The 110,283-nt window shown below is 68.1% G+C and carries 111 protein-coding genes; 56 read left to right on the top strand and 55 right to left on the bottom strand.

The annotated features are described in order from the left end of the window. The 6 genes from ON38_RS23355 to ON38_RS23325 form a co-directional block, all read right to left on the bottom strand. Positions 1–1,417: wax ester/triacylglycerol synthase family O-acyltransferase (locus ON38_RS23355; RefSeq protein ID WP_039827087.1), on the bottom strand; the 1,417-nt coding region annotated here is incomplete at its 3' end. A gap of 615 nt (positions 1,418–2,032) precedes the next feature. Then, complete coding sequence (locus tag ON38_RS23345; protein WP_039827062.1) at positions 2,033–4,045, bottom strand: glycosyltransferase family 39 protein; 2,013 nt, start codon at positions 4,043–4,045, stop codon at positions 2,033–2,035. Further along, complete coding sequence (locus ON38_RS23340) at positions 4,042–5,283, bottom strand: bifunctional glycosyltransferase family 2/GtrA family protein (RefSeq protein ID WP_039827061.1); 1,242 nt, start codon at positions 5,281–5,283, stop codon at positions 4,042–4,044. Before ON38_RS23340 ends, ON38_RS23345 begins: the two co-directional genes overlap by 4 nt. Positions 5,284–5,541: 258 nt before the next feature. Then, positions 5,542–6,381 carry a bifunctional hydroxymethylpyrimidine kinase/phosphomethylpyrimidine kinase gene (thiD, locus tag ON38_RS23335; protein ID WP_039827060.1) on the bottom strand — a complete coding sequence of 280 codons (840 nt, stop codon included), beginning with the start codon at positions 6,379–6,381 and terminating at the stop codon, positions 5,542–5,544. Positions 6,382–6,439: 58 nt separating this feature from the next. After that, positions 6,440–7,018: a Uma2 family endonuclease gene (locus ON38_RS23330; RefSeq protein WP_039827059.1), complete on the bottom strand. Its 579-nt coding sequence runs from the start codon at positions 7,016–7,018 to the stop codon at positions 6,440–6,442. A gap of 84 nt (positions 7,019–7,102) precedes the next feature. Continuing rightward, the gene (locus ON38_RS23325) at positions 7,103–7,660 is read right to left on the bottom strand and encodes a TetR/AcrR family transcriptional regulator (RefSeq protein WP_039827058.1); all 558 of its coding nucleotides are present in this window, start codon (positions 7,658–7,660) and stop codon (positions 7,103–7,105) included. Positions 7,661–7,741: 81 nt separating this feature from the next. Here ON38_RS23325 and ON38_RS23320 point away from each other — a divergent pair, with 81 nt between their 5' ends. After that, the gene (locus tag ON38_RS23320; RefSeq protein WP_281004625.1) at positions 7,742–8,944 is read left to right on the top strand and encodes a KasA/KasB family beta-ketoacyl-ACP synthase; all 1,203 of its coding nucleotides are present in this window, start codon (positions 7,742–7,744) and stop codon (positions 8,942–8,944) included. A 241-nt stretch (positions 8,945–9,185) separates the two neighbouring features. Here the strand turns inward: ON38_RS23320 and ON38_RS23315 are convergent, their stop codons facing one another. Further along, the gene (locus ON38_RS23315; protein WP_039827057.1) at positions 9,186–9,539 is read right to left on the bottom strand and encodes a nuclear transport factor 2 family protein; all 354 of its coding nucleotides are present in this window, start codon (positions 9,537–9,539) and stop codon (positions 9,186–9,188) included. 124 nt (positions 9,540–9,663) lie between these two features. Between ON38_RS23315 and ON38_RS23310 the strand changes: the two genes are divergently transcribed. Both ON38_RS23310 and ON38_RS23305 read left to right on the top strand, forming a co-directional pair. Further along, positions 9,664–10,437, top strand: a complete 774-nt coding sequence (locus ON38_RS23310; protein ID WP_039827056.1) for a helix-turn-helix domain-containing protein — start codon at positions 9,664–9,666, stop codon at positions 10,435–10,437. Positions 10,438–10,558: 121 nt separating this feature from the next. Next, positions 10,559–11,182: an NAD(P)-dependent oxidoreductase gene (locus tag ON38_RS23305; RefSeq protein ID WP_039827055.1), complete on the top strand. Its 624-nt coding sequence runs from the start codon at positions 10,559–10,561 to the stop codon at positions 11,180–11,182. 81 nt (positions 11,183–11,263) lie between these two features. Here ON38_RS23305 and ON38_RS23300 read toward each other — a convergent pair whose 3' ends face one another. Further along, complete coding sequence (locus ON38_RS23300; RefSeq protein ID WP_051165090.1) at positions 11,264–12,430, bottom strand: GTP-binding protein; 1,167 nt, start codon at positions 12,428–12,430, stop codon at positions 11,264–11,266. A 238-nt stretch (positions 12,431–12,668) separates the two neighbouring features. On the opposite strand from ON38_RS23300, the gene ON38_RS36205 reads away from it, so the two are divergent. After that, the gene (locus ON38_RS36205; RefSeq protein ID WP_157181852.1) at positions 12,669–13,616 is read left to right on the top strand and encodes a protein kinase family protein; all 948 of its coding nucleotides are present in this window, start codon (positions 12,669–12,671) and stop codon (positions 13,614–13,616) included. Positions 13,617–13,669: 53 nt separating this feature from the next. On the opposite strand, the gene thiC is transcribed toward ON38_RS36205, so the two are convergent. After that, positions 13,670–15,298, bottom strand: a complete 1,629-nt coding sequence (gene thiC, locus ON38_RS23290) for a phosphomethylpyrimidine synthase ThiC (protein WP_039827053.1) — start codon at positions 15,296–15,298, stop codon at positions 13,670–13,672. 180 nt (positions 15,299–15,478) lie between these two features. Here thiC and ON38_RS23285 point away from each other — a divergent pair, with 180 nt between their 5' ends. Continuing rightward, positions 15,479–16,057, top strand: a complete 579-nt coding sequence (locus tag ON38_RS23285) for a Uma2 family endonuclease (RefSeq protein ID WP_245564163.1) — start codon at positions 15,479–15,481, stop codon at positions 16,055–16,057. Positions 16,058–16,062: 5 nt separating this feature from the next. Here the strand turns inward: ON38_RS23285 and ON38_RS23280 are convergent, their stop codons facing one another. The 3 genes from ON38_RS23280 to ON38_RS23270 all read right to left on the bottom strand — a co-directional run bounded on the left by ON38_RS23280 (position 16,063) and on the right by ON38_RS23270 (position 18,521). Further along, positions 16,063–16,878, bottom strand: a complete 816-nt coding sequence (locus ON38_RS23280; RefSeq protein WP_039827083.1) for an exodeoxyribonuclease III — start codon at positions 16,876–16,878, stop codon at positions 16,063–16,065. Between the two features lie 64 nt (positions 16,879–16,942). Next, entirely contained in the window at positions 16,943–17,941 is a 999-nt protein-coding gene (locus ON38_RS23275) for an N-acetylglutamate synthase, CG3035 family (protein ID WP_039827052.1), read from the bottom strand. Further along, positions 17,931–18,521 carry a peptide deformylase gene (locus ON38_RS23270; protein WP_039827051.1) on the bottom strand — a complete coding sequence of 197 codons (591 nt, stop codon included), beginning with the start codon at positions 18,519–18,521 and terminating at the stop codon, positions 17,931–17,933. The genes ON38_RS23275 and ON38_RS23270 overlap by 11 nt, the downstream gene beginning before the upstream one ends. Positions 18,522–18,768: 247 nt before the next feature. Here ON38_RS23270 and napA point away from each other — a divergent pair, with 247 nt between their 5' ends. The 5 genes from napA to ON38_RS23245 all read left to right on the top strand — a co-directional run bounded on the left by napA (position 18,769) and on the right by ON38_RS23245 (position 23,400). Continuing rightward, entirely contained in the window at positions 18,769–19,116 is a 348-nt protein-coding gene (napA, locus tag ON38_RS23265; protein WP_039827050.1) for a nucleoid-associated protein NapA, read from the top strand. Positions 19,117–19,326: 210 nt separating this feature from the next. Next, positions 19,327–19,884: a LytR C-terminal domain-containing protein gene (locus ON38_RS23260; RefSeq protein WP_039827049.1), complete on the top strand. Its 558-nt coding sequence runs from the start codon at positions 19,327–19,329 to the stop codon at positions 19,882–19,884. A gap of 125 nt (positions 19,885–20,009) precedes the next feature. After that, a complete protein-coding gene (gene sodC, locus ON38_RS23255) occupies positions 20,010–20,702 on the top strand; it encodes a superoxide dismutase[Cu-Zn] (protein ID WP_039827048.1) in 693 nt (230 codons plus the stop codon). A gap of 21 nt (positions 20,703–20,723) precedes the next feature. Beyond that, entirely contained in the window at positions 20,724–21,869 is a 1,146-nt protein-coding gene (locus ON38_RS23250) for a glutamate--cysteine ligase (RefSeq protein WP_039827047.1), read from the top strand. Positions 21,870–21,957: 88 nt separating this feature from the next. Further along, on the top strand, positions 21,958–23,400 hold the full coding sequence (locus ON38_RS23245) for a phosphatase PAP2 family protein (protein ID WP_083873031.1): 1,443 nt from the start codon (positions 21,958–21,960) through the stop codon (positions 23,398–23,400). Here ON38_RS23245 and mnhG read toward each other — a convergent pair. The 9 genes from mnhG to ON38_RS36200 all read right to left on the bottom strand — a co-directional run bounded on the left by mnhG (position 23,360) and on the right by ON38_RS36200 (position 32,646). After that, positions 23,360–23,707 carry a monovalent cation/H(+) antiporter subunit G gene (gene mnhG, locus ON38_RS23240; protein ID WP_039827046.1) on the bottom strand — a complete coding sequence of 116 codons (348 nt, stop codon included), beginning with the start codon at positions 23,705–23,707 and terminating at the stop codon, positions 23,360–23,362. The two genes, ON38_RS23245 and mnhG, sit on opposite strands and share 41 nt — an antisense overlap. After that, the gene (locus ON38_RS23235) at positions 23,704–23,964 is read right to left on the bottom strand and encodes a monovalent cation/H+ antiporter complex subunit F (protein ID WP_039827045.1); all 261 of its coding nucleotides are present in this window, start codon (positions 23,962–23,964) and stop codon (positions 23,704–23,706) included. The genes mnhG and ON38_RS23235 overlap by 4 nt, the downstream gene beginning before the upstream one ends. After that, positions 23,961–24,515, bottom strand: a complete 555-nt coding sequence (locus ON38_RS23230) for a Na+/H+ antiporter subunit E (RefSeq protein WP_051165084.1) — start codon at positions 24,513–24,515, stop codon at positions 23,961–23,963. The genes ON38_RS23235 and ON38_RS23230 overlap by 4 nt, the downstream gene beginning before the upstream one ends. After that, positions 24,512–26,107 carry a Na+/H+ antiporter subunit D gene (locus ON38_RS23225; protein ID WP_039827044.1) on the bottom strand — a complete coding sequence of 532 codons (1,596 nt, stop codon included), beginning with the start codon at positions 26,105–26,107 and terminating at the stop codon, positions 24,512–24,514. The genes ON38_RS23230 and ON38_RS23225 overlap by 4 nt, the downstream gene beginning before the upstream one ends. Further along, a complete protein-coding gene (locus ON38_RS23220) occupies positions 26,104–26,484 on the bottom strand; it encodes a Na(+)/H(+) antiporter subunit C (RefSeq protein WP_039827043.1) in 381 nt (126 codons plus the stop codon). Before ON38_RS23220 ends, ON38_RS23225 begins: the two co-directional genes overlap by 4 nt. Then, positions 26,481–29,270: a Na+/H+ antiporter subunit A gene (locus ON38_RS23215; protein ID WP_039827042.1), complete on the bottom strand. Its 2,790-nt coding sequence runs from the start codon at positions 29,268–29,270 to the stop codon at positions 26,481–26,483. Before ON38_RS23215 ends, ON38_RS23220 begins: the two co-directional genes overlap by 4 nt. A gap of 161 nt (positions 29,271–29,431) precedes the next feature. Next, positions 29,432–31,684, bottom strand: coding sequence for an AAA family ATPase (locus ON38_RS23210; RefSeq protein WP_039827041.1), 2,253 nt, complete (start codon positions 31,682–31,684; stop codon positions 29,432–29,434). 229 nt (positions 31,685–31,913) lie between these two features. Then, a complete protein-coding gene (locus ON38_RS23205; RefSeq protein ID WP_083873030.1) occupies positions 31,914–32,378 on the bottom strand; it encodes a hypothetical protein in 465 nt (154 codons plus the stop codon). Positions 32,379–32,484: 106 nt separating this feature from the next. After that, the gene (locus ON38_RS36200) at positions 32,485–32,646 is read right to left on the bottom strand and encodes a hypothetical protein (protein ID WP_157181851.1); all 162 of its coding nucleotides are present in this window, start codon (positions 32,644–32,646) and stop codon (positions 32,485–32,487) included. Between the two features lie 196 nt (positions 32,647–32,842). Between ON38_RS36200 and ON38_RS23200 the strand changes: the two genes are divergently transcribed. Beyond that, positions 32,843–33,298: an SRPBCC family protein gene (locus ON38_RS23200; RefSeq protein ID WP_373281242.1), complete on the top strand. Its 456-nt coding sequence runs from the start codon at positions 32,843–32,845 to the stop codon at positions 33,296–33,298. Here the strand turns inward: ON38_RS23200 and ON38_RS23195 are convergent. After that, complete coding sequence (locus tag ON38_RS23195; RefSeq protein WP_039827039.1) at positions 33,273–34,319, bottom strand: beta-ketoacyl-ACP synthase III; 1,047 nt, start codon at positions 34,317–34,319, stop codon at positions 33,273–33,275. The genes ON38_RS23200 and ON38_RS23195 overlap by 26 nt on opposite strands. A 259-nt stretch (positions 34,320–34,578) precedes the next feature. Between ON38_RS23195 and ON38_RS23190 the strand changes: the two genes are divergently transcribed. The 8 genes from ON38_RS23190 (at position 34,579) to ON38_RS23155 (ending at position 40,603) form a co-directional block, all read left to right on the top strand. After that, positions 34,579–34,839 carry a GlsB/YeaQ/YmgE family stress response membrane protein gene (locus tag ON38_RS23190; protein ID WP_039827038.1) on the top strand — a complete coding sequence of 87 codons (261 nt, stop codon included), beginning with the start codon at positions 34,579–34,581 and terminating at the stop codon, positions 34,837–34,839. Positions 34,840–34,981: 142 nt separating this feature from the next. Further along, positions 34,982–35,707, top strand: a complete 726-nt coding sequence (locus ON38_RS23185; RefSeq protein WP_039827037.1) for a phosphatidylserine decarboxylase — start codon at positions 34,982–34,984, stop codon at positions 35,705–35,707. Next, positions 35,707–36,630: a CDP-alcohol phosphatidyltransferase family protein gene (locus tag ON38_RS23180; RefSeq protein WP_039827036.1), complete on the top strand. Its 924-nt coding sequence runs from the start codon at positions 35,707–35,709 to the stop codon at positions 36,628–36,630. The genes ON38_RS23185 and ON38_RS23180 overlap by 1 nt, the downstream gene beginning before the upstream one ends. Before the next feature lie 59 nt (positions 36,631–36,689). After that, complete coding sequence (locus ON38_RS23175; RefSeq protein WP_039827035.1) at positions 36,690–37,448, top strand: Clp protease N-terminal domain-containing protein; 759 nt, start codon at positions 36,690–36,692, stop codon at positions 37,446–37,448. 173 nt (positions 37,449–37,621) lie between these two features. Next, positions 37,622–37,915: a DUF222 domain-containing protein gene (locus ON38_RS23170; RefSeq protein ID WP_030524663.1), complete on the top strand. Its 294-nt coding sequence runs from the start codon at positions 37,622–37,624 to the stop codon at positions 37,913–37,915. A 278-nt stretch (positions 37,916–38,193) separates the two neighbouring features. Beyond that, the gene (gene groL, locus ON38_RS23165; protein WP_039827034.1) at positions 38,194–39,819 is read left to right on the top strand and encodes a chaperonin GroEL; all 1,626 of its coding nucleotides are present in this window, start codon (positions 38,194–38,196) and stop codon (positions 39,817–39,819) included. A 152-nt stretch (positions 39,820–39,971) separates the two neighbouring features. Further along, entirely contained in the window at positions 39,972–40,190 is a 219-nt protein-coding gene (locus tag ON38_RS23160; RefSeq protein WP_039827033.1) for a type II toxin-antitoxin system VapB family antitoxin, read from the top strand. Beyond that, positions 40,187–40,603: a PIN domain nuclease gene (locus tag ON38_RS23155; protein ID WP_039827032.1), complete on the top strand. Its 417-nt coding sequence runs from the start codon at positions 40,187–40,189 to the stop codon at positions 40,601–40,603. The genes ON38_RS23160 and ON38_RS23155 overlap by 4 nt, the downstream gene beginning before the upstream one ends. Before the next feature lie 134 nt (positions 40,604–40,737). Here the strand turns inward: ON38_RS23155 and ON38_RS23150 are convergent, their stop codons facing one another. Beyond that, a complete protein-coding gene (locus tag ON38_RS23150; protein WP_039827031.1) occupies positions 40,738–41,739 on the bottom strand; it encodes an SMP-30/gluconolactonase/LRE family protein in 1,002 nt (333 codons plus the stop codon). Between the two features lie 120 nt (positions 41,740–41,859). On the opposite strand from ON38_RS23150, the gene ON38_RS23145 reads away from it, so the two are divergent. Further along, complete coding sequence (locus ON38_RS23145; RefSeq protein ID WP_245564162.1) at positions 41,860–42,339, top strand: MarR family winged helix-turn-helix transcriptional regulator; 480 nt, start codon at positions 41,860–41,862, stop codon at positions 42,337–42,339. A 159-nt stretch (positions 42,340–42,498) separates the two neighbouring features. Here ON38_RS23145 and ON38_RS23140 read toward each other — a convergent pair whose 3' ends face one another. The 3 genes from ON38_RS23140 to ON38_RS23130 are packed head-to-tail and all read right to left on the bottom strand — an operon-like array spanning position 42,499 to position 45,439. After that, the gene (locus tag ON38_RS23140; RefSeq protein WP_039827029.1) at positions 42,499–43,290 is read right to left on the bottom strand and encodes an ABC transporter ATP-binding protein; all 792 of its coding nucleotides are present in this window, start codon (positions 43,288–43,290) and stop codon (positions 42,499–42,501) included. Beyond that, a complete protein-coding gene (locus ON38_RS23135; protein ID WP_083873029.1) occupies positions 43,287–44,369 on the bottom strand; it encodes a FecCD family ABC transporter permease in 1,083 nt (360 codons plus the stop codon). The genes ON38_RS23140 and ON38_RS23135 overlap by 4 nt, the downstream gene beginning before the upstream one ends. Beyond that, positions 44,366–45,439 carry a FecCD family ABC transporter permease gene (locus ON38_RS23130; RefSeq protein ID WP_218000823.1) on the bottom strand — a complete coding sequence of 358 codons (1,074 nt, stop codon included), beginning with the start codon at positions 45,437–45,439 and terminating at the stop codon, positions 44,366–44,368. The genes ON38_RS23135 and ON38_RS23130 overlap by 4 nt, the downstream gene beginning before the upstream one ends. A 122-nt stretch (positions 45,440–45,561) precedes the next feature. Between ON38_RS23130 and ON38_RS23125 the strand changes: the two genes are divergently transcribed. After that, the gene (locus ON38_RS23125) at positions 45,562–46,578 is read left to right on the top strand and encodes an ABC transporter substrate-binding protein (protein WP_039827028.1); all 1,017 of its coding nucleotides are present in this window, start codon (positions 45,562–45,564) and stop codon (positions 46,576–46,578) included. 173 nt (positions 46,579–46,751) lie between these two features. On the opposite strand, the gene ON38_RS23120 is transcribed toward ON38_RS23125, so the two are convergent. Continuing rightward, complete coding sequence (locus ON38_RS23120; protein WP_039827027.1) at positions 46,752–47,585, bottom strand: siderophore-interacting protein; 834 nt, start codon at positions 47,583–47,585, stop codon at positions 46,752–46,754. A gap of 719 nt (positions 47,586–48,304) precedes the next feature. On the opposite strand from ON38_RS23120, the gene ON38_RS23115 reads away from it, so the two are divergent. Continuing rightward, entirely contained in the window at positions 48,305–49,192 is an 888-nt protein-coding gene (locus ON38_RS23115; RefSeq protein ID WP_051165083.1) for an alpha/beta fold hydrolase, read from the top strand. A gap of 127 nt (positions 49,193–49,319) precedes the next feature. Further along, positions 49,320–51,392 (top strand): prolyl oligopeptidase family serine peptidase, encoded by a 2,073-nt coding sequence (locus ON38_RS23110; RefSeq protein WP_039827026.1) that lies wholly within the window; start codon positions 49,320–49,322, stop codon positions 51,390–51,392. Between the two features lie 11 nt (positions 51,393–51,403). Here the strand turns inward: ON38_RS23110 and ON38_RS23105 are convergent, their stop codons facing one another. Together ON38_RS23105 and ON38_RS23100 are read right to left on the bottom strand one after the other, a co-directional pair. Continuing rightward, on the bottom strand, positions 51,404–52,264 hold the full coding sequence (locus tag ON38_RS23105; RefSeq protein WP_039827025.1) for an alpha/beta hydrolase family protein: 861 nt from the start codon (positions 52,262–52,264) through the stop codon (positions 51,404–51,406). Between the two features lie 43 nt (positions 52,265–52,307). Next, complete coding sequence (locus ON38_RS23100; protein ID WP_039827024.1) at positions 52,308–52,940, bottom strand: TetR/AcrR family transcriptional regulator; 633 nt, start codon at positions 52,938–52,940, stop codon at positions 52,308–52,310. A 246-nt stretch (positions 52,941–53,186) separates the two neighbouring features. On the opposite strand from ON38_RS23100, the gene ON38_RS23095 reads away from it, so the two are divergent. The 4 genes from ON38_RS23095 (at position 53,187) to ON38_RS23080 (ending at position 57,450) form a co-directional block, all read left to right on the top strand. After that, a complete protein-coding gene (locus ON38_RS23095; RefSeq protein WP_039827023.1) occupies positions 53,187–53,873 on the top strand; it encodes a ZIP family metal transporter in 687 nt (228 codons plus the stop codon). Between the two features lie 62 nt (positions 53,874–53,935). After that, complete coding sequence (locus ON38_RS23090; RefSeq protein WP_157181850.1) at positions 53,936–55,222, top strand: MFS transporter; 1,287 nt, start codon at positions 53,936–53,938, stop codon at positions 55,220–55,222. Between the two features lie 114 nt (positions 55,223–55,336). Then, the gene (lpdA, locus tag ON38_RS23085; protein WP_039827021.1) at positions 55,337–56,740 is read left to right on the top strand and encodes a dihydrolipoyl dehydrogenase; all 1,404 of its coding nucleotides are present in this window, start codon (positions 55,337–55,339) and stop codon (positions 56,738–56,740) included. 287 nt (positions 56,741–57,027) lie between these two features. Next, complete coding sequence (locus tag ON38_RS23080; RefSeq protein WP_157181849.1) at positions 57,028–57,450, top strand: hypothetical protein; 423 nt, start codon at positions 57,028–57,030, stop codon at positions 57,448–57,450. A gap of 25 nt (positions 57,451–57,475) precedes the next feature. Here ON38_RS23080 and ON38_RS23075 read toward each other — a convergent pair whose 3' ends face one another. The 5 genes from ON38_RS23075 to ON38_RS23055 form a co-directional block, all read right to left on the bottom strand. Further along, a complete protein-coding gene (locus ON38_RS23075; protein WP_039827019.1) occupies positions 57,476–58,021 on the bottom strand; it encodes a carboxymuconolactone decarboxylase family protein in 546 nt (181 codons plus the stop codon). 127 nt (positions 58,022–58,148) lie between these two features. Further along, positions 58,149–58,865 (bottom strand): polysaccharide deacetylase family protein, encoded by a 717-nt coding sequence (locus ON38_RS23070; protein ID WP_039827018.1) that lies wholly within the window; start codon positions 58,863–58,865, stop codon positions 58,149–58,151. Between the two features lie 146 nt (positions 58,866–59,011). Next, on the bottom strand, positions 59,012–59,302 hold the full coding sequence (locus tag ON38_RS23065; RefSeq protein WP_157181848.1) for a hypothetical protein: 291 nt from the start codon (positions 59,300–59,302) through the stop codon (positions 59,012–59,014). Positions 59,303–59,461: 159 nt separating this feature from the next. Beyond that, positions 59,462–59,860, bottom strand: a complete 399-nt coding sequence (locus ON38_RS23060; RefSeq protein ID WP_039827016.1) for an ArsR/SmtB family transcription factor — start codon at positions 59,858–59,860, stop codon at positions 59,462–59,464. Further along, positions 59,860–60,516: an SRPBCC family protein gene (locus tag ON38_RS23055; protein WP_039827015.1), complete on the bottom strand. Its 657-nt coding sequence runs from the start codon at positions 60,514–60,516 to the stop codon at positions 59,860–59,862. Before ON38_RS23055 ends, ON38_RS23060 begins: the two co-directional genes overlap by 1 nt. Before the next feature lie 389 nt (positions 60,517–60,905). Here ON38_RS23055 and ON38_RS36195 point away from each other — a divergent pair, with 389 nt between their 5' ends. Beyond that, complete coding sequence (locus tag ON38_RS36195; RefSeq protein ID WP_157181847.1) at positions 60,906–61,049, top strand: hypothetical protein; 144 nt, start codon at positions 60,906–60,908, stop codon at positions 61,047–61,049. Next, on the top strand, positions 61,049–62,320 hold the full coding sequence (locus ON38_RS23050; RefSeq protein WP_083873028.1) for a helix-turn-helix domain-containing protein: 1,272 nt from the start codon (positions 61,049–61,051) through the stop codon (positions 62,318–62,320). Before ON38_RS36195 ends, ON38_RS23050 begins: the two co-directional genes overlap by 1 nt. Before the next feature lie 7 nt (positions 62,321–62,327). Here ON38_RS23050 and ON38_RS23045 read toward each other — a convergent pair whose 3' ends face one another. Then, positions 62,328–63,182, bottom strand: coding sequence for a patatin-like phospholipase family protein (locus tag ON38_RS23045; RefSeq protein ID WP_051165082.1), 855 nt, complete (start codon positions 63,180–63,182; stop codon positions 62,328–62,330). A gap of 172 nt (positions 63,183–63,354) precedes the next feature. Between ON38_RS23045 and ON38_RS23040 the strand changes: the two genes are divergently transcribed. The 3 genes from ON38_RS23040 to ON38_RS23030 all read left to right on the top strand — a co-directional run bounded on the left by ON38_RS23040 (position 63,355) and on the right by ON38_RS23030 (position 66,770). Beyond that, a complete protein-coding gene (locus tag ON38_RS23040) occupies positions 63,355–63,732 on the top strand; it encodes a VOC family protein (protein ID WP_039827014.1) in 378 nt (125 codons plus the stop codon). A gap of 173 nt (positions 63,733–63,905) precedes the next feature. After that, positions 63,906–64,778: a nuclease-related domain-containing protein gene (locus ON38_RS23035; RefSeq protein WP_039827013.1), complete on the top strand. Its 873-nt coding sequence runs from the start codon at positions 63,906–63,908 to the stop codon at positions 64,776–64,778. Between the two features lie 168 nt (positions 64,779–64,946). Beyond that, positions 64,947–66,770 (top strand): acyl-CoA dehydrogenase, encoded by a 1,824-nt coding sequence (locus ON38_RS23030; protein WP_039827012.1) that lies wholly within the window; start codon positions 64,947–64,949, stop codon positions 66,768–66,770. Positions 66,771–66,828: 58 nt separating this feature from the next. On the opposite strand, the gene ON38_RS34295 is transcribed toward ON38_RS23030, so the two are convergent. Beyond that, entirely contained in the window at positions 66,829–67,332 is a 504-nt protein-coding gene (locus ON38_RS34295) for a MarR family winged helix-turn-helix transcriptional regulator (protein WP_051165081.1), read from the bottom strand. Between the two features lie 51 nt (positions 67,333–67,383). Between ON38_RS34295 and ON38_RS23020 the strand changes: the two genes are divergently transcribed. From ON38_RS23020 to ramB, 6 genes are all read left to right on the top strand, one after another. Next, positions 67,384–68,610, top strand: a complete 1,227-nt coding sequence (locus tag ON38_RS23020) for a multidrug effflux MFS transporter (protein WP_245564161.1) — start codon at positions 67,384–67,386, stop codon at positions 68,608–68,610. Between the two features lie 93 nt (positions 68,611–68,703). Then, positions 68,704–69,909 carry an inorganic phosphate transporter gene (locus tag ON38_RS23015; protein WP_051165088.1) on the top strand — a complete coding sequence of 402 codons (1,206 nt, stop codon included), beginning with the start codon at positions 68,704–68,706 and terminating at the stop codon, positions 69,907–69,909. Continuing rightward, positions 69,909–70,190: a hypothetical protein gene (locus ON38_RS23010; RefSeq protein ID WP_039827011.1), complete on the top strand. Its 282-nt coding sequence runs from the start codon at positions 69,909–69,911 to the stop codon at positions 70,188–70,190. Before ON38_RS23015 ends, ON38_RS23010 begins: the two co-directional genes overlap by 1 nt. Further along, a complete protein-coding gene (locus tag ON38_RS23005; RefSeq protein ID WP_039827010.1) occupies positions 70,190–70,543 on the top strand; it encodes a DUF3349 domain-containing protein in 354 nt (117 codons plus the stop codon). Before ON38_RS23010 ends, ON38_RS23005 begins: the two co-directional genes overlap by 1 nt. Further along, a complete protein-coding gene (locus tag ON38_RS23000; protein WP_373281243.1) occupies positions 70,540–70,824 on the top strand; it encodes a DUF3349 domain-containing protein in 285 nt (94 codons plus the stop codon). The genes ON38_RS23005 and ON38_RS23000 overlap by 4 nt, the downstream gene beginning before the upstream one ends. Before the next feature lie 78 nt (positions 70,825–70,902). Next, positions 70,903–72,309 (top strand): acetate metabolism transcriptional regulator RamB, encoded by a 1,407-nt coding sequence (ramB, locus tag ON38_RS22995; protein WP_039827008.1) that lies wholly within the window; start codon positions 70,903–70,905, stop codon positions 72,307–72,309. Positions 72,310–72,323: 14 nt separating this feature from the next. Here ramB and ON38_RS22990 read toward each other — a convergent pair whose 3' ends face one another. Together ON38_RS22990 and ON38_RS22985 are read right to left on the bottom strand one after the other, a co-directional pair. Then, positions 72,324–73,271 (bottom strand): hexose kinase, encoded by a 948-nt coding sequence (locus ON38_RS22990; protein WP_039827072.1) that lies wholly within the window; start codon positions 73,269–73,271, stop codon positions 72,324–72,326. Between the two features lie 106 nt (positions 73,272–73,377). After that, on the bottom strand, positions 73,378–74,367 hold the full coding sequence (locus tag ON38_RS22985; protein ID WP_039827071.1) for an XdhC family protein: 990 nt from the start codon (positions 74,365–74,367) through the stop codon (positions 73,378–73,380). A 1,033-nt stretch (positions 74,368–75,400) separates the two neighbouring features. On the opposite strand from ON38_RS22985, the gene aceA reads away from it, so the two are divergent. The 5 genes from aceA (at position 75,401) to ON38_RS22960 (ending at position 84,252) form a co-directional block, all read left to right on the top strand. After that, positions 75,401–76,690: an isocitrate lyase gene (aceA, locus tag ON38_RS22980; RefSeq protein WP_039827007.1), complete on the top strand. Its 1,290-nt coding sequence runs from the start codon at positions 75,401–75,403 to the stop codon at positions 76,688–76,690. A 592-nt stretch (positions 76,691–77,282) separates the two neighbouring features. Further along, a complete protein-coding gene (locus ON38_RS22975) occupies positions 77,283–78,152 on the top strand; it encodes a 3-hydroxybutyryl-CoA dehydrogenase (protein ID WP_039827006.1) in 870 nt (289 codons plus the stop codon). Positions 78,153–78,717: 565 nt separating this feature from the next. Next, on the top strand, positions 78,718–81,045 hold the full coding sequence (metE, locus tag ON38_RS22970) for a 5-methyltetrahydropteroyltriglutamate--homocysteine S-methyltransferase (protein WP_039827005.1): 2,328 nt from the start codon (positions 78,718–78,720) through the stop codon (positions 81,043–81,045). 479 nt (positions 81,046–81,524) lie between these two features. Continuing rightward, the gene (locus ON38_RS22965; protein WP_039827004.1) at positions 81,525–82,580 is read left to right on the top strand and encodes an NAD(P)-dependent alcohol dehydrogenase; all 1,056 of its coding nucleotides are present in this window, start codon (positions 81,525–81,527) and stop codon (positions 82,578–82,580) included. 547 nt (positions 82,581–83,127) lie between these two features. Continuing rightward, the gene (locus ON38_RS22960) at positions 83,128–84,252 is read left to right on the top strand and encodes a S1C family serine protease (RefSeq protein ID WP_039827003.1); all 1,125 of its coding nucleotides are present in this window, start codon (positions 83,128–83,130) and stop codon (positions 84,250–84,252) included. 16 nt (positions 84,253–84,268) lie between these two features. On the opposite strand, the gene ON38_RS22955 is transcribed toward ON38_RS22960, so the two are convergent. From ON38_RS22955 to ON38_RS22910, 10 genes are all read right to left on the bottom strand, one after another. Beyond that, positions 84,269–84,832, bottom strand: coding sequence for a vitamin K epoxide reductase family protein (locus ON38_RS22955; RefSeq protein WP_039827070.1), 564 nt, complete (start codon positions 84,830–84,832; stop codon positions 84,269–84,271). Beyond that, positions 84,832–85,578 (bottom strand): DsbA family protein, encoded by a 747-nt coding sequence (locus tag ON38_RS22950; RefSeq protein WP_039827002.1) that lies wholly within the window; start codon positions 85,576–85,578, stop codon positions 84,832–84,834. The genes ON38_RS22955 and ON38_RS22950 overlap by 1 nt, the downstream gene beginning before the upstream one ends. 139 nt (positions 85,579–85,717) lie before the next feature. Further along, positions 85,718–86,551 carry a polyphosphate kinase 2 family protein gene (locus ON38_RS22945; protein WP_039827001.1) on the bottom strand — a complete coding sequence of 278 codons (834 nt, stop codon included), beginning with the start codon at positions 86,549–86,551 and terminating at the stop codon, positions 85,718–85,720. Between the two features lie 12 nt (positions 86,552–86,563). After that, on the bottom strand, positions 86,564–87,304 hold the full coding sequence (locus tag ON38_RS22940; RefSeq protein ID WP_039827000.1) for an ESX secretion-associated protein EspG: 741 nt from the start codon (positions 87,302–87,304) through the stop codon (positions 86,564–86,566). Continuing rightward, positions 87,301–87,876 carry a hypothetical protein gene (locus ON38_RS22935; RefSeq protein WP_039826999.1) on the bottom strand — a complete coding sequence of 192 codons (576 nt, stop codon included), beginning with the start codon at positions 87,874–87,876 and terminating at the stop codon, positions 87,301–87,303. The genes ON38_RS22940 and ON38_RS22935 overlap by 4 nt, the downstream gene beginning before the upstream one ends. Beyond that, positions 87,869–88,291 (bottom strand): hypothetical protein, encoded by a 423-nt coding sequence (locus ON38_RS22930; protein WP_039826998.1) that lies wholly within the window; start codon positions 88,289–88,291, stop codon positions 87,869–87,871. Before ON38_RS22930 ends, ON38_RS22935 begins: the two co-directional genes overlap by 8 nt. Before the next feature lie 181 nt (positions 88,292–88,472). Continuing rightward, the gene (locus ON38_RS22925; RefSeq protein ID WP_051165080.1) at positions 88,473–89,153 is read right to left on the bottom strand and encodes a class I SAM-dependent methyltransferase; all 681 of its coding nucleotides are present in this window, start codon (positions 89,151–89,153) and stop codon (positions 88,473–88,475) included. Then, positions 89,150–90,391, bottom strand: coding sequence for a saccharopine dehydrogenase family protein (locus ON38_RS22920; protein ID WP_039826997.1), 1,242 nt, complete (start codon positions 90,389–90,391; stop codon positions 89,150–89,152). The genes ON38_RS22925 and ON38_RS22920 overlap by 4 nt, the downstream gene beginning before the upstream one ends. A gap of 36 nt (positions 90,392–90,427) precedes the next feature. After that, entirely contained in the window at positions 90,428–91,831 is a 1,404-nt protein-coding gene (locus ON38_RS22915; RefSeq protein ID WP_039826996.1) for an ABC1 kinase family protein, read from the bottom strand. Positions 91,832–91,957: 126 nt separating this feature from the next. Further along, positions 91,958–92,644: a TetR/AcrR family transcriptional regulator gene (locus tag ON38_RS22910; protein WP_039826995.1), complete on the bottom strand. Its 687-nt coding sequence runs from the start codon at positions 92,642–92,644 to the stop codon at positions 91,958–91,960. Positions 92,645–93,509: 865 nt separating this feature from the next. On the opposite strand from ON38_RS22910, the gene ON38_RS22905 reads away from it, so the two are divergent. The 5 genes from ON38_RS22905 (at position 93,510) to ON38_RS22885 (ending at position 98,069) form a co-directional block, all read left to right on the top strand. Further along, positions 93,510–94,727, top strand: coding sequence for a DUF445 domain-containing protein (locus ON38_RS22905; RefSeq protein ID WP_245564165.1), 1,218 nt, complete (start codon positions 93,510–93,512; stop codon positions 94,725–94,727). 109 nt (positions 94,728–94,836) lie between these two features. Further along, positions 94,837–95,328: a helix-turn-helix domain-containing protein gene (locus ON38_RS22900; protein WP_039826993.1), complete on the top strand. Its 492-nt coding sequence runs from the start codon at positions 94,837–94,839 to the stop codon at positions 95,326–95,328. Further along, positions 95,325–96,041, top strand: coding sequence for a hypothetical protein (locus ON38_RS22895; RefSeq protein ID WP_039826992.1), 717 nt, complete (start codon positions 95,325–95,327; stop codon positions 96,039–96,041). The genes ON38_RS22900 and ON38_RS22895 overlap by 4 nt, the downstream gene beginning before the upstream one ends. A 69-nt stretch (positions 96,042–96,110) precedes the next feature. Beyond that, positions 96,111–96,407, top strand: coding sequence for a DUF2516 family protein (locus tag ON38_RS22890; RefSeq protein ID WP_039826991.1), 297 nt, complete (start codon positions 96,111–96,113; stop codon positions 96,405–96,407). A gap of 618 nt (positions 96,408–97,025) precedes the next feature. Next, positions 97,026–98,069 carry an alpha/beta fold hydrolase gene (locus ON38_RS22885; RefSeq protein ID WP_039826990.1) on the top strand — a complete coding sequence of 348 codons (1,044 nt, stop codon included), beginning with the start codon at positions 97,026–97,028 and terminating at the stop codon, positions 98,067–98,069. A gap of 6 nt (positions 98,070–98,075) precedes the next feature. On the opposite strand, the gene purU is transcribed toward ON38_RS22885, so the two are convergent. Beyond that, positions 98,076–98,966: a formyltetrahydrofolate deformylase gene (purU, locus tag ON38_RS22880; protein ID WP_039826989.1), complete on the bottom strand. Its 891-nt coding sequence runs from the start codon at positions 98,964–98,966 to the stop codon at positions 98,076–98,078. Positions 98,967–99,068: 102 nt separating this feature from the next. Further along, on the bottom strand, positions 99,069–99,617 hold the full coding sequence (locus ON38_RS22875; protein WP_039827068.1) for a GNAT family N-acetyltransferase: 549 nt from the start codon (positions 99,615–99,617) through the stop codon (positions 99,069–99,071). 92 nt (positions 99,618–99,709) lie between these two features. Here ON38_RS22875 and deoC point away from each other — a divergent pair, with 92 nt between their 5' ends. Next, positions 99,710–100,378 carry a deoxyribose-phosphate aldolase gene (gene deoC / locus ON38_RS22870; RefSeq protein WP_039826988.1) on the top strand — a complete coding sequence of 223 codons (669 nt, stop codon included), beginning with the start codon at positions 99,710–99,712 and terminating at the stop codon, positions 100,376–100,378. 13 nt (positions 100,379–100,391) lie between these two features. Here deoC and ON38_RS22865 read toward each other — a convergent pair whose 3' ends face one another. The 4 genes from ON38_RS22865 to ON38_RS22850 form a co-directional block, all read right to left on the bottom strand. After that, positions 100,392–101,114, bottom strand: a complete 723-nt coding sequence (locus ON38_RS22865; RefSeq protein ID WP_051165079.1) for an LmeA family phospholipid-binding protein — start codon at positions 101,112–101,114, stop codon at positions 100,392–100,394. A gap of 108 nt (positions 101,115–101,222) precedes the next feature. Next, positions 101,223–102,041 carry an SAM-dependent methyltransferase gene (locus ON38_RS22860; RefSeq protein WP_083873025.1) on the bottom strand — a complete coding sequence of 273 codons (819 nt, stop codon included), beginning with the start codon at positions 102,039–102,041 and terminating at the stop codon, positions 101,223–101,225. Then, positions 102,011–102,526 carry a DUF2505 domain-containing protein gene (locus tag ON38_RS22855; protein WP_039826987.1) on the bottom strand — a complete coding sequence of 172 codons (516 nt, stop codon included), beginning with the start codon at positions 102,524–102,526 and terminating at the stop codon, positions 102,011–102,013. Before ON38_RS22855 ends, ON38_RS22860 begins: the two co-directional genes overlap by 31 nt. Positions 102,527–102,615: 89 nt before the next feature. Continuing rightward, positions 102,616–103,104: a DUF2505 domain-containing protein gene (locus tag ON38_RS22850; RefSeq protein WP_039826986.1), complete on the bottom strand. Its 489-nt coding sequence runs from the start codon at positions 103,102–103,104 to the stop codon at positions 102,616–102,618. Between the two features lie 66 nt (positions 103,105–103,170). On the opposite strand from ON38_RS22850, the gene ON38_RS22845 reads away from it, so the two are divergent. Further along, positions 103,171–104,235 carry a UDP-N-acetylmuramate dehydrogenase gene (locus tag ON38_RS22845; RefSeq protein ID WP_174372455.1) on the top strand — a complete coding sequence of 355 codons (1,065 nt, stop codon included), beginning with the start codon at positions 103,171–103,173 and terminating at the stop codon, positions 104,233–104,235. A 191-nt stretch (positions 104,236–104,426) separates the two neighbouring features. Beyond that, a complete protein-coding gene (locus ON38_RS22840; RefSeq protein WP_039826985.1) occupies positions 104,427–105,314 on the top strand; it encodes an RpnC/YadD family protein in 888 nt (295 codons plus the stop codon). Between the two features lie 117 nt (positions 105,315–105,431). Here ON38_RS22840 and ON38_RS22835 read toward each other — a convergent pair whose 3' ends face one another. Then, the gene (locus ON38_RS22835) at positions 105,432–106,166 is read right to left on the bottom strand and encodes an SDR family NAD(P)-dependent oxidoreductase (RefSeq protein ID WP_039826984.1); all 735 of its coding nucleotides are present in this window, start codon (positions 106,164–106,166) and stop codon (positions 105,432–105,434) included. A gap of 23 nt (positions 106,167–106,189) precedes the next feature. Between ON38_RS22835 and ON38_RS22830 the strand changes: the two genes are divergently transcribed. The 5 genes from ON38_RS22830 to ON38_RS22810 form a co-directional block, all read left to right on the top strand. Next, positions 106,190–107,023 (top strand): alpha/beta fold hydrolase, encoded by an 834-nt coding sequence (locus ON38_RS22830; protein WP_039826983.1) that lies wholly within the window; start codon positions 106,190–106,192, stop codon positions 107,021–107,023. 155 nt (positions 107,024–107,178) lie between these two features. After that, positions 107,179–108,519, top strand: coding sequence for a D-inositol-3-phosphate glycosyltransferase (mshA, locus tag ON38_RS22825; RefSeq protein WP_039826982.1), 1,341 nt, complete (start codon positions 107,179–107,181; stop codon positions 108,517–108,519). Next, positions 108,516–109,019, top strand: a complete 504-nt coding sequence (locus tag ON38_RS22820) for a type III secretion system chaperone family protein (RefSeq protein WP_039827064.1) — start codon at positions 108,516–108,518, stop codon at positions 109,017–109,019. The genes mshA and ON38_RS22820 overlap by 4 nt, the downstream gene beginning before the upstream one ends. A gap of 204 nt (positions 109,020–109,223) precedes the next feature. Further along, positions 109,224–109,646, top strand: a complete 423-nt coding sequence (locus tag ON38_RS22815) for a TIGR03618 family F420-dependent PPOX class oxidoreductase (RefSeq protein WP_039826981.1) — start codon at positions 109,224–109,226, stop codon at positions 109,644–109,646. Positions 109,647–109,735: 89 nt separating this feature from the next. After that, positions 109,736–110,283, top strand: a 548-nt coding sequence (locus tag ON38_RS22810; RefSeq protein WP_039826980.1) for an ROK family protein, incomplete at its 3' end; no start/stop codon positions are given.

Raw genomic sequence — 110,283 nt, 5'->3', positions numbered from 1 at the left:
GCTCGCGGAGCGATTCCCGCAGCAGCTCCCGGTAGCGGTCGGGGTCCGGCATCATCGCCTTGTCGACGCTGAAGGTGAGTACGATCTCGTCGCCCTGTGCCGAGATCAGGTGCCGCAGACCGTCACCGTCCATCAGCGGCAGCACACCGAATACCCGCAGTACCGGGTGGCCGCGAAAGGTCAGCTCGGCGCCCAGCGGCGGAACATTGCTGATCGTGGTGTTGTGCAGCGGAACCGCGGACAGATCGGTGAACGATCGATATGCGCGCGCCCGGCCCGCCGCCCGCAACAGCCAGGCCGGGGCGGTTTCGACCCGCGCGGCGTGCCGGAGTACGTCCGGATCGCTGTGCCGGCGCCGTTCCCGGCGCACCGATTCCCGGATCGCCGCCAACCGGGCACGGGGATCACGGTCGCCGGTGTGCAGATCGACCGTCATCTGGCACAACTGGTTCGCCGAATCCCATTGTGCGATACGGCGCATCGACATCGGGACCATCGCCGCCAGCCCTTCCGGTGGCGTCTCGCCTTTCTCGTCGAGGTAGGCGGCGAGTGCACCCGACACCACGGTCAGCATGACATCGTTGACCGTGACGCGTTCGGCGCACCGATCGCGCAATGCCGTCACCTCGGACAACGACAGGAACACCTGGTCGATCAGTACGGTGGGGCCGATCGCGCGGTTGAAGCGGGTCGCGGGGCGAAAGGGCGCCGGCTCGTGCAGCAGTCCGGCCTCGATCCTGGCCCGCGCCGCGGCATTCGCCGCCCGGGTACGCGACAGTCCCATTACGAAACGGCCCATACGGTAGGGAAACAGCGCGGCGGCACGTAATCCCGCCGCCGATCTCGACCACCGGTTCACCGTCGGTGCGGCCGGCGCCTCCCGACCGCCGAAGAGTTCCAGTTCGAGTTCTCGGGTCGCCACACCGTCGCAGGCGCTGTGGTGGAATTTCAGTGCGACGACCGTGGCGTCCCCCCGGATCCCCGGTACGGCGCGGACTCGATCGAACACCTGGATCCGCCACGGCGGCCGCGTGAGATCCATAGGTGCCGTGGTGATTTCCGCGATCCGGGCTCGCACGGTGTCCCAGTCGGCCCCCGGCGGCTCGGCCACGACGTGCTCGGCGATATCGAGCGCCGGATCGGGCACCCAGTACGGCAGGTCCAGATCCAGTGGCACCCGCCGCAATCGCCGCTGGAACAGGGGTGCGAAACCCAGCCGCGCCTGCGCCCAATCCCGCAGCGCGGCGGTATCCACCGGTTCGGTCCCGGTGGAGTCGAAAATATAGACCGCGACGATATTGGACGGGTGCCGCTCGGTTTCGTCGTATACGAACACCGCGTCACGGGCCGCCAACTGCTCTTTCGCCACAATGCCTTTGGCATTTTTCGTGGCGAGAACTCCACTGTTCCCGTACATCACCATGTTTCCTGCCGAGCGGTACCGATATCAAGAATTGCCTGGTCGTGCCAGGCGGCTCGGTCGATCCTAGCGTTCCGACGCGCGGCGTCCAGGGAATCCGGCTGTCCGGAACGCCGAAATTTCAGACCTCGGTGAATTGAGCGGCAATGCGCGGCCGCGCGCGCACAATAATTTTTCGCTGTCTCGGACGGCCTGTCGGATAGTGCATTCCGGTCGGTTTTCCGAGCGCTTTCCTTGTTTCCGCTGCCGGGGCGGTGTCCCGTTCGCCGGGCGGCGCGAGGCCGGTCGATGCCGCCGATTGGGCCACCGCTTCGATTCCCGACGGAGAACCTCGCATAATAGCGGAGAAGAATTAATCCGATAGGATCGCCAAATATTTGCTCGCGTGCGAGTTGGATCGTGGAACCTCTGTGCCGCAGCTCGTCTTCCGGTCCGAGGTGCGTACCGTGACCTGTCCGGGCGGGTGGGTGAGGTCCGACTCGGACAACCGGGCCGGGTACCGGCGCCACGGCGCTTCCACCGAGCGATCCTCCGGGCCCGGGCGGCACGGCGAGCCGGAATGCCGATGGCCCGGGCCGACCGCGGTCCGGGCCACCGGCGATCAGGGCCGGCTCACTTCGGCGCGGTGAGGTCGTAGAGCGTGACCCCGTCCACCTCCTTCGCGGTGAAGTGGTCCGCGACCCATTGGGAAATCGCGGAGCTCATGCCCTGTCGGCCGCCCGGCCCGAATCCGCCACCGATGAAGTAGTGGATCTGTCCGGCGGATACGTACTGCTGGAACTGCTCCAGCGTGGGGGAGGGATCGCTGCCGTTGAACCCGCCCACCGGCATGACCGGCAGCTTGGTGGCCAGCTGGTATCCGGCGGCGCCGTTGGAGGAGACGGTGGCCGCGGCCCAGGTGTAGGCGTCGCCGTTCTCCTGCAGCAGTGCCACCAGCGCGTCACCGGGACTGCTCGCGTTCAGGAATCCGCCGCCGGGTCCGCCGCGACCCTTGCCGTCACCGCCCATCGCGGTCCCGCCGTCCGCTGTCCCGGGCACCCCGGGCACACCGCCGGGCATGCCGGGTATCCCCGGCCCGGCGTTCACCCAGACCATGCGTCCGGGCATATCGCCACCCATATCGGGCGGCCGCATACCGCCGAACATTCCGGTATTCGGGCCGGCCGTCGGGATCGCGCCCGCGTGGCCGGTGTGCAAGGTGTCGACCGTGTAGGCCACCGGACCGGCCAGACCCACCGCACCGGCGAGCACCGCGGTCGCCGCGGCCGCTCGGCCGGGTAGTGGTACGAGCAGCGCGATCGTTGCGACGATACCGCCGATCAGGACCGCCCACCGTAACCACGACACGAAATCGGCACTGCGCGTCAGCAACATCCAGGCAGTCGCGGTGGTGAGCCCGACCGCCAGGGCAGCCGCCGCGCGGACCCACCACCGGGACCGATTGCGCCAGAACAGCACCGACCCGATACCCACCAGCGCGGCTACCGCCGGGGCCAGCGCCACCGTGTAGTACTGGTGGAAGATGCCGGCCATGAAGCTGAACACCAGCCCGGTGACCAGCAGCCAGCCACCCCACAGCAGCACCTGCGCGCGGGACCCGTCGGTGCGGGCCGCGCGCCCACGCAGCAGCACTCCGGTGACCAGCGCGACCAGCGCCGCGGGGATCAGCCAGGCGATCTGCCCACCCTGCATCTGGTCGAACATGCGGGTTATCCCGGTCCGGCCCCACATGCCGTTACCGCCGGGCGGCAGTTCACCGCCCGGGCCGACACTGCCGGTCTCGTTACCGTTCAATCGTCCCAACCCGTTGTAGCCGAGGGTCAGTTCGATGATCGAATTGTGCTGCGATCCACCGATATAGGGCCGCGAATCCGCAGGCCACAGTTCCACGATCAGGATCCACCAGCCTGCGGCCACCACCATCGCGGCGCCGGCGGCGAACAGTTGCGCGATGCGTTCCCCGAGTCTCGGCGGGCCGGCGAACAGATAGACCAGCGCCAGGACGGGCAGCACCAGCATGACCTGCAATTGTTTGGCCAGGAAGCCGAACCCGATGAAGGTGCCGGTGAGCACCGGCCAGCGCCAGCGCCCGTCGTCGAGCGCGCGCATCATCGCCCACACCGCGGCGACCATCAGCAACACCAGCAGCGCGTCCGGATTGTTGAACCGGAACATCAGCGCGAACACCGGGGTCACCGCCAGTGCCAGCCCGGCGATCAAACCGGCCGACGGGCCGAACGAGCGCCGCACGATCTTCCAGACCAGCGCCACGGTCGCCACGCCCAGCAGGACCTGGGGGACCAGAATGCTCCAGCTGCTCAGACCGAACAGGCGTACCGATAGTTCCATGAGCCACAGCGACGCGGGCGCTTTGTCCACGGTGATGGAGTTCGCGGCATCGGAGGAGCCGAAGAAGAACGCCTTCCACGACACCGAGCCGGCCTGGATGGCCGCCGAGTAGAAGGAATTGGCCCAGCCGTTGGCGCTCAGGTTGTAGAGGTAGGAAAGGCCGGTGGCGAGCAGCAGCACCGCCAGCGCCGGATACTCCCAGCGGTTGGCGCGCGCCGGTCCGGGAGCGGCCGGGAGGGTCCCGGTGCGGTGGGGAGTCGTCGCGGTCGCCGTCATCGAGCGACCTCCGCCGGTCGGCCGCTCTCGCGGAACACCCAGCGCAGCCCGACGAACCGCATGAGGGTGGCGATCAGATTCGCGACGATCAGCACGAAGAGTTCCAGCTGCACCGGGGCGTCGGGCGCCCAATGGTGCAGGGCGAACAGTGAGCCGCTGGTCATCAGCAATCCGAACCCGAAGATCAGCAGGCCCTGGAACTGGTGCGACACCATCCCGCTTTGTCCGCGCACTCCGAAGGTGAACGTCCGGTTGGCGGCGGTATTGCCGATCGCGGTGATCAACAGGGCCGCGAAATTGGCGACCTGCGCACCGGCCATCGGTTGCAGCAGCAGGTAGAGCAGCATGTAGGCGAGGGTGGAACCGACCCCGACCAGCGCGAACCGCACCAGCTGGCCCACCATGCCGAGCGGCACCCCGGGGACCAGCGGCTCGCGGCCGACCGCCGCGCGGAGTTCGGCCAGCGGCAGCGATCCGGTGGCCAGCGCGCGGCCCATCCGCCAGATGCCGCGCAGATCCTTGTACGCGGTATCCACGATGTCGACGCGACTGTCGGGGTCGTCGATCCAGTCCACCGGAACCTCGTGGATCCGCAGCCCGGCACGTTCGGCGATGACCAGCAGTTCGGTGTCGAAGAACCACTCCCCGTCCTCGACCAGCGGCAGCAGCTTGCGCGCCACCTCGGTGCGCATGGCCTTGAAACCACATTGGGCGTCGGAGAAATGCGCTCGCAGCGAGGCTTTCAGCAGCAGGTTGTAGCAGCGGGAGATGAATTCGCGCTTCGGTCCGCGCACCACCCGGGAGCCGGAGCCCAGCCGGGTGCCGATCGCCAGATCCGAATGGCCGGAGACCAGCGGTGCGACCAGCGGCAGCAGTGCGTTCAAATCGGTGGAGAGGTCGACATCCATATACGCCACGACCTGCGCGTCCGAGTCCTGCCACACCGTCCGCAGCGCCCGCCCGCGGCCCTTGGCGTCCAAGTGGACCACCCGGATACCGTCCAGCTCATCGGCGAGTAATTCGGCCACCGCCAGCGTGGTATCGGTGCTGGCATTGTCGGCGACGGTGATCCGCGCCGGGAACGGGAACCCATTGTCGAGATAGTCGCGGAGCCGGCGCACACACACGCCGAGGTCGGTTTCTTCGTTGTACACGGGAACGACCACATCCAGCACCGGCGGCGCCGCGGTGGCTTCCCTGAGGTCCGCCGCTGCGGCGAGGGTCACGGTCTCGGTCATGTGGACCAGAGTCGGTGGGCGGGCTGGGGCCCGGCTCCAGCGAACCTGGGAGGTAGCTGTGTATATTTGCGGCGCCTTCGGCGCCGCGGGCCGGCAGAAGTGAGGTATACGTGGATGTGGGGCGGGAAGGCGGCGCGCCGGGCCGACCCGTCCGGTGTCACTGGTCGAACGTCGTTGTTCCGGTCTCCACTCCGTTGTGGATGTTCGTGACACCTCGAGTATGGACCCGCCCACCGACAGGTTCGGGGCCTCGCCCGGTCAGCTCAGCCGCCACAGCGGGGACACCGGGCCGTGGCCTTTGCCCAGGTCGTAGGCCGCTGCCAAGCTGCGCCGGGTCCACTCCTTGGCGAATTCGAAGGCGTCGGGGACCGAGTAGCCGTGGGCGAGTGCGCAGGCCAGGGCCGCGGCCAGGGTGTCGCCGCCGCCGTGGTCGTTGCCGGTCTCGATACGCGGGGCGGAGAACTCCAGGAATCGCTCGCCGTCGAAGAGCAGATCGGTGCTCTGTGCCGAGGTGCGCAGATGGCCGCCCTTCACCACGACCCAGCGCGGTCCGAGCGCGTGCAGCGCCTCGGCCGCGGTGCGCGCGGACGCCGCATCGGTGACCTCCACCCCCGTCAGCAACCGCACCTCGTCCAGGTTCGGGGTGACGATGGTCGCCAGCGGGAACAGCGTGTACCGCACGGCATCGAGTGCTTCGGTGTGCAGCAGCGGGTCGCCGTGCATGGAGGCCGCGACGGGGTCGACCACCAGCGGTATCTCGGCCTCGTGCCCGATACCGACCTCCCGGCAGACCGCCGCCACGGCCTCGATGATGTCGCCGGAGGCGAGCATGCCGGTCTTCACCGCGCCGATACCGATATCCCCGGCCACCGAACGCACCTGGTCCGCGACCACCTGCGGGGGAATCTCGTGAAACCCGCTCACACCCACCGTGTTCTGCACGGTCACCGCGGCCACCGCCACCAGAGCGTGCACCCCGCACAGGGCCATGGTCCGGGTATCGGCCTGGATCCCGGCTCCGCCACCCGAATCGGTACCGGCGATGGTGAGCACCCGGACCGGGGTCTGTCCCGGGGGCGTCAACGGCAACAATCTCACCCGCTCACCCTACGTGGGCGGGGTTCGCGGCCGGGTCGGGTGCCTCGAGTCGGGAGCGTCAGACCCAGGCTTTGATCGGTTCGGTGTCCAGGGTCACGCCGACGGGGCCGGGCAACTCGACGCTGTCACCGATCGAGACGGTCACCCGGCGCTGGTAACGCGCGCCCGAGGGCTGGCTGAACACCGTGATCTCGCCGGATTCCCGGTCGATCAGAAGGTAGACCGGAATCCCGGTGGCCGCGTAGGCAATCGGCTTCTCACGGCGGTCCCGCTGTTCGGTGTCGCTGTCGCGGGAAGTCACTTCCACCACCATGAGGACGGGGTCCGGGTCGGCCCATTCCCCCTGCCCGACGAATGCGTCGGCATCCGCCAGCGTGCCGTCCGGACGTGCCCGTCCCTTGCGATAGGCGTCGACCTTCAGCCCCTGTTCGACGCTCAGGAACAGTTCCGGCCGGGCCAGGATGAACATGCGGATCAGCCACTGCAGAATACGCCCGTGGTCCCCGTCGGCCACACCCTTCGCCCCCAGCCGCCCCTCGATGAACTCCAGCCGTATACCTTCGGACACCCGACCGGCCAACCGGGCGAGTTCCTCGAACTCCTCGGTCGTCATGATCTCCTCATGAACGGCGGTCATGAGGAAACGATACCTGCCTGGCGATACCGGTATCGAACATTCCGCTGACGCTGTCGCCCATGTGCCGGTGCACAGCTCGGCGGGTCAGCGGATGGTGTGGTCGATGAGTCGGCGGGCGGCCCGGTCGGTGCGTTCGATATCGCCGGTGATGAGCCGGTCCTGCAGGATGCCGCGCAATCCGGAAACGAGCACGGTGGCCACCACTTCGGGTTCATCGTCGGGGTCGAGCGCGTACAGGCCGGCGGTGATGGCGGTGACGAACGCCGCGGTGGCCTTGTCGGCGTAGCCCGCGTAGGGGCCGTGCGGCGCGCAGGCCGCGCCGAGGACCTGGAGCATCACCCGCACGCTGACCGATCCCGGTCCGGTGGTGTTCGAACGCCAGAACTCCCACAGCCGTTCCCGCAGCGCGGCGGCATCGTGTACTTCGGCGAAGACGGCGGTGAGATCCGGGCGATGGGTCGCCAATGCCTGGACCAGCAATTCTTCTTTGGTGCCGAAGTAATAGATCAGCATCCGGGAACTGGTACCCAGGGCGGCGGCCAGCGGGCGCAGGGAGAGGTCCGCGAGTCCGCGTTCGGCGATATAACGCACCACGGCGTCGAGGATCTCGGAGCGTTTGGCGTGGTCGAGTGGACGGGCCATGGGTTGACTGTAGCGAACGCTACAGGTATTCATGACCTCGTGAATGTACCGATCGCTTCAAAAACTCCGCCGGCGGTGCAGGTGGTGGTCACCGGATACGCGGGCGCCACCTCGATCGCCGGCGATATGGACGAGACCTGGTCGGGACTGCTGGACGGCCGGACCGGGATCACCGCCCTCGACGACGACTTCGTCGCCGAATACGACCTGCCGGTACGTATCGGCGGCAAGCTGGCCGCGCATCCGGGTGCGCAGCTCACCCGGGTCGAACAGCGCAGGCACTCCTACGTCGAACAGCTCGCTCTCGTGCTCGGACGGCAGGTCTGGTGTGCGGCGGGCCGTCCGGAGGTGGAGGGTGAACGGCTCGCGGTGAGTATCGGCACCGGGCTGGGCGGCGGCGACGCGCTCATCGACGCGGTCGACGCGATGCGCGCCGGCGGCTACCGCAAGGTCTCACCCATGTCGGTGCCCATGGTCATGCCCAACGGCCCGGCGGCGGCCGTCGGCCTGGAAATCGGCGCGAAAGCGGGAGTTTTCGCCCCGGTCTCGGCGTGCTCGTCCGGTACCGAGGCCGTCGCGCAGGCCTGGCGGCTGATCGCCACCGGCGAGGCGGATGTGGTGGTGGCCGGCGGAGTGGAGGGACATATCCACGCGGTGCCGATCGCAAGCTTCGCCATGATGCGGGCGATGAGCACCCGCAACGACGATCCCGCCGCCGCCTCGCGGCCCTTCGACCGGGACCGTGACGGTTTCGTCTTCGGCGAAGCGGGCGCGCTGCTGGTCCTGGAATCGGAGCGGCACGCCCGCGCCCGGGGTGCCCGCGTCCACGCCCGGGTGCTCGGCGCCGGAATAACCTCCGACGCCTACCACATCGTCGCCTCCGACCCGGCGGGGGAGGGCGCGGCCCGCGCCATGCGTAAGGCGATCGCCGTCGCCGGCCTGGCGCCCGCCGATATCGGGCATGTCAACGCCCACGCCACCTCGACATCCATCGGTGATGCCTCGGAGGCGGCCGCGATCGAGGCGGTGACGCCCGGCGCCTCGGTCTACGCGCCCAAATCGGCGCTCGGGCATTCCATCGGCGCGGTCGGCGCCCTGGAAACCGTCCTCACCGCGCTCACCCTGCGGGACCAGGTCGTACCGCCCACCCTCAACCTCGAGAATCCGGACGTGGACCTGGATATCGTGCGCGGCCGCGCCCGGCCGCAGCAGATCGACTACGCCCTGACGAATTCGTTCGGGTTCGGCGGTCACAATGTGACGCTGGCGCTGGGCCGCACCTGAGGCGACGTCGGGGATCTCCCGGCCCGCACCCGTGCCGACCTCGGCCTCGACGACTCCACGGCCACCGTCGACGAGCTCGGCGTACTCGGGCCGCGGCACCCGGTTCGCCCGAGTGCGGCGGCGTCCGGGCCGGACGTAGCGTGCCGCGTCCGGCCCGATACGTCACCGCCGAAGGCGGGACCGGCGCAGGTGACGGCCGAATCTGCACCCGGCCGTCCTCGGGTGCGGCGCCGGCGGCCGGTTATCCCGGCACCTTGTCCAGGAAGCCCAGCACCGTTTCGATCCGGCCCCGCTCGTCGGTGACCAGCACATCGAAACCGATGATCACCGGCTCGGCGCCTTCGGGTCCCAGGCCCCACTGGAACCGGACCTGACGGTGGTGGGCATCCGGTTCCCCGACAGGGGTGAAGACGAAGCCGGGGAACTGTTCGTGCACCGCGCCGATGGTCGCGCCGATCGCGTCGATACCGGCCGCCTCGGCCAGCGGATCGATATAGGACGCTTCCGGGGCCCAGTGCGAATTCAGCAGTTCTTTACGGGCGGTCGCGTCGGTCGTGTTCCAGGTCTGCAGGTAGGCGGTGACGATCTCTTTCATCGGTGAACCTTTCCGGGGTTGTGTGAACCAGGTGCCATAAGCATCGGCGGGACCGGCTGTCCGGGCGATTACCTCGGAGGTAATGGGATCGGTTACTGCCGCGGCTACGATTCCGGGTGTGGTGATGACGGATACCGAACCCTCGGTCGGCGCCCTGCTGCGGTCCTGGCGTGAACGGCGCCGGTTGAGTCAGTTACAGCTCGCGTCCGCGGCCGAGGTGTCCACTCGGCATCTCAGTTTCGTGGAAACCGGCCGCTCCCGGCCCACTCGCGAGATGGTCGAACGGCTGGCCGGCCACCTGGATGTCCCGCTGCGCGAACGCAACGACCTGCTCCTCGCGGCCGGTTACGCGCCGAGCTACGGCCAGCGCGAAGTGGACGCACCGGAACTACGTTCGGTGATGGACGCCTTCCGGGTCCTGCTCGACGCGCACCTGCCGCATCCGGCCCTGGTGCTGGACCGGTGCTGGGATGTGGTCGACCGCAATTCCGCCACCGACGCGTTGCTCCACGGTTGTGCCCCCGAACTGCTGGAACCGCCCGTCAACGCCATCCGTATCTCACTGCATCCCGGCGGCCTGGCACCCCGGATCCGCAACCTCGGTCAGTGGCGCGACCATTTGCTCGGCCAGGTGCGCGGGCGGTTGGAAGCCACCGGCGACGGCCGGCTGAAAGCGCTGCTCGACGAGGTATCCGCCTATCCGTGCCACGGCGGCGGAACCCGGGCGCGCACCGATGTGGTGGTGCCGTTGCAGTTGCGGGTGGGCGAGGCCGAGCTCTCCTTCTTCAGCATCACCGCCTCGGCGCTGTCGGCCACCGACGTCACCATCGACGAACTCCATATCGAAGCCTTCTACCCCGCCGACGAGGCGACGGCCGCACTGCTCCGTACCGGCTGAGCCGTTCGGAAGCCGTAGACGCGCGCTTATGCGGACGAGCGTTCTGACCATGGTTCGTCTCGCATCCGATTGTTGTACTGGAACCAGCCAAGAGGCAATGGGTTTCGAGTCAGGAGCAATCATGCGAATCGCGGTTTTCGGAGCGACCGGTACGGTCGGACAGCACATCGTCGAGCAGGCGCTGGCACGCGGGTACGAGGTCACCGCACTCACCCGTGACGCCGGCCGGATCACTCGCACCCACGACAACCTGCACATCGTGGAAGGTGATGTGCTCGATCCCGGTGCGGTCGAGCGGACCGTCTACGGCCAGGACGCGGTGTTGGTGGCGCTGGGCAACGGACGCAAGGGCGTGGTGCGGGCGGAGGGCACCCGCACGGTCGTCGAGGCGATGAACCGCACCGGTGTGAAACGGCTGATCTGCCAGTCCACGCTGGGTGCCGGTGACAGCCGCGCCAATCTGAACTTCGTCTGGAAGTACATCATGTTCGGTCTGCTGCTGCGCCCCGCCTATGCCGACCACCAGCAGCAGGAGTCCTATGTCCGGGCCAGTGGCCTGGAGTGGACCATCGTGCGGCCCAGCGCCTTCACCGACGGCCCCCGCACCGGCACCTACCGGCGTGGTTTCGGTGCCGACGAGAAGGGGCTGAGCCTGAAGATCGCCCGCGCCGATATCGCGGAGTTCCTGCTCGATCAGATCACCGACCGCACCTATGTGCGCCGGGCGCCCGGGATCTCCCACTGAACGGCTCCGGGAGCGGCCGCGACGGTGGAGGATTGGGGAGATCGGGACCGGAGACTGGCGAGACCGAGCCCGCGGCCCGGTTCAGCTGTGCTGGTGCGGCGTCTCCCAGGCGGGGAAGGGATCCGGGTAGCGCGCCCAGACGCGCGGCCCGGCCGCGTATTCGGCATCGGTGAGCAGCGCCGCGTCGAGTGCGGCGCGCAGACGCGCCCGGTCGAGCTTCACTCCGATGAACACGATCTCCTGCCCGGCCGGGATCTCCAGTGCCGACCACCACGCCGCGGGTTCGAAGGTGAGGTTCGGCCCGGCCTGCGACCAGACCGCGGCGATCTCGGGGCGGCTGGCGATCCAGCAGAAACCTTTGCTGCGCAACAATCTGCGCAGCCCGGCCAGGACGTCGGCGAGGCGTTGCGGGTGAAACGGGCGGTCGGCGGTGTAGGTGAGACTGCTGATGCCGTATTCCTCGGTTTCGGGAGTGTGGCCGCCCGTCAGTTCCGCGTCCCAGCCTTCGGCGGTGGCGGCGACGGCCGGGTCGTAGCGTCCGGTGTCGAGCACCTCGGCGAGCTCGACGATCCCGTTGCTGGTGCGGATCAGCTCGGCGCGTGGATTCATCCGCCGCAGCGCCGCCTCCAGCGCGCCGGCCACCGCCGGACTCACCAGGTCGATCTTGTTGAGCAATAGGACGTCGGCGAATTCGACCTGGTCGGCGAGGAGATCGGCAATACCGCGTTCGTCTCCGGCGCCGGCCTCCAGATTCCGGGAGGCGAGCGTCTGCCCGCGGGTTACTTCGGTGAGAAAGGTCGAAGCGTCCACCACGGTGACCATGGTGTCGAGCCGGGCCAGTTCACCCAGCGAGAACCCGTCTTCGAATTCCCATTCGAAGGTCGCGGCCACCGGCATGGGCTCGGAGATACCGGTGGATTCGATGACCAGCTGGTCGAATCGTCCCTCCCGGGCCAGCCGGCCGACCGCCTCGATGAGGTCCTCCCTCAGGGTGCAGCAGATGCAGCCGTTGGTGAGCTCGACGAGTTTCTCCTCGGTCCGGTCGAGATGGCCCTGCCCCGTGATCAGCGCCGCGTCGATGTTCACCTCGCTCATATCGTTCACGATCACCGCCACACGCCGACCCTCCCGGTTGGCGAGGATGTGGTTGAGCAGGGTGGTCTTCCCGGCGCCGAGGAACCCCGACAGGACGGTGACGGGCAGGGGACGACGGGGATCGATCGCGTTCACAATAGTAATGATATCCATTTTCATTAACCCGCCCGCGGAGGGTGCCTGCGCGCCCAGGGCCGGGCGGCCGGCGGAGTCAATGGCGGCTACCACGCGACCTACGTATAGACACCTTTCGGAAGCGGTTGCCATACTTGCTTCCCGGCGGCGGACAGATACGAGGAGGTCGGGCTCCGATGCTCCTCGAAATGGTTCGTTCCGGCAGCGCGCGCGAAAGGTCCGCCCGGTCGGGGTGAGTGGCGCTCTACACGGGCTCATGGCCCGCATCAAAAACCTACTCATCCGGGACACAGGAGATATCGGCCGCGTCGTTTCGGCACAACCCCAGGGGGTCAGCAGGCTCCTGGCCCGAGCAGACGAGCTCTGGCGTGGGCAGGACCGCTTGGATCCGCCCACACCGGGGGCACAGTGGCGACTCGACGAGCTGGGCAGGCCGGGGTCTCGGGGGAGTCGTCCACCGGCTTATCGGCCGGACGAGGCGGAACTGCTGCTACGGACCGCGCAGCTGACCCCCGACGTCCAGAGAACTCTGCAACTGCCCGACTCCGTGAACGAGGTGCAGGTCATGCGGGCCCGCGACCCTGGTACGGGACGAGACGAGGGTCTGGTCGTTTTCAAGCCCTCCGCAGGAGAGCAATTCGGCAAGAGGAACTGGTTGCCGCACGATCCGGGAACGCTCGCACGACGTGAAGTCGCCGCCTACCGGATGGATCGTCTTTTCGGCTTCGGTCTGGTACCACCCACCGCGCTCGTCGACCGGGCGGGCGGCGAGGGAATGGTTCAGCGGTTCGTGGATTTCGGTCCGGCGAAACACGCCCTCGGATTCGACAGGATACAAAGACAACAGGCAGCAGTGCTTCACTATGTGATCGGGGCAGCTGACGGGCAGCGGACCAACTACCGGCCGGATCGCAGCGGGAACCTGGTCCTGTACGACCATGGATACTCCTTCCCCGAAGCGGCGCATCCAACCAGGGGAGCCGACGCTTTCGGCCCGGGCGCGCCCTTCGGTATGCGTTCCGATTTCATCAATTTCGACCCGAGAACCCAACTCGACGACGATGTGCTCCGTGCCGTGGACGCGATAGATCATCGAGACATACGCAGTGCTCTGGCCGATCTCGACCTGAGCCCGAGCGCTATCGATGGGGTGCTCCGGCGGCTGGACGAGATACGGGAACTCCGCGCGATACCGCGCAATTGAACCGGCCGGCGGAGCGGCGGGCGGCCCACTCTGTCGGAGGGCCGCCCGGACCGTCAGGACACCACCGGGAGATACAATTTCTTTCCTGTATCGGCGAACTCGGCCGACTTCTCCGCCATTCCGGCCTCGATCGCGTCGCTATCGGTCAGATTGTGCTGCTCCGCGTACGCGCGGACGTCCGCCGAGATGCGCATGGAGCAGAACTTCGGACCGCACATCGAGCAGAAATGCGCCGTTTTCGCCGGCTCCGCGGGCAGCGTCTCGTCGTGGTATTCGCGCGCGGTATCGGGATCCAGTGACAGCGCGAACTGGTCACGCCAGCGGAATTCGAAACGCGCCTTGGACAATTCGTCATCACGCCGCTGGGCGTGCGGATGGCCCTTGGCGAGATCGGCGGCGTGTGCGGCGATCTTGTAGGTGATGACGCCGGTTTTCACATCGTCGCGGTCGGGCAGGCCGAGATGTTCCTTCGGCGTGACGTAGCACAGCATCGCGGTCCCGGCCTGCGCGATGATCGCCGCGCCGATGGCCGAGGTGATGTGGTCGTAGGCGGGCGCGATATCGGTGGCCAGCGGACCGAGGGTGTAGAAGGGGGCTTCTTCGCACAGCTCTTCTTCCAGCCGTACGTTCTCCACGATCTTGTGCATGGGGACATGCCCGGGGCCCTCGATCATCACCTGCACGCCGTACGACTTCGCGATCTTGGTCAGTTCGCCGAGTGTGCGGAGTTCGGCGAACTGGGCTTCGTCGTTGGCGTCGGCGATCGAACCGGGCCGCAGTCCGTCACCGAGCGAGAATGTGACGTCATAGCGCGCCAGGATCTCGCACAACTCCTCGAAATGGGTATACAGGAACGATTCCCGATGGTGGGCCAGGCACCACGCGGCCATGATCGAACCGCCGCGCGAGACGATCCCGGTGACCCGTTTCGCGGTCAGCGGCACGTAACGCAGCAGCACACCGGCGTGCACGGTCATATAGTCCACGCCCTGCTCGCACTGCTCGATCACGGTGTCGCGGTAGATCTCCCAGGTGAGCGCGGCCGGGTCACCGTTGCACTTCTCCAGCGCCTGATAGATCGGCACCGTGCCCACCGGAACCGGCGAGTTGCGCAGAATCCACTCGCGGGTCTCGTGGATGTTCTTACCGGTGGACAGATCCATGATGGTGTCCGCGCCCCAGCGGGTGGCCCACACCATCTTCTCGACCTCCTCGGCGATCGAGGAAGAGACGGCCGAGTTACCGATGTTGGCGTTGATCTTCACCAGGAACTTCTTGCCGATGATGGTCGGCTCCAGTTCCGGATGCCGGTGGTTTGCCGGGATCACCGCGCGGCCGGCGGCGACCTCCGCGCGCACCAGCTCTGCCGGCACCTCCTCCCGGGCGGCGACGAAGCGCATCTCCGGGGTCACGATCCCGGCCCGGGCCCAGGCGAGCTGGGTGCGCGGGCCGGGTACCTCCGGTTTTTCCCACTCGTTCCGGAGCGCGGGCAGACCCGCCTCCAGGTTTATGGTCGCGGTGGGGTCGGTGTACGGGCCGGATGTGTCGTAGACGTCGAAGTGGTCGCCGTTGGTCAGCTCGATCCGGCGTACCGGAATGCGCAGACCGTCGATATCCCGATAGTGCTTGACGCTGCCCTCGATCGGACCGGTGGTCACCGAATCGACAGGTGTGGTCGTCATATTTCCTCCCTACGCCGGCATTACCCGGTCAGGTTCATACGGTCGACGGCCCTGAGCGCTCCGTGGAGCTAGCCGTCCTCTCAGCCCGCTGGTGCGAGCCCCCGTTGGCGTGTGAAATTTTCCGCCGCCGACCATACCCGCCTCGGACCGTATCCACCGGCCGGGAGATAGGGTCTATCCGTGACCCTCTCGCATGGATCGCTGATGACCGTCGACGAGTTCGAAGAACTCGACGCGGCGGCTCAGCGGATTTCCGAAGGGCTGCGGCTCGAGTATCTGAACGGCCTGCTGGCCGCCAAGGCACGACCGGACACCAACCACACCCGGGTCGTGCAGTGGCTGGCGCGGTTCCTGGTGCCGCGCCGGTCCGAACTGTGGCTCTTCGCCGATCGCGGCCTGCGGGCCGGGCGCACCGGCGGCAGCCGCGTACGACCCGACGCCATCCTCGCGCCCGCCTCGGCATTCGCCGGTGAAGGCGAATGGTCGGATCCGCAGCCGGTGATCATGACCATCGAGATCAGTTCCCGGGCCCAGCACACCGAACTGCGGGATCGGCTCGACAAACCGTTCCTGTACGCGGCCACGGGTATCCCGCTCTACTTCCTCATCGACCGCGGCGCCGCGGAGGCGAGCGTGTACAGCGAGCCCGAGGACGGGCGCTACAGCACCAAGGTGACCGTGCCGTTCGGCACCGATATCGAAATTCCCGAACCGCTCGGCGTCTTCCTCGCCACCGATCCGCTCGCGGACTGGTTGTAGCGGCGTCAGAGGGTGAATTCGGCGATCACCGGAGCGTGGTCGCTGGCGCCCTTGCCCTTGCGTTCCTCCCGGTCCACCCCGGCGTCGACCACCGTCGCGGCCAGCGCCGGGGAGGCCAGCACGAAATCGATGCGCATCCCTTCCTTACGCGGGAAGCGCAGCTGGGTGTAATCCCAGTAGGTGTACACACCGGGGCCGGGGGCGAAGGGTCGCATCACATCGGTGAAACCGATCTCCGTGATCGCGGTGAACGCGTCCCGTTCCGGTTGGGAGACATGGGTTCTGCCGGCGAAGAGCTCCGGCGACCACACATCGTCGTCGGTGGGCGCGATATTCCAGTCGCCGACCAGGGCCGTCTTCGCCCGGGGGTCGGCGGCCAGCCAGCGGGCGGCACTGTCGCGCAGCGCGGCCAGCCAGGCCAGTTTGTATTCGTAGTGCGGATCGGTCAGCGTGCGCCCGTTGGGCACATACAGACTCCACACCCGGACTCCGCCGCAGGTGGCGCCCAGGGCCCGCGCCTCCACGGTCGGTGAGGGGATGAGCGTATCGGCGGCGTCACGGTCGAATCCGGGCTGGCCCGGGAACCCGATCTCCACCTCGTCGAGTCCCACCCGCGACGCGATCGCCACCCCGTTCCACTGGTTCAACCCCACATGCGCGACCTCGTAGCCGGCCTCCGAGAAACGTTCGAAGGGGAACTGGTCGTCCCGGCATTTGGTTTCCTGGATCGCCAGCACATCGATGTCCTGGCGATCCAGCCAGGCCAGCACCCGGTCCTGCCGGGAGCGGATCGAATTGACATTCCAGGTGGCCAGGCGCAGCACGATTACCTTTTCGCGAGTCGGGCGAACCGCAGTTCGGGGGTGTTCCGGCGTTATCGTCCGGCTACCCGGAACTGCCGGGGACGGCGTAGCGGTAGCTGTGGTGATCGACGAACCCGAGTTCGCCGAACAGCTCCAGGGCGTCCACATTACCGGCCTCGACCTGGACGTACGCGTGGGTCGCGCCCCGATCGTGACCCCAGCGCAGCAGTTCGCCGCAGACCAGTGCGGCCAGCCCGTGCCGGCGATGGGCGGCCACCACCGCCACGCAGGTCAGGCCGACCCAGCGGCGGCCGTCGGAGGCGGAGGTGAGTGCGCCGCGGGCGATGGCGATGGGGTTGGGCAGGCCCAGCGAGGCGAACCCCAGCTGTCCGTCGTGCACGGCGGAGAGTACTTCGGGTAGCGGGACCGTGGCGGAGTGGCCGCTCGGTTCGTCACCGCGGTAGCGGTGGATCTCCAGCCACGCGATATCGGGTTCGGGTGCGATCCGCACCATGGACGGGCCCTGCGGAAGGACGAAATTCTCCAGGTCGATACCCAGAACGCGGGTTTCGCCCCAGCTGTTCCACCCCGGCGGCACGGTGGCCAGCCGGTCCGGCAGCGCCAGTTGCAGCGGAAGTCCCTGCGCGGCGTACCAGGCGCCGATCCGGTGCAGGGTGTCCGGGGTGATGCGGGCGGGTCCGTTCGAATCACCTATGGGTACCGCGGAATTGGCGCGCCGGGTGTAGCCGTGTCCGGCACGCAGCAGCCAGCCGTCGATCCAGGCGGACTCGGTGCCGGGCCACCCGAACGCCGCCGCGGTCTCCAGAGCGCGGATCTCCGAGGTGCGAATCGGCCGCGGCGCCAGTGATTTCATCGCCACCACGCTGGCCGCCGGGATCATCACCGGATGGCCGTCGGCGGCCAGGACGGTCAGCGGATTGGTCTCCACCACCTCACCGATCACATCGGTGAGCGGCGGGCTGCTGCCCTCGGGGAGCCGGTAGCGCACCACGACCCGCTCGCCGAGCGGGACCTGCGAGATCGGGATGTCGCCGTCGTGGTCGTGCGGGTCAGTCGTCATGTCCGAAGGGATCCGGATCGCTGCCGGGTAGCCAGGTGCGGCCGGGAACGCCCCAGCCGTTGCGTTTGACCGCTTTCTTCGCCGCCCGGGCGTGGCGCCCGACCAGGACGTCGATATAGAGGTAGCCGTCGAGATGGCCGACCTCGTGCTGCAGCATGCGCGCGAAGAAACCGGTGCCCTCGACGGTGACGGGTTCGCCGTGCTCGTCGGTGCCGGTGACCCGGGCCCACTCGGCCCGGCCGGTGGGGTACTGCTCACCGGGCACCGACAGGCAGCCTTCTTCGTCGTCGTCGGGGTCCGGCATGGTTTCCGGGATCGCCGAGGTCTCCAGTACCGGGTTGATCACGGCTCCCCGGCGCCGCGCCACCGTGCCGTCCTCGGCCCGGTCCGGGCAGTCGTAGACGAAGAGGCGCTTGGACACTCCGACCTGGTTGGCGGCCAGACCGACGCCGTTGGCGGCGTCCAGGGTCTCGTACATATCCGTGATCAGCCCGGCCAGTTCCGCCGGCGATTCGGTCACCGGCGCGGTGGGGCCGTGCAGCACGGGATCGCCGACGATCACGATGGGCAGGATTGACATGAGACGAGCTTATTGGGGGCGGCGGAGCCCGATGAAAAAGGGCCTGCTCTGTGCGGTGGCCGTCACCGGTCCGGGCAGGTGGAACGGGTTCTCCCCGGATATGTGGTACTGCCGTACCGGACACGCCGGACGTCGTCGGCAGCGCTCGCCCGGACGGCGTGGTTGAATATCGCAAGGCAGTAACACGGTGACCCGATCGTGTCCTGATACGGCGATCGCGTCCGGTGGTAACTCGGCGAGGAGCAAGATGGACGGCGCAGCAGCGCGGGATCTTTCCGCAATCCAGGGCGGTCCTCCGGCCAACACAGCGAATACGAATCCCGAAGGGGCCCATGATCCCGAGAGCGGCCTGAGTCGCCGCGAACACGAGATCCTGGCCTTCGAGCGACAGTGGTGGAAGTACGCGGGCGCCAAAGAAGAGGCGATCCGCGAACTGTTCGCGCTGTCACCGACCCGTTACTACCAGGTGCTCAACACCCTCATCGACCGGCCCGAAGCCCTGGCCGCCGACCCGATGCTGGTGAAGCGCCTGCGCCGGCTACGCGCCAGCCGGCAGAAGTCCCGCGCGGCGCGCAAGCTCGGCTTCCAGGTCTGACGCCGAGCTCCGGACGGGTTGCCGCGCTGGAGCCGGCTCCGCATCGCTCCCGTTCGCGTCTTTACGGCTCCCCGGATGGTCTACCTCCATGGTCGGGGCCCGCCCCCGATTCTGGACTGAGCGGAGGAGGGAAGAATCGGGGTCACAGGGCTCCGACCCGCCCCGCCGGAGGCGGGGCAAATGAGCACAGCAGGCGCTAGGCTCGGGCGGGTGAGCAATTCGAACCCTGGCTCCGGTGGACCGCCGCTGCGTGCGACGGCAATGGTTCTGATCGCCCTGTCGATCGTTTTCGCCGGTCTGGGCGCGATGTCGCTGTCGAGCGCGGATTCCGAGAGTTCGGACAACGCCGAGAGCACGGCGGCCCCGCCGACGACCGCGCTGGCCGCGCCGCGCGCCACCACCAGTGTCGCGGCCGCGCCCGCCACGCCGGCCGCCGAATCCGGTACCACCACCGCCGCGGCGCCGACCACCACGGCGGCGGCCGGCGGGGTCGATCGATCCGCTCCGGTCCGGGTGCTCAACAACAGCATGGTCGCGGGGCTGGCGTCCACGACCGCGAACGAGCTCACGGCACGCGGCTGGACCAACACCTCCACCGGCAACTACGCCGCCACCACACTCGAGAACACCACCGTGTACTACGGTCCGGCGCCGGCCGACGAGGCCACCGCCGCCGCGGTCGCCGCGGATATCGGCGCCACCACCGCGCCGATGATCCCGGGTCTGGGCGACGGTTCGGGAGTCGTCGTGGTGGTGACCGGTCGGTGACACGCGTCTCCGGAGGTCGGGGGCGTACCGGCCCGGCGGGGACCGCGTGGCATCATCTTGTGGGTCGAAGGATCGTTGTCGAAACGCTCTACCCGTAAACTCGGTACTCGTAAAGGAGTTCCCAGATGGCCCAGTCCCCTTCTCGTCGCCGATCTTGGCGGAGCGTGACCCCGGTGCTGGCTGTCGCGGCTTTCGGCCTCGTTGCCTGCACGAACAGTCAGGAATCCAGTGACGTACCCGGGACGACTCCGCCGGTGTGGACCTCGTCCCCGGCTCCGGCAGGTGGAGGCGAGCACGGTGAGCACAGCGAAGAGCAGGGTTCCCCGGCCGGTTCGGGGACCGAGGTGGAACTGAAGTCGCCGAGCGGCGCGAAGGTCGGGACGGCCAATATCGCAGACGAGGGCAACCACCTGCGGATCACCGTCGACACAACGGGTTTGACCCCCGGTTTCCACGGTCTGCACATCCACCAGGAAGGCAAGTGCGAGGCCAATTCGGCCCCGCCGGCCGGTGGGGCGCCCGGCGACTTCCTGTCCGCGGGCGGGCATCTGCAGGTCGGCGGCGCGACCGGACACCCGGCCAGTGGCGATCTGACCTCGCTGCAGGTCCGTAAGGACGGCCACGGCTACCTGGTGACCACCACCGACACGGTCACCCTCAGCGATATCCGGGGCAAGGCGATCATCGTGCACGCCGGTTCCGACAACTTCGCCAATATCCCGGACCGTTACACCCGCGAGGGCGGCGCCGGCCCGGATCAGCAGACGATGAGTACCGGTGACGCGGGCGGCCGGGTCGCCTGCGGCGTCATCGGTTAGACGCGCGACGGAGGGGCCGATATGGGTGGGGCGCGGATCGAGCCGGTGCCGTTCCGCGGGTCGCCTCGGCCGACCGTGGGGATCGAATGGGAGATCGCGCTCGTCGACAAGACGAGTCGCGATCTGTCCAATACGGCGGCAGCCGTTTTCGACGCGGTGGGTGAGCTGCGCGCGCACGACGGCACCCCGCAGGTGACCAAGGAACTGCTCCGCAACACCGTGGAACTGGTCACGGGGGTGCACGAGACCGTCGGGTCCGCGGTGGCGGATCTGTCCGGCACCATGGACACCGTGCGCCGGGCCGCCGACGAACTCGGGGTGGATCTGTTCTGCGCGGGCACGCATCCGTTCGCGCAGTGGTCCACCCAGCAGCTCACCCGGTCCGAGCACTACGACGAACTCATCGAACGAACCCAGTGGTGGGGTCGGCAGATGCTGATCTGGGGGGTACACGTGCATGTCGGGGTATCGCACCGGGACAAGGTTTTTCCCATCCTGAACTCGCTGCTGTTGTCCTATCCGCATCTGCTGGCGTTGTCGGCCTCCTCACCGATGTGGTCGGGTTCGGATACCGGTTACGCGAGCAATCGCGCGCTGATGTTCCAGCAGTTGCCCACGGCGGGACTGCCGTTCCAGTTCGAGAACTGGGGCGAGTTCGAGCGCTATGTGCACGACCAGATGAAAACCGGTGTGTTCGAACAGCTCGGCGGTATGCACTGGGATATCCGGCCCGCCCCGAAATGGGGGACCATCGAGGTACGGATCTGCGACGGCATCTCCAACCGGGCGGAACTGGCCGCGCTGGCGGCGTTCATCCACTGTTTGATCGTGCATCTGGACGAGCGGGTGGAACGCGGCGAGTCGCTGCCCACCCTGCCGCCGTGGCATGTGCAGGAGAACAAATGGCGGGCCGCGCGTTACGGGCTGGACGCCATCGTGATCGTGGGTGACGACAATCGGGAACGTCTGGTCACCGAGGATCTCGACGATCTGCTGACCCGGCTGGAGCCGACCGCGCGACGGCTGGACTGTGTGGCCGAACTCGCCGCGGTGGCCGATATTCCGCGCCGCGGGGCCAACTATCAGCGGCAGCGGCAGGTGGCGGCGGCCGCGCAGGGGGATCTCGTCGCGGTGGTGGACGCGCTGGTTCGCGAACTCGACAGCTGACCCGGCCGGTTCGCTGCTGTTCAGCAGCCCGGTGACCTGCCGTTCACGTGCCGTTTACGATGGTCGGGTGCTAGTCGGAAACCCGAATATGGGAGCTGGAGCAGCGGTGCGCGTCTCCGTGCCGCGCCGGGGGGTTCGGGTCGCCGCCGTCGCCGCGGTGCCGGTATTGCTGCTGGTGCTGCAGGGCGTGGCGATGTGGCGGGATTTCGAGGGTCCGCTGACGAGCCTGGCCCGCGACTACATCGGTACCCCCAAATCGATGACCGTGCCCTGGGCGGGCCTGGTTCTCGCGCTGGTCGGGATATCGGCCCGGCGCCGGTGGATCGCGGCGGGTGCGGCCGTGGCGATCGATCTGGTGTACGCGGGGGTACGGCTGCTGCTGGGGGGACCGTTCACCGTGGGCAACGGGCCGGTTCTCGTGCTCACCGCGCTGGCACTGGTGGCCTGGCTGCGCTGGACCGGCGTCGAACGGCGCAACGCCCTGCACGCCGCCGCGCTGGGCGCGCTGCTGATCCTGGCGACCAAGGTCGGCGACGTCTGGCTACACATCACCGTGGACCTGCGGCCGCGGGTGCTGGACCGGTACGTGATGCTGGCCGATCACGCGCTCGGTGATCCGGCATGGGTGATGGGCCGGGTGCTGGAAACCCTGGGACCGGTACCCGAGGCGGTCCTGCACTGGGTGTACATCGAACTGCCGGCGGCGGCCATCGTGGTGGCGGTCTGGCAGTTGCGGTCGGTGGCGGCGGGCGGCCGCTGGCCGAACCACTACCTGGTGCGCACCTTCCTGGTGCTGGGCCTGGTGGGGCCCCTGGTGTACATACTGTTCCCGGTGGTCGGACCGATGTTCGCCTACGGGGTCGACGGGAACGGTTTCCAGCTCGGCAATTTCTGGCCCGATGTGTTGCCGCCGCTGGACCGCGCACCGGTTGCGATGGCCTTCGATTCGTTCTCGCCGCGTAACTGCATGCCCTCGATGCACACCGCGTGGGCACTGGCGCTCTTCCTGCACACCCGTCGTAACCCCGATGGTTCGCTCGCGCCCACCTGGCTGCGCTGGGGCGGTATGTTCTGGCTGCTGTGCACGCTGGCCGCGACCCTCGGTTTCGGCTACCACTACGGCGTGGACCTGGTCGCCGGGGCGGTGCTGTGCCTGACCGTGGAATCGGCGCTGCGGGAACCGGAACGCGGCTGGGGGCCGTTCCGGATCCGGCTGGTCGCCGGTGGTGCGGTGATACTGGTGACGCTGCTGGTCGGCTACCGGTATCTGGCGGTGCATATGGCCGACTATCCGGTGGTCGCGGGGTCGATCGTCGCGGCCCTGCTCGCGGCGATGGCGGCGGGTTTCCACGCCACATGGTTCTCCCGGCGCCGCCGCGAGCGGCCGGTTGCGACCGCGAGCGCGACACTGCCCGATCGCGCGGACGCGGTTGTCGCCACCGACGATCCACTCGATACGGCGGCACCGGCGGCCGACCGGTCCGCCGGGCTCACGGCCGCGGCCGATCCAGTTTGTCCTCCAGTTCGTTGACCACCAGCAGATCCTTGCGGTGCAACTGCTCCCGGTAGGCGGTGCGGCCGATCAGGTGGGCGATTACCGGTGCGGTGAGCAAGGTGAACAACCCGACCAGCACCAGCATCCAGACATTGGGGTCGTCGTATACCCGGATACAGGTGCCCGCCAGCACCGAAACAAGACCGATCACCTGAGGTTTGGTCGCCGCGTGCATACGCAGCAGGGTGTCCCGGAACCGGACGATACCGATGGCCGCGGTCAGCGCCAGTACCGCGCCGAAGATGATCAGGACGCCGGAGATCCAGTCGAATACGGTGTTCATCGGTCGTCCCGGACCCGGAAGCGGGTGACGGCGGCCGAACCGAGGAAGCCCACCAGCGACAGCGCGACGATGGCGGGCACCACATCGGTGTCGCGGCTGTAGGCCGCCCACACCGCGAGGCCGCAGATCGCCATGGCGATGATCGAGTCGATCCCGATCACCCGATCGAGGGTATCCGGGCCCGCGAGAATGCGGTATGCGGTGATCAACGCGGCCGCACCGAGCAGGACCGCGGCCACCACGGCCACGACGATCACTTGGGTACCTCCTGACCGGTAGGTGGCGGGAGCGGGGTGGCGCGACGTTCCAGCCCGTCGATCAGCAACCGTTCCAGCACCCGGATGGTGCGGTAGAACTTCGCCACCGCCTCCGCACTGCTCACATCGATGACATGCACGTAGGCCTTGCACTGTTCGCGGTCGATCTCCAGCACCATGGTGCCCGGGATCAGATTGATCAGGTTGACGCACAGCACCATGACCAGATCCGAGCGGAACGCGAACTGCACCTCGAGCACACCGGAGGGCGGCGGCGGGCCGGGCCGCAGGGCGAACCAGGCCAGCTGGAAACTGGACTCCAGCCCGTAGTACACGCTGACCGCCGCCAATTTCATCAGCGGTAACAGTCGCAACTGCCCGCGCAGCGGTATCCGGGGCAGCGGGAGTGCGACCATGATGACCAGGCCCACCGCCAGTCCTGCCAGCACATTGGCGACGCTGACCCGGCCCCACAGCGCCACCCAGACCGCGGACAGCCAGAGCAGGACGCCGACGCGTAGTACCGTGTCGCGATTCGTCGGTCCGCTCATCGCGGCCCCCCGCCCAGCACCGCGCCGATATAAATTCCCCGGTCCTGCAGTTCGATCGCGGCCCGGTCGGCGATCGCCAGGACCGGGCCCGCCCACACCGTCAGCGCCAGTCCGACCGCGACCAGCGCCGCGGTCGGCAGCACCATCATGGCCGGCAACCGGCCGGGATCGGTGCGTTCGTCGTAGAGCATGTCGGTGTTGTCCTCCACCAGCGAGGGCAGGGTCGCGGCCACCAGATGACCCTCGGGGGCCTGTTCGCGGGGCCGCCAGAACGCCTTGCTCCAGGTCCGCGCCATGACGTACAGGGTCAGCAGACTGGTCACCACCGATCCGGCGACCAGCACCCAGGCGAGCACGCTGCCGTCCTGCGCGCCGGCCTGGAGCAGGGCCACCTTCCCGATGAAACCGGAGAAGGGCGGTATCCCGCCGAGGTTCAGCGCCGGGATGAGGAACAATCCCGCGAGTAGTGGGCTGGCGGCGGCCAGCCCGCCCACCCGCCGCAGAGAGGTCGAGCCCGCCTGGCGTTCGATCAATCCGGCCACCAGGAACAGCGCTGTCTGCACCAGAATGTGGTGCGCGATGTAGTACACCGTGCCCGCCAGTCCGATGGGACTGGCGATACCCACCCCGAACATCATGTAGCCGATATGGCTGACCAGCGTGAACGAGAGCAATCGCCGGATATCGCTCTGCGCGATGGCACCGAATATGCCGATCAGCATGGTGAGCAGGCCGCTGATCATCAGCAGATTGTCGAATCCGCCGTCCGGGAAGAGCAGGGTCTGGGTGCGCACGATCGCGTACACCCCGACCTTGGTGAGCAGACCGGCGAATACCGCGGTGACCGGCGCGGGGGCGGTGGGGTAGGAGTCGGGCAGCCAGTTGGACAGGGGGAACACCGCGGCCTTGATACCGAAGGCGACCAGCAGCACGGCGTAGACCGCTTGGCGGATACCGTCGGGGATGGCGTCCATCCGCTGGGCCAGTTGCGCGAAGTTGAGGGTCCCGGTGGCGCCGTAGGTGACGGCGGTGCCGATCAGGAAGATCAGCGACGACACCATGGAGACCATCACATACGACACTCCGGCGCGAATGCGTTCCGCGGTCGCGCCCAGGGTGAGCAGGACGAACGAGGCGACCAGCAGGATCTCGAAACCGACGAACAGGTTGAACAGGTCGCCGGCCAGGAACGCCATCGCCACGCCCGCGCTGAGGATCAGATAGGTGGGCCAGAAGATGGAGGTGGGCTGGCGGACCTGGGCGTCGCTGATGTTCTGGCCGGCGCCGTAGAGGGCCACCGCCAGCAGCACGATGGCCGAGACCAGCAGCATGGTCGCGGAGAGCCGGTCCACCACGATGGTGATACCGATGGGTGTCTCCCAGCCGCCGACCTGTACGGCCACCGTCCCGTCCCGATCGGCCAGGTACAGCAGCACCGCGCAGACGACCACCGCCGCGCTCAGCGCGACCGTGGCCAGGACCCGCTGTACCCGGGCACGGCGACCGGCCACCAGTGTCACCGCGGCGGCCAGCAGCGGGATGAGCACCGGCAGGGGAGCCAGGGCGGGGACCAGATCGGGCGACAAGCTCATTCTTCGGGTTCCTCCGGCCGGCGCGCGGCGATCCCGACATCCTCCGGGTCGTTCTCCACTTTTTCACTCGTGGTCAGGATGTAGGAGCGATAGGCCAGCGCGAGCACGAACGCCGAAACGCCCATGGTGATGACGATGGCCGTCAGCACCAGCGCCTGGGCCAGCGGGTCGGCCATGAGGGTGTGTTCGATATCGTCGGCGCCCTGGATCGGCGGCGCGCCGTCGGGGCCGCCCATGGTGAGGATCAGCAGGTTGACCGCATTGCTGAACAGCAAAATGCCGAGCAACATCTTCGTCACGGTGCGTTCGAGCAGCAGGTAGACCCCGCAGGCCACCAGGACGCCGACGACGATCAGCAGGGTCAGGTTCGCGCTCATGACTGCACCAGCTCGTCGTCGAGGCGCGCGCCGAGGCTGCGCAATACATCCAATACGAGGCCCACCACGATCAGGTAGACACCGAGGTCGAAGAACAGCGAGGTCACCAGTTTCACATGGCCGAGCACCGGAATCGTGGCCTCGAGAATGGCGGAGCTCAGCGGCGGCGCTCCCAGCAGCAGTGAGGTGCCGGCGGTACCGGCGGCGAGAATCAATCCGGCGCCGAGCAGATGACCGGCCTCCACAGGCAGGGCCTCGCCCAGTTCGTACTGGCCGCCCGCGAGATAGCGCAGGACCAGCGCCAGCCCGGCGATGAGACCGCCGGCGAAACCGCCGCCGGGCGCATTGTGGCCGGAGAAGAAGAAGTAGACCGACAGCACCATGATGGTGGGGAACACCAGGCGGGTCGTGATCTGCAGGACCATGGAGCGTTCGCGGCGGTCGACCAGGCGGCCCGCGGGCAGCCAGCCCACCTTGCCGGGCCGGTAGTTGGGCGCGTCGGCGGCGCGCGGCGGCAGCCCGAACCGCCGGCTGCGGAACACCAGCGAGGCCACCCCGGTAGCGGCCACGACCAGCACCGATATCTCGCCGAGCGTATCCCAGGCGCGGATATCGACCAGCAGCACATTGACCGCGTTCTTACCGCCGCCGAACTCGTAGGCCGCGTCCGGGATGCGTTCCCAGATGGGCCGGGCATTACGCGCCGCGGCGGCGAACGCCGCCAGCACCGGCACCGTGATACCGGCCGCGACGGCGATGGCCGCCCGGCCCATATGGAATCCGGCCTGCTGTTCGGGCCCGATCTCGGCCGGGAAGGCGCGCAGCACCAGGACGAACACCACGAGCGTCAGGGTTTCCACGAGGAACTGGGTCAGCGCCAGATCGGGGGCGCCGTGCAGGGCGAAGACGACACCGCATCCGTAGCCGGTGAGCCCGACCACCAGCACGCTGGCCAGCCGGTTGCGCAGGACGGTCGCGGCCAGCGCCATGGCGATCATGACGGCGCCGATCACCATTTGCAGCGGGGAGTCCCACAGCCGCAGTTCCACCCCGGTCCGGGTGCCGATCGCCAGCACCACCGCGGGCACGATCACCAGGGTGCCGAGGATCACCGCCTGGGTGAGCGGCAACGACCCGCGCTGGACGGCGCCGGTCATCCGCAGCGAGAGCCGGTCGGCCGCCCGCAGCGCGGCATCGTAGCCGCGGTCGGCGTTGCCCAGCAGCTTCGCCGATTCACCGAACCGGTCCTGTATCGCGAACAGGGCGAGGCCCCCGGCGATGATGACGACGGTGAGCAGCAACGGCACGGTCAGGCCGTGCCAGAGCTGGAGGTGCTCGGTCAGCTCGCCCGGGAGGGTTTCGGCGTAGGGTGCCAGCAGCCCGTCCATCCAGGGCGCGGCGAGTCCGGCGCCCAGCGAACCGGCGGCCAGCAGCACCGGTGCCGCGCTCAGCCCGATGCCCGGTGCGTGCCAATCGGGGACCGCGACGCCGGGTTTGTCGGCGAAGGCGCCCCAGATGAAGCGCGCGCTGTAGGCGACGGTGAGCATGGACCCGAGCACCAGTCCGGCGGCCAGCAGCAGTTTCACGGTGAGCGAGAGCGGCTCGGCGTGGAGTTCGGCGGCCAGCGCGGACTCCTTCGCCACGAACCCCCAGAGCGGCGGGAAACCCGCCATGCTCAGCGCGGCCAGCGACGAGGCGCCCAGGAGGACAGGTGCGCGGCGACCCAGCCCGGAGAGTTTCCGCAGGTCACGAGTGCCCGTCCCGTGGTCGATGATGCCGACGACGAGGAAGAGGGTGGCCTTGAACAGGGCGTGCGCCACCACCAGGCCGATACCGGCGAGCGCGGCGTCGGGGGTACCGAGGCCCACCATTGTCACCAGGAAGCCGAGCTGACTCACGGTGCCGAAGGCCAGGACCAATTTCAGGTCGGTGACCTGCATCGCGCGCAACCCGGCCAGCAGCATGGACGCCAGGCCGAGGGTGAGCACGAGCGGCCGCCAGACCGGGGCGTCGGCGAAGGCGGGTGCGAGCCGCGCGATGAGGTAGACACCCGCCTTGACCATTGCCGCGGCGTGCAGGTAGGCGCTGACCGGGGTGGGTGCGGCCATGGCGCCGGGCAGCCAGAAGTGCAGGGGCACGATGGCGGATTTGCTGAGCGCGCCCACCAGGACGAGGACCACCGCGACCTGCACCGCGATCCCGCCGGGCGGGTCGGTGGCGGCGAGCAGATCCGACAGCAGATAGCTGCCGTAGGCCTCGCCGAGGATGACGATTCCGGCGAGCATGGCCAGGCCGCCCGCGCCGGTCACCAGCAGGGCCTGCAGGGCCGCGCGGCGCCCTGGCACGCTGTCGGAATTATGGCCGACCAGCAGGAACGACAGTACGGTGGTCACTTCCCAGAATGTGAACAGCAACAGCATGTTGTCGCTGGTGACCAGGCCGAACATGGCGCCGGAGAAGGCGACCAGCCAGGCGGCGAAGGAGCCGAGTTTCGGTTCGTCGTCGGTGAAGTAGCGGGCGCAGTAGGCCAGGACCAGAGCGCCGATGCCCAGGACGAGGGCGCTCATCACCGTGGCCAGGGAGTCGAAGCGCAGGTCCATACCCAGATCGATGGTGGGCGCCCACTGCATCCGGACCGTGATCTCGTCGTTCCAGTGGGCGATCACCCAGCCGAGGCACCCGAGCGGTACCAGCGCCAGTGGATAGAACGCGTTGCGACCCAGTACTCGCACGGCGGCGGGCGCGATGAGCGCGGCCAAGGCGTGTGCGAGCAGGATGGCGAGCAAGCGTTACCTCCGTCGAGATAGGGGCGGCGGGGTATTGCGCGCTCATCATATGCGAGCACGAACTGGGACAATCGTACAGATTCAGAGATGCGCACCCGTATCCGGCTACCCTTTGGCAACGATTTCACCAGGTCAGGCATAACGGACAGAACGGGAACGGGTCAGCGGCGCGACTCCGCGTACCGGCGCAGCGACTCCACCTGTCCGGGGTCCAGCGAGGGGCGTACCGCGCGCCGGGCGGCGGCGATATCCGCGGCCGTCACATCCGCGGCATCCACATCGCGGCGCATGGCCGCCAGCGCCGCCTCGCGCAGCAGTGCCGCGCAGTCCGCGGCGGAGAAGCCGTCCAACTCGGCCGCGAGCCGGTCCAGGTCCACCGACTCCGCCAGCGGGACCGCGCGGCCGGTCGTGCGCAGAATGGCGGCCCGGGCCTCGGCATCCGGCGGGGGCACGAATACGAGTCGTTCGAGCCGGCCCGGTCGAAGCAGGGCCGGATCGATCAGTTCCGGCCGGTTGGTCGCGCCCACGACCACCACGTCGCGCAGCGGCTCCACACCGTCCAGCTCGGTGAGCAGCGCCGCCACCACCCGGTCGGCGACGCCGGAATCGGAGCTCTGTCCGCGGCGCGGCGCCAGGGCGTCCACCTCGTCCAGGAAGATCAGCGAGGGCGCCGAGTCCCGGGCCCGCTGGAACAGCTCGCGCACCGCGCGCTCGGAGGAGCCCACCCATTTGTCCATCAGCTCCGCGCCCTTGACGGTGTGGACGCTCAACTGGCCGCTACCCGCCAGCGCCCGCACCAGGAAGGTCTTCCCGCACCCCGGCGGGCCGTACAGCAGCACCCCGCGGGGCGGTTCGATACCGAGCCGCGCGAACGAATCGGGGTGGCGCAGCGGCCAGAGCACCGATTCGGTCAGCGCCTGTTTGGTCTCGGCCATATCGCCCACATCGTCGAGACCGAGACTGCCGATCGCCAATTCCTCGGTACCCGAACGCGACAGCGGCCGGATGACCTCCAGGGCGCCGCGGAGGTCCGCTTGTTCGAGCAGTGGTTCGGTGCCGTCCCGGCTCGCCCGCGCGGCCGCTCGCAGGGCCGCCTCCCGGCACAGCGCGGCGAGATCGGCGACCACGAAACCCGGTGCGGACGAGGCGATCTCGTCCAGTCGCAGTTCGCCGGTGGGCACCTTGCGCAGCAGCTGCTCGAGCAACGCCCGGCGCAACCCGGCGGTGGGCAGTGCCAGCGCCACTTCCCGGTCGCACAGGTCGGGGGCCCGCAACCTCCGGTCGATCGCCATCGGATGCGCGGTGGTCGCCAGCAGCGCCACACACGGTTCGGCCAGCGCCGCCCGCAATTGGTCCAGGATCAGCGTCGCGACCGGTTCGGCCGGTTCGGGCAGCAGCGCATCGATATCGGTGATGAGCAGCACCCCACCCCGGCCCGAGCCCACGGCGGCGGCCGCGGCGGCGACCGCGCGCAACCGGGCCCCGCTCTCCGCGGCGCCCACCGACGGCCCGTCCAGTTCCACGATCCGGCGCGGCGCCACGACCGCCCTGGCCAGCGTGGTCTTTCCCACTCCGGCCGGGCCGGTGATGAGCACACCCAGACGCGGGGTCGCGCCCAGCGCCTTCAGCAATTCGGGTTCGTCCAGTGCCAGGCTCAGCCATTCGGTCAGCTTCGCCGCCTGCTGCTGTACCCCGGCGAGATCCTCCACCTTCAGTTCGGGCGGCGGTGCCGGCGCGACCGGCACCGACCCGGGCAGTTCGCGGCTCGTCATCGTCTCGGGGTGGCTCGGCGACAGCAGCTGTTCCGGACCGGGATGTTCGTTCACCCGCAGCGGAGCCGGTTCGTCCCCGATGGCCACTCCCGCCGTCCACTCGACCGCGGTGTTGGGTTGCACACTCACCGGCGCACCGGCCGGATCGGTGGTGACGACGGTGAGCAGTTCGGAGGTCCAGGCGATCCCGAATGCCCGCGACAACGCCTGACTCGCCACCGACGACGGAATATCCGGGCCCAGCTCCCGGGGTAGCAGGGACACCGTGTCGCCCACGGTCACCACCTTGCCGAGCAGCGCCTGGCGCAGCGTGGCCGCCGGAATGGACCGGGTGGCCTGCCGGGATCCGCTCACGGTGATGCGACGGGCGCCGTACACCACGGCCGGCGACACCACCACCCCCGCGTTCTCCCGCAGGCCGGCATTGGACAGGGTCACATCGTCGAGGAGCGCGGTACCGGCCGGAGTCCCCGCCGGGGCATGGCCCACCACGGCCGCGGTACGACGGGCGCCGACCAGTGACACTCCATCCCATTCGCGTAACCCGAGGGCGGCGAGCGCTTCGGGATGCAGCCGGACGACCCCGCGCCGGGCGTCGGCGGCGGAGGGATTCAGACGGACGGTCAACGCCAACTCAGCCACCGTGCCATTCTGCGCCGCTTCCGGGGAACGTGGGGCACGGGCCCGGTGACCGGGTCCGGGAATCGCCTACTCGGCCGGACCACGGTCGCCGCCGGCGTCGATCGCGGTTCCGCCGCATCACATCACGATCGATTCCGGCGGTGCTACCGCCGGCCTCGTCCTCGGCAACGACGCGATCTCGGTGGCCGGTAGCCGAAAGTGTGCGGCCGCGGCCGGCCGCACTCCTCCGTCACCCGTTGACGACGATCCCCGCGACCACGGCGACCTTCTGATCGGCCAGTTTCTCGGAGTTGCACACCAGTTTGGCGGTGCCGAGCGCGGCATTGGGGTTGCTCACGAACGCGCTGTCGGGATTCTCGGCGAGGATCTGGCCGATGAGTTGTTGCTGCTGCGGTTCGTCGAGCTGCGCGAACTGGCCGCAGGTGGTGTCGGAGGGGCGGCCGGAGACGGGGGCGTCCCCGCTGGAATCGTCCTCGGTCGCGGTGGTTTCCGGCGACTGCGCGGGGGACTGTTCCGCGCCGGGGGCGGGGGTCTCGGCGCCGGCGTCGGATTCGGTCCGCGGCGCCGTCTGCGCGGTCGCGGTGTTCTTGCGCAGGCCCGACGCTTCGGCCGGTTCTTCGTCGGAGGAGCAGCCCGAAAGCGCCAGCGCCGCGGCGGCGGCAGCGGCGAGCACAACAGTTGAGATTCGCTTCATAACGCATTCCCCGGTGGTCGGTCACGCCGGAGCCTCCGGCGCGACCAGCAGCGTACCGGGTGGCGCGCGGCGGCCCCGGCCGCAGCCGGGGCTCCGGACGCCGGGGTCAGACTCGGTGGTGCAGGACCATATCCAGTTCGGTGGGGGTCAGCAGACGTTCCAGCCGTTCGTCGATCCTGGCGTTTGCGGAGGGGTCATCGGGTTCGAGTGCCGGGAGTTGCGGCAGTCCCTCGATGGTCTGGCGGCGCAGTAGCGAGCGAAAGTTCACGACCCATCACCTCACGGTAGCTGTGTGTTTGCTGGCGACGCGACTTGCTGGCGGTGGTTGTCCGGCAACCGATGGGGTCCCGCTATCGATTCTGCGTGCGGATCGGTGATATCGATACACGGCAGGGGAAAATGTGACCGACCCGTCGCCAACCGCTACTCTTTCTGATACTTGGAGTTTCACCTACCCGGAGGCAGTGTTGCCGAAGAACCTGGAAGTCAGCATCGATATCGCCGCGCCGCCGGAGCGGGTCTGGGCGGTGCTCGCCGACCCGAGCCGGATGCCGGAGTTCAGCCCGCAGTGTGTCCGGATGATTCCGATCGGTAAGCCGAGAGCGGGCACGCTGACGGTCAATCTCAACCGGGACGGATGGAAGTTCTGGCCGACCACCTCGCGCATCCTGCGCTACGAGAAGAACAGTGCGCTGGCCTTCCGGGTGACCCAGAACCGGACGGTGTGGACCTACACGCTCGAGCCCACCGAGAACGGGACCCGGCTCGTCGAACGCCGGGATGTCCCCAACGGCACCACCTGGGTATCGCGGACCCTCATCGATGCGGTACTCGGTGGGGAAGCGGCGTTCGAGGAGAACCTGGTGGCCGGGATGAACGAATCGCTGGCGAAGATCAGGACAGCGGTCGAGGCGCGCTGAACTCCGGCAGGTTCACGACCTGGGCGGCGTAGGAGAGTCCGGCGCCGAAGGCGATGAGCAGCGCGGTGTCGCCGGGCTTGGACTGCCCCGTGCGCAACAGATTCTCCATCGCCAGCGGGATCGAGGCCGCCGATGTGTTGCCCGCCTCCTCGATATCGTTGGCCAGCGCGCAGTTCTCCGGCAGTTTCAGCACCCGCGCCATGATCTCGATGATCCGGCCGTTGGCCTGGTGCGGGATCATGGCGTCCAGGTCGTCGGTGGACAGGCCGGCGCGGTCGATGGCATCGCGGCAGACCTTCTCCAGGGAGTGCGCCGCCCACCGGAACACCGCGGTGCCCTCCATGGCCAGATACGGGCGGACGGCGTCGGTGCCCTTCTCCTCGATCTCGGCGAAGAACTCGACCCAATCCTTGTCCTGGCGGATGACCCGGTGCTGGGTGCCGTCGGAGCCCCAGACGGTCGGCCCGATGCCCTGTTCCTCGGCCGCGCCCACCACCACGGCGCCCGCGCCGTCGGCGAACAGGAACGCGGTACCGCGGTCGGCCGGGTTGACGGTGTCGCTGAGTTTTTCCACCCCGATGACCAGCACATGCGAGGCGGTGCCCGCGCGGACCAGATCCGAGGCCATGGCCAGGCCGTGGCAGAACCCGGCGCAGCCGGCCGAGATATCGAAGGCCGCGGCGCCGCCGGTGCCGAGTTCGGTGGCGATCCGCGGTGCGGCGGCCGGCGTCAGGAGCAGGTGGGTCGAGGTCGCGACGATTACGCAGTCGACCTGATCGGCGGCGATACCGGCCGAGTCCAGGGCGCCGCGACAGGCGGCCACGCTCATCGAATGGATGGTCTCGGTGTCGTCGGCGAAACGGCGGGTGCGGATGCCCGACCGGGTTCGGATCCACTCGTCGCTGGAATCGATCGGTCCGGCTACTTCGTCGTTGGTCACGACTCGCGCCGGGCGGTAGACGCCCAGCCCCAGGATCGCGGTGTGCTGGGCCCCGGTCGTCTGGGCGATCTGAGTAGCCATGGTGCTTCTCCTATGTACCTGCGGCTGGGCCGCCGCGAGGGTGGACCCGATTTCGATGTGGATTCCTCACCCGCCGGCCGCGTGGACGCGGTCACCGGGCAATCCGGAGACATGAGGCACCCTCATATTATCTCCAAGTCCGTGCGACGGCATCGCATATTCGATATTCGCCGGGGTTACAGAGATCGACTCCGGGTATTGCGGCGATACACGCCCGCGGCCGCGGCCGTGTACCCGGAGAACAAGCGAGGAAAAACTCATGCTCGGACTCGGCATCATCGGCTGGATCATCATCGGCGGTATCGCCGGCTGGATCGCCAGTAAGATCATGAAAACCGACGCCCAGCAGGGCATTCTGCTCAATATCGTGGTAGGTATCGTCGGCGGCCTCATCGGCGGCTTCCTCCTGGCGGCATTCGGTGTCGACGTGGAGAGCGCGGGCTGGTGGTTCAGCTTCTTCACCTGCCTGGCCGGCGCCGTCATCCTCCTGTTCCTGGTGAAGCTGGTCGTACGGAGGTAGCCCTCGGTTCGACACCCGGTGCCACCGGCCTGTTCGGCGTAAGGTGTGAACGCTTGCGCCGACAGGTTCGGCCGGCCCGTGCGCGGTGACCGGTCGCCACCCGAGAGTCCGCGCCGATGAACCGAGTACGAAAGAGGAATCAGTGGCACGCCGTCCCACGCCGCCCGGCACCCCGGAAACCACCGGCCCGGCCCATCTGGCCGATCTGGTGCGCAGTGCGATCCCGCCGATGCATCCGGCCGGATTGCCCTTCGTGGCCGTTCCGCTGGGAGTCGCCGTCCTGGGCCGCAGCCGGCCCTGGGTTCGCCGGACCGCGCTCGCGGCGGCTGCGGCGAGCGCCGCTTTCTTCCGGCATCCGCACCGCGTCCCGCCGAATCGGCCCGGTGTGGTGGTCGCTCCCGCCGACGGTGAGGTCGCCCTGGTCGACACGGCCGCGCCACCGCCCGAACTGGGACTCGGCGATCAGCCGCTGCCCCGGGTGAGCATCTTCCTGTCGGTCCTGGACGTGCACGTCCAGCGGACGCCGGTCTCGGGTGTGGTGCGCGATGTGCGCTACCGGCGCGGGCAGTTCAAATCCGCCGACCTCGCCGATGCCAGTGAGGTCAACGAACGCAGCAGCATGCTGATCGACACCGCCGACGGGCAGCAGGTGGTGGTGGTCCAGATCGCCGGCCTGCTGGCCCGGCGCATCGTCTGCGACGCCGCCGCGGGGGACCGGATCACCATCGGCGATACCTACGGCCTGATCCGGTTCGGGTCGCGCGTGGACACCTACTTCCCGGCGGGGACCGAACTGCTGGTGAACATCGGCCAGCGGACGATCGGAGGGGAGACGGTACTGGCGGTCCTGCCGTCGGCGGGCTCGTGATGGAGCAGGTCATCGAAGGCAGGCGGCGCCGATCGATCCGGCTCCTGCCCAGTATCGTCACGATTCTGGCGCTGTGCTCGGGACTGTCCGCGGTGCGGTTCGGCCTGGAGGGGGAACTGAAGATCGCGCTCGCCATGATCGGCGCGGCGGCGGTGCTGGACACCCTCGACGGCCGGCTGGCCCGCTTGCTGTCGGCGACCACCAAGATCGGCGCCGAGCTGGACTCCCTCTCCGATGCCATCTCCTTCGGGGTGGCGCCGGCGCTGGTGCTGTACGTGGTGCTGTTCAACGGGGAGAGCAGCGGCTCGGGCTGGATCATCGCGCTGCTCTTCGCGGTGAGCATCGTGCTGCGGCTGGCCCGGTTCAACACCCTGCTCGACGACGACACCCGCCCCGATTGGGCGCGGGAGTACTTCGTCGGGGTCCCGGCGCCGGCCGGCGCGCTCATCGCGATGGCCCCGATCGCGGTCTACGTGCAGTTCGGCGACGGCTGGTGGACGAGTTTCCCGGTGGTCGCGGCCTGGACGGTCTTCACCGCGGCGCTGTGCGTGAGCACCATTCCCACGCTGGCACTCAAGTCTGTGTCGGTCGCTCCGCAGGCCGCCGCCGGCCTGCTGGTGCTGGTCGCGCTGGCCGGGGCGGCGCTGATCACCTACCCCATCGTGCTGCTGCTCGTGCTGATCGTGCTGTATCTCGGCCATATCCCCTTCGCGTGGTACTCGCGGCGCTGGGTGGCCGCCCGGCCGGAAACCTGGCAGTACAAACCGGCCGAGCGCCGCGCGCAGCGCCGGGCCGACCGCCGGCTGACGGTGCTGCGGCGGCCGGAGATCCGGCGGCCGGTACTGCGCCGCCCCGATATCCGGCGGCCGGTACTGCGCGGTGATTCGCGGTTGCGGTTGCGCCGGCCCGGTGGGCGGAACTGAGGATTCGGTGCCGTCAACCCTCGGTTGACGATAGTCATGCGTCAACCTATAGTTGACGCATGACTACAGTACGTCTGGACGACCTCATCGAGGTCATCAAGAAGGCCCGGCCCGACAACGCTCTGGAACAACTCGCCGACGCGGTGGTCACCGCCGGTCACCTCGGAGAGCTGGCCGATCACCTGATCGGTCATTTCGTCGATCAGGCCCGCCGGTCGGGCGCCTCGTGGACCGAGATCGGCGCGAGCATGGGTGTCAGCAAGCAGGCGGCCCAGAAACGCTTCGTGCCCAAACCGGCGGGCGATCCCGCCGCCGAGATGGACCCCAATGCCGGCTTCGGCAAGTTCACCCCGCGCGCCCGCACGGTCGTGGTCGCGGCCCAGGAGGCCGCGAGTATCACCGGTGGCGCCGAGATCTCCCTCGGCCACCTGGTCCTGGGCCTGCTCAGTGAGGCCGACGGCCTGGCCGGTCAGTTGATCGTGGAGCAGGGCGTCACCCTCGCGGATATCGCGAACGCGGCGCTCACCGCGGTGGGCGGCGACGCCACGGCCGCACCGGAGGCGCTCAAGGCCGCGACCGCGGCCGGTAAGATGAGCGGGCTCATCCCCTTCGGCGCCGACGCGAAGAAAGCGCTGGAACTGACCTTCCGGGAAGCCCTGCGCCTCGGCCACAACTACATCGGTACCGAGCACATCCTGCTCGCCGTCCTCGAATTGGAGAACGGCTCGGGGATCCTGAGCGATGCCGGATTGCGCAAGGAGCCGATCGAGACCCGGTTGCTCGAGCTGCTGCGGCAGATCGTCGCCGAGAAGCAGTAGCGTTCGCCCGGCGGCGGAGACGCCCGGGACTCCGCGCGCCCTGCGATCACCGCTGTCCGAAGCGGTCCGCGGCGGGTAGTACGCCGGGTGGCGGCCGCCCGCCGTGCCGGTATCGCCGCAGGCGGGGGCTCCGATGGCCCCGATCCGGGCCGGTATCCCGGTAATCTATAGCAATGGCGGATGAAACGGACTCCGACCTGGTGGCCGGTGAGCACCGGGACGATCTGCTGCGCGCATTGACCTACGTCTCCACCGAATCGTTGTCGGACGGGAGCTATGTGGTCAACGGCGATCTACCGCCGGAGGTGGCGCCACCGTTCATTCGCGCCATCATGCGGGTCGAGGCCGAACTGCTGCTGCACGATGCCGAATTCGTCACGATCGACGAGGGTGAGCCGCGCACCCCGGAGGAGCGGCGCGCGGACGCGTTCCTGGCCCTCGCCCTGCGAGTGACCGACAGCCTCTGAATTGTTCTCGGAGCCACCTCCGACGTGGTGGGGGCTCGACCCGCCCCGCCGGAGGCCGGGCAAATGAGCGCGACCTTGCACTCGGCACCCGCGAGTGCTAAAAATGGCTTGGCACTCCCGACCGGAGAGTGCCAAGGTCGGGACGGTGAGATCGGGTACCACGACACCCCTGGTCGTCCGTCGCGGGCACCGAGCCTGGCCACAAGCGTAGCTAAAGGGTGACCCGACAATGCGGTCATCCTGTGTGTCAGCCTCATTACTTGGAGGATCTCACCGCAATGGCCAAGACAATTGCGTACGACGAAGAGGCCCGTCGCGGCCTCGAGCGGGGCCTCAACAGCCTCGCCGACGCGGTCAAGGTGACGCTGGGGCCGAAGGGCCGCAACGTCGTGCTCGAGAAGAAGTGGGGCGCCCCCACGATCACCAACGATGGTGTGTCCATCGCCAAGGAGATCGAGCTCGAGGACCCGTACGAGAAGATCGGCGCCGAGCTGGTCAAGGAAGTCGCCAAGAAGACCGACGATGTCGCGGGCGACGGCACCACCACCGCCACCGTGCTCGCCCAGGCGCTGGTGCGCGAGGGCCTGCGCAATGTCGCGGCCGGCGCGAACCCGCTGGGTCTGAAGCGCGGCATCGAGAAGGCCGTCGAGGCCGTCACCGCCAAGCTGCTCGACTCCGCCAAGGAGATCGACACCAAGGAGCAGATCGCGGCCACCGCGGGTATCTCCGCGGGCGACTCGTCCATCGGTGAGCTGATCGCCGAGGCCATGGACAAGGTCGGCAAAGAAGGCGTCATCACCGTCGAAGAGGCGCAGACCTTCGGTCTGTCGCTGGAGCTCACCGAGGGTATGCGCTTCGACAAGGGCTACATCTCGGGCTACTTCGTCACCGACCCCGAGCGTCAGGAAGCGGTCCTCGAGGATCCCTACATCCTGCTGGTCGGCTCGAAGGTCTCCACCGTCAAGGACCTGCTGCCGCTGCTGGAGAAGGTCATCCAGGCCGGCAAGCCGCTGCTGATCATCGCCGAGGACGTCGAGGGCGAAGCCCTGTCGACCCTGGTCGTGAACAAGATCCGCGGCACCTTCAAGTCCGTCGCCGTCAAGGCCCCGGGCTTCGGTGACCGCCGCAAGGCCCAGCTCGCCGATATCGCCATCCTCACCGGTGGCGAGGTCATCAGCGAAGAGGTCGGCCTCTCCCTGGAGACCGCCGGTATCGAACTGCTCGGCCAGGCGCGCAAGGTCGTCGTCACCAAGGACGAGACCACCATCGTCGAGGGTGCGGGCGACGCGGAGGCCATCCAGGGCCGCGTGGCGCAGATCCGCACCGAGATCGAGAACTCGGATTCGGACTACGACCGCGAGAAGCTGCAGGAGCGCCTGGCCAAGCTGGCCGGCGGTGTTGCGGTCATCAAGGCCGGTGCCGCGACCGAGGTCGAGCTCAAGGAGCGCAAGCACCGCATCGAAGATGCCGTGCGTAACGCCAAGGCCGCCGTCGAAGAGGGCATCGTCGCCGGTGGTGGCGTGGCCCTGCTGCAGTCGGCTCCGGCTCTGGAGGACCTGAAGCTCGAAGGTGACGAGGCGACCGGCGCGAACATCGTGCGGGTGGCGCTGTCGGCTCCGCTGAAGCAGATCGCCTTCAATGCCGGCCTCGAGCCCGGTGTGGTCGCGGAGAAGGTTTCCAACCTGCCCGCCGGCCAGGGTCTGAACGCTGCGACCAACGAGTACGAGGACCTGCTCGCCGCCGGCGTCGCCGACCCGGTCAAGGTCACCCGCTCGGCCCTGCAGAACGCGGCCTCCATCGCGGCCCTGTTCCTGACCACCGAGGCCGTTGTCGCCGACAAGCCGGAGAAGGCGGCCGCCGCGCCGGCCGATCCGACCGGCGGCATGGGCGGCATGGACTTCTGAGTCCGGCCACCCGGCAACCTTTTTCGAATCGAGGGCCGGTCCACCGTCGCGGTGGGCCGGCCCTCGGCCTTTGTCCGACTGCGTCGGGCGAGCCTGGGGTAGCCTGGATATCTTGACCTGATATATGAGATGTCCACAAGGAGTGGGTGACCATGGGATCGTCCAAGACGCCGATCGAGATCGATGACGAAGCACTGGCGATCGCCGCGGAGGTGCTCGGTACCAAGACCAAAAAAGATACGGTCAATGCCGCCCTACGAGAAGTCGGCCAACGATTGGTCCGCATGCGGGCTCTCGCCCGCCTCGGCGAGATGGCCGACCGAGGGGACTTCGACGAGTTCCTCGGCAACAAGGCGGCCTACCGCCGTTGAGCCCCGCCATCTATCTCATTGATACTTCCGGGCTGTTCCGGATCCTCCAGGAGCCCTACCGGAAGGCATGGGCCGATCAGCTGGCCGCGGGAGTGATCGCCACCTGTCCGATTGTGGAACTGGAATTCCTGTACTCATCCAGATCCCTGGCCGATCGGCTCGAGAAGCGGCGGCTACTGAATGAACTGTTCGGCTGGATCCCGATGTCGGACCGGGCGTACGAGCGCGCCGAGCAGGTCCAGCAGTCGATGACCGAGCAGGGGACTCACCGTTCGGCTGGTCCGGTCGACCTCCTCATCGCGGCCACCGCCGAACACGGTCGGCTCACGATTCTGTGCGATGACAATGATTTTGCGACTGTCGCCCGAATTACCGGGCAGCAGGTGGCGTTTGTGACCGGCACTTCCGGCTGACCGGCGCGGGGGCTGATGTCGAGGCGGGCCACCCGGTACTTCTGTGTAGCCGTGGTCGGCTGCGGGCCCCGGTGACGAGCGGAGGTCGGCCCGCCTTCGACGGGCCGGCCTCCGGTGTTCCGCTCGGCCGGTATTCAGAGGCCGGTGACCGCGAGCACCCGGAACGGTGCGGTGGGTGTGCCGGGGCCCAGCGGACCACCTTTGTCGAATTGCGAGGCGACCACGAGTACGCGGTCTCTGTCGTGGACCAGTGTGGTGGGAACGCCGAGAGTGTCGTCGTGGTACTCGGCTGTCCGCGTGGCGGTGTCGCCGGTATCCGACAGGGTCCAGGTGCTGACGATGTTGTCGGTGTTGTGCGCCGCCCGCAGGGTGGTGCCGTCCAGATCGAGACCGTCGGCGAGGGCGAGTTCGCCGCCGACGAGGTTCACTCGGCGGATCGGGGTGGGGCCGGGGGTGAGGGCGACCCGGTAGAGGTCGCCTCCGGTGGAGTCGGCGGTCAGCAGATAGGCGCCGGTGGGGTCGGCGACTATTCCGTTGAGGGTGTAGGCGTCGGGGCCGTGGGGTTCCAGGGCGGACGCCAGATCGAAGGCCCGGCTCAGTTTCCCGTGTCCGTCCCCGGTCAGTGCCCGGTCCAGGTCGGCGGGGGTGACCTGGTAGATGAGGTCGCGCCGGCTGTCGGTGAGATACGCCGTCCCGTCGGGGGCGAAGGTGATGTCGTTGACGAATCGGTCGCCGGTGCCCGGCACGTCGAATCGCGCGCGTAATCGGCGCGACCCGAGGTCGTAGACGGCTGCTCCGGCGGTCGAGTCGAGGACCCACAGCCGTCCGGCTCGGTCGATCCGAAGACCGTTTGCGGTCCGGCGGCCGTCGGTTCCGGAAGGTAGGAAGACTTCGGCGCGGGTGGCGCCGACGGCGTTCCGGTAGATCGTCCCGTCGGCGTAGGAGCCGACGTAGACGTCCCCGCTGCGTTCGTCCACGGCTATGCCCTCGGGGTAGACGCGGTCGGCGGGGAATTCGAATGCGGTGTCGATTCGGGGCGCCGGGGTGGGTTCCGGCGGGCGCCCGCAGCCTGTCAGGGCAAGGCCGGCGGCCGCCGCGAGAACGGTGGACCAGCGAAGGCGGGTGGTACGGGACATGGCTCCTGCTCTCTGCGCGCATTGTGTAAAGCCCGACATCTAAATATGAAGGCTAAGTTAGATTAGAGCTCTAATATCCGTCAAGACTCTAATCTTCGCGGGCATGGATACCATGCCTGCATGACGTCCATGCCCGCCGAGGAGCGCATCGGTTCGTATGTCAAACGCGCCGAGCAGGCGCGGAACGCGGCCAAGAGCGCTGCGCTCAAACCCCTCGGCGTCACCGAGGCGCAATACGCGGCGCTGTTGTTCCTCAGCGATAACCCCGGTATCTCGGCGGCGGCGCTGGCCCGGTTGTGCGGAGTGACACCGCCGACGATGAACACGGTGCTCACCAATCTCGTCGACCGTGGGCTGATCGAACGCACCCCACACCCGTGGCACAAGAACATGCTGGAAACGCGGCTCACGGAAAAGGGCGAATCGGTGATGGGGGAGGCCGACGCCCGCGCGATCGCGGTGGAGCGAACCGTCGGTAACGGATTCACAGATGCCGAGCGGGAAACGCTGTGCCGGTTGCTCACCCGCTGCGCCGAGCTGTTCGATACGGCCCGGGTGGACGTACCGGCGGCTTTCGCCGCCGGGCGTGCCGGGGAGTAGCTCCGCGATCACGATTCGGACAGCGGCGACCGCCATTCCATGGCGACCGCCGGTGGGGCGCCGGCGGTTCGGCAGAACAGTACGGCAGTTTCACCGATCACCGGCGAGCGGCGGCAGGGATCGCCGAACCTCCCACCCGGCCTCCGGCTTCCATATCGATCAGAGCGGGATGACGTGCGGCCGGCCTTCGGTCGGCTCGGCGACCACCTGCGCGGCGAGGCCGAATACGTCCCGCAGCACGTCCGGGCGCACCACGTCCGCGGGAGCGCCCTGGGCCACGATCGACCCGTTCTTCATCACGACGAGATGGTCGCTGTACCGGGCGGCCAGCGAGATGTCGTGCAGCACCATGAGAACGGTCCGGTTGTGCTCGCGGTTCAGCCGCACGATCAATTTCAGCAGATCGACCTGATGTGCCAGATCCAGATAGGTCGTCGGCTCGTCCAGCAACAAGATGTCGGTTTCCTGGGCGAGGGTCATGGATATCCACGCCCGTTGGCGTTGCCCGCCGGAGAGCCGGTCGAGCGCGGCTCCGGCCAGGTCGAGCATTCCGGTGCTGTTCAGGACGTGCCGCAGTGTCGCCTCGTCCAGGGCGGAGAACTGCTCGTACCACCGCTGCCGGGGATGGCGCCCGCGCGAGACGAGATCGGCGACCGTGAGTCCGGCCGGTGCGGTGGGGGACTGGGGCAGGATGCTGATGCGCCGGGCGACCTGCCGGGTGGGCAGCGTATGAATCGGCCTGCCATCGAGCAGAACCCGGCCGGACCGTGGCGCCATCAACCGGCCGAGGCCGCGCAGCAGGGTCGACTTCCCACAGCCGTTGGGGCCGATGATCGAGGTCACCGCTCCGGCCGGAACGTCGAAGGTCAGGCCGGCGACCACATCGGCGCCGTCGTAGCCGAGGGTCAGATTCTCCGTGCGCAGCGCGGATATCGGTTCCGGGTGGCTCACGTCAGCTTCCTTTGGTTGCGCAGGACCAGAAAGAGGAGATACGGCCCGCCCAGTACCGCGGTGGCCACACCGACCGGCAGTGAGACCGGCAGCGCGTGCGCCGCGAGAGTATCGGCGACCGAGACGAACACCACGCCCACCAACCCGGAAACGAGGATCGGTGGCACGGCCGAACCGGTGAGCAACCGCGCGATCTGGGGGCTCGCCAACGCGACGAACACCAGCGGACCCGCGACGACGACCCCGGTGGAGGCCAGCAGCGTCGCGAGGGCCAGGGCGTAGAGCCGGAGGCGGCCGATCCGGATACCCAGGCCGATCGCGATATCGTCGTCCAGGGTGAGCAGCATCAGCCGCCGTCCCAGCAGCAGCGCACCCATCAGTAGTGCCAGGGCCAGCAGTCCCATCGGCTGGACCAGTGGCCAGTCCTTGCCGTTGAGCGAACCGGACATCCAGGTGAGGGCCTGGGCGGCGTTGCTGACATCGCCGAGGGTCAGCAGCCAGGTCGTCAGGCTCACCGCGAGTCCGTTGAGGCCGAGGCCGACGAGCACCAGGCGGTAGCTGTCGAGCGTCGCGGAGAAAGCCAGCAGGAAGACCAGGACTCCGGCCAGGATGCCGCCGCCGAACGCGGCGGCCGGCAGACCGATCCGGCCGGCGAACCCGCTCAGGCCGGCGGCGCCACCACCGGCCAGCACCAGTACCGAGACCGCGCCGAGTGAGGCGCCGGCCGTCACGCCGAGAATATCCGGGCTGGCGAGCGGATTACGGGCGACGGTCTGGGTGATCGCCCCCGCCATGGCCAGACACCCGCCCGCGATAACGGCCCCCACGGCACGAGGGGCCCGGAATTCCGTCACCGCGAGGTGCAGCCGGGCATTCGAGTCGTCGCCCAGCAGCGCCCGGACGACCGCGTCGAGCGGTAGCGCGGAACCGCCGTTGGCGATATGGATCGCGGTGGCGGCCAGCGCCAGCACGAACAGTGACCCCCCGACCCACAAGGCCCGGGGCGTCATGCGCACCGAGACCGGGCCCCACCGCACTACGCGGGTGGGCGCGAGCAGGTTCGGGGCAGGGGCGCTCATACGGTCACCAACCGGCGACGACGAGCGAGGAGCACGAAGAACGGTGCTCCGATAACGGCGAGCACGACCCCGACCGACAGTTCACCCGGGCGGGCTATGACCCGGCCGGCGGTATCGGCGCAGAGGATGAGGAATATGCCGAAAGCGGCCGCCGCGGGCACCGACCGGCGGTAGTCGGCCCCGACGAGGGCCCGGGCGATATGGGGCACCAGCAACCCGGCGAAGGCGATCGGCCCGGCCATGGTGACCGCGGAGCCGGCCAGCAGGGTGATCGCCACGATGCCGACACATCGTGCGACGGGTACGGAGGTCCCGAGCGAACGCGCCGCGTCCTCACCGAGCGCCAGGGTGTTGAGCGCGCCGATATTGAGCACGGCGAGCAGCAGTCCCGCGGCGGCGAACGGCCATATCGCCGCGAGCGAATCCGGGCGCGCCGCCAGCGAGCCCACCTGCCAGAACCGCAGAGTGTCCAAGGACGCGCTGTCGAGCAGTACCAATCCCGTGACCAGGCCGCCGCACAGCGCCGTGACGGCCGCACCGGACAACACCAGCGTGATCGGCGTCGCCCCATTACGTGCGGCGGTACCGACGGTGAACACCACCACGCCGGCGATCAGGGCGCCCACGAAGGACAGACCGGCCTGAGCGTGCACGGGCAGGGCGCCGAACAGGAATGTGGCGGAGACGATCGCGAGCGCCGCGCCCTGGTTGATACCGAGCAGGCCCGGCTCGGCGACAGCGTTTCGGGTATGCCCCTGGGTCAGGATTCCGGCCACCCCCAGACAGGCTCCCGCGGCGATGCCGACGAGCGTGCGCGGCCAGCGGAGTTCACGGATCGTCACATCCATGTCGGTTCCGGTGGGGGTGAATATCGCATGCCATGCCTCCGGCAAGGTCGACGGGCTGCTGCCGACGCACACGCTCACCAGAATCGCCGCCAGTACCGCGGCGACCGGCACGCCCACCATGACCAGCGCCGGGCGACCGGGACGAGGCGTGTCGCGGCGGCGCGGCGGAACCGTGGGTCCGATCGGTGATCCCGGTACCTCCGAGGTGGTATCGCCGGTCACCGGTTCGCTCGCACCGGCACTGTCGCCATCTCGGTTCTCCTTGCTAAGGTTCAGCAACGCATTGGGCAGCCTATCCTTACCGGGATGTCGCGCGGTAGCCCACCCGAAGGAAAGGTGACCTCATGCGAGTGGCGTCTCCACGGTCGATAGCCAAGCGATCACTGGCTCCCCTGTTGGCCGGCGGACTGCTGTTCGCCGGCGCGTGTGGTTCGGGCGAGCCGAGTGCGAGCGCCCCCGGGGGCGCGGAAGGTGCCGCGATCTCGATACAGCACGCCATGGGGACCACGACCATCGACGCGCCACCGGAACGCGTTGTCGCACTGGACCCGAGCTTCTCCGACGCCGCGCTGCTGCTCGATGCTCCACTCGTGGGCTACGTCCAGTATCGCGAGGATCGGGACAATCCCTTCCCGGACTACCTGGGCGAAATCGACGACGCGGTCGCTGATTCGGTGAACGTCGGAACGATCGCCGAGCCGGATCTCGAGAAGATCCTGGAGCTCGAACCCGATCTGATCATCTCGGCGAAAGTGCGCCACGAGCCGCTCTACGATCAGTTGTCCAAGATCGCGCCGACGGTGTTCTCGGAGACCACCGGGCCCACCTGGAAGCAGAACGTCGTACTCCTCGGCGAAGCGCTGGGCCGGAAGGACAGGGCCGAGGAACTGGTGACCGGCTACGAGGAGCGCGCCGCCGCGGTGGGTGAACAGATCAGGGCCGCGCATCCCGGCGTCACCTACTCGCTGGTCCGGTTCGCCGGTGAGAACACCGCCCGGCTCTACTCCAGCAGTTCGTTCATCGGCGAGATCATGACGGATATGGGTATCCCGCGTCCGGCCGGCGCACCCGATTCCGAGGACAGCATCTTCACCCCGCTGTCGGTGGAGCAGATTCTCGCGGCCGACGCGGGGATCGTCATGGTTTCCGCCTACACTCCGCCGGGGGCCGAAGGGGACTCCAGCCGAGACCAGCAGGCGTCCTTCGAAGCCAATCCGCTCTGGCAGCGCCTCTCGGGCGATGTCGTCCACGTCGACGACGAGCCGTTCGTCCTCTCGGTGAGCGTGCAGGGCGCGCACGCCTCGATCACCACACTCGCCGAACACTTCGGTGTCGACCCACGTAAGGATCTGATTCCCTGATAGTTCGGGCGTCGGTCACGTGTTGCCGGGGGGTCGTGGACAGACCTGCTGCTCCGGCTCCGTCGGGAGGCCGGTGTTCGGGATGACCGCGAGGACCGCCGGGTGTGTTCGCCGAGATCTGCCCCGTAGTGCGGATCCGGGTACCCGCGACCGCGCGACCGACCGGCTTCCGGTCAATTCGAGGCGGCCTGACCCAGGCGCCAGAAACCGCTGAACATGATGTCGGATTTGGGCACTCCGCGGTCGCGCACCAGGTGGCGACGCACTTCGGCGACCAGTTGCTGCTCGCCGGCGACGAAGGCGTAGCCCGGCCCGTCCGGAAGGGCCGCCGCGCGCACCGCTTCGGTGGCCGGCCTACCGATCCGGACGTGAGGGTCGGCGCGGGGCAGCCAGTGCACCCGCACGCCCGTCGGCTCGCCCAGATCCTGGATATCCGTCCGGTGGGGGACCTCGATATACGCCGCGCCGCACAGATCCCGCGGCGCCGATCGCAGCACACCCGCGATCGCCGGCAAAGCGCTCTCGTCGCCGACCAGCAGTGACCAGCCGGTGTGCGACGGAGCCCGGTACATGATGCCTTCGTCGAGCAGGCCGATGGGGATACCCGGGTGCACCCGGCCTGCCCATGCGGAGGCCGGGCCGGAATCCCCGTGGGCGACGAAATCCACATCGATCTCGGCATGCTCGCCGAAGAATCCGGCGCCGGCGGGGCGGAACCCGCGCACGGTGTAGTTGCGGATCAGTGGCCGGGTATCACTGCTCATCGCCAGGCATTGCGTGTACCAGAGGGTGTTCTGCGCCGCGGTGGGCAGGCGCAGACCGGTTTGCCACTCCCGCGGCAGGAAGAGACGGATCCACTGGTCATAGCCCATGGGTACGAAATCAGCGAGATCGGGACCGCCGACCGTGACCCGGATGAAACTGTGGCCGATACGCTCGGCACCCAAAGTCTCGGCGGTGCAGATCCGCCGGTGCTCCGGTTTGACGTATTTGGTCCGCATCGCCATGCCGGTGAGGTTAGCAAAACCTAACTCCGGACGGCCGTTCCCGACCTACCCGATCGGCTGAACGAGGGTGGCTACCCTCGTTCAGTGCTCGGCGTCGATACTCGTGGTTGGATGAGGCCTCCGGTTTCCCCAGTGTCGTAGAGGTGTGGGTTGATGTCGACATGGAAGTTGTCAGCGGTCGGCTGGACCGGTTCTTCCTTCGCTGAGATCGGCCGGTCCACACCGGGCCGCGTTGGTTCGCTATTCGGCTCGAAATTCGCCGCAGTCCGGGTTATGGCTGGATGCGGTCGAATTCGTGCCCGGCGACAGCCTTCAGAACCTGTGTACGGCTGTTTGCCATAGATTGCGGGCGGCCACGGGCGGTTACGCAACGATATTCGCGACTCCTTCCGCGGCCGCCGGGCGCGCTCTTCCGCCCGCGGTATCCGAGTACCTGGGTGCCGATCGATTTCGAAAGCTCACCCCCGGTGAACTCGGTGCGTCGAGCAGAGTGCCGCCCATGCACAGCGACATGAATGCCACCGGTGACCACGGCCACCGGAACGAAACCTCCGGGGGCTCCGGATCCGGTGGTGGTCCGCCCGGTCCGGGGATGCGGGGAGGGGATCGGTATCCTGGTGATTTCGTCGTCACTCTCCCCAACGGAAGCAGATTGCAGTGCCGCGCCGAGGGGCCGGAAGACGGAAAACCGATAGTCCAGATCCACGGAACGCCGGGGAGTGGACACCGCTCCGCCCGAGCTGCTCGATCGCCTGGACGTCCGGCTGATCACCTACGACCGCGCGGGTTACGGCGGCTCCGATCTACAGCCGGGAGCGAAAGTCGCCGATTCCGCCGAGCATGTCCGAGCGATCGCAGACCATCTGGGAATCGGTCGATTCGCTGTGGTCGGTAGGTCCGGCGGCACTCCCCACGCAGCGGCTGTGGCCGCCGGTCTGCCCGACCGGGTCACCAGGCTCGCGCTGCTCGTCCCCCTTGCACCGCCTGATCTGATGAAGAATGACTATTTCGTGGGCATGACCCAGCAAGCGGGGTTGGATATATCGGCCAAGGGCTTGGATACGAAGGTGGGGCAACTCATCGACGCGTGCGATACCAAGATCATGAATTTTCGGGCCTCTCCTACCGATCCGACGACGATCATCGGTATCCCGAGAGATGAGCTCGGCGCGGCCGACAGGGAAACCGTGGGCAGAAACGCCGAAAAGCTGTGCGCGATGTACACCGAAGCCTTGAGGAAGGGTGAGGTGGCATGGAAAGAGGATCTGACGACCTCCATGGGCACACCCTGGGGATTCGAACTCGGCGATATCAACTGTCCGACGATGATATGGACTGCGAGCGGAGACGGGCTCACACCCTCCGCCCACGCGCACAAGATCGCTGAACAACTACGGCCGGGGCAAGTTCAGGTGTATACCGTGCCCGGTGGCGAGGTAGGTCATCTGGGTGCAATGGAGACCAAGCCCGGTGCCTACGCATGGCTGTCCGGGCAGGAGGATCTGGCACTCTTCCCGACCGGCGCATCCTCTGACCACCCGCGCGGTACCGCCATCCCCACCAGACTCGATCAGTGGACGAGGCTGGCCGAGCCCGGGGCGTGGTGAGCTCGTATCGGGAGACGCCGGTGGTGACCTCCGCCGACCCACGCGACGGCCGTGCGTGCGGCCGCGCTGCTGCGGTTGGATCCGGCACGGTTCCGTAGCGTCCGCGCCGTTGGGTGACAATGGTCGGATGAGTGGCGTGCAGGACAGCGAAAACGATCCCTATCTCTGGCTCGAAGAGGTCACCGGCGAGCGGGCACTCGATTTCGCCCGGGCGCACAACGAGGTCGTCATGGAGCGGTTCGCCGCGAGCGATCGGTTCGATGCGCTGCAGCACCGGATCCTGGACATGCTGGACACCGATGCCAAGATCGCCTTCCCCGGGCGGCGCGGACAATGGCTGTACAACTTCTGGCGCGACGCGGCGCATCCGCGCGGTCTGTGGCGGCGCACCACCTTCGCCGAGTACGTGAAGGCCGAACCCGAGTGGGATGTCCTCATCGACCTCGACGCGGTGGCCGCCGCCGAGGACGAGAATTGGGTCTGGGGCGGTGCCGGAGTGTTGCGCCCGGACCAGAGCCGGGCACTGATCAGCCTGTCGCGGGGTGGCGCGGACGCCAAGGTCGTTCGTGAATTCGATATGCGAACCCGCGAATTCATCGCCCCCGAGGACGGCGGTTACTTCCTGCCGGAAGCGAAGTCGCGTATCAGTTGGATCGATATCGATTCCGTATATGTGGGAACGGATTTCGGTCCCGGGTCCCTCACCGGATCCGGATATCCGCGGATCGCGAAACGCTGGCGTCGTGGCACCCCTCTCGATACCGCGGAAACGGTTTTCGAGGGCGCGGTGACCGACGTTTCGGTCTCGGCGGGTTACGACCGGACCCCCGGTTACGAGCGGCACTACATCGCACAGGCCACGGATTTCTTCCACGAAGAGGTATTCCTGCTGGAGGCCGACGGCTCCCGGACCCATCTGGAGACCCCCTCGGATGCCGACGAGTCGTGGTACAAGGAATGGCTGCTGGTCCGGCTGAAATCCCCGTGGGAGGTCGGGGGCCAGAGCTATCCCGCCGGTGCGCTGATCGCCACGAATTTCGCCGCGTTCCGTGCCGGCGGCAGAGATTTCGAGGTCCTGTTCGAGCCGGACGCGCACACCTCGCTGCACGGCTACGGCTGGACCGAGAACCATCTACTGCTGGTGACCCTCGAGGATGTGCAGACAAAACTGTACGTCCTCACGCCGGGGGACGAGGGGTGGCGCACGGAACCGCTCGCCGAGACGCCCGCCATGGCGACCACCGGCATCATGAATCTCGACCCGCTCGAGGGCGGGGACGACTACATGCTCATGACCAGTGGATTCACCACCCCCACCACCCTGCTCGCCGGGTCGGTCGGTGCGCCGGTGACCGAATGGAAGCAGGAGCCCGAGTTCTTCGACGCGACCGGTATCGAGACCGAACAGTTCTTCGCCCGCTCGGATGACGGAACGTCGATCCCGTACTTCGTCATCCGGCACCGCGATACCCGTGACGCGCCGGCGCCCACGGTGATGTCGGGTTACGGCGGTTTCGAGGTGTCGCGGACCCCCGGCTACGGCGGGGCTTCCGGTATCGGGTGGCTGGAGCAGGGCGGCACCTATGTGATGACCAATATCCGCGGCGGCGGGGAATACGGGCCGCAGTGGCATACCTCGGTGCAGAAGGAGAACCGGCACAAGGTGTACGAGGATTTCTCCTCGATCGCCCGTGACCTGGTGGCCCGTGGGATCACCACCGCCGACCGGCTCGGTGCCGTCGGCGGCAGTAACGGCGGTCTGCTGATGGGTGTGATGCTCACCCGCTACCCGGAATTGTTCGGGGCGATCGTCTGCCAGGTGCCGCTACTGGATATGCGCCGTTATCACCGGTTGCTGGCGGGTGCGTCCTGGGTCGCGGAGTACGGTGACCCGGATATCCCGGAGGAATGGGCCTACATCAGCCGCTACTCCCCGTATCAGCGGGCCGCCGAAACCGGCGCGGACGCGACCTATCCACCGATTCTGCTCACCACCTCCACCCGTGACGATCGCGTGCACCCCGGGCATGCCCGCAAGATGGCGGCGCTGCTGGAGGCGCAGGGGCATCGCGTCTGGTACCACGAGAACATCGAGGGCGGGCACGGCGGCGCCGCCGACAACAAGCAGTCGGCATTCCAGGCGGCCCTGATCTACGAGTTCTTCACCCAGATGCTCATCGAGGGCCGGACCACGAAGTGATCCGGCGGCGGTCACCGATCGTGTAGCCACTTCTCGATCCGGTCGACCACGTCGGTGGGATCGGAGATCCAGCCGTTGTGCCCCAGCGGCCGGGGCGCGTGCCAGGTGGTCTTGTCGGCGTTGGGCAGTTTGTCCAGCAGATGCCCGGCCGAGGTCGGCGGGGTCAGTTCGTCGCCGGTCAGGGTGATCGACAGTACGGGCAGTTTCAGCCGGGAGAGGCGTTCCTCGTAGTCGATATCGGCGCCGGCCGGGTCGAACCGGCCGGTGCGGGCCAGCCGGGCCCAGTCGGAGACGAGCACCTTGGACTGGCGGCCGAAACCGTTGGGGCCGAGTTTGTCGCCCGGCCATACTCCGGCCAGCCCGGCGGTCAGCGAGACCGCGGCCGTGCCGACCAGCATGCCCGGCGCGAGCAGTCCGCGAAAACGCCGGTAGTAGGGCGTGCCCGACGCGACGAGGATCAGCCCCGCGAGGCGGCCGCGGGCCCGCGCCGCGTACAGCGCCGACAGCTGCCCGCCCATACTGTGGCCCAGCACGTACGGGGTGCGGTCGGGGAAGTGGGTGCGGACCACCTCGAAGATCGCCGGGAAATCGACGGCGGCGAGTTCGTGGTACCCGTAGGTGCTGGCCGCGCTCGGTTTCGGTGAGCTGGCGCCGTTGCCGCGCAGCTCACCCACCGCGACGTCGATGCCACGCCGGGCGAGTGCGCGAGCGAAATAGAGGTAGTACTCGCCGGGCACACCGAGCCCGGGTATCAGTACGACCACCGGGCGCGGGGTATCCGGGGTGGCCGGGTGCCCGTCCGGGCCCGTGGCCGGCACCAGCCGCACCGGGACGGTGCTGCCGTCGGGCATCTGGATCGCGACGGTCTCCACCGGGTCCAGGCTAGCCGCCGGGCGGCCTCGGCCGGCGGCGTGGTCAGGCCCGGATCGCCCCCACGATGATCCGGCTGAGCACCCGGATCACCTCGTCGAGCGGTTGCCGCGGTTCGGCTCCGCTCCATTCGTCCACCACATAGTTGACCGCGCCGATGATGGCGAGCATGCGCAGGTCGTAGTCGCCGGTCGGGATCTCGCCGTGCAGCGCGGCGTCCTCGGCGGCCTTGGCGAGCACCGAACTCCAGGCGCGGCGTGATTCCCCGCGCATCTTCTCGACTTTGGTGCCGGCGCCGACCACTTCGACGAGCACGACCCGAGCCCGTCGCATATCGGTGCCGATGGATTGCACGTAGGCGCGGATGGCGCCGTCGATTCGCTCCAGCGCGCTCTGGTCGGTGCTCTGTTCGAGGGAGGCGAGCACCGCGGTCCGCGATTCCCGGTCGATGAGAGCGAAGAGTTCCACAAGGAGCGATTCGCGGCCGGTGAACTCTTCGTAGAACTGGCGCGAGGACAACCCCGCGTCTTTGCAAATGGCCCCGACCGAGCTATTGGCATACCCGTCTCTCGCAAAAACCGTCAGGCCGGATTCGAGAAAACGAGCGCGTCGCTCGCGTTGCCGATCTTCTACGGGCTGCCCGGCATACCGTCGTCCCGAATTCGCTTCCTGTGACATCGCGCAGAACAATACCGAAAAGCCCGATCCCCTTGTCATCGATCGGGCCTTTCGTAGCATGCCGGTAGCACAGTACGGGTTTGCCGAAAGTTGGCTGCCCGCAACTCGGGTCGCCGGTGAAACTGTCAAACCGGACAATACCGGGGTCCGTGCTGGTACAGCTGATTTTAGAGGGAAATTCTAGAATAATTTCCATCGGCCCGGCATGACCATTGCAATAACCCGGCAACACATAGTGTTCACCTTATGGGAACCGCGCTGCTGTATGGGCTGGGTACGGCAATTCCATTGCTGATCGGTGCGTTCATCGGTTTGCGAACCACATTGCCCAAGCCATTGCTCGCCTCGCTGATGGCGTTCGGTGCGGGCACCATGATCGCCGCCGTGACCAACGAACTGTTCGAACCCGCCTTCGTGCAGGCGGGGGCATTCACCGCCGGATCCGCGCTGTTTCTCGGCGCGACGGTATACGTCGTCGCGAACCGGCTCCTCGAACGCCGCGAGGGCACCGGCGCGGTGGGCTGGGCCCTGATGCTCGGAACGGTCCTGGACGGAGTTCCGGAGAACACGGCGCTCGGGGTCTCGCTGAGCTCCGGGGGCGGGATGGTGCTCCTGGTCGCCATCGCGGCGGGCAACGTACCGGAGGCCATCGGTGGTTCGGCGCTGCTGCACCGGCAGCGGAACGCGTCCACCGGCACGGCGTTCACCCTGTGGCTGCTCACCGGGGCGGTGCTCGTGGTGGTGACCGTCGCCGGGAACCTGCTCTCCGATCACCTCGAACAGACCCATATCAGCGCGATACAGGCCTTCGCGGGCGGCGCGACCATCGCGGTCCTCGCCGATTCGCTGATGCCGGAGGCGTACCGGGAAGGCGGCTGGTGGGTCGGTATGGCGACCTCGGTCGGATTCCTCGTCGCGTTTCTGCTGAGCTGATCGGCGTAGCGGCCCTAAATTCGGTTTTCTCGCCCGCTCGGCCGGTGCAGGATGCGGAAGATATGGCAGCACACGCATTCCGCTCCGGGCTCCGCCGCAGGCTGTGGCCGTTGCGAGGGCGCGCCTTCAAGGCGATATTCGTGGGCGCGGCGTGCTCCGGCGTCACCGACGGCATCGTTCCCCTGGCCTTCGCTGTTCACTCGATACAGGCCTTCGGCTCCGCCACCTCGCTCACCGTCATCCTGATCGCGCTGTGGGCGGGCCGGTTCGCCTGTACACCGGCCGCCGGTGTGGCCGCCGCCCGCCGCGACCAGTTCGCGATCATGATCGGGTCCGATATGGCGCGCATCCTGGCCCAGGCCGGACTGGCGCTGGTGCTGGTGGGTACGGGCCGGGACTCGCTGCCGGCCATGGCGGTGTCGGCCGCCCTCTACGGCGCGGCCACCGCTTTCTACGCTCCCGCTCTCGCCACGGTGCTGCCCCGGGTGGTGCCCGGACCCGAACTGCGCCGGGCCAACGCCCTGATCACGCTGGTTGCCGATATCAGTGTGCTCGTCGGGCCGGCAGCGGCCGTGGCGTTGTCGGCGACGGTGGGATTCGTCTGGATCCTGGTGCTGGATTCGCTGACCTTCGGCGCGAACCTACTCGCACTGGTTTACGCCCGGCGGGCGGCCGGGCCCGTTCCCGACCCGGGTGCATCACGAAGTGCGGGCGGGTCCGCGGTGCGCGCCGGGTGGACAACGCTGCGCGCGACCGTGGGCCGCGCACCCTGGCTCGGCTGGTCGGTCGTGCTGTGGTCCCTGGTGTCCTTCGTGATCGGCCTGGTCGCGGTGGCCGGCCCGGCGCTGACGGTCACGGCGACCGGTGGCGGTGGGCTGTGGGCAGCGCTCGCGACCGGTATGGCCCTGGCCGCCCTGGCCGGGTCGCTGTCGGTGATCGCCGGTGCCGCGCGGTTCGGCTGGCGCACGGCCTGCGCCGCCCTGGTCGCTGCTGTCCTCGTGGAGCTGACCGCGCTGGCCGGTTACGGCCGGGAAGTGAGTGGACCGGTGTTGCTGTTCGCCGGCTGCCTGATCGCCGGGTTCGCGGTGTCGGTCACCGGTATCGTCTGGCAGTCGCTGATCCAGGCCGAACTGCCAACCGAGCAACTCGGGGTGTTCAGCTCGGTGGAAGGATTTCTCGGTGCCGCGGGCATCCCGGCGGGAATGATCGCGGGCGGTTGGGCGCTCGACGGGGTCGGTTACCTGGCGGGGGGAGTGGCGATCGTGCTGATCGGTTGCACTGTCGCCGTCCAGGTGACCATGCGCACACCCGGGCCGGCCCGGCTGGAGGATCCGGTCGGCCGGTCGTAGCGCCGTCGCTGCCCGTCAGGGCCCGGTGGCGCGGTCGGCGCGTGACCGGTGTGCTCAGCGGCGGGAGGCGGGCGGGTGGCCCCGGCCGCGGTCGGGAGAGTTAGGCTCGACACCGTGACTTCCCACTACGATGTCGTCGTTCTCGGTGCTGGTCCCGGCGGTTACGTCGCCGCGATCCGCGCCGCTCAACTCGGCCTGCGAACAGCGATCGTCGAGCAGAAATACTGGGGTGGCGTATGCCTGAACGTGGGCTGCATCCCGTCCAAGGCGCTGCTGCGCAATGCGGAGCTGGCGCATATCTTCACCAAGGAAGCGAAAACCTTCGGTATCAGCGGGGAGGCGACCTTCGATTTCGGGGCGGCCTTCGATCGCAGCCGTAAGGTCGCGGACGGCCGGGTCAAGGGCGTCCACTTCCTGATGAAGAAGAACAAGATCACCGAGTACGACGGCAAGGGTTCGTTCACCGGCCCGAACGCGCTGTCGGTCGAGCTCAGCAAGGGTGGGACGGAGTCGATCACGTTCGACAATGTCATCATCGCCACCGGCACCAACACCAAACTGCTGCCGGGCACCTCCCTGAGCAAGAATGTCGTCACCTACGAGGAGCAGATCCTCACCCGCGACCTGCCGGGTTCGATCTTGATCGTCGGCGCCGGCGCCATCGGGATGGAGTTCGGCTACGTCCTGCGCAACTACGGTGTGGACGTGCGCATCGTGGAGTTCCTGGACCGCGCGCTGCCCAACGAGGACGCCGACGTCTCCAAGGAGATCACCAAGGCGTACAAGAAGCTCGGTATCACCATCACCACCGGTGCCGCCGTGCAGTCCATCGACGACGACGGGTCCAAGGTCACCGTCGCGATCAAGGACAACAAGTCCGGTTCGGTCGAAACCGTCACCGTGGACAAGGTGCTGCAGGCCGTCGGCTTCGCGCCCCGGGTCGAGGGCTACGGCCTGGAGAACACCGGTGTGGCGCTTACCGACCGCGGCGCGATCGCCATCGACGACAATATGCGCACCAATGTGCCGCATATCTACGCCATCGGCGATGTCACCGCGAAACTGCAGCTCGCGCATGTCGCGGAGGCCCAAGGCGTGGTCGCGGCCGAGACCATCGGCGGCGCGGAGACGCTGACCCTGGGCGACTACCGGATGATGCCCCGTGCCACCTTCTGCCAGCCGCAGGTCGCCAGCTTCGGACTCACCGAGCAGCAGGCGCGCGACGAGGGCTACGACGTGAAGGTCGCCACCTTCCCGTTCACCGCCAACGGCAAGGCGCACGGTCTCGGCGACGCCACCGGTTTCGTCAAGCTGATCTCGGACAACACCTACGGCGAACTCATCGGTGGCCACCTCATCGGCCCGGATGTCTCCGAACTGCTGCCCGAACTGACCCTGGCCCAGAAGTGGGATCTCACGGTCAACGAGCTGGCTCGCAATGTGCACACGCACCCGACGCTCAGCGAGGCGCTGCAGGAGGCCATTCACGGCCTGGCCGGACACATGATCAACTTCTGATCCACTCGTTTCCCCGGCCCGGTGTCGTGTTCGCCACGGCGCCGGGCCGGTTCGTTTCCGGGGAGCCCGGCAGATCGAGCCGGCCGGCAGGCACTCCCGATGTACGCACCCGATGCCGCTGTCCCGGTACGGCGGTGGACGACTGTGCCCACGATGTCCGCAAGCGCAGCCGCGGATTGCGACGGTTCCGACGGTCTGCGCACCGCATGTGCTGCGGGCCCGCAAGTACCGAGCCTCCCGCCGGAAGCGCAGCTGCGCGGCAGGTGCGGCCGGGATATATTCCCGCGATGAGCACGGAACGAGAGCCGGCCCGCCCCCGGGTGCCGGGAATGCGCTGGATCGCCGGCGTGCCAACGGCTCTGTTGCTGTTCGTGACTTTACTCGCCGCGGTCTTCGTCGATACCCGGATGGTGCGCACCGAGGTGCTGCGCACCGAAACCCAGCCGGGGACCGTCGCATACGACGGTGCGACCTACCATGCGGGTCTACTGCGCCGGGAGAGTTGGCTGCTGCACCGGCGGCTTCCGGATGTGATCGTGGTCGGCCGGGACCCGGGTATGGGATACGGCCACCCGGTGTACTTCCAGATTCTCGGCAACCGCGACCCCGAACTGGCCTCCGCGCGCTGGAGCCCCGAGGGCGTATCCATCCGCCTCGACTCCGGACACGAGATATACGTTCCCGCGGACGCTTTCACCGGTGGCCGGTAGCCACACCCGTCCGGTGCCGCGGCGGTCAGAAGTCGTCGCGGCGGATACGGAGGGTGGTGATGGTGGCGGCCAGGCCCTCGTATTGATTGACGAGCAGCACGATCTCGATGAGGCGACGGTCGTCGTAGTAGGTGGACAGGTGGGCCCAGGCCTCGTCGTCGATATCGCGGGTCAGGACCAGTTGATCGACCGCGGTGAGCAGGGCACGGTGCTTGTCGGTCCAGCCCTCGGCGTCGGCCCCGGCCCGGATCCGCTCCAGGATCTCCGGGGTCACCCCGGCCCGCCGGCCCAGGCGGATGTGGTGGTCGGTCTCGTACGCGCAGTCGCGCAGATGGGCGACACGCAGAATGACCAGTTCGGTGTCGTGCCGGCGCAGCCGCCCACCCGGCATCAGCGTTCCGGAGAAGTGCAGCCAGCCGCGGAACAGCCGTCCGGCCCGGCCCAGCGTGCTGAACAGCTGCGCATCGGCCGTACCCGAGGCCCGCGAGAGCACCTGCCAGGCCGCCCAGTTGACCGGGCCCAGCTCGCGGAGGCGTCCGGGGGTTATCCGTGGTCGCTCCTGCGAAACCATCACATCGCCCTCTCCGGTGGAACTGTTCTGCGGTCGCGGTGCCCGCCCCGGGTTCCCGGGGCGCGGCTGTGCTCCCGAACCTACCCGCCGGTGTGCCGCTCGAACAGGCGGCTTTCCCGAGCGTGTGTCACGAGCGGGCGGGATCGCCCTGTTCGAGCAGTTCGGAGACCGTGACGAACCGGTAGCCCTGGGCGTGTAGTTTCGCGGCGATCGGGACGATGGCGGCCCGCGAGGCCGCCCCGGAGGCGTACATGGTGTGCAGCAGGATGATCGACCCCGGCCGCACCTGGCCGACGGCCGCGTTCACGATGTCCTCGGTGGTGGTGTTGCCGTCCTCGGGTTCGACATCCCAGGTGACCGTCGTGCGATCGTGATCGGCGAGGTAGTTCGGCAGGGCCCAGAGCTTCTTGCCGTAGGGCGGGCGGAAGGTGATGTCTCCCCGGTACCCGGCGGCCCGGATCTCGGTATCGGTACCTTCCACCTCGTCGGCAACCGTGCCGGACGAGACGAGCACCATCCGCCGATGGTTGTAGGTGTGATTGCCCATCTCGTGACCGCCCGCCACGATCGCCCGGCCCAGCTCGGGTCGGGCGGCCAGATCGCGGCCGTTGAGATAGAAGGTGGCGGGAATACCGGCGGTGGCCAGCAGACCGAGCACCTCGGGCGCGCGTTCGGACGGCCCGTCGTCCAGCGTCAGGGCCACCACTTTCTCGGTGGTCTCCACGCGGTCCACCAGCCGCCCGGCCAGCTGGAAGGTCCGCGAGTTCATCAGGAAATAGCCGCCGACCGCGAGGACCAGAACCACCACCACGGCGATTGCCGATCCTGCCAACCACTTTCGCATCCCAGGTGTATATCAGGCGCCGGGTGGTCGGCGTAGGAAAGGCCGCGGCCGGTCTTGTTGAACCCACAGTGCGGTTCGGTGACTCGCGGCGCCTGCCTGCCGCCGCCGCGGATCTCGAGAGGCCTTGCCCGGTGGGCCGGTCCACCTCAGCCGCGGCGCATGAATGCCACCAGGCAGCACTGCCTTCTGTCCGAGCTGTCGATGCTCCGTTCGACCACGCTGATCAGCTCCCAGCCTTGGGATTCGAGCAGTTCGACACCATTGAGCAGGTGGACGATCGGCTCGAACAGGACGGGGATGTCGTCGCCCAGTGTGCGGAACTCCACCCGTGGAGGCGAGCTCAGAGCCAGGTTGCGGCGCGGATAGGAGCGCAGGTCCACAGAGCCGTTCAATACCGCGATCACGTCGAAGACCGGGCCGGGAGCAGGAGCATTCATATCCCCATGATCCTGAACCCCGCGCCTTCTCGGCACGCGACGATTCGCCGGACCGACTCGGCCCCGGCTCGATCGTGTCGCTCCGGGAGCCACACACGCTGCGCCTCACCAGGCACCGAACGGACAACTGCCGCGGTGGTGTAGGAGAAGACGCGTCCGTCAGGCGGTACGGTCCGTACGGTCCGTTCCCGTTCCGATGCTCTTCCCGCGGCGTTCGCGTTTGCCGCGGGCGATCTCGGTCGCGAGGGCGTCGAGGGGTTGAGCGAAGCGGGCCAGCGGATCCACGAGGTCGGCGAGCCACTCCCCGGCGGCGGCGAGCCCGTCGGTTTCCAGCGTGTAGAACCGGCGGTTGGCTTCCGAGCGCACGCGGACCAGGCCGGCTTCCCGTAACACCTTGAGGTGCTGGGAGACCGCGGGTTGCGAGATCTGGGTGTGTTCGCGGATCTCCTCGACGAGGGCGCCGGCGGACCTTTCACCGCCGGCGACCAGTTGCAGTATCGCGCGGCGTACCGGATCGCCGAGCGCCTCGAACACGCCCGCCGGGGAAGGCCGGCCCATCAGGACTGCTCCTCCTCCTCGGGGGTGACGGTGTAGAAGCCGGTGGTCGCTTCGGCGCCCGCGTGGGCCTGCGCCGGGTCGTCACCGTCGGCGATCGCCGCCTCCGCCCAACCGGCCGCCGCGGTCCGGACGAATTCCAACCCCTCGGTGGTGGCGGGGAATTCCACCGCCACCACCGGGTCGACTGCCGCGCCGGTTTCCAGATGCAGGCCGAGCCCCATGAGGGCCAGGTCCCAGCCGACCCCCACCGCACCCGGGCCGAATTGTTTCCACATATCCGGGTCGACCGGTGCTTCATGCACCAATTCGAGTGTGGTCCCGGTGGTGCCGGGTTCGAGCCGGATTTCGAGCCAGGAAACCATGGGACCCATCTCCCAGGTCACCGCGAACCGTTTCGGTCGTTCACATTCTTCGACCACACCGCCGGCATTTCCTTCGAGCTGGTACCTGCCGCCGACGGTCAACTCACCGGTGACCGGCAGGAACCAGCGCGGAATCCGTTCGATATCGGTGAGTGCCTCCCACAGGTCGTCCGGCTCGGTGGCGTAGGTGCGCCGCGCCACCGCGATCCGGGTGACCGTTCCCTGTCGTTCCGCGGTGCGGACCTCCCGGGTGACCAGCCCTGCGATGGCGGCGGGGTCGGTGAGAAAACCCATATCTTCCTCCCTTTATAAGTTTGAACTTATACTAGCGCGGCGCTGCCGGTTACGCCAGGCGGGGCATGTCCGGCCGGTGATCGGGGACGGAAAGGCGGCTGCGGCAACAGTTTCGGAACGATCGCGCGGACCGGGGCGCGAAATCGGCCGTGTTTATCCGGGTGCTCGGCGGGATAAAGTGGCGGGCGGATCGCGGGGTGGGATTCCGCAGCGGAATTCGGTATCGCCGGACCCGCGCGCGGTCCGGTCCGAGGCGACTGCGCCCGACTCGGGCAGACAATGGATCAATTCGCTACTCCAGTGGTAGCGAAATACTGGTTAGCAATTTGTGGAGAGCTTGTAGTCCTACGATCGGTCGACAAGCCGGAGTCGCAACGAAGGAGCCAGATATGCAAGAACTGGTGCCCCGCTTCGATATGCACGATCCGATGGGCGCGGCGGTACTCGATCCGGTGCCGGGGGGCCGGCGGCGCGCGTTCCACCGGGCCATCGCACGGCCGCGCCCGGCCGCGGCCGCGGGTGCGCTCGGCTGATGGCGGACCAGGATTCCGGGATCGGCCGCAAGATCGCCTACTACCGGGCGCGAAAAGGTCTGTCGCAGCGTGATTTCGCGCCGCTGATCAAGCGGTCGGAAGCCTGGGTCTCGCAGGTGGAACGCGGTGTGCGCCCGGTCAAGGCGCTCGATGTACTCGAACGAATCGCCGACGTCCTCGAGATGCCCGTCGCCGAGCTTGCGCCGTCGGCGCCCACCGCGCAGGCCGAAAAAATCCCCGCCGACGCGGTTCGGTTGCGTCTGCTGCTCACCGGTAACCACGCCCTGCGGGCGTTGACGGCCGGTGCGGGCACCGGCCCCGATCTCGACCGCCTCGCCGGCGATGCCGAGTCGGCGTGGACGTTCACCCGGCTGGGCCACTACACCGAGCTACTGGAGCTGCTGGAATCGCTGCTTCCCGAACTGGCCGCGGCGGTCGTGCACACCGACTCCCGCCGCGCCGAGGCCCTGCTCGCCCACACCTGCCAGGCCTACGCCGTCGCACTCGCCGATCTGCAGCAGTTCGATGCCGCCTGGGTCGCCGCCGAGCGTGCGATCACCGCGGCTCAGCATGCGGGGGATCCGGTGCTGGTGGCGGCGGGCGCTCTTCGTCTCGTGCTCGTCTTCCAGCGGTCACACCGGCTCGACCAGGCCGAACACACCGCGGAAACGGCCCGCGCGGCCCTCGGCGAGCTCATCGGCCGGGGCGAGCCGCAGGCCGCGGGTGTGTACGGCGCGCTGACCCTGCAACTCGCCCTGATCGCGGCGCGTATGGAAGAGGCGGAAAAGGCCTACGAGATGATCGCCGCCGCCCGCGCGACAGCGGACGGTCTCGGCGGGGACCGCGACGATCACCACACGGAATTCGGCCCCACCGCCGTGGACCTGCACGAGGTCGCGGTCGCGGTGGAACTCGGCGACGCCGGCACCGCGATCAGGCTCGCCGGGAAGATCGACCGGGAGCGGCTCTCGCCCGGACAGCGCGGCCGCCTGCTCATCGATACCGCTCGGGCGTGGGCGCAGCGGCGCAGTCCCGAGCGCGCCCTGGCTCTGCTGCTCGAGGCCGAACTACTCGCTCCGGAACAGCTCTACCGGCACAAGTCGGTCCGGTCGACGACCGCGGATCTGCTCAGTATGGACCGGGCCACGCCCGGCCTCGGCGAATTCGCACAGCGAATCGGTGTGGACGCGGCACTCATCCAACCGGTGACGGCTCGTGCCGGGCAGACGCGCAGCGGTCTGCGGGCCGCCCGCGGTCCTCGCGTGATCTGACCGGGGTCTAGCCGGAGGCCGGTGCGGCGGGCCAGAATTCCTTCAGCTCGGCCGCTGCCGTCGCCGCCTGCCGGACACCCGACTCGTAGGCCGGGGCGAGCGCGGTATCGGCGAACAGGTCGGTGCCGAACGCGGCGACGGCGATCTCGTCCGGCCGCACCGAGATCTCCCGGGCCGGCCCGAGCTCCCGGTCGGCGCGGGTGCGCGGGTACACGTGCGCCAGCGGTTCCAGGATCACGATCACATCGTGGCCGACGGCGAGGTCGGCGTTGACGGTGGAGCGAACCCCGCCGTCGATATAGTGCCGGCCGGCGATCTCGATCGGGGGGAATACGCCGGGCACCGCCGTACTCGAGGCGAGCGCCTCGGCGAGGGTGGCGGCGCCGTCCCTGGTCCAGGCGGTGAGCGTCCCCGACCCGATGTCGATGGCAGTGATCCGCAGATCGCGCTCGGGCCAGTCGGCGAAACCGACGAGTGAGCCGATGCGCTCGATATGCACGGCCGGATCGCCGGTGTCGGCGCCCAGTGCGAGTTCGCCGACCCGCTGGAGTACCAGATCGCGATCCTGGTCGACGGCGCGCAGCAGCGAGGCGATCTCCAGCAGCGGCGCGTAGTTGTGCCGGGCCGGCTCGGCCACGCGCGGTCGTGGGGTCAGCAGCGTGGCGATATCGATCCCGGAGGCGAGGGCCGAGCCGACGACTGCCCCGGCCGAGGTGCCGATGATGCGGTCGGCCAGCGACAGATCTATTCCGGCGTCGCGTAGACCGATGGCCAGGCCGCTCAGCCAGGCGATGCCGACCGGGCCGCCGCCGCCCAGTACCAGCGCGATCGTGGGTGTTGCGGAGGGCCGAGCGTCAGGCATGGCACGAGATTAGCCGCACCGGTGCCGTTCCGCCGGGGCGCGACCGGTCGGTATCGGGAAGGCGGTCGAGGCCGGCGGATTCATGGCGTGTGCCGGATCACGATGCGGTCCGCGGGCCGGTGCGGTACAAATACTACGTACACCATACGGTGTTTTAGAAAACGGAGGTCAAATGCGAATCACCGGATCCGCCGTCTCGCTGAACGTCGCCGACCCGGCTGCCTCGGCCGAGTTCGTCACCACCCATTTCGGCTTCACCGAGCAGATGGCGGCCGACGGTTTCGTCTCGCTCGCCCACCCCGAAGCCGGAATGAACCTCATCTACCTGCGCACCGGCCTGTCCACGTTCAAGCCCGAACGCGCCGCCGGCTCGGCCGGGGACGGGCTGCTCGTGGTGTTCACGGTGGCCGATATCGACACCGAATACGCGCGCCTGCAGAGGGAAGGCGCCCCGATCGTCACCCCGATCGAGACCGAGGAATGGGGGGAGCGCTACTTCCAGACGACCGATCGGAACGGCATCATCTACCAGCTCGTGCAATGGGTTTGACCCTCCCGAGGGTGTCGCACGGGGTATCGGCGTCCCCAGGTCCGGGGCGCTGATTCCCGATTCGCCTGAACCGCAGGTCATATGAGTGGTACGAAAGTGGCTGGCGGGCCATGATCGACATGGGGGTCGGTAATGGCATGAGGGGCAACGACACACGGCAGAGGTAGAGCACGATGCTGGTGAAGGTCGACGATCGGGCGGAACTATCCGCGGCCGAAAAGGAATTCGTGGAATGCCTGCGGCAGTTGCCGACGACCGGCCTGGCCATCGTCGACCTGCGAATCGGCACCCAGCGCGGAACCCGGCAGATCGGGGCGGTGATCTGGACGCCCCAGGGTGTCCTCGTGATCGAGGTGGTCGGGTTCCGCAGCCGGCAGAGCGGTGTGCTGACGGTTTCGCAGGACCGGCCGTGGCGGGTGGGCGAGACCACCGCGGATCTGGCACTGGAATTCGGTGTGAATCCGATACGGCAATTGGAGAGCGCGGTGCGGGAGGTCGAGCTCACCTTCGAACGCGCCACCTACGATCCCGGACAGCTGTGCGGGGCGGTGGTGCTGGTGCCCATGCGCGGCGCGGTACTGCGGCCGGGCCGGGAAACGCTGCGGCCTGGCCTGGATGTGGTGGTGGGCAACGCGGTCGAATCCACCGAACTGCGGATCTTCCTGGAGAATTTCGCGCCGGGGCCGCCCCGCTGGACGCTGGGCCGGGTCTGTGCCGCCACCCGGGCGCTCACCGGCTGGGCGCCGGATCGCGCCGAACTGATCGCCGCCGGTTTCGAGGACAAACTGCCCGAGCCGCCCAGGAAACCGCGGGGACGGCCCGCCTGGCGCCGCCCGGATTCCGGGCACGATCAGGACGTCGTCGGCTGGGTGGTGCTGGGGGTCGCGGTGCTGGGGGTACTGGTCGTGCTGGGCGCGATCGCCGGCTCCCTGCTCGCCGACGGTCCCGCCGCCGAACCGGCGGCGCCCAGCACCACCGTCGAGCCGACCGTGCCCGTGCCCGCGCCCGGGCCGGTGGAGTGCTGGCCGTTGCAGCCGGATTGCTGAGGCGGTACTCACCCGTCCCGGACAGCGCCGGGAGGCGCGACGCGAGCTTGCGAAGCTACGGTTGCGTACCCGGCGTCGGGTCCGGCACGCTTCAGTTCGTACGATGTCAAAAAGCCGGTAACCATGCGGTCGGCCCGACCGCCGACCGTACCGACCAGGAGGACAGCCGTGGGTCACTACCAGGCGAATCTGCGTGATATCGAGTTCAACCTCTTCGAGGTGTTCGAACTGGGCAAGATTCTCGACGCCGGGGCGTACGGCGACCTGGATACCGATACCGCGCGGGAGATCCTGGCGGAGGTGAAGCGCTTGGCCGAGGGGCCGGTGGCGGACTCCTTCGCGGCCGCCGACCGGAATCCGGTGGAGTTCGTCCCGGACACCCATTCCGTCACCGTCCCCGAACCATTGGCCGAGACCGTGTACGCGATCCGGGACGCCGGGTGGAACCGCCTCGGCAAACCCGAGGAGATGGGCGGGATGCCCGCGCCCGCAGCATTGTGCTGGGCGGTGAGCGAGATGATCACCTGCGCCAATCCGGCCGCGGTGTTCTTCGATATGGGCGCGGTGATGGCGCAGGTTCTCTTCGGAATCGGTACCGACCAGCAGAAGCATTGGGCGGCGGCGGGTTTCGATCGGCACTGGCAGGGCACCATGGTGCTCACCGAGCCCGACGCCGGCTCGGACGTCGGTGCGGGCCGGGCCAAGGCGGTCGAACAGCCCGACGGCACCTGGCATATCGAGGGCGTCAAACGTTTCATCTCCGGGGCCGATGTCGGCGAGACCGCGGAAAACATCTTCCACCTGGTGCTGGCGCGGCCCGAGGGCGCGGGGCCGGGCACCAAGGGATTGTCGCTGTTCTACGTACCGAAATTCCTGTTCGATCCACAGACCCTGGAATTGGGCGAACGCAACGGCGTGTACGTGACAGGTGTCGAACACAAGATGGGCCTGAAGTCCTCGCCCACCTGTGAACTCACCTTCGGCGGCGAGAAGCCCGCCGTGGGCTGGCTGGTCGGCGACAGCCACAACGGGATCGCCCAGATGTTCAAGGTCATCGAGAACGCGCGCATGATGGTCGGCGTCAAATCCAGTGGGACCCTGTCGACCGGCTACCTGAACGCGCTCGCCTACGCGAAGGAGCGGGTGCAGGGCGCCGACCTGACCCGGATGACCGACAAGACCGCGCCTCGTGTCCCGATCACCCGGCATCCCGATGTGCGGCGCAGCCTGGCCATGCAGAAGGCCTACGCCGAGGGTATGCGCGCGGTCTACCTCTACACCGCGATCCACCAGGACGCCGATGTGGCGCAACTGGTCTCGGGGGTGGATGCCGAAACGGCGCACCGTATCGATGATTTCCTGCTACCGATCGTCAAGGGCGTCGGTTCGGAGCGGGCCTATCAGTACCTGACCGAATCGCTGCAAACTCTGGGCGGTTCGGGCTACCTGCAGGACTACCCGATCGAGCAGTACATCCGCGACGCCAAGATCGACTCGCTGTACGAGGGCACCACCGCCATCCAGGCCCAGGATTTCTTCTTCCGCAAGATCATCCGGGACAAGGGCGCCGCGGCGGGCCAGATCTTCGGCCAGATCACCGCTTTCCTCGACGCGCCCACCGGCCGGCTGGAAACCGAGCGGGCCCTGCTGCGCACGGCGTTGGCGGATGTGCAGGCGATGGCCGGGGCGCTCACCGGCTATGCCGTGGCCGCCCAGTCCGACCCCACCGAGCTGTACAAGGTGGGGCTGGGCTCGGTGCGGTTCCTGCTGGCGGTGGGCGATCTGCTGATCGGCTGGCGGCTGCTGGTACAGGCGGAGGTCGCCACCGCGGCACTGGCCACGGCGGGCGAGCGCGATCGGCCGTTCTACACCGGGAAGGTGGGGGTCGCAAGTTTCTTCGCGAAGAATGTGCTGCCCACTCTCACCGCGACCAAGGAGATCATCGCGGCGATCGATACCGACATCATGAGCCTGCCCGAAGAAGCGTTCTGATACGACCGGGGGCCGCCCGGAAACCAGGTGGGTCGTACCGGTGCCGGGAGGTAGACGGTCAGTCGGTGCCGGGAGGTAGCGACGGTCGGCCGGTGCCGGGGCGAGTGCGGGTCGGTGCCGTGCCGGTGAGCGCGTCGGCCAGTGCGCGCAGGCCGCCGATGGCCGCTGTCAGGCTCTGCTGATCCGCCGGACTCAGCGTGCCGAGGGCGTCGAGGACGAGACGAGTACGTACCGCTTCGATCTCGCGGGCGTGCGCGATCGCCTTGTCGGTGGGCAGGATGCGGCTGCAGCGGCGGTCCGAGGGGTCGGGTTCGCGGTCGATGAGTCCGTATTCACCCAGCTGGCGCAGGGTCACGCTCATATTGCTCGGCTGTGTACCGGTCAGCGCGGCCAGCTCGCCCGCCGCGGCGCCGGGGTTGTGCACGATGATGCGCAGCGTCTCGAACTGGGTGTCGGTGAGCGGTTCGGCGCCGGTGAGGCGCGGGGTGGCCTTACGAACCGCCCGCGCGACCTCGCGTAGCGCGTGGTCCAGCGCGCGAAGTTCGGAGGAGTTGCTGCTCACCGGTCCATGATAACTTATGTATGTATAAATAAGTACCAAGGAGGAGGCACCGTGCTACCGATCCGAACGCGCCCCGGAGTCTCGGGGCTGCTGCTGGTGGTGCTGGCACTGCTCTCGGCGGCGGCCCCGTTCGCGGTGGACATGTATCTACCGGCGTTCACCGAACTCGCCGCCGATCTGGACACCAGCGCGGCGAGCGTGCAGCTCACCCTGACCGCGTTCCTCGTCGGGCTCGCCGCCGGGCAATTGTTCATCGGACCGCTCTCGGATCGGTACGGCCGGCGCCGGCCACTCGTCGTGGCCACCGCGATCACCGTCGTCGTCACTGTGACCTGTGCGCTGGCGCCCACCATCTGGCTACTGGTCGCCATGCGTTTCGTGCAGGGCCTGACGGCCTCCGCCGGACTGGTCATCGGCCGCGCGGTCGGCGCCGACCGCACCGAGGGTGCGGCCACCGCCCGGATCTTCACCCTGTTCTCCGCCATCGGCGGTATCGCCCCGGTGGTCGCGCCGCTGCTCGGCGGTGTGCTGGTGTCCGCCGGCTGGCGGGCCGAATTCTGGGTGCTGAGCGGGATCTTCCTGTGCATGTTCCTCGGCGCGCTGATCGTGGTGCCGGAATCGCTGCCCCCGGAGCGGCGCCATCGCGCCGGCGCCGGCGGCACCCTCCGTACGCTGCGCGGTATCGGCTCCGACCGCGGCTATCTCGGGTACATCTTCGCCTTCGCGCTCGGGTTCGCCGGGATGATGTCCTATATCTCGGCTTCGCCGTTCGTGATCGAGAATGTGCTCGGTATGTCCAACCGTGTCTACACGATCGTGTTCGCGACCAATGCCGCCGGCATGGTGGCCGCCGGAGTGGTGGTCTCCCGGCTCGTCGGCCGATTCGGCCCGGCACCGATCCTGCGGATCGGGCAGCTGGTGATTCTGACGGCCGCGACCGTGTTGCTCGTACTGCTGGCCACCGGCGCGCCGGCGGTGCTGGTGCTGCCCGTTCTCTTCGTGATGGTGGCGGCCACCCCGACGGTCATGGGTACCGCCGGCGCACTGGCGATCGGCCGGGCGCGCCATGCCGCCGGTTCCGCCTCGGCGCTCATGGGCGCGCTGCAGTTCGCGCTGGGCGCGGTGGTGTCGCCGCTGGTCGGTCTGGGCGGGTCCGCCACCGGCGTGCCGATGGGGGTGGCGATCGTGGTCTGCGCCTGCCTGGGCATCGTCGCGCGACGGGCAGGGGACACCGCGGGTGCGCTGGTGCAGCGGGAGCGGGAGCCCGCTCCCGCCTGATCAAGGAGAATCCACGCAGGTGACGGCTATCTTCCGGCGACCGGACGATCCCGCCGGACGGTACCGCCCCGGGCATGCCGCACAATGCAAGGCGTGACAGTTGAGCTGCTCATTCTCTTGGTCGTCATTGTCACGGCGCTGGCTTTCGACTTCACCAACGGTTTTCACGACACGGCCAATGCCATGGCGACCTCGATAGCTACCGGGGCGCTGCGTCCCAGAGTCGCCGTCACCTTGTCCGCGGTGCTGAATCTGGTGGGCGCGTTCCTGTCGGTGGCAGTGGCGGCGACGGTGGCCGAGGGGATCGTGCGGCTCGGTGCGGTATCCGGGCACGACCTCCTGCTCATCGTCTACGCCGGATTGGTCGGCGGCATTCTCTGGAACCTGCTCACCTGGTTGTTCGGCCTGCCGTCGAGTTCCTCGCACGCACTGTTCGGTGGATTGATCGGCGCCACCCTCGCCGCTCTCGGTTGGAGCGGCGTGGTGTGGATCTCCGCGGAAGGCGGAGTGATCAACAAGATCGTGATCCCGGCGCTGCTCGCGCCGGTGGTCGCCGGTCTGGTCTCGGCCATCGGCACCTGGTCGGTGTACCGGATCACCCGCGGTGCCGACCCGGACAAGGTGACCACCGGATTCCGGTGGGGTCAGGTCGGCTCGGCGTCGCTGGTGTCGCTGGCGCACGGCACCAACGACGCGCAGAAGACGATGGGTGTGATCTTCCTGGCCCTGGTCGCCTACGGCGAGCTGTCCCCGGACTCGGACATGCCGCTGTGGGTGATGGCCGCCTGCGCGTTCGCCATCGCGGCCGGCACCTATCTCGGCGGCTGGCGGATCATTCGCACCCTCGGCAAGAAGCTCGTCGATATCGATTCCCCGCAGGGGCTGGCGGCCGAATCGGCGTCGGCGGCGATCATCCTGACCTCCGCACATTTCGGGCTGCCGCTCTCGACGACCCAGACCGTCACCGGCGCGATCCTCGGTACGGGCCTCGGCAAGGGAGCGGAGGTGCGCTGGGCAGTGATGGGCCGAATGGTCGTGGCCTGGCTGCTGACCCTGCCCGCCGCCGGTATCGTCGGCGCGCTGTGCTGGGCGCTCGCCTACTACATCGGCGGCCTGGCCGGAGTGCTCATGGTCTTCACGCTGCTCATCGCGCTGGCTACCGTGATCTATCGGCGCTCGCTGCGGGACAAGGTGTCCAGTGGCAATGTCAACGCTCCCTCCGACGCCGACCTCGGGCCGGGAGCCACCTCGCCCGCGCAGCAGCCACGGGTCGCCGGATCGACATCCGAGGAGACGTAATGGATACCGTGTTGACGAATCTGCGGTCGCTGGGGGAGGTGACGCTGGCGGCGCTGGTACTGGGCGCCGGGTTGCCCATGGTGTTCGCGCTCGGGGTGCGGCTGTGGTCGGCCGCGGCGACGACCGCGCCGGACGGATCGGTACGCCGTAACCCGGTTGCCCTGGCCGGGGCGTACCTGTGCCTGATCGCTGTGCTGGCGGTGGTGGTCGCCGCGGTGTTGTTCGTCGCGAAGGCGTTCCTGGCCGACCGGCTCGGAATCCATCTGTTCGGGCAGGCGTGATGACCACCGGAAACGAATTGCCACCGGAACGGTCGGGATTGCTGGCCCGGGTACTCGCGTGGCTGCGGGCCGGGTACCCGCAGGGCGTGCCCCGATCGGACTATGTGGCGCTGTTCGCCGTATTGCACCGGGACCTGACCGAGTACGAGGTGGTACTGGTCGCCGAGGAGCTGGTGCGCGACCGGGGGGATCGCGAGATCACCCACGACGAGGTCGAGGCAGCGGTCAGCCGGCACGCCCGGGAGCAGGCGGGTCCGGAGGACATCGCGCGGGTGGCCTCGCATCTGGCCGCCGGCGGCTGGCCGCTGGCCTCCCCGCTGTCGGAGATCGCGCAGCCGGAGGAAGGCCGCTGATGGTCGCGCATGTGCTGCGTTCGATCGTCGAGTGGTTGCGGCGGGGTTATCCGGAGGGCGTGCCGGAGTCCGATTACATTCCCCTGGTCGCGCTGTTGCGCCGCCGGCTGACCGACCAGGAGGTGCAGGAGATCGCGGCGGAAGTGCTGCATTCACCGGATCGCCCGGTCGACCGCACCGATATCCAGGTGATGATCACCGAGGTCACCGATGAGATGCCCTCGGAGGTGGATCTGCAGCGGGTGCTGTCACATCTCGACCCGCCCCACTGGCCCGGCTGAACCGGGCTCGCGATACCCGAGGCGAAATTCTTGCTAACCCGGTTATCGCATCGTGCGAACGACCCCTAAGCTGGACATATGGCCAAGACTTATGTCGGCGCCCGGTTGCGGCAGTTGCGGACCGAACGCGGGCTCAGCCAGGTGGCACTGGCCCAGCAACTGGAGATTTCGGCAAGCTATCTCAACCAGATCGAGCACGATGTCCGGCCGCTCACCGTGCCGGTGCTGTTGCGGATCAGCGAGGTCTTCGGCGTCGAGGCCACCTTCTTCTCCCCGCAGGACGACACCCGGCTCATCGCCGAACTGCAGGAAGTGGTGATGGACCAGGAACTCGGAATCGAAGCCGACGCCCGGGAGATCGCGGAGATGGTGTCGGCCCACCCGAGCATGGCCCGAGCCCTGGTCAATATGCACAACCGCTACCGCAACACCAGCGCGCAGCTGGCCGCGGCCACCGAGGACAGATTCGCCGACGGCGCGGGCAGCGCCACCATCAGCAAACCGCATGAGGAAGTACGCGACTACTTCTATCAGCGGCAGAACTATATCCACGAGCTCGATACCGCCGCCGAGGAACTGGCCGACCGGATTCGCTTCCACAACGGCGACGCGCACAGCGAGATCCCCAAGGTACTGCGCACCCACGGGGTACGGATCATGGAACGGATCGACCTCGGTGAGGGCGTCCTGCACCGGTACGACCCGGACAATCAGGTGCTCGAGATCGCACCGCATCTGTCCGGCGGGCAGCGTCTGTTCAAACTGGCCGCCGAACTGGCCTATTTCGAATGCGGGCAACTGCTCGACAGGCTGGTGGACGAGGGAAACTTCTCCGGTCCGGACGCGCGCAAACTGGCCATGCTGGGGCTGGCGAACTACTTCGCCGCCGCCACCGTGCTGCCCTACACCTACTTCCACGAGGTCGCCGAGCGCTTCCGCTACGACATCGAACGACTGTCGGCGTTCTTCGCGCAGAGCTACGAGACCATCTGCCACCGGCTGTCCACATTGCAGCGGCCGGAACTGCGCGGGGTGCCCTTCTCCTTCGTCCGGGTGGACCGGGCCGGCAATATGTCGAAACGGCAGTCCGCCACCGGTTTCCACTTCTCCTCCAGCGGCGGCACCTGTCCATTGTGGAATGTGTACGAGACCTTCGCCTACCCCGGCAAGATCATGACGCAGATCGCGCAGATGCCCGACGGCCGGAAATATCTGTGGGTGGCGCGCACGGTGGAACGCCGCGCGACCCGGTACGGGCAGCCCAGTAAAACCTTCGCGATCGGGCTGGGCTGCGAGATCCGGCATGCGGCGCGGGTGGTGTACGCAGACGGTATCGACCTGCGGGAGGCCAATGCCACGCCCATCGGCGCGGGCTGCCGGGTCTGCGATCGTGCCAACTGCCCCCAGCGCGCCTTCCCTCCGCTCGGCAAAACCCTCGATATCAGCGAACACCGGAGTTCGGTGTCCCCGTACGTCCTGAAATAGGCGGCGGCGTGCGCTCAGGCCGAATCCCGGCCCGGCGTCTCCAGTTCGGAGATAAGCACGGTCGGGGCCAGATGACCGCGCAGCCGCCGATCGATCTCACCGGCCACCGGGATGACCACCGAGGCGGCCGAGGTGGCGACCGCGTCGACCAGGATCGCCGGCCAATCCGGGGTCTGCGTGGTGGCAAGGGCCGCGATCACGGCGGCGGCCACCGGATCGCCCGCGCCGGTCGGATTACCGGTCAGCGGCTCCGGCAGCCGGGCTTCCCAGGACCCGTCCGATGTCACCCCGACCATGCCCTGCGGACCCCGGGTGATGATCACCGCGCCCACCCCGCGATCCACCAGCGGCCGGGTCGCGGTAACCAGCGCCTCCGGGGATTCGGGGCGGCAATGGGTGAGTGATTCGAACTCGTCGAGGCCGGGCAGCAGGACCACCCCGGGTACCCGGGAGGCCATCCGCAGCGCCGGTCCGTGCAGGTCACAGACCGTGGGCACCCCGGCGGCCAGGGCGGCTTGGGCGATGCGGGCGGGTAGGCCGGGATCGATACCGTCGGGTAGTGACCCGGCGATCACGAGGCCGGAGATATGCGTGAGCATGCCCGATACGCGGACCTCGAGTTGTTCGGAGGCGTGCGGATTCGAAATCCGCGCTCCCGGTTCACGCAAAGCGGTCGCGGTGCCGGTATCGGATTCGCTGATCACTACGGTGCGCCGGACCCACGGCAGCGCGTGTACGAAATCCACCGGCATCTCGGCCTCGGCGGCGGCGGCGAAGGCGTGGTCGGCGAAGCCGGTGGCCCGGGCGTAACGGCCCAATTGGTTGAGCACTCTGGTGACGTTGATGCCCTTACCGCCGAGGCGCTGCTCCACCGAGCGCACCCGATGGGCCTGCCCATGGGTGAAATTCTCGACGCGGTAGGTCACATCGTAGGCGGGATTCATTGTCACGGTGAGGATCACGAGAACCACTGTCCACGAGAGTCGGCACGGCACAAGATCGAGGGGCGGGATCGCGAGGGTGATTTCGGTCGCCCTCGGCCGGGCCCGGGGCGTGGCGGCGCCGGGCTCAGATCGCCGCCTCCGCCGGGAACGGAACGGTGATCCGACCCAGCCGCCCGTTCCGCGCGGCCACCATCTCCGCGGTCACCGCCAATGCTGTTTCGGTGGCCGTGGCCGCGCCGATATCCATTCCGGCGGGGGAGTGCAGTCGCGCCAACTGGGTCTCGTCGAATCCGCTCGCGCGCAGGTCGTCGAGGCGGCGCGCACTGGAGACCAGCGAACCGACCGCGCCGATATAGCCGATCTCGGGTAGCCGCAGCGCCACGGTCAGCAGCGGAATCTCGAACTGCGGATCGTGGGAGGCCAGCACGATACCGGTGGTGGAATCGATCTCGCCCTCGGAGACCAGCATGTTCAGATACCGGTGCGGCCAATCGCAGACCACCTCGGCCCCGGGAAAGGACTCCGGCACCGCGAAGGTGGGCCGCGGATCGCAGATCGCGACCCGGTAGCCCAGTAGCTGCGCCTGCGCCGAGAGCGCCGCGCCGATGGTATTGGCCCCGAACACCACCAGCAGCGGGGGCGGAGCGAACGAGGCGACGAAGATATCGGACTGCGGTAGCGAGACCAGTTCGGTCGCGTGTCTTTTATCGGTGATCAGATGCTGACCGATCATTCCCGGTTCCGGATTCCACACCACGGTGAAAAGCGTGACCCGCCGATGTTCGGCTATTTCGGCGGCGATGGTCGGGAATTCCGGGAAATGGCCGCGGGAGAACGGTTCGGTGAACACATCGATCACCGCGCCCTCACCGCCGGGAACCGGGAGCCGGTGCAGCGCCCGCTGCCCGGTCCGGGCCGATTGCAGGGTGGACTCGTAGACGGTGTCCTCTATCCCGGTGGCCGCCATGGATCCGTAGATCATGCCATCGGGATCCACCAGAATCGCCGTACCCACCGGAATGTCCACCTGGCCACCCGTGCGCACGATGGTGGCCAGCCCGCCGGTCCGGCCCGAACGCCACACCTGCAGCAGGTCGTCGACGATGTCGCGCATCAACAGCTCCGATCCCACCGTGCGACGGAGGGCAGGCGCTCACCATCGGCACCCGTCACCGCTGACCGCGCACGTGACGGACACCCTAGCGCTGTTCTGCGTGAATTTGGCACGCCTGCGAAAATCTCGTCGGGCGAGAACATGAATGGTTGGTCACGTGTTGTGTGCCGACACTGTCCCTTTCTGGGCATGTTGTGAAATCTTGCGGGTTCACCCCGCCGATGTACTCCCCGACGGCGGGAAGAAGCAGGGCCCGCGTGGCCTCTCGCAGGTAGGCCGCAATGCGTGCCGATTGCATACCGACCGGACTTCGGATGCCGACGTGACCCGCATGTGTCGAGTTTTGCGAGCCACCTGAAAGGATTGAGGCCCGTCTCGCCGTTTCGGCCTCGAAAGCGCATGCGATGTGCAGTGAGCCACCCATAAAGTGCGACCATTGAGCACCTTCGGCCAAGGCTCGAGGCCGAAACGGCGAGACACAAGGGGGCCTCAACCCCGCGCGCGCCAGCGCGCCGAAAACACAGCACCTTCGCGAGCAAGCGCACTTCCCGCCTTCGCGTGTAAGTGCACTTCCAGCCTTTCGGAAGCCGGCGCACTTCCCGTCCTGCGGGAACGAGTCCACTTTTCGCCTTCGGCGAGCGAGCCTGTCATGGGATGCACGCCACATCTGAAGGCGCGCGACATCAGTTATGAAGGTCCTCACAGAGCCGAGCCGCGCCGGGCGGGATCGACCCGGATACTGCCCCCGCTAACAGTACGAGCGTTACGCTAAAACCCCACGTCAGAGCTACTGGTGAGTAGACTTGACGGTGGTTACGCGCTGGCAACTTTCACAGAGTTGGCAAAGTTGTGGGCGATCCTAGCTCAGATTCACAGAAGCAACAGGTAGACGGCATTTTGATGGTGTGCCATGGTGTGGAAGTACACCCACCGGGCATTGCAAGCCTGCAAATCGTCGTTCCAGCAGTGCGACGCGGAAACGCTTCGTCGACGCGGACGGCGGACCGACCGAACAAGGAAGTGGAGTCGCAAGATGTCGACCACCGGCACCCCGAAGACCGCCGAGGAAATCCAGCAGGATTGGGACACCAACCCGCGCTGGAAGGGCGTCACCCGCAACTACACCGCCGAGCAGGTTTCCAAGCTGCAGGGCACCGTTGTCGAAGAGCACACCCTCGCGCGGCGTGGCTCGGAGATCCTCTGGGATCTGGTGAACAACGAGGACTACATCAACTCGCTGGGCGCCCTGACCGGCAATATGGCCGTGCAGCAGGTCCGCGCCGGCCTCAAGGCCATCTACCTGTCGGGCTGGCAGGTCGCCGGTGACGCGAACCTCTCCGGCCACACCTACCCCGACCAGAGCCTCTACCCGGCCAACTCGGTGCCCGCCGTGGTCCGTCGCATCAACAACGCGCTGCTGCGCGCCGACGAGATCGCCAAGGTCGAGGGCGATACCGCCGTCGAGAACTGGCTGGCCCCGATCGTCGCCGACGCCGAAGCCGGCTTCGGTGGCGCGCTGAACGCCTATGAGCTGCAGAAGGCCATGATCGCCGCCGGTGCCGCCGGTGTGCACTGGGAAGACCAGCTGGCCTCGGAGAAGAAGTGCGGCCACCTCGGTGGCAAGGTGCTCATCCCCACCCAGCAGCACATCCGCACCCTGACCTCCGCGCGCCTGGCCGCCGACGTCGCCGAGGTGCCCTCGGTGATCATCGCCCGCACCGACGCCGAAGCCGCCACCCTCATCACCTCCGATGTGGACGAGCGCGACCGCGAGTTCCTCGACGGCACCCGCACCGCCGAAGGTTTCTTCGGCGTGAAGAACGGCATCGAGCCCTGCATCGCGCGGGCCAAGGCCTACGCGCCCTACGCCGACCTCATCTGGATGGAGACCGGCGTGCCGGACCTCGAGGTCGCGCGCAAGTTCGCCGAAGCCGTCCGCAGCGAATTCCCGGACCAGCTGCTGGCCTACAACTGCTCGCCGTCCTTCAACTGGAAGGCCCACCTGGACGACGCCACCATCGCGAAGTTCCAGCGTGAACTCGGCGCCATGGGCTTCAAGTTCCAGTTCATCACCCTGGCGGGCTTCCACTCGCTCAACTACGGCATGTTCGACCTGGCCTACGGCTACGCCCGCGAGGGTATGACCGCCTTCGTCGACCTGCAGGAGCGCGAGTTCAAGGCCGCCGCCGAGCGTGGCTTCACCGCTATCAAGCACCAGCGCGAGGTCGGCGCCGGCTACTTCGACACCATCGCCACCACCGTCGACCCGAACACCTCGACGGCGGCGCTGAAGGGCTCCACCGAAGAGGGACAGTTTCACTGAGTTGTCTGCGGCGCCTTCGGCGCCGCGGGGTTGAGGCCCCCTTGTGTCTCGCCGTTTCGGCCTCGAGACTTGCGCTTCGCGCGGGCGCTTTCGAGGCCGAAACGGCGAGACGGGCCTCAACCCTTTGTAGGCCTCGTAAGACTCGGCACCAGGTGGTGGTTGCGGTGAGGATCGATGTTCTGTGGTCCAAATTCCGGTTGTTATCGGAAGCGGTTCGGGGAACGGGTCTGTCGGCCGTCCGCGACAGGGTGCCGGAAGTACGGCCCCGGCTCGGGGTTTGCGCTCCGAGCCGGACTCGGGCCCGCGGGCCCGAGTCCTCCGGGACCGATCGTGGTATCCCGTCCTCCGACGGGTATCCCGGACCCACTACCTCGGTAGGGGTGTACCGCCCCCTCGCAACAGCCCGGCGAGGGGGCTTCGGTCTCTCCGACGAGAAAGAAGCCCCGAACCCCGCCGCTTGCCCTCGCTCTGGCGCCGCGTGGGCGGCATGGTGGACGGGGGCACGAAGGCTCCGAGCCCGCGCTGCCGGAAGCGGCGCCGATGAACACAGCCCCGCGCCGCCCAGGCGGCGCCATGAACACAGGAGTGGGACGTGAACGAGAAGATTCAGCGTGTCGGTGTCATCGGTGCCGGCCAGATGGGCGCGGGTATCGCGGAGGTGTGCGCGCGGGCGCATGTCGATGTGCTCGTGTACGAGCAGACCCGGGAGCTCGCCGCCGCCGGCCGGTCGCGGATCCTGCGGTCCCTGGACCGAGGCGTGAGCAGCGGCAAGATCACCGAGCGGGAGCGGGAACAGGCGGCCTGGCGGCTGCGGTTCACCTCCGACCTGGGCGATTTCGCCGACCGGCAGCTCGTGGTGGAGGCCGTCCTGGAGGACGAGAAGGTCAAGACCTCCATCTTCGCCGAACTCGACAAGGTGGTCACCGACCCCGGCGCGGTACTGGCCTCCAACACCTCCTCCATCCCGATCATGAAGATCGCGGTGGCCACCAACAACCCCGAGCGGGTCGTCGGTATGCACTTCTTCAACCCGGTGCCGGTGCTGCCGCTGGTCGAACTGGTGACCACGCTCAAGACCAGTGGCGCCGTCACCGAGCGGGCCGAGAAGTTCGCGGCCGAGATCCTCGGCAAGGAGATCGTGCGGTCCTCGGACCGCTCCGGTTTCGTGGTCAACGCGCTGCTGGTGCCGTACCTGCTCTCGGCCATCCGCATGGTCGAATCCGGATTCGCCACCAAGGAGGATGTCGACAAGGCGATGGTGCTCGGCTGCGCCCACCCCATGGGCCCGCTCGCGCTCACCGACCTGGTCGGCCTCGACACGGTGAAATCCATCGCCGACTCGATGTACGGCGAATTCAAGGAGCCGCTGTATTCGGCCCCGCCGCTGCTCATGCGCATGGTGGAAGCCGGACTGCTGGGTAAGAAGACGGGTGCGGGTTTCTACCAGTACAACAAGTCGTAGGACAAAGTCGGCCGCTCGTGGACCGGCGAGGTCCGGTGCCGGGCCCGGCTTCCAGCGGTCCACCCGGTCCCCGGGCCAGGCGGTGGTGGAAGTGCCGGGAGTTCGGTCGGTGCGGTCACCGAGATGAGAGGCGCGCTTTCGACGAAGGCGAGAGGTGGGCTTGCTCGTGAAGGTGCTGTGTTTTTGGCGCCGCCTTCGGCGGCGCGGAGTTGAGGCCCCCTTGTGTCTCGCCGTTTCGGCCTCGAGACTTGCGCCTTCGGCGCGGGCGCTTTCGAGGCCGAAACGGCGAGACGGGCCTCAACCCTTTGAGGTGTCTCGTAAGACTCGACACATGTGGTTGCGTGGGAAACCCGGGTGGGTCGCATGCAGTCCGTTGCTTCGGGTAGCTCTCGTCCATCGGTTGCGGGTCGTACCGTTTACCTGAGGTAGGCGGCATCCATGGTCGGGGCCCGCCCCGGTTCTGGAGCGACAGAGCGCAGCGACTGAGCGGCGGAGTGAAGAACCGGGGTCACGAGGGCCCCGACCGGCGGCGCCGGAGGCGCCGCAAATAAACACGGAGGTCGACATGGTCAACGTCGGTGAAGGGTTCGGCTCGAGTGTGCTCGGGTATCCGCGGATCGGTCCGCACCGGGAGCTCAAGCGCGCGCTCGAGGCGTACTGGCGGCGGGCTATCACCCGGGAGGAGCTGCGCGCGGTCGGTCGGGATATCCAGGAGCAGCAGTTCAACGAGCTCGCTGCCACCGGTCTCACCCAGGTCCCGGGGAACACCTTTTCCTTCTACGACCATGTGCTCGACAATGCGCTGCTCTTCGGCGCGGTCCCGTCCCGTTTCGCGCAATACCGCGCCGATCTCGATCCGCTGGATTTCTATTTCCTGATGGCGCGTGGCCGGCCCGATCTGCCGCCGCTGGAATTGGTGCGTTTCTTCGGTACGAACTACCACTACCGGCAGCCGGAACTCGACGCCGATACGGAATTCTCCCTGCACGCCGAGGCGCTGCTGGACGAATGGGACCGGGCGATGGCCGCGGGGATCGAGCAGCGACCGGTGGTGCTGGGCCCGGTGTCGCTGCTGCTGTTGTCGAAGGCGGGCAGTGTGCCCGGTGAATCGGCCGGGTTCGACACCATCGATCTGCTGGACCGGCTGCTCCCGGTCTACGAGGAGTTGTTCGAGATCCTGGCCCGGCGCGGCGCCACCTGTGTGCAGCTGGACGAACCCTGTTTCACCGCCGAACGCACGCCGGCCGAACTCGCCGCCTTCGAACGTGTCTACGACCGGCTGTCCAAAGCGCCGCTGCGGCCGCGCCTCCTGGTCACCGGGCAGTACGGCGATTTCGGGGAAGCGCTGCGCATCCTCGCCGGTACCGGTGTGGAGGCGATCGGCCTCGATCTGGCGTCCTACCGGGTGCGGCCCGAAGAACTGGCACAGATCCCGGGTATTCGGCGCAAGCGGCTCTACGCGGGCGTCATCAGCGGCACGAATGTGTGGCGGGCCGACCGCTACGTCACCTTGGAATACCTGAACGAACTCGCCAAAGTGTGCCCCGACCTGGTGGTCTCCACCGGAACCACGTTGCTGCACGTGCCCTACGATGTGCTGGCCGAATACGATATCGACGGAAATGTGGCCGATCGGCTCGCATTCGCGAAGCAGAAGGTCGGCGAGGTCGTCTCACTGGCCAAAGCGCTCACCGAGGGCCCCTCGGACAAATGGCGTAAACGCCCCGGCGAAGTGCATTTCAAACAGAAGCACGCAGTGCGCCAACGGGTTTACGCGATCACTCCGCAGATGCGGGAACGCGCTCCCTACGCCGAGCGCCGGGCCGCGCAGCAGGAGAAATTGCAGTTGCCGCCGGTGCCCGCCACCACGCTGGGCTCGTATCCGCAGAGCGCCGAAGCCAGGCAGGCCCGCCACCAGCTGGGCGAGGGCCGACTGTCCTACGACGAATACCGCAAGAAGATCGAGGCGGAGATCGCCGCCACCATCGCGCTGCAGGAAGATATCGGCCTCGATGTGCTGGTGCACGGCGAGCACGAGCGCAACGACATGATCCAGTACTTCGCCGAATTGCTGGACGGTTTCGCCACCACCCATTTCGGCTGGGTGCAGGTGTACGGTTCGCGCTGTGTGCGTCCGCCGATCATCTACGGCGACGTGTCGCGGCCGGCCCCGATGTCGGTCGAGTGGATCACCTACGCGCAGTCGCTGACCGATAAACCGGTGAAGGGCATGGTCACCGGGCCTGTCACCATGGTGGCGCGCTCGTTCGTGCGGCAGGACCAGCCGCTCTACGAAACGGCCGACCAGGTGGCGCTGGCGATCCGTGACGAAGTGGTGGATCTGGAACGCGCCGGTATCGGCATCATCCAGGTGGACGAACCGGCGCTGCGGGAGCTGTGGCCGGCCCGGCCCGAGGGTCGCGCCGAATATCTGCGCTGGGCGATCGGCGCCTTCCGGCTCGCGACCTCCGGTGTGGCGCCCAGCACCCAGATCCACACCCATATCCCGTACTCCGGCCGTACCGAGATCGTCCAGGCCATCGAACAGCTCGACGCCGACGTCACCGCCATCGTCGCCACCCGGTCCATCGAATGGGTGCTGAAAGCGCTCGAGGAGGACTACGCCTCCGGCCACGGACTGAGTCATGGTGTCGGTCCGGGCGTCTACGAAAGCCGTTCGGCCCGGATCCCGGATATCGACGAACTGGACGAGCTGCTCACCGCGGCCGCCGCGGCCGTCGGCCCCGACCGGCTCTGGGCCAACCCGGACGGCGGCCTGAAGACCCGCCACCACTGGCAGCTCGACCCCGCCCTCCGCAATATGGTCGCCGCCGCCCGCCGCGTCCGCCGCCGCCTCGAAGCCGAGCAGGACCCCGATCCCGCCCCGGAGTAGGGGGCAGAACTCCGCGCATCCGGAAACAACGTCGCACGCCTCGCCTGCTGCCCCCGCGACCGGTCCCCGAGACAACCGGCACCGCACGAATAAAACGGGCGAACCTGGCCAACCCGCGGCCCCAACCTGGATCCGAACCCGACCCGCGGACCCGGACGTCGAGTGCCGACGCAACCCCATGTGTCGAGTTTTACGAGACACCTGAAAGGGTTGAGGCCCGTCTCGCCGTTTCGGCCTCGAAAGCGCCCGCGCGAAGCGCAAGTCTCGAGGCCGAAACGGCGAGACCAAGGGGGGCCTCAACCCCGCGCCGCCGCAGGCGGCGCCAAAAACCCCCGCCTTCACGAGTAAGCCCGCTGCCGCCTGCGCGAGCGAGGCCACGTCCCCCGCCCTCCCGAGTAAGCCCCTCTGCCGCCTTCACCCGCGGCGCTGCAAGTCACACCACCTTGGCAAATCCGGTATGCGCCGGTAGGCATGGACGCATGAGTACTGCTGTAGCCGCTTACGCGATGGCCGGGCCCGACGCCGCGTTCGAGAAGGTCACCATCGAGCGCCGGGAGCTCGGGCCGCACGATGTCCTGATCGATATCGCCTACGCCGGGATCTGCCATTCCGATATCCACACCGCCCGTAACGAGTGGGGTGGCGCGGCGTACCCGTGTGTGCCGGGGCATGAGATCGCGGGGACCGTCGCCGCGGTCGGGCCCGCGGTGACCCGCCACCGGGTGGGTGACCGGGTGGGTGTCGGCTGCATGGTGGACTCCTGCGGAGTGTGCGAGCCGTGCCTGTCGGGCGACGAGCAGTTCTGCACGCGGGGCACGGTGATGACCTACAACTCCCGTGTGCCCGAGGAGGTGCAGCCGGGCGGGCACACCATGGGCGGATACGCCACCCGGATCGTAGTGACCGAGAACTTCGTGGTCGCTATCCCGGAGGGCATCGATCTTTCGGTGGCCGCGCCGCTGTTGTGCGCCGGAATCACCCTGTATTCGCCTTTACGACAATGGGGTGCCGGACCCGGGAAGAAGGTCGCGATCATCGGAATGGGCGGGCTGGGTCATATCGGCGTGAAAATTGCCGCCGCGCTGGGTGCCGAGGTGACGGTGCTCAGTCATTCACTGAGCAAACAGGACGACGGAAAGCGATTCGGCGCGGACCACTACTACGCCACCAGCGACCCCCAGGTCTTCCGGGAGTTGCGCAGCAGCTTCGATCTCGTCATCAACACCGTTTCCGCGGATCTGCCGATCAACGACTACATGAAGCTGCTGCGACTGGATGGGACGCTGGTCGTGCTCGGGCTGCCGGAGGCCCCGCTCCAGGTACAGGCCCGGGTGCTGGCCGGTCGCCGGCGCTCGCTGTCGGGTTCGATGATCGGCGGTATCGAGCAGACGCAGGAGATGTTGAATTTCTGCGCCGCGCACGGAATCGGAGCGGAAATCGAGTTGATTTCCGCGGACGAGATCGACAGCGCGTACGAACGTGTGGTGGCCAGTGATGTGCGGTATCGGTTCGTCATAGATACGGCCACCATCTGAGCGTTTACGCTGGTCCGCCCCGCGGATTCCGCGGCCGGGAAGTCGATTCCATCGGTCTTCGTCGAACAATCGGCCGGCATCGAACAAAGGAGATTTCGGTCCGTGCCGACGGATTATCCACACTGTGGAGAAGGCTGTGGAAAACCGGGATCCGCGGTGTGGACGAAGGCCCACCGGCTGTGGATGGATTTCCGGCCGGGCGGGCCCGGGATACGGAATTCTATTGATTCGGTTTCCGTGGGATAACGGGCCGGGCGTATTTCCCGACGCGCCGGTCGGCCGGTTCGCTCGGGCAGACGCCGACTTCCGGGCCGGTTTTCGCCCGGACGGCGTAAAGGGCAGCCGCGGGGACGTGACACGGATGTGACCGCAGTGGTCCGACGGTAACGAATCAACAGGTATCCGGTGCCTGTTTCCCCAGGCCTCGCTCGACCTGTGGATAACTGGGGATACCTGTGGATAACTTGCGGCAAGGAGAGGAAACTCGACTGCCGCGCGTCGATCCGGGCGACAATGGTCGTGATCGGCTGCGGCAGCGGGAGGCTCCTTGGACAACCAGTGGCAGAGCACCGGCTCCCGTGGGCCCACGGGCGGGGGCCGCGTGCTCATCACCGTCTTCGCCGCGGTGCTGGCCCTCGGGGCCCTGTTCGGCTACCGGGGCGAATTACCCGGCCTGCCGCAGCCCGGCCGCAGTGTCGTCGCCGCCCCCGTCCGTCCGGCTCCGCGGCCGCCGCTGAACGCGAGCGAGGTGACCCGCGGTATCTCCCCGGTATTGGTGAACATCACCGCCGCCGCCCGTCCGTTCGGCGCCGCGGCGGCCGGATCCGGCATAGTCCTCACCGGCGAAGGACAGGTCCTCACCAGCCACCATGTCGTGAAAGGCGCGAAAACCGTCCGGGTCAGCCGCGTCTCCGACGGTGCCGTGTACACCGCCGAGGTGCTCGGGTACGACGCCCACGCCGATATCGCCCTGCTCTCCCTCACGGGCGCGCGTGGGCTGGCCACCGCGCGGATCGGCAGTTCCGCCGGGCTGCGGGTACGGGACGAGGTCCTGGCCATCGGTAATGCCGGCGGTAGCGGCACGGCCACCGCCGTCACCGGCGAGATCAGCGATCTGGACAGTACGATCATGGCCCTGAACCAGCAGGACCTGTCCCGGCAGGCACTGACCGGGATGCTGGAGATCGAGGCCGCGGTCAGCGCGGGCCAGTCCGGCGGGGCGGTGACCGATTCCACCGGCGCGGTCGTCGGCGTGATCGCGGCGGCGTCCGGCAACCGGGACCCGCCACCGGGCGCCGCCGAGGACCCTCCCAACGGATACGCGGTGCCCATCGACGCCGCCATGCGGATCGTGCGTCAGATCAGGTCCGGTACGCCCACCGACTCGGTACATATCGGTCCCACCGCCACCCTGGGAGTACTGATCTCCGACGCGCGACCACGCGGAGCCCGCGTCGATATGGCAATTCAGGGTCTGCCCGCGCAGGTGGCGGGCCTGCGGGCCGGTGAGATCATCACCTCGCTGGACGGTCGTGCCATTACGAGTGCCGGCGCATTGCGCGCGGCGATCGACACCCGCAAACCCGCCGAAACGGTGCGGCTGGGCGTGCGGGCAGCCGACGGCGGTGAGCGGTTCGTGGCGGTGCGGCTGATCGCCGGCACACCGGGTTAGGGCGGGCCGGCGACGTTCAGAACAGGGACAGCCAGTAGTCCTGGAAGCGCAGGAACACCAGCACCAGCACCACGGCGTAGAAAACCGCGACGAAGGTCCAGCGCCATTCCGCGACCACCCGCAGTGCGCCCCGATCGTTACCCCACAGCTGCGCGGTGACCACGGCGAGCAGCGGCGTGATGATGGCCCACACCACCATGCAGTAGGGGCACAGCGCATTGATGCGGTACAGGCTCTGGAAGATCAGCCAGCAGATGAACAGGGTGCCCGCGACCGTGCCCAGCCACAGCCCGGTCCAGATCCAGCGGGGCAGTCCCACTCCCGCGACCGAGAGCACACCCAGCGTCACCACCACCGAGAACCCGGTCACTCCGATGATCGGATTGGGGAAGCCCAGTACCGACGCTTGATCGGTAGCCATCACCGAACCGCAGGACAGCACCGGGTTCAGGCTGCAGGACGGGATGTAGCCGGGATCGCTGAGCAGTTTGAAGTCCTCGACCAGCAGGACGAACGCGGCGATCCAGCCGGCCAGCCCGCACAGCAGCAGCGTCCAAGCGGCAGGCGGTGAAGTCCGGATCACCGGCCTGCAGCCGCCTGGATCGCGGCGGTCAGCGGTGCGGTGTCGAAGCCCGACCGGTCCTGCTTCAGGGCGAGATCGACCTTTTCACCGTTGACGAAAACCGTCGGGGTGCCGTCGATGCCCTCGTCGATCGATTCCTGGGATTTCGCGCCGACGAAGCCGTCGTATTTGCGATCGGTGATGCAGTCGGCGATGGCCGGGTCGGTGTAGCCCGCCTGCTGCGCGATGGCGACGAGTTGCTCGTCGGTCAGGCCGGCGCCGCCTTCGGGCGGCTGCTGCTGGAACATCAGTTTCAACCAGGCCTGGTATTTGTCGGTTCCGGTATCGGCGACACAGTAGGAAGCGTTCGCGGCGCGGGTCGAATATTCGGTGCTGGACATTTTGTCCAGATAAGCCACGATGTTGTATTCGATCGCGGCGGTGCCGTCGGCGACCGCGGTGCTCAGTAGTTCGGCGTGGTCGGCCTCGAACTGTTTGCAGACCGGGCACTGCATATCCGCGACGATCCGCACGGTGGCCTTCGCATCGGGCTGCCCTACCCGGATGGCGCCGTTATCGGTCGCCACCGCCGGGACGGCGCCCACGTCGTCGGAACCGGAGTTGCGCACGGCCAAGCCGATACCGATCGCCGCCACCAGCGCCACCAGCACGGCGGCCACGCCGACCTGTATCGCGATCTTGCGGTTGCGGTCCGCGCGCGCACCCGCCGCCAGCGGATTGGGCCGCCCGGGATTTTTGCTCACCGTGCGTTCACCACGCCTTTCCCTCGCCTCGCCTGCCCCGGCCACTCGTAGGTTCGCCAGGGTGCGCCGGGGTGCCCGGCGCACCGCCCATCATTGTCCGGCTTGCTGAGAGTTTCCATAACTCACCGATCCGCGCCGGTCAGGCTGTGTCGAGCCGGCGCAGCTCGGCGGCCGGATCGAAATTCGCCGGCGGCCAGCTCAGCTCCAGCTTCTCGAGTGCCTCGATGAGCAGTTCGGTGACGGCCAGCCGCGAATACCACTTCGCGTCGGCGGGCACGACGTACCAGGGTGCGTAGCCGGTCGAGGTGCGGTCCAGCATATCCTGGTAGGCGGGCCAGTAGGCGCGCTCGTCGATATCGCCGGGATCGAACTTCCAGTATTTGTCCGGCCGTTCCAGCCGCTGCCGCAGCCTTTTCTTCTGTTCGTCGAGCGATACGAACATCGCGACCTTCACCATCGTGGTCCCGGCTTCGGTCACTTCCTGCTCGAAATCGTTGATTTCGGTGTAGCGCTGCTGCCAGACCGCCTCGGGGACCAGTTCGTGGACCCTGGCGACCAGCACGTCCTCGTAGTGTGAGCGATCGAACACACCCAGCTGTCCGCCGCGCGGCAGGGCTTTGCGGATCCGCCACAGGAAGTGGTGCCGTCTCTCCTCCTCGGTCGGGACGCCGAAGGCGGCGTGATCGACACCCTGCGGGTCCACCGAGCCGATGACGTGGCGCACGATCCCGCCTTTGCCGGCGGTGTCCATGCCCTGCAGGACCAGCAGCACACTGCGGTTGTCCCCGGCGCGGCCGTTGGCGTAGAGCTTCTCCTGCAGGCCCGCCAATACCTCGGCGCGTTCGGCCAGCAGCGCTTCCCCGTCCTTCTTGTGCCCGTCGAACCCGGGCCGGGCCGAGGTATCGAGATCGGCGATCCGCAGGCCGTCGGCGCGCAGGGCCCGGCCGGCGGGGGTTTTCCATTGCTCTGACATCGGACAGGCCTATCACAGTCCGGGGGTGCTGCCGCGGATGCGAGCCAGGTTCTGCAGGTTGTCGGCGAACTCGGTATCACTGACCGGTGCGAGGACCAGCACATCGGCGGTGGTGAGCAGATAGCGACCGTCGTCGCGGATATCGAGCCAGCTGCGGTGCAGCGTGGGCGGTGACATGGGGTCGTCCGGGGCCACCGTGACGGTGATGAAACCGCGGGCGTCGACGGGTTCACGAAGCGCGGCGCGAAATCGGGCGGCGTCTCCGTCGCCGTCACAGGTGGACAGCGGGGCGTCGGTGAGTACCGCGTCCTGAGGCTGGTGGAACGGGCCGTGGGCGCCGGGTCGGGCGGAACCGATCAGCTGGACCAGCCTGCCCCCGAGGTCCCGGGCATGACACATATGAACGGTGACCCTCGTGGGTGTGGCGTGCAGGACGGCGGCGTGGTGATCGATAACGGCGGCGAAGCCGAGTATCTGTTCGGTATGCGGCTGGTCGCCGTCGCGGGTGAGCGCCGGGCGCTCTCCGGAAATGGTTACTGCGGTGGCGTCCGGGCGGGCGCAGAGCATGAGCGCGGCTGCCAGATCCGGGTCGGCCTGTCTGGCGAACCGCTGTGGTAATCGCAGCGAGTCCAGTTCGGATTCGGTGCGAACGGCGCTGGCCGGGGCCAGGTTCACCGGGTAGGGCCGGCGGTCCAGGCTGGTTTCGTTGGCCCAGACGTAACTGAACTCGTCCGGGGTCAGGATCCACTTCACTTGCCCGGACTCCCGCCGCCGGCGCCGGTGGACGCGTCGGGGAACCGGGGTACCCGGTCACCGGAAGCCGGGAGGGTGGGGTTGTAGATGGTGGTCATCGCGTCCTGCGCGTCGGCGGCGGCCGCGGCGGCGGCGATATCGTGGTCCATCCGGCGGCGGCCGCCGTGCACGGCCTCGGCCGCCGGATCGTCGAGCGGCCGATAGGGCTGCGGCGGGGCCAATGCCGACCGCAAAGTCTGGGCCGCTTCGGTATTGCCCTCCATCAGGCGCTGGAGTGCGCGGCACGCCTCGTGGGTTTCCGTACCGGCGGCGACGAACTCCCGCGTCGCCTGCCGGGCAGCCTGCGCCGAATGTCCCGTCCAGTGCTCGAATTCGCGCCGGGTGGCGTCGGTGAACGTGGCGAAGGCCTCCGCCATGGCGTCCGCGTTGGATTGCCACGCCGCGGCGGCGGCGCCGAGCGCACCGGGATCGAGAATCTCGTGTACCCGGTCCCAGATCTCCTGGTGGGTGAAACTGCCGAAACATTCGCGTTCGGGCGCGTAGGGCGGATCGTTGCCCGCGGGTTCAGCCATGGCCGTCCTCGTCGTCGGGGCCGAGGCCGGGATGTGCCGCCACCACAGCGAGGGCGGCACGGTTGGCGAGATCGGCCTCGGCGAGCCGGCCGCCCGCGGCGAGGTAGGCGGCCTTGAAGCACAGCGCCGTCTCCTGGAGCGCGGTGAGGGTTTCCAGGTACTGCACTGCCTTGCCGCGGAAGCCCGTCGCGAGGGCCTGTCCGGTGGGCAGATCCGGGAAACCGGCGGTGCCGGGCTTCTCGGCGATGTGGTGGCCTCCGGCCCGCGCCGCTTCGAGATCCGCGACCAGGGTGTCGCAGGCCTGTGCCAGGCGCAGGGCGACATCTTCGGCGAGCGTGAACGAATCTGCGCCCCCGGCCGTGGCCGCGGAGTAGAGCCGGCGGGCCGTGCTCTGCCCCACTTCCGGTACCGACATCTGGAATCCCCCTTCCGGCCCGTGGGTACGCCAGGTGACTCTACCGACGGGTAGCCGACTCTGCGGGGGAAAACTTGCCGGTCATAGGGATTCGGCTGTGAATTGGCGCACGCGGAACGGGACGCGGGCAGCAGCGTATCGAGGGGTGACAACGGGTCGTGCACTTCTCTCGCGGAATCCCTCAGACGCCGGACTTCGCCGGACGGTGGGCCTCGCGGCCCGCCGTGCCCTCGGCCGGGCGGGTGGCTGTCACGTATTGGAAGAATCGGTGCACGGATTGGTCGATATCGACCAGTCCGGCCCTCGCGAACAGGTCCGGGAAGGTCCGGCCGCCGAACATGCGCAGTCCGCTCACTCCCGCGGTGAGCCGGGTCAATTCGCCGACCGGGTTGTCCGGGCGATGGCTGGTGGTGATGGCGATGCGACCGCCGGGAGCCAGCACGCGGATCATCTCCCGGGCCGCCACCAAAGGATCCGGAATGAGGTAGAGCGCGCCGAAACAGCAGACCGCGTCGAAGGTCTCGTCGGCGAACGGCAGGTAGCGCGCATCGCCGCGGACATATCCGGCGCGCGGCCCGGCATTGTCGGCGCGGGCGCGCGCCAGCATGGGCGGTGAATAGTCGATCCCGGTGACGTACCCGTCGGCCGGTATGTGCTCGCTCAGGAAATGGGTGAAATTACCCGGCCCGCAGGCGATGTCCAGAACCCGCCGCGACCTGTCGAGGTGCAGCGATTCCACCGCGAACCGGCGGTCGGCGGCAGTGGTGCGGCCGGTGGCCAGATAGAACACGGTAGGCCGCCAGACCCGTTCGTAGACCGCCGCCAGCGCCGGGGCGTTCATGGTGCGCCGAGCGAGGTTCATCCCAGCGGCTCGACATCGATCGTCATTCCGGCCGCGCGCAGGCGCGCGGTCAGCGCATCGCCCATGGCCGCGGCGGGCGTGAGCACACCGGCGAGTTCCGGTTTGTCGTCGAAGGCCAGCGCGAGCCCGCTCTCGCCGAGCATGACCGCGGTCGCCTTGTACCCGGGGTCGCCGAGACCGGCGAAATCGGCACGGTAGCGGGCACCGGAGGAAGTGCGGGTGTAGGTGCGCATCCGGAACCAGCCACTTTCCCGGGTGGCCTCGCTCGGGCCGGTGCCCGGCGCGGGCAGCACCCGGTCGAGCACCGCGCGACCGGCACCGAACCGGGACAGCAGACCACCGATGGCCATCCCGGCGACGACCCCGCCGGAGATACCCGCGGCGATCACCGGAGCCAGGACAGAGTTGCCGGCGCCCATGGTCTCGCGGTAGCGGAAGTTCTTGCCGTACACCCAGCCGAGCAGGCCGTTGCTCCGGCGCACGATCTTGGTGTTGTGCGAGGCCATGACGAAGGTGCCGACCCAGCCGTCCAGACTCGGGTCGATCTCGCGCCCACGCTGCAGGGTGAGGTCGGACTGGCGGCCCACCTCGGGGTCCATGGATTTGTCCGGACTCAGCGAATAGGGATGGCTGAGTATCGCGCCCTTCGATCTGTCCGCGGCGACCGCCTCCATCATCGCCCGGCCGGAATCGATGGTGCCCCCACTCACCCCGCCGCGCAGGGTCGCGACCAGGGTGGTGTCACCGAGTTCGCCGGTGTTGTCGGCGACGGTCCGCCGGTAGAGCTGGTAGACGCTCAGATCCGAAGGCACCGAATCGTAGCCGCACGAGTTCACGATCTTGGCGCCCGTGCGCGCGGCCTCGTCGTGGTAGGTGTCGATGGCGTCGCGGATGAACAGCGGCTCGCCGGTGAGGTCCGCGTAGTGGGTGCCGGCTTTCGCGCAGGCCGCGACCATCGGCATCCCGTAGCGCAGGTAGGGGCCGACCGTGGTGATGACCGCGGTCGTGCGGGCGGCGAGGGCGTCCATCGACTCCTGATCGGTGGTATCGGCGACCACCAGACCCCAATCGGCGGCACCGATCTCGTCGCGCACCGCGGCGAGTTTGTCCGCCGAACGTCCGGCCAGTGCGATTCGCGCCCCGGCCGGCGCCGCACCCAGCAGATATCGGGCGGTGAGCTTGCCGACGAAGCCGGTGGCGCCGAAGACGATCAGGTCGAATTCACGAGTGTCGGTCATGGATGGAACCCCTTGGATATGTCCGGTGCCGCGGTGCTAACCCGTACGCCGCTTACCGCGTTTGGCCGGCCGGCGGCCGGCCAGCCATTGTCGATGGAGGCGCCCGAGTTCGGTGACCGGCTCCTCGCCGTACAACCATTCCCGGGCGATGCGATGCCAATTGGCGGTCGCCTCGAGCTGACCCAGCATGCCGAAGGTCAGGAAATCGGCCCGCCGCGAGAACAAATGCTCCGGCGGCAGATTCTGTTGTTTCATGCCGGAGAATTCACTGGACCGCGGGTCCACGGCCAGCAGGAACGCCCCACTGGCCAGTTCCGGAGTGATGGTGAGTTCCTGGTCCACCAGGCACCATTCCGACGCCGAGAGCACATACTCCAGGCATTCCTCGACCCCGATCTCGTCCGCCGAGTCGATGACCCCGCGCTGGATCATCAGATCCCGCAGATCCGCGCCGCGGTCCTCGGCAGCCGCGCACAGGCAGATCGCCTCGAAGCGGACATGTTCGGGATCCATCCGGTTGAACAGGCCGAAATCGAGGAAACCGACCCGGCCGTCCGCGGCGAGCAGCACATTACCCGGGTGCGGGTCGCCGCAGAACTCGTTGAAATTGAACAGCGACCCGACATAGAAGCGATAGATGATCTCGCCGACCCGGTCGCGTTGGGCCTGCGGCATTCGGCGGATGTCCTCGAAGGCGGTACCGGCCAGATACTCGGTGACCAGGACTCGCCTGGTGCTGTGCTCGAGAACCGGCCGCGGGACCACGACGAACGGGTGGTCGGCATAGAGATCCGCGATATCGCGCTGGGTTTCGGCCTCGATGTGATAGTCGAGTTCGGCTTCCATGTTCAGCCGCAGTTCGTCGAGGACCGCCGGGGTCACCCAGGGCATCGCCGACTGCAGGACCCGCCGGAACATGTTCAGGTTCTTCAGATCCGCCCGGACCGCCGCATCGATGCCCGGATACTGCACCTTCACCGCGACCTGACGACCGTCGTGCAACCGCGCGAGATAGACCTGGCCGATGGAGGCCGCCGCGATGGCCTCGGGTTCGAATTCGGTGAACACCGCGTCCAGCGGGTGCCCGTAGTCCTCTTCGATCACCGCGCGCATGGCCTCGAAGGACACCGAGGGAGCGGCGTTGCGCAGGACCGCCAGCCGTTTCTGGAAGCGTTCCCGATGCTCGGGCGGCACCAGGTCCAGGTCGAGGACCGACATCATCTGGCCCAGTTTCATGGCCACGCCTTTCATGGTGCCCAACACCATGACCAGCTGTTCGGTACTGCGGAGGATGGACTCCTCGGCCATCCGGGCCCGGACGGCCTCGGAGCGACCGCGCATAGAGAGCCGGGCGCGCTGTTTACGCATCATCGAGCCGGCCGCCACCGCACCCAGCTTGGTGCCGCGAGCCAGCCGGGATGTCGGCACTTCTTTCGCCATCGAGGAACCTCCGTTGGTGCCGACGCGCGCCTACGACGACAGAAGAACGCGATCGGTTCCTCGTCACCGCACGGCAATCAGACTAGCCAACCCGGCCGGGTTGTCGAGCCAGGCCGGACCGCCGGCTCAGACGGCCTGGTCGCCGGGGGAAACCGGGGGCAGCACATGCTCCTGGTCGGCGAACCTGCTCCGCGAACCACCGGCGCGCGCCATACCCTCGATGGCACTCCACACCATCATGGTGAGGTAGTCGATGACCTCTTCCCGGGGCAGCGTCTTGTGCGTGGTCCACCAGTGCGTCGCGAGCTGGATGCCGCCGACCAGCACATAGGACCACAGCATCACCCCTTCGGTCTCGATACCGAGGGCACTGCCGCGTTCGGTGATGGCGGCCGCGACGACCTCAGCGAACAGCCTTTCGAAATCGGCCAGCGAGGACGGATCGCCCGATCCCGTACCCATGATGAACCGGTACACCTCGGGGTCCTCGTCGACCGCGCCCACGTATTCGGCCAGCGCCGACCGCACCAGTTGATACTCGTCGGCATCGAGACTGATCGCGCCGTACACCCGCGGCATCAAAGTGATCTCGATGAACCGCTGCATCGCGGCGTTGACCAGGTCGTTCTTATCGGAGAAATAGCGGTACAGGACTGTCTTGGACACACCGATCTCGGCGGCGATCTCGTCCATCCCCGCATTCCCGCCGCGGGTGCGCACCGCGGCCAGCGTGCCGTCGACGAGTTCCTCGCGGCGGTCGATCTTGTGCTGGCGCCAGCGCCGCTTGCGCCCGTCGGTCCGCGGGGTACGCACCGGCGCCGATCGATCGGCGGATGTCCCGATATCGAGCAGGTCTTCGGTGGACAGCGTGGGGCTCCTCGGTCCGGACGGTTCACGTGCGTTCCACTCTAGGCCCCCTTTCTGCCCAGGTGGTTCGTTTGGCGCCGGTGCGGCAGATCCCACACTTCCGTGCGGGTCCGGCGGCCCTGCGGGTACGTGAGGTCGGCCGCGTGTGACGGAAGCGCCGCGGTGTGCGATGTGCGGTTGGCAGTCCATGGGATGTGACCTTTGAGCACTTACCGGGTGATCGGCCTGCTCAGGCGGGTGATGTGCGCGTCCATAGGCCGGTGACCTGAGCACTTGCAGGATGGTCGACCCGCTCAGGCCGGTCACGGCACCTCCCCACGTACCTCTCGTCGACTTCGGATGGTCGGTTTCCGGGGCCGGGGCCCGCCCCGGTTCCGGAGCGTGTCGATCGGTTGCGTGCGGCAGTCATCCGGACAAATACCGGATCTCAGCGGGAACCGAAGGCCCTTACGCCTGTCCAGGCTCGCCATGCGCACTCACGCACCCGCCGGCTATCCCATCGACTCCATCGGTGCCGAGTTTTACGAGGCCCTGAAAGGGTCGAGGCCCGTCCCGCCGTTCAGGCCTCGAAAGCGCCCGCGCGAAGCGCAAGTCTCGAGGCCTGAACGGCGGGACCGAGGGGGCCTCGACCCCGCGCCGCCGAAGGCGGCGCCATGAACACAGCAGAATGGGGAGTATGCAGAAACCGACCGGTAGTAGTGCGGTGCTCGATTCCGCTCCCGGGACGACCGCCGCCGGTGGGCAGGCGGAACCGCCGGGCGTATTCGCCACCCTCACCGATGACGCGGCCAAACGACGTGACCTGTGGCGGATGAAAGCCCTCGCCACCGGCCTGCTGGCCGTGGCCACGGTGATCTACCTGGTGTGCCGGTGGCTGGAGTCGCGCGGCGGCGCCGGCGACTGGGTCGGGTATGTGCGCGCGGCATCCGAGGCGGGAATGGTCGGTGCGCTGGCCGACTGGTTCGCGGTGACGGCGCTGTTCCGGCATCCGCTGGGCCTGCCCATCCCGCACACCGCGATCATCCGCCGGAAGAAGGATCAGCTCGGTGCCAGCCTGGGAAGTTTCGTGGGCACCAACTTCCTGTCTCCGGAGGTGGTCACCGCGAAGGTGAACTCCGCGCAGATCCCGTGGCGGATCGGGCGCTGGATGGCCGCGCCCGGTAACGCGGCCCGGGTGGCCGACGAGAGTTCGACGATTCTGCGCGCGGTCGTGGGGGTGCTGCGCGATGAGGATGTCGAACAGGTCATCGACAACACCATCGTGAAACGGATCGCCGAACCGCTGTGGGGTCCGCCGATCGGACGCGTCCTCGCCGAGCTGCTGGCCGACAACCGGCAGTTGCCGCTGCTGGACCTGCTCGCCGAACGCGCCCACCAGTGGGCGCTGGGCAGCCAGGAGACGATAGACCGGATCGTCAACGGCGAGGCGCCGCAGTGGGCGCCGAAATTCGTGAACGTCCTGCTGTCGGAGAAGGTGTACCGGGAACTGGTCGAGTTCACCTGGAAGGTGCGTTCCACCCCCGACCACGAGGTCCGGCTCGCCGCCAACCGTTTCCTGGAGGATTTCGCGCACGACCTGCAGTACGACGAGACGATGATCGCCAAGGCCGAACGGATCAAAACCGAGATCATGGGCCGGGAGGAGATCACCGGCCTCGCCGAGGCGACCTGGCGGGCGGCCAAACGTCTGATCCTCGAATCCGCCGACGATCCGAACAGCACTCTGCGCCGCAAGGTCGCCGAGAATGTGCAGCAGCTCGGCGAACGTCTCCGCGACGACACCGAGACCCGGGCCAAGGTCGACGGCTGGATCGAGCGCGGCGCCCGCTACCTGGCCGCCAACTACGCCGACGAGATCGCCACCATCGTCAGCGATACGGTCGCCCGCTGGGATGCGGAGGAGGCCAGTAAGAAGATCGAGGTCCAAGTGGGGCGTGACCTGCAGTTCATCCGGATCAACGGCACTGTGGTCGGCAGCCTGGCGGGGTTGGCGATCTATACGGTCTCGCAGCTGATGTTCGGGGGATGAGCTGTGTTTTTCGGCGCCGCAGGCGCCGCAAACAAATACTGCTAACATGGTGCTTGCAATTGCTAGCACCCCGATCTATCGTTGTAACTACAACGCCAGAAGGTGAGTGATGGCCGACCGTCCCGAGGTTTCCGCCCAGCGCACCGACGATCCGGCAGCGTCTGCCGGCGCCGGCGACAAGGCAGCCCGCGTGGTCAACGCGGCGCAGGACATCGGAGGATTCATCAGGGCGCAGCGTGAAGCCGCGCAGGTTTCGTTGCGCCAGCTCGCCCAGCTGGCGGGGGTGAGCAACCCGTATCTCAGCCAGATCGAGCGCGGGTTGCGCAACCCCTCCGCCGAAGTACTGACGCAGATCGCCAAGGCGCTGCGGGTTTCTTCGGAGGTGTTGTATGTGCGCGCCGGCTACCTCGAGCAGCGGCCGCACAGTCCCGTCCGGGACGCCGTGCTCGCCGATTCCGCGATCAGCGAGCGGCAGAAACAGGTGCTCCTGGATATATACGAATCGTTCCGCCGGGAGAACGGGCCGGAGGAAGCGATTCCCCGGGACAGTGTTGTTCCACAACCGACAACCGACGCTCCACGCCAGGAGAACGATAAATGACCGAGAAGTACACCACTGCCAAGCCACTGCTGGCCACTGTCGGCGCCACGGACGCGGTTTACGCCGCGGTTGTGGACGCGGTGACCCAAGTGCGTGAGCGTGCGACCGATGTCAACGGCCGGGTCCGGGTCGAGGAGGCCCGTGAGCGTTTCGCCGGGCTGCCTGCCGATGTGCAGACCCAGTTCGAGCAGATCCGTGCCCGGTTGTCCGAACTGCCCTCGGAGCTGCCGGAGGACCTGGCCGAGCTGCGCGAGAAGTTCACCACCGAGGAACTGCGCAGGCTCGCCGAGCAGTACTACCGCCAGGCGCTCGATCTCTATGCGGATCTGGCGGTGCGCGGTGAGGAGACCGTCGAGCGGCTGCGCGCCAACCATCTGGTCGAAGAGCAGGTCGGCCGGGTGGAGACCCTGTACAAGGACGCCAGCAGCCGGGCCGAGGAGGTCGTCGGGCGGGTGAACGGTCTGCTCGGACGCGCCAAGACCGAAGCGGAGCAGGCGGCCGAGTCGCAGGCCCCCGCCGCGACTGCCGCACCCACCGCGGCGGATGTGCCCGAGGCCGAGGTGATCGAGGTCGCGCCGGAAATCGCACCCGAGCCCGTGCCCGCGCCGGCCGCCGAGCCCGCCCCGCCGGTGAAGAAGGCGCCCGCCGCGAAGAAGGCTCCGGCCGCGAAGAAGGCCGCCCCCGCCAAGAAAGCCGCGCCGAAGAAGCCCTGACCTGGTAAATCCGGTGAACCGCCCCCGTGCACGTGCAGTGCGCGGGGGCGCTGCTCTTATCATGGTGGGGTGGACAAGGTGTACGGGTTGACCGGGTTGATCATGGTCGCACTGTGGCTGCTGGCGACAAGCGCGACTGTTTTCGCGCTCGTGCACGCCGTGCGTCAGCGCTCCGACGCGTTCACCGCGGTCGACAAACTGACCAAACCCATCTGGCTGGGGATTCTCGGCGTGGCGATCCTGCTCATGCTGGTGAGCTGGCCCGGCCTGGGACTGCTGGCATTCATCGCCATCATCGCGACCGGTATCTACCTGGCCGACGTGCGGCCGAAGGTCGACGAGGTCCAGCGCGGCCCCCGCTGGTAGAGCTGTGTTTATTTGCGCCGCCTCCGGCGGCGCGGGGTCGAGGCCCCCGAAGGTCCCGCCGTTCAGGCCTCGAGACTCGCGCTTCGCGCATGCGCTTCGAGGCCTGAACGGCGGGACGGGCCTCGACCCTTTCAGGGCCTCGCTGAACTCGGCACCGAGAAGGCGCTGATGTTCGTGAAGGCGACCGGATGCCAGGCCGCCAGTGCGGTCGAGTCGGCATCCGTTCCGGACCTCGAATGCCGACGTAACCGCATGCGTCGAGTTTTGCGAGACACCTGAAAGGGTTGAGGCCCGTCTCGCCGTTTCGGCCTCGAAAGCGCCCGCGCGAAGCGCAAGTCTCGAGGCCGAAACGGCGAGACCAAGGGGGCCTCAACCCCGCGCGCGCCAGCGCGCCAAAAACACAGCACCTTCACGGGCAAGTTCACGCTCTCACCTTTGGCGGGCATGTTCACGCTCTCACCTTTGGCGGGCACGCTCACGCCCTCGCCTTCGCGACCAAGCCCACCCCTCACCCTCCGGGCGTGGTCTGCGCTGGAACCCCGGCCGCAGTGTTCGTGCTGGCGTGACGCGACTCCAAGCGTTACTGTGTCAATCGGTAACACAAAGGAGTGTGTCTTGATGCGTGCGACGATGCCGAAGGCCCTCACCGCCCTCGCCCAACAGGTCGAGGGGCTGTTCGAGGTACACCGTGCCGGGCTGCGCACCCGCGGCGGCTACCACAATCCCGCCTTCAATCCGCCGAGCGCCGAGCACCGGGTCATCGATGTGCGTGCCGAGGACGGCGCCCGGCTCCGGGTGCACGCGTACGGGCCGGACGACGCCCAGCCGGTGGTACTGATCCACGGCTGGACCTGCTGCCTCGAATACTGGAACCCGCAGATCAACGCCTTCGCCGGACGGTACAAGGTGATCGCCTTCGACCTGCGCGGGCACGGCGAGAGCGAATTCGGCGAACCGGACCAGCTGGACTGTCATCTGCTGGCTGACGACCTCTGCGCGGTACTGGACGCGGTGCTGCGGCCGGGACAGCGGGCGGTGCTGGTCGGGCACAGTCTCGGCGCGATGACCGTGCAGGCCTGGGCCGGGAAATATCCGCAGCGGGTGGTCGATCAAGCCGCGGCGGTCCTGCTGGCGAACACCGGGCCGCATTCGCTGGTCGCCGAGACCACGGTGGTGCCGTTCTTCAACCGGCGGTTGCCGCTGCTGGACCGGGTGGTGCCGCTGCCGGCGTGGCTCGGTCGCCGTGGGCTCAGTGCGCGCATCGTGTTCCCGCCGGTGGCCGTGGTGCGGTGGATCTTCGCCCGGCAGATCATGAGCCTGGCGGCCGACCCCGAGGCTATCGATTTCGGGATGAACATCGTGCGCTCTTGCCGGTCCCGGATCCGTTCGGAGTTCGGGCTGCTGCTCGCGGAGATGGACCTGGGCGACGCGGCCCGTCAGCTGGTGGTGCCGACCACGGTGGTGGCGGGCACGGCAGACGATATGACGCCGGCGGTGCACGCCGAACAGATCGCCGCCTGGCTCCGGGAGACCGGCAGCCTCGTCCAGTTCGTCCTCCTCCCCACCGGGCACCTGGGCAATGTGGAGGAGATCGACCGGTTCAACGGCATCCTCGATCAGGTTCTGACCTCGGTGCGTGAACCGGCCGAAGCCACCGGCTGAGCCGCTTCAGGAGAACACGACGGTGCGGCGTCCGTGCACCAGTACCCGGCTCTCCAGATGCCAGCGCAGACCGCGGGCCAGCACCACACGTTCGATATCGCGACCCTCGCGGACCATATCGGTCACGCTGTCGGCATGGTCGACGCGGATGACGTCCTGTTCGATGATCGGGCCCGCGTCCAGTTCGGCGGTCACGTAGTGGCAGGTCGCGCCGATGAGTTTGACTCCGCGTACGAAGGCCTGGTGGTACGGGCGGGCGCCGACGAACGAGGGCAGGAAACTGTGATGGATATTGATGGCCCGGCCGGCCCAGTGTTCGCACAGCCGCTCGGGTAGGACCTGCATGAACCGGGCCAATACCACCGCGTCGGGGGAGTGGGAGTCCACCAGTTCGCGGACCCGCTCGAAGGCCGGTCCGCGCTCGGCCGGGTCCTTCGGGAACGGCACATGGTGGAAGGGGATGCCGTGTGCCTCGGTGATCGCCGCGAGATCGAGGTGGTTGCCGACAACGGCCTCGATGGTCGCCGGAAGTTCCCCGGAGGTCGCGCGGCCCAGCAGATCGTGCAGGCAGTGTCCCTCCTTGCTCACCAGCAGTACTGCCCGGCGGCGCACGCCCGAATCGTGGACCCGCCATTCGGTCTCCGGGCCGAGATCCGTGGCGACCCGCTCGAATCGGCTGCGCAGCTCCTCCACTCCGAACGGCACGGTGGAGGCCTTGATGGACTGTCTGGTGAAGAACCAGCCGGTCTCCAGGTCGGAGTGGTAGCCGGCCTCCACGATCGAGCCCCCGAATTCGGCGATGAACGAGGTGATGGTGGCAATGATGCCGGGGCGGTCGGGACAGCCCAGGGTCAGTACGTATTGCCGGCCGTCGGGAGTGGCAGCTGCGGAAACCATGAGGTCATCCTGACAGGGAGTGCGCCGGCCGGGGAGCGCGACTCCGGGGTTGACGGCCCGCCGGGCCGGGCGGGGCCGCCCGCCGGGTCCGGGCGGGCACGGTCACAGCTCGTAGAAGGGTTCGGCGTAACGGAATTCGCCGATGATCTGGGAGTCGTAGGCGCTCAACGGCCGGATCTGGAAGTGACTCGCCCATTCGGGCCGGTCGGGGACCAGGCCCAGCCGTTCGGCCGGCTGGAAGCCGAACCGCGGGTAGTAGTCGAGGCTGCCGAGCAGCCCGACGAGCGGCTCGTCCAGGGCATCCGCGGCGCCGAGCACGGCATGCATCAGCGCCGAGCCCACGCCGCGGCTCTGCAGGTCGGGCAGCACCCCGATGGGGCCCAATGCCAGGACGGGGAACGGTCCCACGGTCGCCCGGGTGACGCAGACATGTCCGACCACCCGCTCGCGGTCGATCGCCACCATGGACAGGGTGGGGATCCAGCCCGGATCGGTGCGCAGCCGGGCCAGGAGCGCGACCTCCGGCGGCGCCTCGACCAGGGCGGCGGTACCGGCCGCGGGGCCATCCGCCGCATAGTGCGGGGCGAAGGCGCTACGGTGCACGGCTGCGACAGCGTCGGCGTCGACGGCTCGTTCGCGGCGGATCAGCAACATCGTCCTCTCGTCGGAAGGCGATACGAGTGTGCGCGAGGAGCCCGAGGCGCGCAACGGAATTCGCCCGTGGTGTGCCAGACTTTCGTCCCATGGCCGATTCCAAGTCGCTGACCCGGTCCGAGGTGGCCGCAATGATCGACCACACGCTGCTCGCCCCGGAGGCGACGAGCGCGGATTTTACCGCCGCGGTGGCCGAGGCCCGGGAACTCGGCGTGTACGCGGTGTGTGTTTCGCCGTCCGTGCTGCCGGTGCAGGCTCCGGGCCTGGTGGTGGCCACCGTCGCGGGATTCCCTTCCGGAAAACACCATTCGCTGGTGAAAGGGGCGGAGGCCCGGCTCGCGGTGGATCAGGGGGCGGGCGAGGTCGATATGGTCATCGATATCGGTGCGGCGGTCGCGGGCGATTTCGACGCGATACTCGCCGATATCATCGTGGTGCGCGAGGCGATCTCGGAGCGGGCGGTGCTGAAGGTGATCATCGAATCCGCCGCGCTGTCCGACGAGGCGATCGTCGAGGTGTGCCGCACGGCCGAACGGGCGGGTGCCGATTTCGTGAAGACCTCCACCGGTTTCCATCCCGCGGGCGGCGCCGACACCCGGGCGGTGCGGTTGATGGCCGAGACCGTCGGTGGACGGCTGGGAATCAAGGCGAGCGGCGGTATCCGCACAGCCGAGGCGGCCGCCGAGCTGATCGCCGCCGGCGCCACCCGGCTGGGGCTCTCCCGCTCCCGGGCTGTGCTCGACGGGTTCCCCGCCTGACGGTCCGCGGCGCTCAGCAGCTCGCATCACCTTCGGCGGCGGGCAGCTCGGTGGGGCCGCCCCGCAGATCCACGTGGATACCGTCGGCGGTGACCCGCAGGTCGGTCGGTTGCAGGCCCATGGGGTAGGTCTGCAGGCTCTCGGTCATCAGGTCCACCACGCCCTGGGCCAAGTCGTCGGGCACTCCGATGCCGAGGAACTGCGCCTGGTCGACATCGATATCGACTTTGCCGTCCTGGATCCGCGGGGTGAGTTGCATGGTCCCGAAACCGCCGAGCACCTTCATGGTCAGCTGCCCGGTGCCGGGATCGGACTGCACATCGCTGACCAGACCGTCCAGCGTCCGGGAGATCCCGGAGTTGCTCCAGCTGACGTCGGCGTTCGAGCTGCCGACCGAGCTCCCGCTATTGCTCCCCTTGGCCATCTGGATATCGTGGAACTGGGCGTGGACCTGCATATCGACGGCCGGGCCGAATTCGTCGCCCTTACTGTCGACATCCAGCCGCGAGACCTTCCCGTCCAGCCAGGTGACGAGCAGTGGTTTCGCGCCGAATCCGACATCGATCTGTGAGCCCATCTCTTTTTCGAACTGCGAACTGATGCAGCCCGCGATCCGGTGCCGCGCATAGGCCTCGCCGCCGATCAGCGCCGCCACCACGAGCACGATCACGGTGAGTACGGCGATCACGACGGTCCGGCGGCCGACCTTCGGTGCAGGCAGGGACTTGGTGGACATGGATGAGATTCTTCACGATGATTCTGTGCCGGCTCTGTGGACCGGTTATGGGCTGATGGTGAAGGTTGCGACGTCAGGGCGGGTCGGGCCTGTGATTTGTGATATGAGTCACGAACTTTGTTCCGCCTGTCCAGCAGGCGCGACCTCCGGCCACGGCACACTGAGCACATTGTCCCGTAGCCGACGGCGGAAATCGTGCACCGGGAAACCCTGCGTTCGCAGCAGGTCGGCCGCCGCGCGCCAGCGCACCCGGGGCCCGAAGACGGCCAGCGGCGCGGTGTGCGCCCACGCCCGGTCGGCCGCGCCGAGCAGGTCGTGCACCCGTTCACCGGGCACATTGCGGTGGATCAGTGCTTTCGGGAGACGTTCCGCGAGATCGGAGGGCCGCTCGACGGTGAACGGATCCCACGCGAGGGTCAGGGTGCGCGGACCCGAGTGGTCCAGCACCACCCAGGCGCAGCGGCGGCCGAGTTCGTCGCAGGTCCCCTCGACCAGCAGACCGCCCGGCGCCAGACCGGCCAGTACCGTGTCCCACGCCTGTGCGACCGCGGACTCCGGGTACTGACGCAGCACATTGAACGCGCGCACCAGCACCGGCCGGAGCCCGGCCAGTTCGAACCCGCCCCTGGCGAAAACGACGCCGTCGCGGGCGGGGACGACGCGGGCGGGGTCGATCTCCAGGCCGACCACCCGGACATCGGGGCGCACCGTGCGCAACCGGGCGGCCAGTTCCAGTGTCGTCCACGGCTGCGCCCCGTAACCGAGGTCCACCACCAGCGGATCGGCGGCGCCGCGCAGCACCTCGGCGATCCGTGGATCTCCGATCAGCTGGCGGTCACTGCGGCGGAGGCGGTTGGTTCCGGTCGTGCCCCGGGTGACGGTGCCGAGCGGAACACTCAGCCGGCCGGTTTTTGCTCGTCCAGCCACTTCTGGGTCACTTCGGCCTCGGCGCGGAACAGATCCACCAGGTTCACCAGCATGAGCTGCTCGAGTCGGGGCCCGACCATCGGAATGAACACCTTCGCCTCCGACGACATCCGCATGGTGCACCCGGTGTCGGTCGGGAACAGGCGGGTGGTGCCGGTGAGGCTGCCGGGACCGGCCGGGATGGACGCCGAATACTTGCCCTCGACCTCCGGTCCGAACGGTCCGAAGACCTCCTTGCGGGTGATCACCATATCCTTGCGCATCACCGACTGCGCGATCTCCGGCAGCATCTCGCGCGGCAGGATGTGATGCAGCACCACCTCGATACCGTCCTCGTTCACGTCGAGAGCGATGACCTCGTTCGGTGAGTACTTCCGCATCTCGACCATCCGCGCCTCCCAGTAGTCCCGGTCGGTCAGCGCCGCGTACAGCTCTTTGGTGGTGTGCAGCGGGTAGCGGGCGGAGTAGTCCAGTCGGCGAGCCATGCGCGGTAGGTTACCGTCCGGATTCTCCGGTTCCGTGGGAGGCCGGGTCGCTCCCCGCGCGCGCTCCGGCGGAAGCGGACCGCAGGCCGCTACGGCTGTCCGGCGATCCAGCTGTTGGTGAACTCGGTCTCCTCGGCGAGCAGCTGGGTGAGCCGTTCTCCGATGGCCTCCTCGATCTTGCGCCCGAACAGCGGAACCTTCACTTCGATCGTGCCGGAAATCTCGGCGACCGCGCCGGTGGGTTCGTCGGTGGCGGTGATGGAGCCGCGGACCTCTGCCGGAGCGCCCTCGACCCGCGCCTCGAAACTCCCGGTGGTGCCGGTCCACACTTCGGTGCGGGGGATGATCAGGTCGCCGGGGCGAACGGCGGTGATGGCGGGCGGCAACAGATCTGCGGGGATGGATTGGACGACCTCGACCCGTACCTGCTCGCCCTCGGCGGACAGCGAGACGAACTGGGCGTCGGGCCCGCCCACCGCGGCGATCCGGTCCTTCCAGTACTGCTCGGTGCGAAATGCCTCGCGCACCGCCGCGACCGGATGAGAGTAGCGAGCCGTATACGCCAGCGCTGTAGCCATGACCGAACACGCTACCGTCTGGTCGTGCGAACTTCTCGGGCTGTCCCTGCGGACGAACTGCGGCAGATGCTGGCCGGAACGGGCGCGATGGTGCGGTCCGCGGTACCGCTCGCGGAGCTGACCACGCTGCGGGTCGGCGGACGGGCCACGGTCGCCGACTGCGCCACCACCGAGTCGCTGGTGGCGACGGTGCGCGCACTGGACGCCGCCGAGGTGCCGGTGCTGCTGGTCGCCGGCGGTTCCAATCTGCTCGTCTCCGACGACGATGTGGCGTCGGTGGTGGTCCGGGTCGCGACCGAAGGGGTCGAATTCGGGGCCGGCGGTGTCACGGCGGAGGCGGGCGCGAACTGGGACGGTGTGGTCGCCGCGAGCGTGCGGGCCGGGTTCGGCGGACTGGAGTGCCTGTCCGGGATCCCCGGGTCGGCGGGGGCCACCCCCGTGCAGAATGTGGGCGCCTACGGCGTCGAGGTCGACCGGCTGCTGCGCCGGGTGCGGTTACTGGACCGGGCCACCGGGGAGATCGACTGGGTGACCCCGGACGCTCTCGCCTTCGGCTACCGGACCAGCCGGTTGAAACACAGCGACTCGGCGGTGGTGCTGGCGGTGGAGTTCGCGCTGCGCCCCGACGGTACGAGCGCGCCCCTGCGCTACAAGGAACTCGCACAGCGGCTGGAGGCCGCCGAAGGGGAGACCCGGCCCGCCGCCGCTGTCCGCGAAACCGTGCTCGGGCTGCGGGCAGGTAAAGGAATGGTGCTCGATCCCGCCGACCACGACACCTGGAGCGCCGGGTCGTTCTTCACCAACCCGGTCGTGCCCGACGCCGACGTGGCCCGGGTCCTGGCCGCCGTCCGCGACCGGCTCGGCGAGGTGCCGGTGCCCACCTATCCGGGGGCCGGCGGGGTGAAATTCTCCGCGGGCTGGCTGATCGAACGCGCCGGCTTCGCCAAAGGCTTTCCGGGGCCGGACGCGCCCGCGCGGCTGTCCACCAAACACACCCTCGCCCTGACCAACCGCGGTGACGCCACGGCCGCCGATATCGTCACCCTCGCCCGGACGGTTCGGGACGGGGTGGCGGATCGGTTCGGGGTCGTTCTGGTTCCGGAACCCGTCACGGTGGGGGTGGAGCTGTAACCGACGCCGGAAACTCTTCACATCGGTGAGTACGGTGCTCTCCTGCCACGCCCGTGTCCGTCGAGAATCCGGGCGGAAAATAATCTGGCGCCGCCGTCTTGCTGTGACCTGGAGAAACAGCGACACACCGCAGGGCAAGGGACACGCCGCAGGGATCTGACTTCGTTACCGATCCGTGTCAATGTCGCGGCATGGTCGGATCACGGCACGAGGCGATGCATCGCATCTTCCAGCACGACCCCGGGGTTTTCGCCCGTGCATTCCACGAATTGAAACTGCCCTTCGCTACTCCCGAGCAGGTCGAGTTGCTCCCCACCGATCTCACCGAGATCCGCCCCGTGGAACGGCGAGTCGACACACTGCTACGCATCACCACCGAAGAAGGCCCGTTCCTGCTGATCGTGGAAGCTCAGACCAGTAAGGACCCCGGAAAGGCCGACTCATGGGCCTATTACGCCACCTACCTGCGCATCATTTACCAGTTGCCGGTCTATTTGCTGGTGGTGTGTCGTGACGAAGCCGTCGCGACGTGGGCACGCAACCCGGTGCCGAACGGTGCGCCACGATGGCCCACGGTGACGGTGAAACCTTTGGTCCTCGGGCCGGGCAACGTTCCGGTGATCACCGACCCCGCCGAGGCCGCGGCCGATATTCCGCTGACCGCATTGTCGGCCATAACGCACGCCGCCGACCCGAGTATCAATGCCATACTTAAGGCGCTGGCCACCGCCTTACGCGGAGAGGACGCCGATGATCTCGCGATCTTCGGTGAACTGACGGAACTCGGCCTCGGCAACACCCCGGCCGCAGACATCTGGAGACAACTGATGACCGTGGACCTGTCGTTCTTCCGTTCCCCCACCGCCGAGAGGCTGCGCGCCGAGGGGCGTTCAGAAGGGCGTTCCGAAGGGCGTTCAGAGGGCATAGCCGGCAGCATCCTGCGTGTCCTGGAGCGACGCGGCCTGAAGGTCGGCGAGGAGGCCCAACAGCGTATTCGGACATGTTCGGATGTCGAGGTGCTGCAGTGCTGGCTCGATCGCGCGGTGGTAGCCGAAACGGCGGACGAGCTCTTCGCCTGATCGGCATGGGCGAGCGGCGGACCGCACGGCCGTCACGCCGGCTTCACTGTGCGCGTATGACGGAGGCATGCAGGGTTCCGGCCGCCGGGGCTACCCGGGCCTCTGGGAGGTAGTCGCTCAGGTGCGGCGGGCGAAGCGGCCCGGGTCGGCCTGGTCGCGGGGTTTGACGATGATCTGGTCCAGGTTGACGTGCGGGGGTCGGCTCGCGGCGAAGGCCACGATCTCGGCGATGTCCTGGGCGACCAGCGGGTCGATGCCCTGGTAGACCGCGGCCGCGCGGTCGGTGTCGCCGTCGAAGCGGACCAGGGAGAATTCGGTCTCCACCGCGCCCGGGGCGATCTCGGTGAGCCGGACCGGTTGCCCGAGCAGTTCGCCGCGCAGGGTCCGGTGCAGCACGGCCTGGGCATGCTTGGCCGAGGTGTAGCCGGAACCGTTGTCGTAGGCGTGGAAGGCGGCGACCGAGGTGATGGTGACGATGAGGCCGTCGCCGGAGGCGATCAGTTTCGGTAGCAGCGCCTTGGTCATCCGCAGGGTGCCCAGGACGTTGGTCTCCCACATCCAGCGCCAGTCGTCGAGATCGGCGTCGGCGACCGTGGCCAGACCCTTGGCGCCGCCGGCATTGTTGACGAGGATGTTCGCGGTCTCGATCGCGTCGGTGAAGGCGCGGACCGATTCGTCGGAGGTGACATCGAGTTCCAGCGCGGTGCCGTCGATCTCGTCGGCCAGCGCCCGCAACCGGTCGACCCGGCGGGCACCCACGTAGACGTGGTACCCCTGCTTCGCGAGTTCCCGGGCGGTGGCTTCGCCGATACCCGAGCTGGCCCCGGTGACAACAGCGGTGCGAGTGCTCATGACCTCGATCCTATGATGCGCTCATGGCTATACGGGAAGCGCGCAGTGCGGACGGGACCGGCATCGTCTATCGGACGGGCGGACCCGCGGACGCACGTCCGCTGGTGCTGGTGCACGGCTGGTCGGCGGATCTGCGCTGCTGGGGCCAGGTGTTCGACGATCTCGCCGCCGATTTCCGGGTGGTGGCCGTCGATCTGCGGGGGCACGGGTATTCGGACGCCCCGGCCTCCGGTTACGACGATGCGAAGAACTGGGCCGCCGATATCGCCGCGGTCCTGGCCGCCGAGTCGATCGAATCGGATGCGCTGCTGCTGGGGTGGTCCTACGGCGGAATCGTGATCAGCGACTATCTCGCCGAGTACGGCACCGGTGCGGTCGCCGGGGTCGTCTACACGGGGGCAATGGCCAATATCGGCCGCGGCGTGCCGGGCGCGGAGGTCGGGGAGTCGATGCAGCAGGCGATACCCGGGGTGTTCGAGGAGAGCCCGGGCCGCGCGGTACGCGGCTTCTCCGCGTTCGGGAACGCCAACACCGGTTCCGGCGCGGACAAGGGACCGGACGCGCAGCGGCTGTTCGGCGCGAGTCTGGCCACACCGCCCTTCGTGCGCAAGGCCCTGTTCTACCGGTCGGTGGACAATACGGAGACCCTGCGCGCACTAGACGTTCCCGTGCTGGTGCTGCACGGTTCGGCGGATCCGGTGGTGCCGGTGGCCGACGGCCGCTATATCGCCGAGACCGCGCCGTTGGGCCGGGCCTCCATCTGGGAGGGCGCTCAGCACGGGCTGTTCATCGAGGATCCGGCGCGCTTCTCCGCCGAGGTCCGCAAGTTCGCCGCGGATTGCGATGAAAAGGCCTGATTGTCCGTGACGAGCGCTTTTCCCGGTCTGTCCGGCTCGGTTCCCGCTTTCGGCGACGGCACGCCGAGGTCCGCGGGCAATGTCGAATCCGCAAGGTGTGATCACTTTCACGACCGGGGAAGGACGGGCCGGGCTGCCGCGTTGCACCGTGCAGTATGGACATCGTGAGTCAACGCCCGGACCGACGGCCGAACCGTATCGCCGTACTGACGGTGCACACCTCACCACTGGCACAGCCCGGTACGGGCGATGCGGGCGGCATGAACGTCTATGTGCTCCAGACCGCTCTCCAACTGGCCCGGCGGGGGACCGAGGTGGAGATCTTCACCCGGGCCACGTCCTCCGATCTGCCGCCGGTGCAGGAAGCCGCGCCGGGGGTCCTGGTGCGCAATGTGGTCGCCGGGCCGTTCGAGGGTCTGGACAAGCACGATCTGCCGACCCAGCTGTGCCCGTTCACCGCCGAGGTGCTGCGTCAGGAAGCCCGGCATCTGCCCGGCTACTACGACCTGGTGCATTCGCACTATTGGCTGTCCGGGCAGGTGGGCTGGCTCGCCCGGGACCGGTGGCGGGTGCCGCTCGTGCACACCGCGCATACGCTGGCCGCGGTGAAGAACGCCGCCCTCGCCGAGGGCGATTCCCCGGAACCGGCGACCCGGGAGATCGGGGAGAAGCAGGTCATCGCCGAGGCCGACCGGCTCACCGCCAATACCGGGCGGGAAGCGCGTGACCTGGTGGAACTGTACGGGGCCCTGCCCGACCGGATCGATATCGTGCCGCCGGGGGCCGATCTGACGCGCTACCGCCCGGGCGACCGGGCGGCGGCCCGCGCCGAGCTCGGCCTGGCCGGGCACGAGGAGATCGTGGCCTTCGTCGGCCGGATCCAGCCGTTGAAGGCGCCCGATGTGCTGGTACGGGCGGTCGCCGAAGCGCTGCGGCGGCGGCCGGGCCGGCCACTGCGCGCCCTGATAGTCGGAGGTCCCTCGGGGACCGGCCTGGAGCGCCCCGACGCGCTCATCGAACTGGCCGCCGAACTCGGGATCGCCGACCACGTCACCTTCCTGCCGCCGCAGCCGCCCGACCGGCTGGTGCAGGTGTACCGCGCGGCCGACCTGGTCGCCGTGCCGAGCTACAACGAGTCCTTCGGGCTCGTCGCGCTGGAGGCGCAGGCGAGCGGGACCCCGGTGCTGGCCGCGGCGGTCGGCGGGCTGGGCACCGCGGTCCGGCACGAGCACAGCGGCCTGCTGGTGGCCGGGCACCGGACGCCGGACTGGGCCGGTGCGCTGGAATACCTGCTCGACGACCCGCGGCGGTTGCGGACGCTGGGTGCGCAGGCCGTCTCCCACGCCGCGGCTTTCTCCTGGGCGCATACGGCCGAGAAGCTGCTGGACAGCTACACCGCCGCATTGACCGGCCCCGGTCCCGCTCCCGCTATCCTCGGCGAGAGCCAGGCCAGATCGCGGGCGCTGTGGCGGCGCCGGACGGGAGTGCGCAGATGAGCGAGCCATCGGCCACCGCGCGGGTCATCGAGGAAACACTGCGGGACCGCGAGATCGAGTACACCCACCCAGGCGACGAGGTGTTCGTCGCCGTATTGCCGGGTGAGCGGAAACTGAAGACCAATGTGATGCTGACCGTCGGAGCGCACGGAGTGCGCTTCGAATCGTTCGTATGCCGTAAGCCGGACGAGAATTTCGAAGGCGTCTACAAATATTTGCTGCGGCGCAATCGGCGGCTCTACGGTGTCGCGTACACCATCGACAAACTGGGCGATATCTACCTGGTGGGCCGGGCGGCCACCCACGTGGTGACACCCGAGGAACTGGACCGGATCTTCGGCCAGATCCTCGAGGCGGTGGACGGGGACTTCAATACGCTGCTCGAACTCGGTTTCGCCGAATCCATTCGCAAGGAATGGAAGTGGCGGGTCTCGCGCGGTGAATCACTGAAGAATCTGCGTGCCTTCGAGCACTTGGTCGATTCCGGCGATTCGAACTGACCCCCTGTTCAGGAGCTACCCACGCGTTCGATCAGATCGAGCAGCTCGGCCCGGCGATGCCTCAGGTCGTCGAGTTTGCCGTCCAATGTGTTCAGCTCTGCGCAGGGCCGGTTCCATGCCCGGCTCGACCTCGTTATTCGGCGGAGAGACCGGTCGCGCCGTGAACCCGGGAATGAACCGGCCGGGCGCGCGGTAGAAGAACACATGAGACTCGACGATTCCGCTCGTGCGTTCATCGGCGCCGGAGCCGACGCGACGCTGGTGACCCTGAATCCGGATGGAAGTCCGCAGGTCAGCGTGGTGTGGGTGGCGCTGCAGGAAGGTCCGGAGGGTGACGAGCTGGTCGCCGCGCACCTGAGCGAACACCGCAAGGTCCGTAATGTGCGCCGTGATCCACGGGTGGCGGTCACCATCCTGGCCGCGGAGAAAGGGGAGGTCATGCGCCCCTTCCTGGCGATCACCGGGACAGCGCGCATTGTCGAGGGCGGAGCCCCGGAGCTGTTGACCGAACTCGCGAAAACCTTGGCGAGTCCCGGCGCGGCCTTCCCGCCACCGGATGCCCCGCCCGGCTTCCTCACCCGCATCCGGATCGACAAGGTGAGCGGTATCGGCCCCTGGGCGTCCTGATCGCCGGCCCCACCCGGCCTGCGGGATCGCCGGACCCGGCCGCCGATGAGTGACAATCACCTTCCGCGAATCGATCTTCGGGAGGCACGGTGGCGGTTCTGGCACTGGATATCGGGGCGACCAAGTTCGCCGCCGGGCTGGTGGATCGTGCGGGCCGCGTCGGGGCGGTGCGGCGGGTGCCGGTGCCGGCCGAGGGGGTGTGGCAGGCATGCGGCGGACTGCTCCGCGCGGTCGCGGCCGGTGCCGCGGTGACAGCGGTCGGGATCGGATCGGCGGGTCCGGTGGACGTTCCGCCCGGTATCACCCGTGCACTCAATATTCCCGAATGGCGCGACGGGTTCGCGATCGTCGCGGCGGTGACCGAGCTGTTTCCGGGCGCCACCGTGCGTTTCGCCCTCGACGGCGCGTGTCTGGCCCTGGCCGAACAGCATTCGGGTGCGCTGCGCGGGCTGCGCGACGGCCTGGCGATGACCGTATCGTCGGGGATCGGCGGCGGCATCCTGGTCGACGGCCGGGTATCGGTGGGACGCACCGGCAATGCCGGGCATATCGGTCATCTCGTGGTGCCCGGGTGGGATGTGCCGTGTGCGTGCGGTGGTTACGGGTGCCTGGAAGCGGTGGCGAGCGGAATGTCATC

Origin of the sequence: Nocardia testacea NBRC 100365 (genome assembly GCF_000308775.1) — a bacterium.
Classification (GTDB): Bacteria; Actinomycetota; Actinomycetes; order Mycobacteriales; family Mycobacteriaceae; genus Nocardia; species Nocardia testacea.
The sequence above is the reverse complement of the archived record's forward strand: the minus strand, read 5'-3'. Positions and strand labels throughout refer to the sequence as shown.

Bases quoted from the DNA above. Each gene is read 5' to 3' on its own strand.
- ON38_RS22965 (WP_039827004.1), top strand. From the start codon at position 81,525: ATGAGTACTGCTGTAGCCGCTTACGCGATGGCCGGGCCCGACGCCGCG.
- ON38_RS23110 (WP_039827026.1), top strand. From the start codon at position 49,320: ATGAGTGGCGTGCAGGACAGCGAAAACGATCCCTATCTCTGGCTCGAA.
- ON38_RS22830 (WP_039826983.1), top strand. From the start codon at position 106,190: ATGGCTATACGGGAAGCGCGCAGTGCGGACGGGACCGGCATCGTCTAT.
- ON38_RS22945 (WP_039827001.1), bottom strand. From the start codon at position 86,551: ATGTCAGAGCAATGGAAAACCCCCGCCGGCCGGGCCCTGCGCGCCGAC.
- ON38_RS36205 (WP_157181852.1), top strand. From the start codon at position 12,669: ATGGCCCGCATCAAAAACCTACTCATCCGGGACACAGGAGATATCGGC.
- ON38_RS23310 (WP_039827056.1), top strand. From the start codon at position 9,664: ATGACGGATACCGAACCCTCGGTCGGCGCCCTGCTGCGGTCCTGGCGT.
- ON38_RS22815 (WP_039826981.1), top strand. From the start codon at position 109,224: ATGAGACTCGACGATTCCGCTCGTGCGTTCATCGGCGCCGGAGCCGAC.
- ON38_RS23180 (WP_039827036.1), top strand. From the start codon at position 35,707: ATGGAGCAGGTCATCGAAGGCAGGCGGCGCCGATCGATCCGGCTCCTG.
- ON38_RS23305 (WP_039827055.1), top strand. From the start codon at position 10,559: ATGCGAATCGCGGTTTTCGGAGCGACCGGTACGGTCGGACAGCACATC.
- ON38_RS22840 (WP_039826985.1), top strand. From the start codon at position 104,427: ATGGTCGGATCACGGCACGAGGCGATGCATCGCATCTTCCAGCACGAC.
- metE (WP_039827005.1), top strand. From the start codon at position 78,718: ATGGTCAACGTCGGTGAAGGGTTCGGCTCGAGTGTGCTCGGGTATCCG.
- ON38_RS23125 (WP_039827028.1), top strand. From the start codon at position 45,562: ATGCGAGTGGCGTCTCCACGGTCGATAGCCAAGCGATCACTGGCTCCC.
- ON38_RS22925 (WP_051165080.1), bottom strand. From the start codon at position 89,153: ATGAACCTCGCTCGGCGCACCATGAACGCCCCGGCGCTGGCGGCGGTC.
- ON38_RS23250 (WP_039827047.1), top strand. From the start codon at position 20,724: ATGGGTGGGGCGCGGATCGAGCCGGTGCCGTTCCGCGGGTCGCCTCGG.
- ON38_RS23225 (WP_039827044.1), bottom strand. From the start codon at position 26,107: ATGAGCTTGTCGCCCGATCTGGTCCCCGCCCTGGCTCCCCTGCCGGTG.
- ON38_RS23190 (WP_039827038.1), top strand. From the start codon at position 34,579: ATGCTCGGACTCGGCATCATCGGCTGGATCATCATCGGCGGTATCGCC.
- ON38_RS23070 (WP_039827018.1), bottom strand. From the start codon at position 58,865: ATGCGAAAGTGGTTGGCAGGATCGGCAATCGCCGTGGTGGTGGTTCTG.
- ON38_RS23325 (WP_039827058.1), bottom strand. From the start codon at position 7,660: ATGGCCCGTCCACTCGACCACGCCAAACGCTCCGAGATCCTCGACGCC.
- ON38_RS23100 (WP_039827024.1), bottom strand. From the start codon at position 52,940: ATGTCACAGGAAGCGAATTCGGGACGACGGTATGCCGGGCAGCCCGTA.
- ON38_RS23175 (WP_039827035.1), top strand. From the start codon at position 36,690: ATGACTACAGTACGTCTGGACGACCTCATCGAGGTCATCAAGAAGGCC.
- ON38_RS23220 (WP_039827043.1), bottom strand. From the start codon at position 26,484: ATGAGCGCGAACCTGACCCTGCTGATCGTCGTCGGCGTCCTGGTGGCC.
- ON38_RS23005 (WP_039827010.1), top strand. From the start codon at position 70,190: ATGACCACCGGAAACGAATTGCCACCGGAACGGTCGGGATTGCTGGCC.
- ON38_RS22905 (WP_245564165.1), top strand. From the start codon at position 93,510: ATGAAAGCCCTCGCCACCGGCCTGCTGGCCGTGGCCACGGTGATCTAC.
- ON38_RS22900 (WP_039826993.1), top strand. From the start codon at position 94,837: ATGGCCGACCGTCCCGAGGTTTCCGCCCAGCGCACCGACGATCCGGCA.
- ON38_RS23065 (WP_157181848.1), bottom strand. From the start codon at position 59,302: ATGAATGCTCCTGCTCCCGGCCCGGTCTTCGACGTGATCGCGGTATTG.
- ON38_RS23275 (WP_039827052.1), bottom strand. From the start codon at position 17,941: ATGACGACTGACCCGCACGACCACGACGGCGACATCCCGATCTCGCAG.
- mshA (WP_039826982.1), top strand. From the start codon at position 107,179: ATGGACATCGTGAGTCAACGCCCGGACCGACGGCCGAACCGTATCGCC.
- ON38_RS23160 (WP_039827033.1), top strand. From the start codon at position 39,972: ATGGGATCGTCCAAGACGCCGATCGAGATCGATGACGAAGCACTGGCG.
- ON38_RS22845 (WP_174372455.1), top strand. From the start codon at position 103,171: ATGCTGGCCGGAACGGGCGCGATGGTGCGGTCCGCGGTACCGCTCGCG.
- ON38_RS23010 (WP_039827011.1), top strand. From the start codon at position 69,909: ATGGATACCGTGTTGACGAATCTGCGGTCGCTGGGGGAGGTGACGCTG.
- thiC (WP_039827053.1), bottom strand. From the start codon at position 15,298: ATGACGACCACACCTGTCGATTCGGTGACCACCGGTCCGATCGAGGGC.
- ON38_RS23195 (WP_039827039.1), bottom strand. From the start codon at position 34,319: ATGGCTACTCAGATCGCCCAGACGACCGGGGCCCAGCACACCGCGATC.
- ON38_RS22920 (WP_039826997.1), bottom strand. From the start codon at position 90,391: ATGACCGACACTCGTGAATTCGACCTGATCGTCTTCGGCGCCACCGGC.
- ON38_RS22820 (WP_039827064.1), top strand. From the start codon at position 108,516: ATGAGCGAGCCATCGGCCACCGCGCGGGTCATCGAGGAAACACTGCGG.
- ON38_RS22855 (WP_039826987.1), bottom strand. From the start codon at position 102,526: ATGGCTCGCCGACTGGACTACTCCGCCCGCTACCCGCTGCACACCACC.
- ON38_RS23055 (WP_039827015.1), bottom strand. From the start codon at position 60,516: ATGGGTTTTCTCACCGACCCCGCCGCCATCGCAGGGCTGGTCACCCGG.
- ON38_RS22885 (WP_039826990.1), top strand. From the start codon at position 97,026: ATGCGTGCGACGATGCCGAAGGCCCTCACCGCCCTCGCCCAACAGGTC.
- ON38_RS22935 (WP_039826999.1), bottom strand. From the start codon at position 87,876: ATGGCTGAACCCGCGGGCAACGATCCGCCCTACGCGCCCGAACGCGAA.
- ON38_RS23080 (WP_157181849.1), top strand. From the start codon at position 57,028: ATGAGCACGGAACGAGAGCCGGCCCGCCCCCGGGTGCCGGGAATGCGC.
- deoC (WP_039826988.1), top strand. From the start codon at position 99,710: ATGGCCGATTCCAAGTCGCTGACCCGGTCCGAGGTGGCCGCAATGATC.
- sodC (WP_039827048.1), top strand. From the start codon at position 20,010: ATGGCCCAGTCCCCTTCTCGTCGCCGATCTTGGCGGAGCGTGACCCCG.
- ON38_RS23095 (WP_039827023.1), top strand. From the start codon at position 53,187: ATGGGAACCGCGCTGCTGTATGGGCTGGGTACGGCAATTCCATTGCTG.
- ON38_RS22915 (WP_039826996.1), bottom strand. From the start codon at position 91,831: ATGGCGAAAGAAGTGCCGACATCCCGGCTGGCTCGCGGCACCAAGCTG.
- ON38_RS22850 (WP_039826986.1), bottom strand. From the start codon at position 103,104: ATGGCTACAGCGCTGGCGTATACGGCTCGCTACTCTCATCCGGTCGCG.
- ON38_RS22895 (WP_039826992.1), top strand. From the start codon at position 95,325: ATGACCGAGAAGTACACCACTGCCAAGCCACTGCTGGCCACTGTCGGC.
- ON38_RS23120 (WP_039827027.1), bottom strand. From the start codon at position 47,585: ATGGCGATGCGGACCAAATACGTCAAACCGGAGCACCGGCGGATCTGC.
- ON38_RS23035 (WP_039827013.1), top strand. From the start codon at position 63,906: ATGCTGGTGAAGGTCGACGATCGGGCGGAACTATCCGCGGCCGAAAAG.
- ON38_RS23345 (WP_039827062.1), bottom strand. From the start codon at position 4,045: ATGACGGCGACCGCGACGACTCCCCACCGCACCGGGACCCTCCCGGCC.
- ON38_RS22835 (WP_039826984.1), bottom strand. From the start codon at position 106,166: ATGAGCACTCGCACCGCTGTTGTCACCGGGGCCAGCTCGGGTATCGGC.
- ON38_RS23205 (WP_083873030.1), bottom strand. From the start codon at position 32,378: ATGAAGCGAATCTCAACTGTTGTGCTCGCCGCTGCCGCCGCCGCGGCG.
- ON38_RS23300 (WP_051165090.1), bottom strand. From the start codon at position 12,430: ATGGATATCATTACTATTGTGAACGCGATCGATCCCCGTCGTCCCCTG.
- ON38_RS23075 (WP_039827019.1), bottom strand. From the start codon at position 58,021: ATGGTTTCGCAGGAGCGACCACGGATAACCCCCGGACGCCTCCGCGAG.
- ON38_RS23090 (WP_157181850.1), top strand. From the start codon at position 53,936: ATGGCAGCACACGCATTCCGCTCCGGGCTCCGCCGCAGGCTGTGGCCG.
- mnhG (WP_039827046.1), bottom strand. From the start codon at position 23,707: ATGAACACCGTATTCGACTGGATCTCCGGCGTCCTGATCATCTTCGGC.
- ON38_RS22865 (WP_051165079.1), bottom strand. From the start codon at position 101,114: ATGTCCACCAAGTCCCTGCCTGCACCGAAGGTCGGCCGCCGGACCGTC.
- ON38_RS23170 (WP_030524663.1), top strand. From the start codon at position 37,622: ATGGCGGATGAAACGGACTCCGACCTGGTGGCCGGTGAGCACCGGGAC.
- ON38_RS23050 (WP_083873028.1), top strand. From the start codon at position 61,049: ATGGCGGACCAGGATTCCGGGATCGGCCGCAAGATCGCCTACTACCGG.
- groL (WP_039827034.1), top strand. From the start codon at position 38,194: ATGGCCAAGACAATTGCGTACGACGAAGAGGCCCGTCGCGGCCTCGAG.
- ON38_RS22930 (WP_039826998.1), bottom strand. From the start codon at position 88,291: ATGTCGGTACCGGAAGTGGGGCAGAGCACGGCCCGCCGGCTCTACTCC.
- ON38_RS23230 (WP_051165084.1), bottom strand. From the start codon at position 24,515: ATGAGCGGACCGACGAATCGCGACACGGTACTACGCGTCGGCGTCCTG.
- ramB (WP_039827008.1), top strand. From the start codon at position 70,903: ATGGCCAAGACTTATGTCGGCGCCCGGTTGCGGCAGTTGCGGACCGAA.
- ON38_RS36195 (WP_157181847.1), top strand. From the start codon at position 60,906: ATGCAAGAACTGGTGCCCCGCTTCGATATGCACGATCCGATGGGCGCG.
- ON38_RS23045 (WP_051165082.1), bottom strand. From the start codon at position 63,182: ATGCCTGACGCTCGGCCCTCCGCAACACCCACGATCGCGCTGGTACTG.
- ON38_RS23060 (WP_039827016.1), bottom strand. From the start codon at position 59,860: ATGGGCCGGCCTTCCCCGGCGGGCGTGTTCGAGGCGCTCGGCGATCCG.
- purU (WP_039826989.1), bottom strand. From the start codon at position 98,966: ATGGTTTCCGCAGCTGCCACTCCCGACGGCCGGCAATACGTACTGACC.
- napA (WP_039827050.1), top strand. From the start codon at position 18,769: ATGGACGGCGCAGCAGCGCGGGATCTTTCCGCAATCCAGGGCGGTCCT.
- ON38_RS23040 (WP_039827014.1), top strand. From the start codon at position 63,355: ATGCGAATCACCGGATCCGCCGTCTCGCTGAACGTCGCCGACCCGGCT.
- ON38_RS23315 (WP_039827057.1), bottom strand. From the start codon at position 9,539: ATGAAAGAGATCGTCACCGCCTACCTGCAGACCTGGAACACGACCGAC.
- ON38_RS23135 (WP_083873029.1), bottom strand. From the start codon at position 44,369: ATGAGCGCCCCTGCCCCGAACCTGCTCGCGCCCACCCGCGTAGTGCGG.
- ON38_RS23245 (WP_083873031.1), top strand. From the start codon at position 21,958: ATGGGAGCTGGAGCAGCGGTGCGCGTCTCCGTGCCGCGCCGGGGGGTT.
- ON38_RS23145 (WP_245564162.1), top strand. From the start codon at position 41,860: ATGACGTCCATGCCCGCCGAGGAGCGCATCGGTTCGTATGTCAAACGC.
- ON38_RS23150 (WP_039827031.1), bottom strand. From the start codon at position 41,739: ATGTCCCGTACCACCCGCCTTCGCTGGTCCACCGTTCTCGCGGCGGCC.
- ON38_RS23270 (WP_039827051.1), bottom strand. From the start codon at position 18,521: ATGTCAATCCTGCCCATCGTGATCGTCGGCGATCCCGTGCTGCACGGC.
- ON38_RS23340 (WP_039827061.1), bottom strand. From the start codon at position 5,283: ATGACCGAGACCGTGACCCTCGCCGCAGCGGCGGACCTCAGGGAAGCC.
- aceA (WP_039827007.1), top strand. From the start codon at position 75,401: ATGTCGACCACCGGCACCCCGAAGACCGCCGAGGAAATCCAGCAGGAT.
- ON38_RS23330 (WP_039827059.1), bottom strand. From the start codon at position 7,018: ATGACCGCCGTTCATGAGGAGATCATGACGACCGAGGAGTTCGAGGAA.
- ON38_RS22985 (WP_039827071.1), bottom strand. From the start codon at position 74,367: ATGCGCGACATCGTCGACGACCTGCTGCAGGTGTGGCGTTCGGGCCGG.